At 44.3% G+C, this 115,343-nt stretch carries 87 protein-coding genes and 2 tRNA genes (2 of these 89 cut by a window edge); 38 read left to right on the forward strand and 51 right to left on the reverse strand.

Going from position 1 to position 115,343, the window contains the following annotated elements; all coding sequences use genetic code 11:
* From ABZD21_RS00170 to ABZD21_RS00195, 6 genes are all read right to left on the reverse strand, one after another.
* A protein-coding gene (locus ABZD21_RS00170) for a fasciclin domain-containing protein (RefSeq protein ID WP_372771920.1) crosses the window boundary here: on the reverse strand, positions 1 to 348 show its 5' portion. 1,167 nt of this gene lie to the left of the window's left edge; the window shows 348 of its 1,515 coding nt (coding positions 1-348); it begins with the start codon at positions 346 to 348; its stop codon lies beyond the left edge, outside the window.
* A gap of 26 nt (positions 349 to 374) precedes the next feature.
* Positions 375 to 2,003 carry a fasciclin domain-containing protein gene (locus ABZD21_RS00175; RefSeq protein WP_372771921.1) on the reverse strand — a complete coding sequence of 543 codons (1,629 nt, stop codon included), beginning with the start codon at positions 2,001 to 2,003 and terminating at the stop codon, positions 375 to 377.
* 11 nt (positions 2,004 to 2,014) lie between these two features.
* Positions 2,015 to 3,475: a RagB/SusD family nutrient uptake outer membrane protein gene (locus tag ABZD21_RS00180; RefSeq protein ID WP_372771922.1), complete on the reverse strand. Its 1,461-nt coding sequence runs from the start codon at positions 3,473 to 3,475 to the stop codon at positions 2,015 to 2,017.
* A 109-nt stretch (positions 3,476 to 3,584) separates the two neighbouring features.
* On the reverse strand, positions 3,585 to 6,821 hold the full coding sequence (locus ABZD21_RS00185) for a SusC/RagA family TonB-linked outer membrane protein (protein ID WP_372771924.1): 3,237 nt from the start codon (positions 6,819 to 6,821) through the stop codon (positions 3,585 to 3,587).
* Positions 6,822 to 6,841: 20 nt separating this feature from the next.
* Positions 6,842 to 9,151, reverse strand: coding sequence for a fasciclin domain-containing protein (locus ABZD21_RS00190; protein WP_372771925.1), 2,310 nt, complete (start codon positions 9,149 to 9,151; stop codon positions 6,842 to 6,844).
* Between the two features lie 1,322 nt (positions 9,152 to 10,473).
* Positions 10,474 to 11,664, reverse strand: coding sequence for an ATP-binding protein (locus ABZD21_RS00195; RefSeq protein WP_372771927.1), 1,191 nt, complete (start codon positions 11,662 to 11,664; stop codon positions 10,474 to 10,476).
* A 249-nt stretch (positions 11,665 to 11,913) separates the two neighbouring features.
* Between ABZD21_RS00195 and ABZD21_RS00200 the strand changes: the two genes are divergently transcribed.
* Together ABZD21_RS00200 and ABZD21_RS00205 are read left to right on the forward strand one after the other, a co-directional pair.
* Entirely contained in the window at positions 11,914 to 12,141 is a 228-nt protein-coding gene (locus ABZD21_RS00200; protein WP_372771928.1) for a transposase, read from the forward strand.
* A gap of 4 nt (positions 12,142 to 12,145) precedes the next feature.
* The gene (locus tag ABZD21_RS00205; protein ID WP_372772218.1) at positions 12,146 to 12,247 is read left to right on the forward strand and encodes a hypothetical protein; all 102 of its coding nucleotides are present in this window, start codon (positions 12,146 to 12,148) and stop codon (positions 12,245 to 12,247) included.
* A 216-nt stretch (positions 12,248 to 12,463) separates the two neighbouring features.
* Here ABZD21_RS00205 and ABZD21_RS00210 read toward each other — a convergent pair.
* Positions 12,464 to 12,536: transfer RNA gene (locus ABZD21_RS00210), tRNA-Lys, on the reverse strand.
* Between the two features lie 242 nt (positions 12,537 to 12,778).
* On the opposite strand from ABZD21_RS00210, the gene ABZD21_RS00215 reads away from it, so the two are divergent.
* The 6 genes from ABZD21_RS00215 to ABZD21_RS00240 all read left to right on the forward strand — a co-directional run bounded on the left by ABZD21_RS00215 (position 12,779) and on the right by ABZD21_RS00240 (position 18,609).
* The gene (locus ABZD21_RS00215; protein WP_372771930.1) at positions 12,779 to 14,587 is read left to right on the forward strand and encodes an SLC13 family permease; all 1,809 of its coding nucleotides are present in this window, start codon (positions 12,779 to 12,781) and stop codon (positions 14,585 to 14,587) included.
* 164 nt (positions 14,588 to 14,751) lie between these two features.
* On the forward strand, positions 14,752 to 15,660 hold the full coding sequence (gene cysD / locus ABZD21_RS00220; RefSeq protein WP_372771931.1) for a sulfate adenylyltransferase subunit CysD: 909 nt from the start codon (positions 14,752 to 14,754) through the stop codon (positions 15,658 to 15,660).
* A 64-nt stretch (positions 15,661 to 15,724) separates the two neighbouring features.
* A complete protein-coding gene (gene cysN, locus ABZD21_RS00225) occupies positions 15,725 to 17,632 on the forward strand; it encodes a sulfate adenylyltransferase subunit CysN (protein ID WP_372771933.1) in 1,908 nt (635 codons plus the stop codon).
* 150 nt (positions 17,633 to 17,782) lie between these two features.
* A complete protein-coding gene (locus ABZD21_RS00230; protein WP_372771935.1) occupies positions 17,783 to 18,259 on the forward strand; it encodes a hypothetical protein in 477 nt (158 codons plus the stop codon).
* Positions 18,204 to 18,422, forward strand: coding sequence for a DUF3322 domain-containing protein (locus ABZD21_RS00235; protein ID WP_372771937.1), 219 nt, complete (start codon positions 18,204 to 18,206; stop codon positions 18,420 to 18,422). Before ABZD21_RS00230 ends, ABZD21_RS00235 begins: the two co-directional genes overlap by 56 nt.
* Entirely contained in the window at positions 18,385 to 18,609 is a 225-nt protein-coding gene (locus ABZD21_RS00240; protein ID WP_372771939.1) for a hypothetical protein, read from the forward strand. The genes ABZD21_RS00235 and ABZD21_RS00240 overlap by 38 nt, the downstream gene beginning before the upstream one ends.
* A gap of 133 nt (positions 18,610 to 18,742) precedes the next feature.
* Here ABZD21_RS00240 and ABZD21_RS00245 read toward each other — a convergent pair whose 3' ends face one another.
* Together ABZD21_RS00245 and ABZD21_RS00250 are read right to left on the reverse strand one after the other, a co-directional pair.
* Positions 18,743 to 19,186 (reverse strand): DUF4293 domain-containing protein, encoded by a 444-nt coding sequence (locus ABZD21_RS00245; RefSeq protein ID WP_372771941.1) that lies wholly within the window; start codon positions 19,184 to 19,186, stop codon positions 18,743 to 18,745.
* 114 nt (positions 19,187 to 19,300) lie between these two features.
* Positions 19,301 to 22,615: a UvrD-helicase domain-containing protein gene (locus ABZD21_RS00250; protein WP_372771943.1), complete on the reverse strand. Its 3,315-nt coding sequence runs from the start codon at positions 22,613 to 22,615 to the stop codon at positions 19,301 to 19,303.
* Positions 22,616 to 22,944: 329 nt separating this feature from the next.
* On the opposite strand from ABZD21_RS00250, the gene ABZD21_RS00255 reads away from it, so the two are divergent.
* Entirely contained in the window at positions 22,945 to 23,904 is a 960-nt protein-coding gene (locus tag ABZD21_RS00255) for a sensor histidine kinase (protein ID WP_372771945.1), read from the forward strand.
* Entirely contained in the window at positions 23,897 to 24,547 is a 651-nt protein-coding gene (locus tag ABZD21_RS00260; RefSeq protein ID WP_372771947.1) for a response regulator, read from the forward strand. Before ABZD21_RS00255 ends, ABZD21_RS00260 begins: the two co-directional genes overlap by 8 nt.
* A gap of 88 nt (positions 24,548 to 24,635) precedes the next feature.
* Here ABZD21_RS00260 and ABZD21_RS00265 read toward each other — a convergent pair whose 3' ends face one another.
* The 3 genes from ABZD21_RS00265 to ABZD21_RS00275 all read right to left on the reverse strand — a co-directional run bounded on the left by ABZD21_RS00265 (position 24,636) and on the right by ABZD21_RS00275 (position 27,134).
* Complete coding sequence (locus ABZD21_RS00265) at positions 24,636 to 25,517, reverse strand: fructosamine kinase family protein (protein WP_372771948.1); 882 nt, start codon at positions 25,515 to 25,517, stop codon at positions 24,636 to 24,638.
* A 136-nt stretch (positions 25,518 to 25,653) separates the two neighbouring features.
* Positions 25,654 to 25,737, reverse strand: a tRNA-Leu gene (locus ABZD21_RS00270).
* A gap of 335 nt (positions 25,738 to 26,072) precedes the next feature.
* Positions 26,073 to 27,134, reverse strand: a complete 1,062-nt coding sequence (locus ABZD21_RS00275) for a DUF2027 domain-containing protein (protein ID WP_372771950.1) — start codon at positions 27,132 to 27,134, stop codon at positions 26,073 to 26,075.
* Between the two features lie 111 nt (positions 27,135 to 27,245).
* Between ABZD21_RS00275 and ABZD21_RS00280 the strand changes: the two genes are divergently transcribed.
* A complete protein-coding gene (locus tag ABZD21_RS00280; RefSeq protein WP_372771952.1) occupies positions 27,246 to 28,484 on the forward strand; it encodes an S-adenosylmethionine:tRNA ribosyltransferase-isomerase in 1,239 nt (412 codons plus the stop codon).
* Between the two features lie 72 nt (positions 28,485 to 28,556).
* On the opposite strand, the gene ABZD21_RS00285 is transcribed toward ABZD21_RS00280, so the two are convergent.
* Complete coding sequence (locus ABZD21_RS00285) at positions 28,557 to 29,264, reverse strand: GW dipeptide domain-containing protein (RefSeq protein ID WP_372771954.1); 708 nt, start codon at positions 29,262 to 29,264, stop codon at positions 28,557 to 28,559.
* A gap of 167 nt (positions 29,265 to 29,431) precedes the next feature.
* Entirely contained in the window at positions 29,432 to 31,222 is a 1,791-nt protein-coding gene (locus tag ABZD21_RS00290; RefSeq protein ID WP_372771955.1) for a GNAT family N-acyltransferase, read from the reverse strand.
* Positions 31,223 to 31,403: 181 nt separating this feature from the next.
* On the opposite strand from ABZD21_RS00290, the gene ABZD21_RS00295 reads away from it, so the two are divergent.
* Positions 31,404 to 33,245, forward strand: a complete 1,842-nt coding sequence (locus ABZD21_RS00295) for a YgiQ family radical SAM protein (protein ID WP_372771956.1) — start codon at positions 31,404 to 31,406, stop codon at positions 33,243 to 33,245.
* 342 nt (positions 33,246 to 33,587) lie between these two features.
* Entirely contained in the window at positions 33,588 to 34,343 is a 756-nt protein-coding gene (locus tag ABZD21_RS00300; protein ID WP_372771957.1) for a DUF4197 domain-containing protein, read from the forward strand.
* A 135-nt stretch (positions 34,344 to 34,478) separates the two neighbouring features.
* Here the strand turns inward: ABZD21_RS00300 and rny are convergent, their stop codons facing one another.
* The 3 genes from rny to ABZD21_RS00315 all read right to left on the reverse strand — a co-directional run bounded on the left by rny (position 34,479) and on the right by ABZD21_RS00315 (position 36,688).
* Positions 34,479 to 36,029: a ribonuclease Y gene (gene rny, locus ABZD21_RS00305; protein WP_372771958.1), complete on the reverse strand. Its 1,551-nt coding sequence runs from the start codon at positions 36,027 to 36,029 to the stop codon at positions 34,479 to 34,481.
* A gap of 107 nt (positions 36,030 to 36,136) precedes the next feature.
* Positions 36,137 to 36,436 carry a cell division protein ZapA gene (locus ABZD21_RS00310; RefSeq protein ID WP_372771960.1) on the reverse strand — a complete coding sequence of 100 codons (300 nt, stop codon included), beginning with the start codon at positions 36,434 to 36,436 and terminating at the stop codon, positions 36,137 to 36,139.
* A 15-nt stretch (positions 36,437 to 36,451) separates the two neighbouring features.
* On the reverse strand, positions 36,452 to 36,688 hold the full coding sequence (locus ABZD21_RS00315) for a hypothetical protein (RefSeq protein ID WP_372771962.1): 237 nt from the start codon (positions 36,686 to 36,688) through the stop codon (positions 36,452 to 36,454).
* Positions 36,689 to 36,957: 269 nt separating this feature from the next.
* Here ABZD21_RS00315 and ABZD21_RS00320 point away from each other — a divergent pair, with 269 nt between their 5' ends.
* The 4 genes from ABZD21_RS00320 to ABZD21_RS00335 all read left to right on the forward strand — a co-directional run bounded on the left by ABZD21_RS00320 (position 36,958) and on the right by ABZD21_RS00335 (position 42,457).
* Positions 36,958 to 38,667, forward strand: coding sequence for a M23 family metallopeptidase (locus ABZD21_RS00320; RefSeq protein WP_372771964.1), 1,710 nt, complete (start codon positions 36,958 to 36,960; stop codon positions 38,665 to 38,667).
* Between the two features lie 92 nt (positions 38,668 to 38,759).
* Positions 38,760 to 39,245 (forward strand): bifunctional precorrin-2 dehydrogenase/sirohydrochlorin ferrochelatase, encoded by a 486-nt coding sequence (locus ABZD21_RS00325; RefSeq protein ID WP_372771965.1) that lies wholly within the window; start codon positions 38,760 to 38,762, stop codon positions 39,243 to 39,245.
* 306 nt (positions 39,246 to 39,551) lie between these two features.
* On the forward strand, positions 39,552 to 40,484 hold the full coding sequence (locus tag ABZD21_RS00330; RefSeq protein ID WP_372771967.1) for a magnesium transporter CorA family protein: 933 nt from the start codon (positions 39,552 to 39,554) through the stop codon (positions 40,482 to 40,484).
* Between the two features lie 296 nt (positions 40,485 to 40,780).
* The gene (locus ABZD21_RS00335; protein ID WP_372771969.1) at positions 40,781 to 42,457 is read left to right on the forward strand and encodes an ArnT family glycosyltransferase; all 1,677 of its coding nucleotides are present in this window, start codon (positions 40,781 to 40,783) and stop codon (positions 42,455 to 42,457) included.
* A gap of 37 nt (positions 42,458 to 42,494) precedes the next feature.
* Here ABZD21_RS00335 and ABZD21_RS00340 read toward each other — a convergent pair whose 3' ends face one another.
* On the reverse strand, positions 42,495 to 44,129 hold the full coding sequence (locus ABZD21_RS00340; RefSeq protein ID WP_372771971.1) for an ArnT family glycosyltransferase: 1,635 nt from the start codon (positions 44,127 to 44,129) through the stop codon (positions 42,495 to 42,497).
* A 236-nt stretch (positions 44,130 to 44,365) separates the two neighbouring features.
* On the opposite strand from ABZD21_RS00340, the gene ABZD21_RS00345 reads away from it, so the two are divergent.
* The 4 genes from ABZD21_RS00345 (at position 44,366) to ABZD21_RS00360 (ending at position 50,513) form a co-directional block, all read left to right on the forward strand.
* The gene (locus ABZD21_RS00345) at positions 44,366 to 45,037 is read left to right on the forward strand and encodes a hypothetical protein (protein ID WP_372771973.1); all 672 of its coding nucleotides are present in this window, start codon (positions 44,366 to 44,368) and stop codon (positions 45,035 to 45,037) included.
* A gap of 264 nt (positions 45,038 to 45,301) precedes the next feature.
* Positions 45,302 to 46,528 (forward strand): M48 family metallopeptidase, encoded by a 1,227-nt coding sequence (locus tag ABZD21_RS00350; RefSeq protein WP_372771974.1) that lies wholly within the window; start codon positions 45,302 to 45,304, stop codon positions 46,526 to 46,528.
* A 95-nt stretch (positions 46,529 to 46,623) separates the two neighbouring features.
* Positions 46,624 to 47,871: a competence/damage-inducible protein A gene (locus tag ABZD21_RS00355; protein ID WP_372771975.1), complete on the forward strand. Its 1,248-nt coding sequence runs from the start codon at positions 46,624 to 46,626 to the stop codon at positions 47,869 to 47,871.
* A 164-nt stretch (positions 47,872 to 48,035) separates the two neighbouring features.
* Complete coding sequence (locus ABZD21_RS00360; protein ID WP_372771977.1) at positions 48,036 to 50,513, forward strand: AsmA-like C-terminal region-containing protein; 2,478 nt, start codon at positions 48,036 to 48,038, stop codon at positions 50,511 to 50,513.
* Between the two features lie 130 nt (positions 50,514 to 50,643).
* Here ABZD21_RS00360 and ABZD21_RS00365 read toward each other — a convergent pair whose 3' ends face one another.
* Together ABZD21_RS00365 and ABZD21_RS00370 are read right to left on the reverse strand one after the other, a co-directional pair.
* A complete protein-coding gene (locus ABZD21_RS00365) occupies positions 50,644 to 52,248 on the reverse strand; it encodes a fumarate hydratase (protein WP_372771979.1) in 1,605 nt (534 codons plus the stop codon).
* Between the two features lie 148 nt (positions 52,249 to 52,396).
* Positions 52,397 to 53,212: an aminotransferase class IV gene (locus ABZD21_RS00370; protein ID WP_372771980.1), complete on the reverse strand. Its 816-nt coding sequence runs from the start codon at positions 53,210 to 53,212 to the stop codon at positions 52,397 to 52,399.
* A gap of 87 nt (positions 53,213 to 53,299) precedes the next feature.
* Between ABZD21_RS00370 and ABZD21_RS00375 the strand changes: the two genes are divergently transcribed.
* Positions 53,300 to 54,241 carry a sensor histidine kinase gene (locus ABZD21_RS00375; RefSeq protein WP_372771982.1) on the forward strand — a complete coding sequence of 314 codons (942 nt, stop codon included), beginning with the start codon at positions 53,300 to 53,302 and terminating at the stop codon, positions 54,239 to 54,241.
* Between the two features lie 46 nt (positions 54,242 to 54,287).
* Here the strand turns inward: ABZD21_RS00375 and ABZD21_RS00380 are convergent, their stop codons facing one another.
* Positions 54,288 to 54,665, reverse strand: coding sequence for a RidA family protein (locus ABZD21_RS00380; protein WP_372771984.1), 378 nt, complete (start codon positions 54,663 to 54,665; stop codon positions 54,288 to 54,290).
* 496 nt (positions 54,666 to 55,161) lie between these two features.
* Here ABZD21_RS00380 and ABZD21_RS00385 point away from each other — a divergent pair, with 496 nt between their 5' ends.
* Positions 55,162 to 55,812, forward strand: coding sequence for a response regulator transcription factor (locus ABZD21_RS00385; protein WP_372771985.1), 651 nt, complete (start codon positions 55,162 to 55,164; stop codon positions 55,810 to 55,812).
* Positions 55,813 to 55,835: 23 nt separating this feature from the next.
* Here the strand turns inward: ABZD21_RS00385 and ABZD21_RS00390 are convergent, their stop codons facing one another.
* From ABZD21_RS00390 to ABZD21_RS00480, 19 genes are all read right to left on the reverse strand, one after another.
* Complete coding sequence (locus ABZD21_RS00390) at positions 55,836 to 56,864, reverse strand: patatin-like phospholipase family protein (RefSeq protein WP_372771987.1); 1,029 nt, start codon at positions 56,862 to 56,864, stop codon at positions 55,836 to 55,838.
* Positions 56,865 to 56,963: 99 nt separating this feature from the next.
* Positions 56,964 to 57,281, reverse strand: a complete 318-nt coding sequence (locus ABZD21_RS00395; RefSeq protein WP_372771988.1) for a hypothetical protein — start codon at positions 57,279 to 57,281, stop codon at positions 56,964 to 56,966.
* Positions 57,274 to 58,824: a DUF4157 domain-containing protein gene (locus ABZD21_RS00400; protein ID WP_372771990.1), complete on the reverse strand. Its 1,551-nt coding sequence runs from the start codon at positions 58,822 to 58,824 to the stop codon at positions 57,274 to 57,276. The genes ABZD21_RS00395 and ABZD21_RS00400 overlap by 8 nt, the downstream gene beginning before the upstream one ends.
* Before the next feature lie 11 nt (positions 58,825 to 58,835).
* Positions 58,836 to 60,191: an ATP-binding protein gene (locus tag ABZD21_RS00405; protein ID WP_372771992.1), complete on the reverse strand. Its 1,356-nt coding sequence runs from the start codon at positions 60,189 to 60,191 to the stop codon at positions 58,836 to 58,838.
* A complete protein-coding gene (locus ABZD21_RS00410; protein WP_372771994.1) occupies positions 60,185 to 61,858 on the reverse strand; it encodes a contractile injection system tape measure protein in 1,674 nt (557 codons plus the stop codon). The genes ABZD21_RS00405 and ABZD21_RS00410 overlap by 7 nt, the downstream gene beginning before the upstream one ends.
* 20 nt (positions 61,859 to 61,878) lie before the next feature.
* On the reverse strand, positions 61,879 to 65,022 hold the full coding sequence (locus tag ABZD21_RS00415; protein WP_372771996.1) for an Ig-like domain-containing protein: 3,144 nt from the start codon (positions 65,020 to 65,022) through the stop codon (positions 61,879 to 61,881).
* A gap of 12 nt (positions 65,023 to 65,034) precedes the next feature.
* On the reverse strand, positions 65,035 to 70,014 hold the full coding sequence (locus ABZD21_RS00420) for a hypothetical protein (RefSeq protein ID WP_372771997.1): 4,980 nt from the start codon (positions 70,012 to 70,014) through the stop codon (positions 65,035 to 65,037).
* Between the two features lie 12 nt (positions 70,015 to 70,026).
* Positions 70,027 to 73,545: a hypothetical protein gene (locus ABZD21_RS00425; protein ID WP_372771999.1), complete on the reverse strand. Its 3,519-nt coding sequence runs from the start codon at positions 73,543 to 73,545 to the stop codon at positions 70,027 to 70,029.
* Positions 73,546 to 73,557: 12 nt separating this feature from the next.
* A complete protein-coding gene (locus ABZD21_RS00430; protein WP_372772000.1) occupies positions 73,558 to 73,980 on the reverse strand; it encodes a GPW/gp25 family protein in 423 nt (140 codons plus the stop codon).
* Positions 73,981 to 74,149: 169 nt separating this feature from the next.
* Complete coding sequence (locus ABZD21_RS00435; RefSeq protein WP_372772002.1) at positions 74,150 to 74,428, reverse strand: PAAR domain-containing protein; 279 nt, start codon at positions 74,426 to 74,428, stop codon at positions 74,150 to 74,152.
* Positions 74,429 to 74,434: 6 nt separating this feature from the next.
* On the reverse strand, positions 74,435 to 76,189 hold the full coding sequence (gene vgrG, locus ABZD21_RS00440; RefSeq protein ID WP_372772003.1) for a type VI secretion system tip protein VgrG: 1,755 nt from the start codon (positions 76,187 to 76,189) through the stop codon (positions 74,435 to 74,437).
* Positions 76,182 to 76,919 carry a hypothetical protein gene (locus ABZD21_RS00445; RefSeq protein ID WP_372772004.1) on the reverse strand — a complete coding sequence of 246 codons (738 nt, stop codon included), beginning with the start codon at positions 76,917 to 76,919 and terminating at the stop codon, positions 76,182 to 76,184. The genes vgrG and ABZD21_RS00445 overlap by 8 nt, the downstream gene beginning before the upstream one ends.
* On the reverse strand, positions 76,919 to 77,083 hold the full coding sequence (locus tag ABZD21_RS00450; protein ID WP_372772005.1) for a DUF5908 family protein: 165 nt from the start codon (positions 77,081 to 77,083) through the stop codon (positions 76,919 to 76,921). Before ABZD21_RS00450 ends, ABZD21_RS00445 begins: the two co-directional genes overlap by 1 nt.
* A gap of 10 nt (positions 77,084 to 77,093) precedes the next feature.
* Positions 77,094 to 77,561 (reverse strand): phage tail protein, encoded by a 468-nt coding sequence (locus ABZD21_RS00455; protein ID WP_372772007.1) that lies wholly within the window; start codon positions 77,559 to 77,561, stop codon positions 77,094 to 77,096.
* 18 nt (positions 77,562 to 77,579) lie between these two features.
* Positions 77,580 to 78,014 (reverse strand): phage tail protein, encoded by a 435-nt coding sequence (locus ABZD21_RS00460; RefSeq protein WP_372772009.1) that lies wholly within the window; start codon positions 78,012 to 78,014, stop codon positions 77,580 to 77,582.
* 39 nt (positions 78,015 to 78,053) lie between these two features.
* Positions 78,054 to 79,442, reverse strand: a complete 1,389-nt coding sequence (locus ABZD21_RS00465) for a phage tail sheath family protein (RefSeq protein WP_372772011.1) — start codon at positions 79,440 to 79,442, stop codon at positions 78,054 to 78,056.
* A gap of 30 nt (positions 79,443 to 79,472) precedes the next feature.
* On the reverse strand, positions 79,473 to 81,236 hold the full coding sequence (locus tag ABZD21_RS00470; protein WP_372772013.1) for a phage tail sheath family protein: 1,764 nt from the start codon (positions 81,234 to 81,236) through the stop codon (positions 79,473 to 79,475).
* Positions 81,237 to 81,271: 35 nt separating this feature from the next.
* A complete protein-coding gene (locus ABZD21_RS00475) occupies positions 81,272 to 82,711 on the reverse strand; it encodes a hypothetical protein (RefSeq protein ID WP_372772015.1) in 1,440 nt (479 codons plus the stop codon).
* Positions 82,708 to 83,322, reverse strand: a complete 615-nt coding sequence (locus tag ABZD21_RS00480; protein WP_372772016.1) for a DUF4255 domain-containing protein — start codon at positions 83,320 to 83,322, stop codon at positions 82,708 to 82,710. The genes ABZD21_RS00475 and ABZD21_RS00480 overlap by 4 nt, the downstream gene beginning before the upstream one ends.
* Positions 83,323 to 83,754: 432 nt before the next feature.
* Here ABZD21_RS00480 and ligA point away from each other — a divergent pair, with 432 nt between their 5' ends.
* The 5 genes from ligA to ABZD21_RS00505 all read left to right on the forward strand — a co-directional run bounded on the left by ligA (position 83,755) and on the right by ABZD21_RS00505 (position 90,665).
* Complete coding sequence (gene ligA, locus ABZD21_RS00485; RefSeq protein ID WP_372772017.1) at positions 83,755 to 85,761, forward strand: NAD-dependent DNA ligase LigA; 2,007 nt, start codon at positions 83,755 to 83,757, stop codon at positions 85,759 to 85,761.
* Between the two features lie 137 nt (positions 85,762 to 85,898).
* Positions 85,899 to 86,387, forward strand: coding sequence for a hypothetical protein (locus ABZD21_RS00490; RefSeq protein ID WP_372772019.1), 489 nt, complete (start codon positions 85,899 to 85,901; stop codon positions 86,385 to 86,387).
* A gap of 12 nt (positions 86,388 to 86,399) precedes the next feature.
* Complete coding sequence (gene dapA, locus ABZD21_RS00495; RefSeq protein ID WP_372772021.1) at positions 86,400 to 87,281, forward strand: 4-hydroxy-tetrahydrodipicolinate synthase; 882 nt, start codon at positions 86,400 to 86,402, stop codon at positions 87,279 to 87,281.
* Between the two features lie 269 nt (positions 87,282 to 87,550).
* A complete protein-coding gene (nspC, locus tag ABZD21_RS00500) occupies positions 87,551 to 88,696 on the forward strand; it encodes a carboxynorspermidine decarboxylase (RefSeq protein WP_372772023.1) in 1,146 nt (381 codons plus the stop codon).
* Positions 88,697 to 88,889: 193 nt separating this feature from the next.
* Positions 88,890 to 90,665: an ABC transporter ATP-binding protein gene (locus ABZD21_RS00505; protein ID WP_372772024.1), complete on the forward strand. Its 1,776-nt coding sequence runs from the start codon at positions 88,890 to 88,892 to the stop codon at positions 90,663 to 90,665.
* Between the two features lie 56 nt (positions 90,666 to 90,721).
* On the opposite strand, the gene ABZD21_RS00510 is transcribed toward ABZD21_RS00505, so the two are convergent.
* Positions 90,722 to 91,609, reverse strand: coding sequence for a cation diffusion facilitator family transporter (locus ABZD21_RS00510; protein WP_372772025.1), 888 nt, complete (start codon positions 91,607 to 91,609; stop codon positions 90,722 to 90,724).
* 451 nt (positions 91,610 to 92,060) lie between these two features.
* Here ABZD21_RS00510 and ABZD21_RS00515 point away from each other — a divergent pair, with 451 nt between their 5' ends.
* The 4 genes from ABZD21_RS00515 (at position 92,061) to ABZD21_RS00530 (ending at position 96,455) form a co-directional block, all read left to right on the forward strand.
* Positions 92,061 to 92,753 (forward strand): tRNA/rRNA methyltransferase, encoded by a 693-nt coding sequence (locus ABZD21_RS00515; RefSeq protein ID WP_372772027.1) that lies wholly within the window; start codon positions 92,061 to 92,063, stop codon positions 92,751 to 92,753.
* Between the two features lie 85 nt (positions 92,754 to 92,838).
* The gene (locus ABZD21_RS00520) at positions 92,839 to 93,876 is read left to right on the forward strand and encodes a hypothetical protein (RefSeq protein WP_372772029.1); all 1,038 of its coding nucleotides are present in this window, start codon (positions 92,839 to 92,841) and stop codon (positions 93,874 to 93,876) included.
* Between the two features lie 76 nt (positions 93,877 to 93,952).
* Entirely contained in the window at positions 93,953 to 95,065 is a 1,113-nt protein-coding gene (locus ABZD21_RS00525) for a hypothetical protein (RefSeq protein ID WP_372772030.1), read from the forward strand.
* Entirely contained in the window at positions 95,037 to 96,455 is a 1,419-nt protein-coding gene (locus ABZD21_RS00530) for a redoxin domain-containing protein (RefSeq protein ID WP_372772032.1), read from the forward strand. Before ABZD21_RS00525 ends, ABZD21_RS00530 begins: the two co-directional genes overlap by 29 nt.
* Before the next feature lie 81 nt (positions 96,456 to 96,536).
* Here ABZD21_RS00530 and ABZD21_RS00535 read toward each other — a convergent pair whose 3' ends face one another.
* Together ABZD21_RS00535 and ABZD21_RS00540 are read right to left on the reverse strand one after the other, a co-directional pair.
* Positions 96,537 to 97,457, reverse strand: a complete 921-nt coding sequence (locus ABZD21_RS00535) for a mechanosensitive ion channel family protein (protein ID WP_372772034.1) — start codon at positions 97,455 to 97,457, stop codon at positions 96,537 to 96,539.
* Positions 97,458 to 97,681: 224 nt separating this feature from the next.
* Positions 97,682 to 98,566 (reverse strand): AraC family transcriptional regulator, encoded by an 885-nt coding sequence (locus ABZD21_RS00540; protein ID WP_372772035.1) that lies wholly within the window; start codon positions 98,564 to 98,566, stop codon positions 97,682 to 97,684.
* 95 nt (positions 98,567 to 98,661) lie between these two features.
* On the opposite strand from ABZD21_RS00540, the gene ABZD21_RS00545 reads away from it, so the two are divergent.
* The 6 genes from ABZD21_RS00545 to ABZD21_RS00570 all read left to right on the forward strand — a co-directional run bounded on the left by ABZD21_RS00545 (position 98,662) and on the right by ABZD21_RS00570 (position 104,980).
* Positions 98,662 to 99,666 (forward strand): uroporphyrinogen decarboxylase family protein, encoded by a 1,005-nt coding sequence (locus tag ABZD21_RS00545; protein ID WP_372772036.1) that lies wholly within the window; start codon positions 98,662 to 98,664, stop codon positions 99,664 to 99,666.
* A gap of 45 nt (positions 99,667 to 99,711) precedes the next feature.
* Positions 99,712 to 100,380, forward strand: a complete 669-nt coding sequence (locus ABZD21_RS00550; protein ID WP_372772038.1) for a B12-binding domain-containing protein — start codon at positions 99,712 to 99,714, stop codon at positions 100,378 to 100,380.
* 20 nt (positions 100,381 to 100,400) lie between these two features.
* The gene (locus tag ABZD21_RS00555) at positions 100,401 to 101,762 is read left to right on the forward strand and encodes a uroporphyrinogen decarboxylase family protein (RefSeq protein WP_372772040.1); all 1,362 of its coding nucleotides are present in this window, start codon (positions 100,401 to 100,403) and stop codon (positions 101,760 to 101,762) included.
* 98 nt (positions 101,763 to 101,860) lie between these two features.
* On the forward strand, positions 101,861 to 102,778 hold the full coding sequence (locus ABZD21_RS00560) for a GTP-binding protein (protein ID WP_372772042.1): 918 nt from the start codon (positions 101,861 to 101,863) through the stop codon (positions 102,776 to 102,778).
* On the forward strand, positions 102,735 to 103,439 hold the full coding sequence (locus ABZD21_RS00565) for a hypothetical protein (RefSeq protein ID WP_372772043.1): 705 nt from the start codon (positions 102,735 to 102,737) through the stop codon (positions 103,437 to 103,439). The genes ABZD21_RS00560 and ABZD21_RS00565 overlap by 44 nt, the downstream gene beginning before the upstream one ends.
* Before the next feature lie 47 nt (positions 103,440 to 103,486).
* Positions 103,487 to 104,980, forward strand: coding sequence for an ASKHA domain-containing protein (locus ABZD21_RS00570; RefSeq protein ID WP_372772045.1), 1,494 nt, complete (start codon positions 103,487 to 103,489; stop codon positions 104,978 to 104,980).
* Between the two features lie 210 nt (positions 104,981 to 105,190).
* On the opposite strand, the gene ABZD21_RS00575 is transcribed toward ABZD21_RS00570, so the two are convergent.
* The 8 genes from ABZD21_RS00575 to ABZD21_RS00610 all read right to left on the reverse strand — a co-directional run.
* Positions 105,191 to 106,741, reverse strand: coding sequence for an arylsulfatase (locus ABZD21_RS00575; protein WP_372772047.1), 1,551 nt, complete (start codon positions 106,739 to 106,741; stop codon positions 105,191 to 105,193).
* 347 nt (positions 106,742 to 107,088) lie between these two features.
* Positions 107,089 to 109,623, reverse strand: a complete 2,535-nt coding sequence (locus tag ABZD21_RS00580) for a glycoside hydrolase family 2 TIM barrel-domain containing protein (RefSeq protein ID WP_372772049.1) — start codon at positions 109,621 to 109,623, stop codon at positions 107,089 to 107,091.
* A 272-nt stretch (positions 109,624 to 109,895) separates the two neighbouring features.
* On the reverse strand, positions 109,896 to 110,933 hold the full coding sequence (locus ABZD21_RS00585; RefSeq protein WP_372772051.1) for a hypothetical protein: 1,038 nt from the start codon (positions 110,931 to 110,933) through the stop codon (positions 109,896 to 109,898).
* Between the two features lie 11 nt (positions 110,934 to 110,944).
* Positions 110,945 to 112,039, reverse strand: coding sequence for a mandelate racemase/muconate lactonizing enzyme family protein (locus tag ABZD21_RS00590; protein WP_372772052.1), 1,095 nt, complete (start codon positions 112,037 to 112,039; stop codon positions 110,945 to 110,947).
* 3 nt (positions 112,040 to 112,042) lie between these two features.
* Positions 112,043 to 113,500 (reverse strand): aldehyde dehydrogenase, encoded by a 1,458-nt coding sequence (aldA, locus tag ABZD21_RS00595; protein ID WP_372772054.1) that lies wholly within the window; start codon positions 113,498 to 113,500, stop codon positions 112,043 to 112,045.
* Between the two features lie 75 nt (positions 113,501 to 113,575).
* The gene (locus tag ABZD21_RS00600) at positions 113,576 to 114,340 is read right to left on the reverse strand and encodes an SDR family NAD(P)-dependent oxidoreductase (RefSeq protein WP_372772219.1); all 765 of its coding nucleotides are present in this window, start codon (positions 114,338 to 114,340) and stop codon (positions 113,576 to 113,578) included.
* Positions 114,341 to 114,421: 81 nt separating this feature from the next.
* The gene (locus tag ABZD21_RS00605; protein WP_372772056.1) at positions 114,422 to 114,913 is read right to left on the reverse strand and encodes a zinc-binding dehydrogenase; all 492 of its coding nucleotides are present in this window, start codon (positions 114,911 to 114,913) and stop codon (positions 114,422 to 114,424) included.
* A 12-nt stretch (positions 114,914 to 114,925) separates the two neighbouring features.
* Positions 114,926 to 115,343 carry the 3' portion of a zinc-binding dehydrogenase gene (locus ABZD21_RS00610; protein WP_372772057.1) on the reverse strand. 92 nt of this gene lie beyond the right edge of the window, so the window shows 418 of its 510 coding nt (coding positions 93-510); the start codon falls outside the window, past its right edge; the stop codon is at positions 114,926 to 114,928.

The raw sequence follows: 115,343 nt of genomic DNA on the forward strand, positions 1-115,343 counted from the left end.
CAGCGATGTATATGAAAATCGGCAGATATGGTTCCCCAGCAGCGCGTTAAGCTGTACCGGGTCGTTAATCACCTCGTCCGAAAGGCCATCAAAAGCCTCGTTAACAGGGGCAAATACTGTATAGGCCTGCGGATAAAGTAGTACTGAATCGTAACCAACTTTCTCCAACAACCCCACGAAGGTTGACAATTCCGAAGAAGCCTCTGCTTTTGAAAGCAGAAGTTCCCGGTTGGTTGATTCCTCCGTTTGGTAATGGCTATCCCAGGTATCCTGGCAACTATCCAATAAAATAGACAGTAAAAGGGCTGCAACCAAAAGGCTGCATAAATTATTATAATATCGTCTCATTTTCAGATTTTTAGTTTAGTCTTTCGTTAATTGACCGGGATAAACTCAAAATAGTCAAGCGGCACACCACCACTCTTGATGGTTTCAAGTTTGATTGTGTGTCTTTGCTGAACAGGACACAACAATTCCTTGGTGATGACTCGACGCATCGCGCCGTTGGAGTCGTATTGACTAGTTCCAGACTTATTTGTGATCCATTTCAGTCCGTGTCTCCAGCCGGCGGCTTCCATTACAATTGAGTCGCCAGATGATGAAACACTGGACATTTTTGTCCGAACATCCCAAACCGATCCAATAGGTTCGCCATCCCAATACACCTGGAAAATCCCGCGGGCACTATTACCGCCGTTGGCACAGGCCAAAAGTTCGTATTTTCCTTTTGGCAAAACCGGCGTAACAAATTCCATATAAACGAAACTACCAACGTCCCAAATATTATAATTCAAATTGGTGTAATTACTACTTGCCAAATAGCGACAGGTTAAGTCTTCAGGATACCAGTTAATGTACTGATAACTACCATTGGCGACTTTCGATCCTGCTTTTATTGCCTTAGACTGTACTTCTGGTTGATCGCTTACTACATCGAAGAGCATATATTTCGCGAGCGGAATAAAGATATCCATCATTTTATTCAGGGAGTGATATACCCCGTTTCTTACCGGGTTATTACTTGCCGCGGTAATCAATGTTAGCCAGGTGTCATTCACCCCTGTTTCAGTTTCATTGATCTTCAAAACGTTCCCCGATTTTTCAACTTTAAGCGCGTTGTTCTCCAATACAGTGCTAACGAACGCTTCATCAGGCAGGTCTGAAGTATACAGGAACGAACCAACCGCATGATAAGCTATAAAGCGATAAAGCTCGTTTTGCTTATCGGAATAGTCTGTATCATCGGGCGAGTATTTGGCTGCCAGATCCTCAAAAGAGTTGATGTTGTATGCCGCAAATACCTCATCGGTTTCAGCAAAAATGGTATAAAACGCCCTCGATCCGTTGGCGTTATACTCGGTGAGAAGAAAGTCGTACAAGCCCGTTTGTCTCAGTGCCTCAACAAAAATGGTGTACTTACCCGATTTTTCCATCGCCTCGGGAAGCATGTCGGTAAAGGGATCAAGCAACTGATCAAGTACATGTAAAACCCCATTATCCGAAGAAACATCAGGTTTTGTAATCTTGGCTGTTTTATTGATCAATACATCCTGAAGGCCACCTCCCGCAGCAAAAGTAGCTGTAAGGTAATCACCAGTGTAAGTGGTATCGGCCAAACGACCTTCATCGAAAGAGGAAGTGAACTTTTTGGTAGCCAAGGTATGAAACTTGACAATTTGCTTTAATCCTTCAATTTGCTCATCAGATGTTAATTCACTTATCGAACTAGCTCCCCAACGCTCACTAATATAGGTCAGCACGGCTGCATTATTTGGCGCAAAACAGGTATAGCTACCGTATGATTTAAAGGCATTTAAATATCCGGTTTTCTGTAGGACTTCTACATACATTGAAACATCGTCAGGCATTGACTCCAGCGTTTCTGCCAGAGTTAGCGTGGTGGTTGTAAAGTAAGTTGTATCATCCAATTTATCATTACAACTTTCAACGGCAATCACAAGGATCGCTGCAACCAACAACAATATCAATCTAAATTTTTTCATAATAGTTCGATTTAATATTGATAATATGGGTTTTGTTCTAAGTTAGGATTGAGATTAATTTCTCCGCTGTATATCGGCAGAAAATAAGAGGCAGTATCAGAGAAGTTACTAATGATCTCGTCATAGTCATCTGTTGACGTTTTAATTTCGGCCATGGTAAGGATCAACTGGTGCTTTTCGAAATTGTTTCGACGAGCAAACCGTAGTAAGTCGTACCAACGTTTTCCCTCGAACGCAAGTTCTTTTTTGCGTTCCGTTAGAAGTGCAGTTTCAAGATCGCCCTCCGTAATGTTTACCTCAAGCGGCAATCCGGTTGCTCTTTCGTGTACCCTGCTCATTAAAGAGTAGGCCATGTCCAAATCCTTTTTAGTGTCGGAATACAAGTAAGCTTCGGCCTGCATTAGTAGAACCTCTGCATAGCGATAGAAAATCCACGTGTTATAAAACTGCGAACTGGAGCGATAAGATCCGGTAATCGGGCTTACACCGGCAAACTTGAAGATTGCACTGTAGCTTCTGTCGTAACTAGCTAAATGACCACGTTTATCTGTTTCGGTAATCGGGAAAAGCTCTGCCATCAGCGTATAAGCTTTGAAAGTAGGGCTGGCATAATAGTAGTAGTTTTTCAGCGTTGAGAAAAGCACGTCGAACTGAAGCTCAAAAATGCCTTCGCTCGAATTTCCTTCAAAGAATATCGCGTCAAACCATTCCGATCCACTCACTAGTGAGTACTTATTTAATGCCGTAATCGCATCACAAGCATCAATACATTTATCGTACTGGTAGCTCCACAAATAAGTGTCGGCCAAAATTGCCAATGCTGCTCCTTTGGTCATCCGCCCTTTGTCGTAGGCACTACTTTGCGCATAACCTTCCGGCAGGTATCCAATAGCTGTTGTCAGGTCTTCTTCAATCTGGTCAATAATCTCACTCTCTGTATTTTTAGAGACATAGAAGTCAGTCTGGTCATTCAGGGTTGCTGTAAGCACCAGTGGAACTTCTTTGAAATTCTTCACCAGAATCAAATAATTCAGCGCCCTGATTGCCAGTGCCTCACCCATATACTTGTTCATCTCATACTCACTAAACGTAGGGTCGAGCTCCTGAGCTTGCGGTGCATAGGCGAGTACCATATTACAATAGTTGATCGTTTCGTAGAAATTCGACCAGGTTGACAAAGTGCTACTTACTGTATTGTAGTTCTTCATCATATTTTGCTGAGCACTGCTGGCATTCACGGAGACCAACATCTCGGCTCTCAGTTCTCCCCACATAATAACCCGATCGGTAAAACCCGATTCGTTCATAGCGGCATAACAGGCAGCTACTGCCGAGTTAACCTGCTCTTTGTTTTGCCAGAATTCGTCCTGTACCAGGTTGTCCTGAGGTTCCAGTTCCAGATAATCTTTACAGGAAGTTGTTGCCATCAAAAGCCATGAAAGGAGGCAAATCGATCCATATTTTAATTTCATACCAGAGAAAATCGATTTTCTTAAGCAGAAGGGAGTCTCATTCGAGCGATTCCCGTCTTTACTGTTATATCGTAAGTTTACTTTTTTCATATTGCCCAAACTTTTCTAATTAAAATGTAGCATTTATACCTAAAGTAAACTGGATGGAACGAGGCGTTTTATTCGTATCGTATCCAAGTGTTTTCCAGTTTGAGCTTTGGCCTGTTTCCGGGTCTGTACCCATATAGTTAGTCAAAGTAAACAGGTTATTACCGGTCACATAACCAGCTAACTTTTTCATTCCAAGTTTCTGTGCAAATGTTTTAGGTACATCGTATCTCACTGTTAAATACTTTAGTCTCATAAATGAGGCATCTTCCAGGAAGCGGTCGGAACCCAAGGTATTCACCGTGCTGTTGTAATGCGCGCGCGGCACATCAGTTACCTGACCTTCATATCTCCAACGTCGCAAAACAGAAGTGTTCTGGTTATCGTAGTTTGTCATGGCTTCAGTAGTCATCCGCGCCAGGTTGATTACTTTTTGGTTATAACGGAAGTTGAAGAAGGCTGTCAACCGAAAGTTCTTATACTTAACTACAGGTCCAAAACCACCAACCAGCAATGGATTTGCGTTACCGAGATAAACCACATCGAGGCGGTTGATGTTTCCATCATGGTTCACATCCTCGTACTTGGCATCGCCACTTGCAAAGGCTTTTGAATTGTTAAATTTCATTCCTTTTGCTGTACCGTTTATATCGTAAATAATGTTGCCATCTTCGTCGGTAGCAGCCAGCTCATCGGCACTGGCGTAAACACCTTTGTAACGATAGCCATAGAACGAACCAATCGGATTATCTTCCTGTATTCTTTTCAGATAGCCATCAGATCCGGTTGCCAGAGGGTCTCCATCTTCAACATCCATCGCATCGGTAATCCGTTTGATCAGGTTTACGTTTCTGGAAAAGTTGAAGTTGAAATCCAAAGCGAAATTCTTTTTCTCAATCACTTTTGTCATCACACTTACCTCAAACCCTTCGTTATTAATATCACCCAGGTTCAGGTAGGCCAGTGTTGAGAAACCGGACGTCGAAGGGATCGACGTATTTTTACTCAGGATATCTTTTGTTTTCTTCCGATAGATCTCCACATCCGCGTTTACGCGGTAATTAAACATGGTGAGGTTAAACCCAAGGTTCTCCTGAATAACTGTTTCCCATTTCAGACCAGAAAGCTCGATGTTTGTTGGATAAGCCGGACGCACATCGATGTAATTGTAGCTATAGGAACCATACGTACTGTACGAACCATAGTTAAAGCTTGGCGCATTACCGTTGACACCATAACTACCTCTAAAGCTCAATTCATCAACAAACTTCAACCCGTCCATGAAACGCTCCTTCGACATGTCCCATTTAAGAGCAATACTTGGGAAAACACCATTCCGATAATCACTTCCGAACTTCGAGTTACCCTCAGAACGAACACCACCACTAATGGTATATTTTTCGTCGAACTGGTAGTTGAACATGAAGTTGGCTGCAAGTGTCCGGTTTGAAGAGTAAGAAGAACTCAGCGAGTTTCCGGAACCCTCGAGACGAGCTTCGCTAATGGGAGTTTGCAGCAAGCTACTTGGCGAGTTACTGGTTTCGACATAATAACCAATACTATTTTTCTCGTATGTTTCAAATTTACCCCCGACAAACAACGAGTGTTTTTCGCCCATTTTAGGATTCCAGGCCAATTTATTTTCGGTGCGGATCACATAAAACTCCGCATCTTTATAAATGGCATTGTTTGCTAATCCATCTGTCCAGCTAACACCAACCGCCTCTTCGGGAATAAATTGCAAGGTCCGGTCGTTGCTCACATCAAACGACACTAACATATCGTAGGTCAGGTTCTTGATCGGACGATAATTTACGCGGAAAATTGGCGTGATCCGGTTATTGGTAACTTTATACTTCGACAGGTTCGCCATAGCCACCGGGTTGTAGTACGATGAACCAGTCCCCTGGAAAGCATCAACCGGAGTATAATACACATCGGTAGGATTACCCTCACTATCAACTTCATAGATCGACATGTTTGGCATTTTACGAAGTGCCAAATCACGAAGCCCGCTATACGATTTGTCAACACTGCTGTGACTAAACGATAGCTCTGAAGAAACACGGATCTTATCCGAAACATAGTAGTCGAGAATGGCACGGGTAGTAACCAGATTACTTCCGGTACCAACGGTCGTACCTTGTTGGTCTTTCATTGTTGCCGAAATACGATAGGTTGCCTTGTCGCCCCCACCGGATACCGACAAGTTATGCTCGTGGATGTATTCCGTTTGTGTAATCTCACCGATCCAATCGGTATTTTTATTGTATAAATTGTATAGTTCGTAGGTTGGGTCGTACTCAATTTGAGGAATCGATCCAGGGTTTCCGTTTGAAGAAGCCATCAACTCTTCACGAATCAACGTGGTATATTGGTCACCGTTCAGCATAGGAAAACCATCAGGCTGGAACCCAATCGTACCCTTATAAGTATAGTCGAAGACCGCTTTCCCTGATTTACCACGCTTGGTCGTAATCAACAGTACCCCGTTGGCTGCGCGCGAGCCGTACTGAGCTGTAGCGGCAGCATCTTTCAGCACCGAAATTTCTTGTATATCTTCCGGCGATACCCCAATCAGAGAGGCATATCCTTGTTCGTCGGCACTACCGAAATCGAACGATTCATCGATCGTAGTTTCAAATGGCACACCATTAATTACCACGAGTGGTTCTGATGAAGCATTAAGCGATGACGTACCACGGATACGGATTGACATACCCGCTCCAGGTTCACCGGATTCGGCAGTAATGTCTACCCCACTCATTCGCCCCTGCAACTGGTCAACAACCGAACTTGCCTGAACATCGCTAATGTCTTTGGTCTCCAATGTTTGCATCGCGGTGGCAATCCTCGACTTATCCAGGTTGAAGTCACCGGTATTTACAATCTTGGTAGCGCGAACCTCAACTTGTCCGAGTTCCGAAACATCTTCCTCCAGCTTTATATTGAGTTTGGTTTTATCCTTTGGCGTTACGCTATGAGATTTGAAACCAATAAATGAGAAAGTCAGGGTGTTGGCTGTATTAGAAACCTTCAGCGCATAATTACCATCCAAGTCAGTGGTTACCCCCGAAATGATACGGTTGTTTTTGTCTTTTTCGGCAACTGTAACACCAATCAACGGCTCTCCGTCGGTAGAAGATACTACTTTCCCGCTAATTAATACTTTTTGTTGGGCTTTCACTCCCGAACCCACGAGGAGCAGGACAATCAGGATAGTCCACCCAAATATTTTGCTAGTTAACGATTTTTTCATATTCAAAAATTTAAATTTTCCTATTTTAAATAGCTGTCGATTTCGTGAATAACAACCATTTTAGACAGGATATTAACCTTGCCCCCGGTTTTTGCCAGAAGAGTCGTGCCCTCCGTGTCCATTATCTCAAGCGACATTGTTGCATGATCGTTATAAACCGTAAACTCCTTGTACACCGGAACATAATCAATGATTTTATCCACAAACAAACTACTAAATGATCCCGTTGTCGAGCCATCGGTTGGTATCGCTTGTTGAATAAAATGCTTCTTGGCAAATTTTTGAAGTGACAATACGGCTGTAGCCTTTTCAACTGGCTCCATGCTGCTCAAGCTAGCCGGGTCAGGAATAACACCATCGGTAATCGCTTGCTGAACGGCGGCATTGTTTGGAGCCAAAAGAGTGTACGACTTGCGAAGATCCAGAAATCCAATCAGGTAGTCACTACTGAATCCGGAGATCGCAACTTTCGCATCCGCGCCATCCAGAACTTCCAGGAACTTGCTGAATTCATCCGGATTGTCGGTTAAGGCCCCATAAGTATATCGGGTTGGCCGAATCACCGGACCGTCCATCACCAGGAAGTGACCGTTGGTTGTTTCGATATCTTCGACTAAATTAGACGCTGTACCGGCTGCAATATCACCTCCCCCGGCAAAACTGCTACCATTGTTGGTTACTTTTACAAATTCACCTGATCTGGTTTGGTAGAAATTATCCTCTGATCGGTCAACTGGTTCATCAATAATCTGATTCAACACGATACTCTTAAGGGTTGTATTTACGTAGGTCACATCGGTTGAACTGACTGTTGTTGCGGTCGGATCCGGGTAGATCCGGTTATTGGCAGCTGTAGGGTCACCGGTAACCGAAAGATAAATGACCGACAAGTCCTCATTATAACCAACAACGGTTACTCTTCTGTAAGGGCTATTTGGATCCGGCATATCAACAATCTGGTCATTTTTCAAACCAACAACCGTAATGTCGATCCCCGAGCCAGTCAGCGAGTTGTCGATTCCAAGATCTTCAATCATTTTATTCATGATTGAATAGTTCGCGTCAAGAACCAGTGGCCCCAAACAAGTCGCAAATGTGGTTGGCGTAAATACTTTGTCAATCCCTACAAACATCCCGTTGCTACACCATTTCTGGTCAACAACATTCGATTCAGACATCTCCAACAACTCGAAACCAATATTAAACAGGCTTCCGTAGTGGCCTGGACACATGTCCCAAAAGTCCATTATGAAGTTCATGTTTATTACGATACCAACGACATCCAATGGCATGTCGTCATACGAATCGTAATAACGCCCCAACAAACTGTTTCCACTCAAATACTCGGTAAGGGCCTGATCGGTAGGAGCAAACAACCCTACAGCGTTGGCATAAGTTCTGTCGACATTATTTTTCAGAGCGGGGTAAGTCTCACTATTTGGGTTGTAAGCCGGGTAATTACTGGTAATACCAGTAAGGAAAGAAAGCTGGAAGATTGAATCCTGCTGTCCGGTAACCGGGTTGTCAACTAGTTCCTTAAAAGAAAAACTACCAAAGCGGTCGATCATATTCTTGAAAATAGTGTAACTCCCTGTATTCTCTTCCGATACCAAGTTCTGGTACAAGTTTTCGCGGGGTTCAACTACCTTGTCTAAGATGAAAATCAAGCCGTTCTCAGTAATCACATTTTCCTCTGTTACGTTGGCATCAGCAACACGCATCGATCCGGAATATGATTCCCCCGGAAAAAGGAACTCATAGTCCTCTGGATTCAGCGTTTGCGAATCGAAATATTCCTGAATGAAATAGGACTGCGATAACACCTGCGAACCACGTGGCGCAAGCTTATACGTTCGATCGGTCCAATCCTGGAAATTCGGGTAATCTTTCGAATCTACATCGATAATAGAGTCCACTAATTGTGTGTATCTCCTAAAAGCAGAACCTGCATACCACTGACTCTTATAGTAAGTCAGCGTGGTTGTGTTATAGGCATCCAGAATGATCGAGAATTTGACTATATCTGTGGCTCTTTTCCAGGGTAGTTCATCTACCGAGCTATAGCCGTTTTCCTTCAAAAAAGCTTCAAAAGCCTCATCATCCGGGGCAAAAACGGTCCATGAACCACTCTTCTGCAATCCTGCGGCATAAGAAGTGCGGTCGAGGCATTTCAGGTAGTTGGTAAAGTTACCGCGAGCCTCAAGAGTTTCATAAATTGTTCCTTCAAGGTCATCCGGTGGTGCAAAGAACGGGTCAATTTTTTCTTCGCATCCCAGAAGGCCGATAAACATTACAATAATTAGTAAGAATCTTTTCTTCTTAGTTCTCATAAAATTATAATTAAGTTAGGCATTAGATAAGTTCATTATAAAGTGTAGTTGGAGTATTAAACTATTGGCAAATTCCAGTGTCTATCATCGAAGCCACTGTGGTTGATCGTACTTTGAATTGTAAATGGGGAATGGAAATATTGCGATAATAGCAAATGCGACGATTCAATTTCAGGCAAGCAGTTTCTTCAACAGGCCAGACCGAATTCCGGAGGTTGGTTTCGTTTTTTTTCATAAATGTTTAGTTCAAAAATAAAATCGGATTGAGCTATTAAAGTCCATTAATGGCCGATTCCGTTTTTATGTGGTTTGGTTTTAGCTGATCTAAACTTAGCGCATTTTGTACATATACTCAGTTAAAATTCCGGCTGTAAAAGTTCCATATTATAATTTGGAACCCGACGACAACCAACACTATCAACCTCTCCTGCTGACACTTACACACGCCAACCTTAAAAATAAATCTGGATTATTGTTCCAATTGTTTTATGGCACCGGAAAAGTGAATTTTCGAACGGAGAATCCACCATTGATAACTGAACTCAATATTTTATATCGACAAGCTGTGGGCTGAAAAAAACCAATTCAGAATTTTCTATTTGGTCAATTATCAGGATAGCATTCGTCCAAATTCATTCACTAATTCAAGTGGAATGGACTGATCGTCTCTTAAAATCAGGATCCCTCCCCCAGAAGGCAGTTCTTGATCAGAGCCGGTTAAAACAAGCTCCATGTTAATCGCACGAAAAAGGAGAACAAACGATGGACGGAACCAACGTCAACTTTACAAAAAATAAGAGAGAGTGAGAGTGAGACAATCGGAAACAGGAACGACACCTTATTATTATAGGTGTAAACAAAGTAGAACAAGAGGCAAGAGTAGGATTGATACAAGTGGGCTTTCAAAAAACACGAGCGTGTTCGAGCTTAATAGTTTTCGATACCGACGATGCAGAATATACGCGCGAGCCCAGATTCTGGTTCTGATCCAAGAAACATCAATTTCTTCCTTTTTAGACTAGCTAAAATTTATGCCTAAAACCAAAATCCCCCTGATTTTCCGATTGATCCCTAAAAAACAAAAGCCTCACAAGTTATGTACTTGCAAGGCTTTATCGATTTTCGGTGTGACTCAGCTGGGATTTGAACCTATCTCTATTTCCAGCTGATTATCAATATTTTCGCAAACGCTTAAATCGTAAGGTCTCGATATAGTCTCGACTGATAATCAATACATTACAGCACAAATATAGGCAAATATAATTGAAAGATCCAATTAAAAGCTTGCAACATCAGTACTGTCATCGCACCATTCTAACACGTCAATATAAAAAGCCAAAGAGCCAAATCGGAACTTTGTTCCCATTTCCAATCTCTATATCATCTGCAGCAATCAAATAATTATCCAAGTGCTTCACCTGGGAGGCATTCTTATTTTTACCGCCAACTTCAATCGTTAATCCATTTATTGCAAAATCTCCTTCCGACGGTGAACTGGCTTGCATCCCGGCATTCAATAACTGGTTTAAAACAAATGTCTCCCTGATATTTCCCATATCCGGCTTTTCCTTTAACGCAAAGGCGAGATTTGTATTCTCCAGAAATATCTTATCCGGCTTTTGTAGGGTAGATACTCCCTTGCCTTCTGAACTCAACGTATTCAGCAACCTTGCATCTTTTAATTGGTAAATGTATTGGTACACACTATCCCTGCTCAGATCCAGCTTACGGGATAACGCTGCAATATTCGGTTTGAAAGGCACCGACTCTGAAATAACACCCAACAGTTTCTTAATTTTTGTTGCCGTTCCAGTGTTGTACCCCGCAATATAAGCCAGATCCGTATCAACAATCGTATTGATAACCTGATTTAGTTTCAGCAAATAGGAATCCTCTCCTTCTACAATTATAGGCAAATACCCTACTTGTAGATATTTTTGAAAGGCAGGCAATGGCCGGAATCCATCCGTTATCATCCGGCTCAGTTTTCGGTGATCACTAATTATATCATCGATACTTACTGCATCAAAGCTTATCTCACTGGTAAATAACAAGTACTCCCGAAAAGAAAGGCCTGCAAGCAGATAACTAACTACCCTTCTACTTAAATCTGCTTCACCACGATAGATGTCCAGAGCAGAAGAAGCGGAAAAAATAACCTGCATTTCGGGTAGACCGTCATAGATGTTTTTCAATTCGACGGACCAGTTAGCGTATTTATGAACTTCATCAATAAACAGGATCTTTCCGCCTTGCTTATACCAATCATTGGCTGTTTCCAATAAGGTATGATTGTAAAACCAGGTATGATCCGCAGTAATATAAAGTGCATTAGATGGTAAGCCGAGGTCATATTTCAAATGCTGCAACATCAGTGTTGTTTTACCTGCTCCACGTGGTCCCTTGATACCAACCATACGTTGGCCCCAGTTAATTTGCTTATGCAGATATCTTCGAAAATCATTGGTTACCGGACGCAACAGGCTTTCTTGAAATTCAAATAGTACATCCATAATTCTGTCGATTTAATACGACAAAAATAATATAAAAATGTCGATTCGGATCGACATTTTTATATTGACACCATTATTCTTTCAACAGATCAATTAATTTGGGTAGGCATACAAGATCATGAATAATCAAACGACCAAAAAATAAGGAGGCATTGCCTCCCTATTTTCAAAACTTGATCTGGTGGAGTTGCTACATTTGAATGGACAGTAGGTTAAGGTATGATTGCCGCTAAATTATATCTTAGTATTATGAACAAAGCAAGAAGGACTTTTACAAGAGAATTTAAGCTTAACACAGTTGAGCTGAGTTACGAAAGAGGCAACATAGTTGAGTTAGCCAATGAGCTAAAGATCCGGCCAGAGTTAATTTATCGATGGCGTAGTGAGCTAGCCAGCCAGGAAGGAGTAAGTTTTCCGGGAAACGGCAATCCTAAATTAACTGAAGAACAAGAAACAAACGATTGTTTCCGTTTTTGAATATATCGAAACCTGGTACAATACACAGCGGAGTCATTCTGCATTGAACTATTTGTCACCAGAAGAATTTGTGCAAATGATGAACAAACAAAAAATGGCTGCATAACTTAACTCAATGTCCACTTTTTTGTAGAAACATCAGTTTCTTCCTTTTTAGACTCGCTAAAATTTATGCCTAAAACCAAAATCCCCCAGATTTTCCGATTGATCCCAGATTTTCCGCTTGATCCCTTGATCCTCCCTTTTAACACCGGATTTGACAACACTAAAAAACAAAAGCCTCACAAGTTATTTACTTGCAAGGCTTTATCGATTTTCGGTGTGACTCAGCTGGGGCTCGAACCCAGGACCCCATCCTTAAAAGGGATGTGCTCTACCAGCTGAGCTACTGAGTCATCCTCATTATGTGTAGCCTTTTTGTTTAAAGGCGCTGCAAAACTAGCGTTTTTATCCATTAGTGCAAAACAAAAACAAACGTTTTTTAGAAAATATTTTCACAATCACCCGATACATTCAGAGAATCAGATTTTTACGCCAAAATATTTTTTCAGACAGCAATGAACGAAACGGAAATAAGTATTTAGCCCTATAATACCATAGCCAATAAAACCTACCTTTGAGGCAAAAATCAACTTCCATGATGACATTTGAAGGCTATTTTGTTTTGGCCGTGATTGTCATGATGATCATTGCGCTTATTTATGATCTCATGAGGCCGGGCTTATTGCTATTCTCTGCATTAGTTGTATTAATGGCTACCGGAGTAATCAATGCCGAAGAAAGCTTAGCCGGATTTTCGAACAAAGGAATGTTAACCGTAGCAGTTTTGTTTCTGGTGAGCGAAGGAGTTCGCCAAACCGGTGCGCTAAATATTATGGCGCGGGCTTTCCTCCCCAAGCGAAGAGGAAAGCTTCCCTTCACGCTGGCTCGAATATTACTTCCTGTATCTGCTCTTTCGGCCTTTTTAAACAACACGCCGGTGGTGATAATTTTCGCTCCTATGATTAAAAACTGGGCTGAGCGAATGAATCTTTCGCCACAAAAATTCCTGATCCCTCTTTCTTATGCCACTATTCTGGGCGGTATCTGTACCTTAATTGGTACTTCAACAAACCTGGTGGTACACGGGTTAATGCTTGAAAACAGCCTCCCCGGCCTGAACATGTTTGAATTGGGGAAAGTGGGAATTTGGATTGCCATCGCAGGTTTCCTGTACATGTCACTACTTGGTCACAAAATTTTACCCGGCGAAAAAAATAACCTTCGCAGAAACCGCAACGATTACAAAGAATACTTTCTGGATGCAACGCTTCCTGAAAACAGTTCGCTGATTGGTGAAGAAATTAGCAATGGTCGGACACATGCCATGAAAAACATTATCATTCACTCCATTGAGCGAGATCACCAACTAATTGATAGCCGCAAAGGAAAATTTACGCTTGAAAGTAACGACAAGCTGGTGATCGCCGTAAAATCCGACTCTCTGATTCCGCTGATCACGCATAAAAAACTGGAATTGAAGGCTATGAAAGGCTTCGGAAAGTTCTATAAAAGCACCGACATTAAGCAAATTGAAGCCGTAATTGCGCCCAGATTTCCAGGCATTAACCAAACAATCGACGAATTTGACTTTCTAAACCACTACCAGGCAGAAGTACTTGCCGTATATCGGAACGGAGAGACTATCTCGACAAATGTTGGCTCTGTGCGAATGAAAGACGGCGACAGTCTGGTGTTGCTTACCAACGAGAATTTCATCAAAAACTGGGGCGAATCAAAAATATTTTACCTCACCTCATTCATAGGTGAAATTCCTCCCCCCCGCTATAAAGGTCAACGACTCATTGCACTGCTGTTAGTCTTACTTATGATTGTTGGCGCTACTGTGGGCAAATACCTGCCGGAAATAAACGGAGCTAAACCCGACATGTTTTACTTCGCAGCTATTGTAGCCGTTGTTATGACCTGGGTTAACATTATGCCCAACCGGAAGTACACTAAAGTGATCTCCTGGGATGTGCTCATCACCATTGCCTGTGCTTTCGGTCTCAGCAAAGCTCTGCAAAATTCGGGGGCTGCCGACAGCATTGCGATGACAGCCATCAACTTTTCAAAATCGTGGGGTCCCATCGGTGTATTAATCACAATCTATCTAATCACAACGCTATTTACCGAAGTTATTACCAATAATGCCGCTGCCGCATTGGTCTTCCCCATTGCTTTCTCGGCCGCCGCACAGTTGAATGTCGACCCAAAACCGTTTTTCATAACCATCTGCATTGCTGCATCTGCTAGTTTCGCCACTCCAATTGGCTATCAAACCAATCTACTGGTTCAGGGTCTGGGTAACTATAAATTCATCGATTACACCAAAGTCGGTCTGCCGATGAATCTCATCGCGTTCATTATCTCAATCACCTTGATTCCTTTGATTTGGCCATTTTAAATTGAACCTTTTTTCAGCCAACATACTTTAGTAAGAACGCATTGACAGGGAGATGCTGACAAATACGAACTAATACCCATCGAATCTTATTCAAATTCGACTACTTTTGCACGCAACTTTTATTCCCTTGATATCGAAACAACGAAAAAATAAATCAAGTAGTTATGAAGAAATATAATCTGACGCATTTAAAGGAGCTCGAAGCGGAAGCCATCCACATTATTCGGGAGGTAGCTGCCGAGTTCGAAAATCCGGTGATGTTATATTCCATTGGGAAAGACTCGTCGGTAATGGTCAGGCTGGCTGAAAAAGCGTTTTATCCGGGAAAGGTTCCTTTTCCGCTAATGCACATTGATTCGAAATGGAAGTTTAAGGAAATGATCGAATTCCGCGACAACTATGCCAAAGAAAATGGCTGGGATTTGATTGTTCACTACAACAAACAAGCATACGAAGCCGGTGTTGGACCATTTACTCACGGAAGTAAGGTACACACCGACATGATGAAAACCCAAGCTCTTTTGGAAGGTCTGAACAAGTATAAGTTCGACGCGGCCTTCGGAGGCGCTCGTCGCGATGAAGAAAAATCAAGAGCGAAAGAACGTATTTTCTCATTTCGTGACAAATTTCACCAGTGGGATCCGAAGAATCAACGTCCGGAGCTGTGGGATATCTACAATGCCCGAGTCCACAAAGGTGAATCTATTCGGGTATTCCCAATCTCGAACTGGACAGAGCTGGACGTTTGGCAATACATTCGCCTCGAGAATATTCCTATCGTTCCGCTGTATTACGCCAAGGAACGTCCGGTAGTAAATGTCGATGGCAACCTGATTATGGTTGACGACGAACGGATGCCGAAAGAAATGGCCGACAAAGCTGAAATGAAAAGTGTTCGTTTCCGCACGTTGGGCTGTTACCCACTAACCGGCGCTATTGAGTCGCAAGCTGAAACAATTGAAGACATTGTGGAAGAGATGATGACCGTAACCGTTTCGGAGCGAACTACACGCGTTATCGACTTCGACCAGGAAGGAAGTATGGAGCAAAAGAAACGGGAAGGATATTTTTAAAAGCGGGTTACTCGTTACCCTTAAAACAAAAGTAAACTTGTGACACGAATTCAACTCTAAAACAATGACAGCTAAAAATTTAAACATACAAGACTTCCTGAACCAGGACGAAAAGAAAGACTTGCTGCGCATACTGACAGCTGGATCGGTTGACGATGGTAAATCGACCCTGATTGGCCGCCTGATGTTCGACAGTAAAATGATATACGAAGATCAGTTGGCTGCTCTGGAACGCGACAGCAAACGGATTGGCCACGCAGGCGAAGATATCGACTATGCCCTGCTGCTCGACGGCCTGAAGGCTGAACGTGAGCAAGGGATTACCATCGATGTAGCCTACCGCTATTTCTCGACCAACAAACGAAAATTCATTATTGCTGATACTCCGGGACACGAACAATATACCCGAAACATGGTTACCGGAGCCTCAACGGCAAACCTGGCCATTATTCTGATCGACGCCACAAAAGGTGTGATTACACAAACCCGTCGCCACACCTTCTTGGTTTCCCTGTTAGGAATTAAGCACGTGGTGTTGGCCGTAAACAAAATGGACCTTGTAAAATTTGACCAGAAAATTTTTGACGACATCTGCGAAGACTACAAAAATTTTGTCGCCCAACTGGATATTCCGGATGTAAACTTCATCCCCTTGTCGGCTTTAAAAGGTGACAATGTGGTTGAACCTTCGGCACACATGCCTTGGTACAAAGGCAAGTGCATGCTCGATTTTCTGGAGAATGTTCACATTAGCTCCGACCGCAATTTCGACGACATGCGTTACCCGGTTCAGTATGTGTTGAAACCCGACAATAACTTCCGTGGATTTTCAGCACGTGTTGCATCAGGAATCATCCGCAAAGGAGAAACCGTCATGGTTCTTCCGTCGAAGAAAACGTCGAAAGTAAAAAGCATCACAACTTACGACGGCGAACTGGATGAAGCCTTTCCTCCACAGTCGGTGACTGTGACGCTGGAGGACGAAATTGACATTTCGCGCGGCGACATGTTGGTGTACCCGGACAATCTTCCTAGAGTTGAACGCCATTTTGAGTCGATGCTGGTTTGGATGGATGAAAAGCCGATGGATCCGACCACCCACTTCATCATTAAGCACGCGAACCACAACACCAAAGCACGGATCGACAAAATTCAGTATAAAGTGGATGTGAACACGATGGCGAAGTCAAACATCGAGTTCTTCAACCTGAACGAAATTGGGCGGGTGGTTTTAACAACCAACAAACCTCTCTACTTCGATCCATACAAAAAGAATAAAGCTACCGGCGCTTTTGTGCTGATCGACCCAATGACGCACAACACCGTTGCTGTTGGGATGATCATCGACAAACTAAGTTCCGACAACCTGCCATCGCGCATTACCGAAGATGAACGGGAACAAATTCGCCAGGGAATAGGACTAGTCCCAACCGAACAATACGAAAAGCGCTACAATCAAAAAGGCGCAACCATCTGGGTAACAGGGCTGCATGGTTCCGGAAAGAATGAAGTCGCATTCAGCCTTGAAAAGCAGCTGTTTGAAATGGGGGCAACGGTTGTGCTACTCGATGGCAGCTCGGTTCGCTCCGGTCTTTCGAAAGAGCTGGATTATTCGCCCACCGACCGTGCTGAACATTTGCGCCGAGTGGCTGAGGTTGCCCGGATTTTGAATGATCAGGGAATCATCACCATCTGTTCATTCATTTCCCCCGATAAGGAAATCCGCAAACAAGTGGCTAAAATTATCGGCGAAGATCGTTTCCATTTGTGCTACCTTCAGGCTGATCTGGATTTCTGCAAGAACAACAAAGCAGAGTTCTACAATCAGGAAAACCTGAGCTATGTGCCGGGAATTGATATCCAGTTCGACGAACCTGAAAATGCTGCGCTCCAATTATTAGCAACCGACAATAGCAGAAATGCCGAACTAATAATTGAATATTGCCGCGAAAAAGGCATTTTCCCCTTGTAGTCATTCAAATTACAACATACCCAAAAGGTGAAGTCGATCGGCTTCACCTTTTTTTTGTTTCAACCTCCTGATCACCTCAAAAGGCAACCCTTTGGCCAGACTTGCCGTACCTACTCACAATGCGAGTCATTGAAAACAAACTCTCATCGTATGAAATCACAGGCATGGGCTTTGCCCGCACGATCCGTTTTGCTCATCTTTCTTTTTCAGCTGTTGGCTTTCACTTCCTGCAGAGTCACACTGCTCCCTCCGTATAATCCGGCTATTGCAACCCAAATTGAAAATACCTCTCGCGAAGTTGACAAATTTTACCTGACAATGGCTGAGCTTAGCAAACCCGAAAATGAGGGACGAGCCTACGCGAATTTCGCTGAAAAATACATCGAAATTGAGGTTGAATTAAATTCGCTCCTAAACAAAAACAAAGTGAGACCTCTGAATGAACACTCGACCCGTATTTGCGAAATCACCCTGCAACTGTGGATAAAATACCGAAACGAGCACAAGGAAGACAATACAATTAGCAATGGACTGATTGACCTGAACCGCAAGACATTCGGCGACCTGTTTTATGCCATGCAGGTTGCAGAAAAAGGTAAAGAAATTGCCGCAGATCCCCCGAAATAATCGTAACGTAAATCAGCATCACGATGAACTTCAACATAAACCAGGTTTTAAAAGACATGCTGTCGGTTGTAAAAGATACCGTTGGCGACAATTGGGACGAAGTAAAATCAATCACCGAACAGTTTTTGCAACGCCGGAAAGAGCGATTGGAATTATTGGCTAAACTTCGGATAACGGGTGAAATTACCCACGATCGTTTTCTTTCGCGCTTAGAAGATGAAAAACTGGTTATGGAAGCCGAATTACATGCACTAACAGTCGTTAGCAAGGCTATCGCCCAAAGAGCTGCAAACGCAGCAATTGACACTCTGTGTGCTGCTGTAAATACGGCCATTTCAGGCATCGTTTAAACGCCGTACAACAGATGATCTGCTCAACCCTTAGGTTTTGCACCAAATAACAACGAACAAACTATTGGACTGGTATTAGGCATAAAAAAAGCAACCCGGCAGGCTGCTTTTATATCTGATGTGAAAATATGCACTAACGAATCCGATCCATTGAGCGAATCAATGCTTCATCTTTCCCAATTGCCCGAATGGCCAAATAATCCAAAATAATTGAAACCAACGGAAAAACCACTGACACTTTGAAACTAATCTCAGCATTGTCGAAGCTATAATAAGTGAAGAAATAAAACATACCGAATAAACCAGCATTCAAAAGAATCGCCAAAACAAGACTACGGATTTGCAGTATTCGCTTTTTGTATAAAAAAATCGCGGCAACATGCAGCAGCAGAATAATTCCAATCAATCCGGCAATCGCCATGCCGTTTTCGGTAACTGTCCCCTGATATACAATTCCCTTGATATTGAATGAATAAAGCATGCTTTCGTGGGCAATTTCAGCGAACGGAAGCGAAAAAAGCAAGCCAATTAAAATGGCTGAAATGAGCATATAAACGGTTTGAATACGTTGAATCATAATTGTAAATTTTTAGCACAAAAATACTGTTTTGATCAGAAGTGGCAAGTGCAAAAGGAATGGGTAACGGTAAAAAACGGCTTAGCTGCGTATCTACCTCTAATTCGAATGACGCTACGACCGCACCTGCACCCGCTTATTGCTTCGGGTATACCAAATGTATCCTTCCACATTCGGAAATCCGCACTCGCGCAACACGTTCATATACCCCTCAACCTGAGCCACATACTTTTCCGATTCATGCTCACCTGATTTGTAGTCTACTACAATCACTTCATGGTCGGTCAGCATGATGCGGTCGGGGCGTTTCACCCCCACATAGCCGGTAATAATGTTGTGTTCGTTGAGTACCCGGCGCGAACCATCGAACCAGGAAGCGACCTCCGGATCGGTGATCAACTCAGTTAGTTGCTGCCGAATTTCATCGACTTCCGATTCGGGCAACATTCCTTTAAAGATGAGCTGTCCGCAAGCATCGTCCAATTGATCGGCGGTCTCAATCCGGGCCAAAATTTCGTGAATTAAACGCCCTTTGTTGATTTTACTATCCTGACTTTCGTCCGACTCGAAGAAATTCTCATGGTTTTTTCGCAAACGCAAGAATTTACTGAAATCCTTAAACGAAAATTCGTCGACCCGAAGCGAGCTCCCGGCCTCCCGTTCTTTCCGGTGAACTGCATACAACTCACCAATCTCGAGTAACTGCTTTTCGTCATCATAAAATTTGCTCAGCGGACTACAAATATCTTCGCGGCCATGAAATGGATAGTTTTCCTCGGAGGTAACGCAAAGCTTTAGTAAATCGCCAACCGACGACAGCTTTTTGTTAAATTCCGACCAGGTATACAATGCCGCTTTTGCACGTGTAAAGGCAACGTACAACATGTTCAGGTTGTCGATGTAGTTGCTTCGGATTTCGTTGAAATATTCGCCGAAGAAATGCGATTGCCCCATCGATTTGCCATATTTCACCGGCACCAGTTCAAGCTCATTGAAAGGCTCAACCGTTGGGCGGCACCATAAAATTGGCGCGTGCTGCCCAGAAATTCCCAACGACCAATCGCAAAACGGAATAAAAACACAATCGTATTCCAGCCCTTTGGATTTATGAATTGTTTGAATACGGATCGCATCAAGCTCCTCCGAAACCGAAATCGTCTTTTTGTGCCCCTGGTCGTCCCACCATTCCAGAAAGCCCGACAGATCGGCACTTCTGTTTTTCATATAGTTTGAAACCTGGTCAATGAAGGCCTGCAGATAAGCCAGTTCTTCTTTAAAATCAAACAAATAGAACCGGTTACATAAGCTGAAAAGTACTTCCTGAATATTTTGAGTAGCAAGCTGGTGATTAAAGTAGCTGTTCTGTAAAAACTGAAACAACTTATTCTCGTTGGTCCTGTAATCCTCAAAACGCTCGGCCAATTGAGGCTGATAAGGTGCCGAGAAATCCATTTGCAACTGTCCCTCTCCTACTCCTGCAAGCCAATCAACCTGTTTCCCCATTGCCTCAATTACCGGCTCAATGGTTCCGTAATATTGGTAGTTCGCAAAGGTTAGCGACAAAGCGTCGTCAGGATCTTTCAGCAATCGAAGCAAAGAGATCAAAAAGGCGACAGAACTGGCACTCTTTACATACAAACTTTCACCCGACAGCACATTAAAATTATAGGTCTGATCCTGCTGTGCTTTCTCAACTAGCAGACAATCGGCTACAACTTTAGCTTCGACCTTCGTTCGAACCAGGATCGCCATATCTTTTGCCTTCACGCCTTCATCCTGTGCTTTTTTAATCGACTCCACCAGTTCGGCCAGCACCAGTTCCTCATTGCCCGGCTCCTCGCCACTTTTTTGCTTTTCGAGGAAACGCATCCGAATGTAGCCAGAGTCCTTGCCGGATGTCTGACCAATTTCCTGCAAGCTTTCCTGATAAAGCTTTAAAATCGCATCGCCGAACAATTCGTCGGGCAAGCCTGCTTCTTGTGTTTGCCCGGAAAAATGATTCTGCATTAATTGCGGAACGAGTTGAAAAACCCGGTTATTAAACCGAATGACAACACCCGAGCTTCGCCAATTCTGACTGAGTTGCTTTTCAACCGAACCATTTGCCGGAAACGCTTGCGGCACTTCGCTAGCCAGAAGATTCCAGTCTCCATTTCGCCAGCGATAAATAGCCTGCTTCACATCGCCAACCAACATCGCCAAATTATCCTCGGCCAGCGAGTTTCCAATCAGTGGCTTAAAATTCCCCCACTGCAAACCCGATGTATCCTGAAACTCGTCGATCATGAAATGCTTGTAATAAACACCTGTTTTTTCATAGATGAAAGGCGTATCTGAATCGTCGATAATTTGTTTCAACAGGTTGCCGGATTCGGAAATTAGTATGACACTTTTTTCACGGGTGAGCTTGCGAACCGTTTCCTGCAAATCGACCAAAATGCCGAGCGTATACAATTGATTGACGATTAATTTCGCCGTGTTGTAATCTTGAATATTGGCTTCAAAATAACGAACAGCCTCGACAAGGATTGGCTGCAGTTGATGAGCGATGTTCTTGACGTGCTCAGATGTTTTTTTATCGTAAAAATTCTCCACATCGTCAACCACTGTTTGCAAGCGGCTTCCGACACTAAAATTATTGTCCTGCAACTTCTGGAAGCTGGTTGCCGCACTGGTTTTCTTAAATTTAAAATCTTCGACAGTAACTCCGGCTTGTTCCATTAACTTCGTACCTCTTTGCCCAAGTTCGCGCAGGGTATCTTCGAACTGAGTGATGATCCGACGCAAGTTTTTCCGATAGTTCCGGATGAATTTTTTATCGCTCAGTTTTTGATGCAAAAGCGGACTCAATTCACGGAAGGTTTCATTGTAAATCTGCTTTCCCAAAACAAGAATGTCCGATTTTAGGCTCCAGCCACCACCTTCACGAATTTTATCTTCGGCAAACTGCTTCAACCACGACAGCAGATCCGGATCGTCATCGATCGACAGAAGCAGCTGATCAACCGCTTCATCTAAAATCCGGTCGGCTTCCAAATCAACCTGATAGGCCGTATTGATGCCCAACTCCCGATTGAAAGCCCGAATGACGCGCTGAAAAAAACTATCGATGGTACTTATGGAAAACCGCGAATAATCGTGTAAGATGTGCCTTAACGCGTCCTCCGCCCGAACGGCCAACTCGGCTTCTGACAGATTCATCTCCGCTTTCAGCACCTCGAGATAAGCAGTATGCTTGCCCTTCCCCAACTGGTATAGTTCCTGAATGACTCGCTCTTTCATTTCGGCAGTCGCCTTATTGGTGAACGTTACAGCCAAAATATTCTTGTAGTTCCACTCGCCGGAAAGGGCAATTTTTAAGTATTCGACTGCCAAACGGAACGTTTTTCCGGAGCCTGCCGAGGCTTTGTAGATTTGAAGTTGAGACATGGGTACTGTGTTTCTGTTATCGCGAATTTGTCGGTCGGCTATTTGAAATTTATCGCTCAAATAACGAAACATAAAAGTACAAAAAATTGTCACGCCTAAAAGCTATTTCACCTTCCCAATCATGATCGCAAACCTGCTGCCGCGACAAAGCATTTCAGATCGCGCCGGCTCTTCCTGGTCTGCTTATTTCGATTGGCCCGCCAAAAAACGGATTCAATTTTTTCGAAGCAAGAAGCCTAAAGAGTTTGTACATTTGTCGTTAATCGGAATCTGTTCGTATAGCAACAAATTCGACAAAAACGGCGACTCGCCACCTAATATCACGGCTTATGGTTCTTCAAATTCTTTTGGTCATCTCCATCATTCTGCAATTCTTTGCTGTGGCTGTGGCCATTAAACTAACAAAAGTAACCAAGTACAATTTTTCATGGATCCTGCTGACGATCGGTTTTTTGGTCATGGCAGTCCGCCTGTTGGTCGAATTTTTGCCCTATGTCAGCAATTTCCAGCCACAGGAGCTGGGTGAGTTCATGGTATGGTCGGGTGTGATTATGTCGCTCACCTTTGCCATTGGGGTTTTTATGATTCAGCGCATTTTCAAGTACATGAAAAGGGTAGAAGACTCGCGTCGGTTGACTGAAAAAATGTTTCTGAATGCCATTATCCAGACGGAAGAAAAAGAGCGCAAACGTTTTGCCAAGGATCTGCACGACGGGCTTGGGCCGCTGTTGTCGACTGTAAAGATGTCGGTTTCGACCCTCGCCCAACTCGAGCACGAAAAAAGCTCGAAAGAGATTGTAAAAAACACCGAAATGGTGATCAACGAGGCCATTAAATCGCTTAAGGAAATATCGGACAACCTCAGTCCGCATGTCCTCAACAATTTTGGGTTGCTGCGGGCGCTTCGAAACTTCATCAACAAAATAAATATCACAAAAGCCATTCAAATTGAATTGAACTCGAACCTTGGAGACGAACGTTTTGAAAACAACACCGAGGTAGTCCTGTACCGGGTTGTTTGTGAGCTCATCAATAACACCATAAAACATGCCCGTGCAAAAAAAATTGCGATCGATTTGACCAAAGAAGAAAAAAATCTTACCATTGTGTATCACGATAACGGGAAAGGTTTCGACAAGGAAAAGTTACTGGAAAGCCCCACAAATAGCGGCATGGGTTTTTCAAATATTTTCTCCCGAATCAATTCCCTCAAAGGCGAAATAAACGTCGATACGGAGCCTGGCCGGGGAACCTTGGTAACCATAAAAGTAGGGACTGAAAATGATTGATCCATCCTATAAAATTGTACTTGTTGACGACCACACGCTTTTCAGAAATGGATTGCGCATTTTGCTGAATACGATCAACACCTATCAGGTAACCGGAGAGGCGGCCAATGGACAGGAATTTCTGGAGCTTTTAGACCAGATAATGCCTGACATCGTACTGTTGGATATCGACATGCCTGTTATGGATGGAATTACAGCCGCAAAACGTGCAATGGAGAAATATCCGGATCTGAAAATCATTACACTCTCGATGTATGGCGAAGAAGACTATTACTACAAAATGGTGGATGCCGGAGTAAAAGGCTTTTTGTTGAAAAACTCGGACATGAATGAGGTTAAGTCTGCGATTGAAACAGTGCTTGCCGGTGGAAACTATTTTTCGTCGGAGCTATTGCAAACACTGGTGAACAGCTTGCGCAGCTCCTCCAGAAACCGCGAACCGCAATATGGCCTGTCGGAACGTGAAATCGAAATTTTGATTTTAATTTGCCAAGGACTCTCCAATCAGGAAATAGCCGATCAATTATACATTTCCAAGCGAACCGTTGATAAACACCGAGCCAATATTCTGGAAAAAAGCGAATGTAAAAACACAGCTCAACTGGTAATGTATGCCATAAAAAATCAATTGGTGGAAATCTAATACCAGCTACGTAATCCGACACCAACCGGTTGATCGACAAACCCCAAGCAATTGTTATGCGCTTCAAAAAAAAACACACGCTCGTCAATCAGATAAAACGCTTGGCAAGCGAAATGGCCTGTTGCCCGTATGCTCCGCCAAACAAACAATAATGATTTAGAATGTGATAAATCTGATAGATCAGCACCCGCTCTTCCCATCCTTTTTCCAACGGAAAAGCTTCCTGATAGGCCGACCATGTTTTCGGTGAGAAACCACCAAACATTTGCATAATGGATAGCTCCATTTCCCGATGGGCATAATACGATGCCGGATCAATCAACGCTGGACCTTGGCTCGTATACATGTAATTCCCCGACCATAAATCTCCATGAATAAGCGATGCTCCCGGGTTCTCAGGAATCAGCAAGGGCAAACGGTCAATCAGATTTTCCATGACCTCCAAATCGGCCGAACTGAACGGGCGACTATTTTGGATCAGGCCGATTAAAAACCTCAACCTATTCTCCGCAAAAAAATCGATCCACGACTCATTCCACTCATTTTGCTGCAATGTCTCACCACAAAAGTTATCATGTTCAAACCCGTAATTTCCTTTTTTAGTTCGATGTAAATGAGCCAATCCTTGCCCTAAACGAATTTCTTGCCGGGCTGCATGACCGCGCTCCAGGTATTCCATCAAAATAAAACCACTTAGCTCATCGCCTTCTTTGGCCAAAATAACTTCCGGCACATACAATTCCCGACCAACTGTTTGTTTTAATTCGCGCAAACTCTCCGCCTCACGAACAAACAAATCATCCGGACAGGAAAAATTCCACTTGAGGAAAAAATCGCCTTTTGTTGTTTCAATACGAAAAGCATGGTTGATACAGCCACCGCTCAAAGGTTCCTTTTTTCGGATTAGAAAAGCTGAGCCCATCATTTCGGTTAGCTCATCCTGAACATAATTGAAGATACTCTCGATCATAGGAAGAAAGATACGACAAGAAAATGAATTTTGAAATGAGGTGGGAACTCGATCCTTCGATTAAAAACCGAGTTAATGAAAAACAAAAAATCCTTTGCAACATTCTAACTGCAAAGGATTTAACTATTCTATTTTGTGCCCAGAACAAGACTCGAACTTGCACACCGTAACCGGCACCAGCCCCTCAAGCTGGCGTGTCTACCAATTTCACCATCTGGGCAATAAATTTTAAGAACGGATCCATTTTCGTTGGTTTACCCAAAGCAATCGCTTCTTGTGTTTGGTAATCCATTCCCGTAAATGTGAGTGCAAAACTAAAAAAATATTCAAAACAACCTGCTTCAACAGTAAAAAATATTCATCGTTGGCGTAGAAAGAATTTCTTTCTCCTGAAAGCAAATCAGTTAGGTGGACACAGATTGGAATACCGAATTACAAATTCGCTTATCAATTTTAGTTCGAAGCAAGATTGGGAGGAAAAACAGATGTAAAAATGACCGTATCGAAAAACGACGGAACACTTTTCCAGACGTTTTCCGATACGGAATTAATTAGTTACTTGCGGATAATGACCATTGTAGCACCGTAGCCATATTCCTGAAAGCTGGCATCCTGATGCGCATATTTTTTGAACTTGCCCGACAATTCGCGACGCAACTCCTGCTTTAAAACGCCATTTCCCAGCCCGTGAATAAAAACCACTTTTTTAACCGCGTTGTTCGAAATGGCTTCCTGCATCTTCGCACGAAAAGTATTCATTTGCAGGTCGAGCATATCTTTGTTCGACATTCCGGTGGTGGTGTCAATTAACTCATGAATGTGAAGATCGACCTCCACCAATTCGGGAGTTTCAACTTTAGCCTTTTGAGGCTCACGAGCGGGTTCCTTTTCGCGCGATGCTTTGGTTAGGTCTTTTTTGCTCAATTCCTTCAACGCCTTATCCATTTCCGACTCATTTAGCTTGTAAAGCATCACTTTTTCGCTAAAGAAGTCCGATTGTTTGAAACTTCCCGATTTGTAAAATTTCACCGGATTGATGGCGATTTTCTTGCGGAGAGGTTTCTCCAGACGTGGCGATTTATCGCTATAAAACAGCAACTGAAAACCAAATGCCGGCAAGCTGCCAATATCGGCTTGCGACAAGGTACCCAGCAACAACTTGGTATTGGGTTCCAATTTCCCGGCATCCTGAGTCACATACTGTTCATTTTGGAAATGACTGTAATGATAGAGGATAAAGAAATTGCTGTCGTTTACCAGATAGACTTTGGTTTGACCATCTAGCGGATTACGGCTGTTTTCGGGCAGAAATGCCAGGTAGAATTCAGGCTCATCATTTCCGGGAATAATCGTTGCCGGCTCTTCTCGCTGCACTTTTCGCTCCACTGGCTTTTGCGGTGCTGTTCCCCGGCGAATAAAGTCGCTCACATCAGGCTTCTTATCGCTGTTTGCAATTCCTTCCTGGTCAATTTCATCCAGGATGATTTCGTTGATCATGACCGGAATTTCAAAGCCATCTTCGTTTTCCACATGAACCATATTTTTACCAACTATTTTGGTAATTACTCCGCCACCAACGGAATTCATAAATTTAACCCGATCTCCGATTTGATACATAGCATTTCAATTTTGACACAAAAGTAACAAAAGCAAGCTCCAAAATCCAAACAATCCCTCATTCCTTCATTCCTTCGATCGCTAATCCATTTTTTTGTATTTTTGCCGCCCATGAACACACAAAATTCAGAAACAACAGTCTTCAACCTCAGTGCTCAGGCTCTAAACTACGAGCTTCCTGATGAAAGCGTGGCAAAATATCCGCTCCCGCAGCGCGACCAATCGAAATTATTGGTCTGGCAAGATGGACTGATTAACGATTCTAAGTTTCGTTCGCTAACCGACTTTCTGCCTGCCGGAAGTCTGTTGGTTTTCAATAATACAAAGGTGATTCGCGCCCGTTTGCTTTTTCAAAAAGAAACCGGTGCCAACATCGAAATTTTCTGTTTAGATCCGCTCGAGCCGGCCGATTACCAAATTGCCTTTCAGCAAACTAAAACTTGTAGTTGGAACTGCATGGTTGGTAATTTGAAAAAGTGGAAAAACGAGGTTCTGCAAAAAAACCTTCAGCTAAACGGAAAAGAAATTGCGTTTAAAGCCGAAAAATTAGAACAAGTTGATGGTGCCGTGCAGGTAAAATTTAGCTGGGATTGTGCTGAAACCGACTTTGCCAGTCTGATTGAAGCGGCCGGTATTCTGCCAATTCCACCCTATTTGCATCGCGAAACGGAGGAAAGCGACCTTGAACGCTACCAAACCGTTTATTCGAAAATAAAAGGCTCAGTGGCAGCTCCCACTGCCGGACTACATTTTACAGAAGCCATTTTTAGCCAGCTGAAATCGAAACAAATTAACTGCGACGAAGTAACCCTGCACGTTGGAGCAGGAACTTTTAAACCCGTAAAAGCCGAATCGATTGGCGACCACGAAATGCATGCTGAACAAATTATCGTCAGACGTGGCTTAATCGAGCAGCTTATGGCGCACCAGGGAAAACTCATTGCGGTTGGCACAACTTCAATCCGGACACTGGAGAGTTTGTACTGGCTGGGCGTGAAATTAATCCGGAAACCGGAAAGTCAGCTGAATGAACTCGACATTGAACAGTGGCTGCCATACAAATCCGAAATTTCCGTTTCGAAACAAGAATCGCTACAAGCTATTCTTTCCTATTTGGAAAAGCACCAACTACAGACCATAGGTGCCCATACAAAAATCATCATTGTTCCGGGCTATCAATTTCGAATTGTGGACGGTATGATCACCAATTTTCATCAACCGCAAAGCACCCTTTTACTGTTGATTTCAGCTTTCATTGGCGACGATTGGAAACGCGTGTACGAACATGCATTGAAACACAATTATCGCTTTCTGAGTTACGGTGACAGCAATCTTTATTTAAAAGCATAAAAAAGCCGGCGTAGAAAATTGTTGAGCAAACTCATTCCAACCTTCTACCCCGGCTTTTCTTTCAGGCTAAAACTATTTAACTACCGCTCCTTCTACGATTACATGGTAGAAATAACCGGCACCAAAATCTTTATCTACAGCAACTGTTCCCTGCATAGTTACGATATCACCAACGGCAATAGAGGCATCAGTCGTTAGCGTCAGATCGTAACTTCCATCAGCATCTGTTCCATCTTGAATATGCACCCAATTGCGCCCCATAATTTCGTTATTCACTTTCGTAACTTTACCGCGAACAAGCACTTCTTTTCCGGCATATTCAGCTTTCGACGCAAACAACTGGCCAATGGTAATGCCTCCTTTTACAGGTTCAAGCTGAATCGACTGATCCAATTCAACCGACTGACGACCTTGAGCCGATCCATGAGGGTTGGCCATCGCGGGCGAACTGGCCGCCTTCGAAGTTGATAGCTTTTGAACGAAAAAAACACTTGAAAAAACGGTATCAAGGTCGGTACTTTTAAAATCCTTCATCTCCATTGCATCCGCAAAAAAATAGGTTCCACCAAGCTGTGGTTCCATTTTTTCTACTGCAATCCAATACTCCTGATCATTTTCAGCTACCTGCAAGTAGGTATAAGCATTCGCCTGCAACACCTTTTTTACAGCCACTTCATGCACCATCGAGCTAGTATCAATTGGCTCAACTACTTCTTTCTTTTTCCTAACACAGGAAGTCATCAACACAACTCCCAACAGCATTACAGCGATAAGTCTCATGGTATTCACTTTAATATTTCTATTCAATTTTCTTTCATTTGTTGAAGAAACAACAAATATCACCCGAAAGTTAGCCAAAGCGTTTAAAAATTCAATTTGTAAATATCGTTTCCAATTGACCGACATTCATTTGAGTGAGAAAAGATAAAACTCCAACACGGCGTAACCTACTCACGGTGTGCATAAAATCGATTCAGGATCGAGCCGTCGTTCACTTCTTTCGACAAAGATTCGATTGTATTTTTGGGCACATCCAATGCATCCAGTAAAATAAGGCCATCCAGACAGTTATTGAATTTTGGATCGACATTGAAACCGACAATTTTCGCATTCAATTTGATGTATTTTTTCAGTAAAACGGGCAAGCCGGTATTCAGTTCATCCACATCACCAATACATTTATCGAGCATGTTAATGTCGCCCAGATTCTCCATAATCACATTGATGTTCGGATCTTCACTTTTAAATTTGAAGGCTTTCCGGGGCTTTATAAACCGGGCCATATTCCAGTCGAAATGATGCGTCATGATAAACTTAATAATCAGCTCTTTCGATATTTTGGAGTAGTTATTACTAATGCTCACCGGTCCAATCAGGTAGCGGTAATCCGGGTTTTTGAGCAGAAAATACAAAATACCTTTCCACAGCAAAAAAAGCGACATGGGTTGCCGTTGGTATTCTTTGACAACAAACGAACGCCCCAACTCGAGCGACTGTTCTAATACCGGCCTAAAACTTTCCTGCATGCGAAACAGGCTTTGCAGATAAAAACCGGATGTTCCGTAATCGTGCAAAATATCGGCTCCTTTCCCGATGCGGTAGGCACCAACCAATTTCTGAGCCTCATTATCCCAAATAAATAACTGATTGTAATATAAATCGAATTCATCGAGATCGATGCTCCGGTTGGTTCCTTCGCCCACCTGCCGAAAAGTAATCTCGCGCAAACGCCCGATTTCATTCAATAAATTGGGTATTTTACGGGTAGGACAGCAATACACCGAAAAGTTTTTCAAGGTGAACAGGTGAAACTCCGAATCCAGCTTTTTAATCTCGTCGACCAATAATTCCGGGTTTACCGGTGCGACCACTTCTTCTACTTTTTGCAACCGTTTTAGCGAATAGTTGAAAAATCGTTTCACTTCTAAACTACCGCACAAACTATATGTTTTTGCCCGCAAATAGCGGCCATACTGGTATACTTCCGGGAAATTATCCTGGTCTTTTAGCGAAATGGGCATACCGAACCGTATTTTCACCAACTTGTTCTTTTTATTCAGCAGCTCCGATGGTAGTTTGGCTGTCCTCAGGTTCGGGTGTATTTTGCCGATGAGATGAAAAAGACGGCTATTCTTGCCATTAAAATAAACTGGAACAACCGGTACATGCGCCTTTTTAATAAACTTCAATACCGGATATTGCCATTGGCGATCAGTGATCTTGTTATCTGAATCGTAGCTGGAAACTTCTCCTGCCGGGAAAATACACAAAGCTCCTCCGCCTCTCAAATGTTCGTAGGCATTTTTAATTCCACCGATACTCGATCCGGCTTCTTTATTATTTTCAAATGGATTGACAGCCAGAAAAAAATCGCTGATTGGTTCAACCCGTTTTAGCAAAAAATTCGCCAACACTTTCACATCCGGGCGAACCATGCTCATGAGTTTGATCAGCAGAATGCCGTCCAACCCACCAAAAGGATGGTTGGCAACAACAATGAACGGCCCCGTTTTGGGGATTTTCCTGAGATCATTTTCATCAAACTCATAGTTCACTTCAAGTAAATCGAGCAATGCATCAATAAATTCCACTCCTTCTTTATCGCCAATTTGCTGATAAATTTTGTTCAACTTACTGAAACGCAAAACGTACATAATGAACTTGGCCAGATTCTCTCCGCCAAGGTAGGCTAAGTAAGGACTGGCTTTTAGAATATCTTTCGGGTTTACTAGTTCCATTCGTCAGCTTTTATTATTGCGTTAAAAGTAGAAAATGATCCCTTTTTTCTACTACAAATCAAGGCTATTTTTTCGAGGCCCTAACTTCGGAAAATCGCTTTTCTGAAAATAAGACACAAAAGTCTTTAAAATTGCCCAAAAGCAAATTACCTTTGCAACTGAAAATCAATCTATACAAGGTGTGAATTTACTTTATCAGAAATACAAAACGACCGACTGGCTACCAACCACCAAGAAAGAAGTTGACGAGAGAGGCTGGGATCAGTTGGATGTAATATTTTTTACCGGCGACGCCTATGTCGACCATCCGTCGTTTGGGGCTGCTGTTATTGGCCGCGTGCTCGAGGCTGAAGGATTGCGGGTGGCAATTGTTCCGCAACCAAACTGGCAGGACGATCTGCGCGATTTTAAAAAGCTCGGAGTCCCCCGTTTGTTTTTTGCCGTTACATCCGGCAATATGGACTCGATGGTGAACCACTACACTGCCAACAAACGCAAACGCTCTGATGATGCCTACACGCCCGGCGGTCAATCCGACAAACGGCCCGATTACGCGACCATTGTCTACAGCAACATTCTTAAAAAATTATATCCCGAGGTTCCATTGGTTATCGGTGGAATTGAAGCATCGTTGCGCCGGGTAACACACTACGATTATTGGCAGGATAAATTGAAGCCGTCTATTTTAATGGACTCCAAAGCCGACTTGCTTTTTTACGGAATGGGTGAAAAATCGATTGTTGACTATGCCCGGCTCATGCAGAAAGGTGTGAACCCTCAAAGCCTGACCAATCTTCCGCAAACCGCGTTTATGGTCGATAAAGACGAGAATTACGCCACGCAAAAGAAATGGAATACCTTCGATTTATATTCGTATGAAGAATGCCTCCAGGATAAAAAGAAATTTGCGCACAACTTTATGCACATCGAAGAAGAGTCGAATAAAGTTGAAGCCAACAAATTAATTCAGCCAACCGGGAATAAGCTGGTTGTTGTAAATCCGCCCTGGCCGCCAATGGAGGAAAAGGAAATAGACCGGGTTTACGAATTACCATATACCCGCTTACCACATCCGAAGTACAAAAACAAAGGCACAATTCCGGCCTATGAGATGATACGGCATTCCATTAACATTCACCGTGGATGTTTTGGTGGCTGCACTTTCTGCACCATTTCAGCGCATCAAGGTAAATTTATTGCCAGTCGTTCGCAGGCTTCGGTGATGCGTGAGCTGGATCAGGTTACAGAAATGCCCGATTTTAAAGGCTACATTTCCGACCTTGGAGGCCCGTCGGCCAACATGTACCAAATGAAGGGCATTCACCAGGAAATCTGCAACAAATGCAAGCGTCCATCGTGTATTTTCCCCGATGTTTGTAAAAACCTGAACATCGATCACCAGCCCATGCTCGACCTTTATCGTGAAGTTCGCAAGCACCCCAAAGTGAAGAAAGCGTTCATCGGCAGCGGTATTCGTTACGATATGATTTTGCACGAGACTAAAGATCCGCAGGTCAACAAAAATAACATGACCTACCTTCGCGAAGTGATCAAACACCATGTTTCAGGGCGACTGAAAGTGGCTCCAGAACACACCTCCGACGATGTGCTGCGCATTATGCGGAAACCCTCATTCGGCCTGTTTTTCAAATTGAATAAGGTGTTCAACGAAATTAATAAGCAGGAAGGGATGAAACAACAATTGATCCCCTACTTCATTTCCAGTCACCCGGGATGCAAAAACACCGACATGGCAAACCTGGCTGCTGAAACGAAAAAGCTCGATTTTAAACTCGAACAGGTGCAGGACTTCACTCCCACTCCAATGACGCTGGCAACAGTAATCTTCTACACAGGCTTTCATCCGTATACCATGGAACCCGTTTTCACGGCCAAGTCGAAAAAGGAAAAACTGAGTCAGCGGAAATTTTTCTTTTGGTACAAACGCGAATACCAGAAAGAAATCAGAGAAGAATTAACCCGTTTGAACCGGAAAGATTTGTTAAAACGGATTCTCGATTAGACCTTAAAATTCGGAAGAAACAATTGCAAGAATATTGACAAGGGGATGGCATTCACACAAGAATGGCATCCCTTTTTTGTTCTCCAAACAAATCCACCTAACGAATTAACTTCCAGATCTCTTGCACATTTAAAAGCATAAAAAACGAATGACTGATTTACTGCTCAATCGTTCCAAATACCTGATTTGTTTTTCGAACAAAGATCAATGAATTTCAGCAAACAGAAACCCTCTTGGTCCTCTGCCGGATTGAAAGTGCCTTTTTGTACCGAAATAACTTTCGAAGCTTGGCAATTGGCAATTCCGCACAAGATCACGTATCTTCCGTCAAAATTGAAAAAAATGAAACGTACATTACTTCTGCTCGCCATTGTCGCAAGCTTGTTAACCAGTTGCGCCGAATTACACCACATGGCTAAAACTATTTACGAAGATCAACCCTTGACACAAACCGAAATTATTGGCGGATTAAAACAAGCGCTCACGCTGGGGGTAGACAGTTCGGTAAGCCATCTGGCAGGTATTGACGGCTATTTGCAGGATGCGGCAGTGAAAATATTGCTTCCATCTGAAGCTGAAATCATTACGAAAAATATCTCCAAACTTCCGGGTGGCAGCGAATTGGTTGATAAAGTAATTGCCAATATCAACAGCGCTGCATCCGATGCTGCGAAAGAGGCTACACCAATTTTGCTCAGCAGCATTCAATCGATGAGCATTCAGGATGCAGCTGGTGTTTTGGCAGGAGGTGACTTTGCCGCAACTGAATACCTAAAACGTACGAATTACGATGCGCTACTGGCTCTTTACAAACCAAAGATTGAAAACTCGCTGGGGAAAAAACTACTGGGCAATCTTTCGGCTCAGCAATCATGGGATGAAATGACCGGCAACTGGAACAAAATCGCCAATTCCTTCATTGGCCAGGCAGCAGATCTGGAAGCTGTTGAAACCGATCTAAGCACATATCTCACTCAAAAAGCGCTTGATGGTCTTTTCCTAAAAATAGGTGAAACAGAGAAAAACATCCGGCAAGACCCAGCAGCCCGTGTAAGCGAATTACTAAAACGTGTATTTGCCAATACACAAACAAATTAAACAAGCAACCCGGGAACAACCAGCAACGAAAACAGCCGCCTGTAGAAGCCATTCGTGGGCTCAAAGAGTATAAAATTCATCAACTAAAAAAGGCCCGCCGAAGCGAGCCTTTTTTTATTTCAATACGTTTCTGTACTATTTCGCATAGTTTACAGCGCGCAATTCGCGGATCACTGTAATCTTAATTTGCCCGGGATAAGTCATTTCGTCCTGGATATGTTTCGCGATATCGAATGACAACTGTTCTGTGTCGTTATCCGAAATTTTATCGCTTCCTACAATAACTCGCAACTCGCGACCAGCCTGAATGGCATATGTTTTCAGTACACCCGGATACGAAAGCGCCAAATCTTCAAGAGCTTTCAATCGTTTAATGTAAGACTCAACAACTTCGCGACGGGCACCTGGCCGAGCTCCTGAGATCGCATCGCAAACCTGAACAATCGGAGCCAACAGAGTGGTCATTTCCACCTCATCGTGGTGAGCACCAATTGCGTTGCATATTTCTGCTTTTTCTTTAAATTTCTCGGCCAACTTCATCCCCAACACTGCGTGTGGTAATTCCGGCTCATCATCGGGTACTTTACCAATATCATGCAACAATCCGGCACGTTTGGCCAACTTAGCATTCAATCCCAGTTCTGTCGCCATGATGGCACAAAGATTGGCAACCTCGCGCGAGTGCTGCAGCAAGTTTTGTCCGTACGACGAGCGATATTTCATTTTACCGATCATACGGATCAATTCCGGATGCAAGCCATGAATACCCAAGTCGATTGTTGTCCGTTTACCGGTTTCAATGATTTCCTCTTCGATTTGCTTCTTCACTTTGCCTACTACCTCTTCGATACGGGCAGGGTGAATACGGCCATCGGTCACCAACTGGTGCAGAGCTAAACGGGCTATTTCGCGACGAACAGGATCGAAGCCCGAAAGAACGATTGCTTCCGGCGTATCATCCACAATAATTTCAACACCTGTAGCGGCTTCCAATGCGCGAATGTTACGACCTTCACGACCAATAATTCGGCCTTTAATTTCGTCACTCTCGATGTGGAAAATGGTTACAGCATTTTCTATTGCAGTTTCGGTAGCTACCCGTTGGATTGTTTTCACAACAACTTTCTTTGCTTCCTTATTTGCTGTCAGCTTAGCCTCTTCCATGATCTCGTTGATGTAGGACATCGCCTCGGTTTTAGCTTCGTTTTTCAACGATTCAACCAATTGAGATTTAGCCTCTTCTGCCGACAAACCCGAGATCGTTTCCAATTGTTCAACAATCTGACGATGTTGTTTGGTCAATTCGTCTTCTTTTTGCTGAACCAGGTTAATTTGAGCAGTCAGGTTTTCGCGAATACTTTCGACCTGACGTTTTTCGGTATCAAATTCTTTAACGGTACGCTGAAAATCGTTTCTACTTTGCTGAAACGCAGTTTCCTTTTGTTTCATTCTATTTTCGAGAGTTGCTACCTTGTTGTTTCTCTCGTTAATATGCTTTTCGTGTTCTGCTTTAAGTTGCAAGAACTTTTCTTTTGCCTGTAGGATTTTATCCTTTTTAATCACCTCTCCTTCAGCTTCAGCCTCGCTGATTATCTTTCGCTTTTTACCACCGATCGCCTTGTCCCACAGGAAGTAGGACAATACCCCGCCGCCTAAAAAGCCAGAAATTACATATAATATTTCCATTTTTTAAATTATTACTGTTAACTAAAATAAGAGCCCACTATCTGATTTATCATCAACCGTAACCAATTGAAGATAAACCAAAAGCGGGCTCTCGATATATTGTATTTTTATTCGTTCAATGACAAAAATTCGTTCAACTGTTCATCCAGTGAACGGATTTCCTCAACAATCGGTGATTCATCGGACTGCTCTTCCAAGTCCAGATTTTTCAATACAAATTGTAAAGCTGTCATGGCCAGAAAATCCTGAGCATCCTGATTGACATACTTCTTTTTGTATTCCAGAACGATATCATTAATCATCTTCGCAGCTTTCCGAATCTTCGCCTCTTTTTCTTCTTTTCGCTCAATCGTCAACGGATAAACTCGTCCGTTAATATTAATATTTATTGAAAGCTTATCTGCCATTTTTCGATGCATTTGCTACACATTCAACTGAGCAATACATTTATCAATTTCCCGCACTATTTTATTGATGCGTAGTTTTACCTGTTTACGTTCATCATCGTTAACCGATAAAACTTTTGCAACCTTTAAGTCTTCATACTTTTTAACCAGTTGTTCATTTTCACTTTTCAACCCGGCAATTGTGTCTTGCATTTCTGCCAGCTTTCTCTCGAACTCCTGCTTTTCGTCCTTTAAAGCGGAGTATCTTTTCATGAGCAATCTGAGTTTTGCCTTGAAATCGTCCAGTAAAAGTTTATCTTCCCCGGTCATGTTTGTATGCTTTCCCCGACAAAAATAATATTTTTGCCCAATTCAGTATACGAAGATAGGTTTATTTGTTGAATAGCATCTATCGCTGACAGAATGTTATTAACAGCCTATGTGAGTAGCATTCCGGATTGTGAGTAGAAATAGGATGCGAATGCCTGAAATACAATTGCCCCGGAGGCAATGCAAACTTAAACGGTAGTAAAAATTAATTTATGAAATATCTTTTATTTACAATTATAGCGCTCCTGGCAAACGAACCTTATAATCCGTCAATTCAGGCCGACTATTTTGCAGCACCGGTAAAAATTCCAATGTCGCTGGCAGGAAACTTTGGTGAATTACGAACCAACCATTTCCACTCCGGAATTGACATTAAGACGCAAGGTAAAACCGGAATTCCAATTTATGCTGCTGCAGCCGGAACAGTCTCTCGGATTAACATCTCACCCACCGGATTTGGGTTGGCTCTTTACATGGATCACCCAACGGGCTACACAACGGTTTACGCCCATTTGGATCATTTGCGCGACGACCTGGCCGACTATGCCAAAAGCATTCAATACGCGCGGAAATCGTTCAGTATCGATGTGCCGGTACCCAAAGGGAAATTCAAATTGGAAAAAGGAGAGTTAATCGCTTACAGCGGAAATTCCGGAAGTTCGGGCGGGCCGCACCTGCACTTCGAAATTCGCGACACAGCAACCGAACATCCGCTAAATCCATTGCTTTTCAACTTCAACATTCCGGATAAAACCGCTCCAAAGCTGTTATCACTGATGCTTTATCCACTTTCGGATGGCGCACAAATTGACGGACTTCCTCATCAAAAACCGTTCGACCTGGTATTTTACGATGGTGAATACCACCTGAAAGGAAACCCAACCATTACGGCCGGTGGCGAAATTGGATTTGGATTACAGGCACTGGATTATCTGGACGGAAGCTGGAGCAAATGTGGCATCTATGAAATCGGCCTAAGCGTGAATGAAAAGCTTATTTATTCGTTTAAAATGAATGAACTCAGTTTTGACGAAACGCGATATTTAAACAGTCATATTGACTACAGCTATTTGGCCAATCATCGTCGCCGTTTTCAGAAAAACTGGCTGGAAGACGGTAACCGGCTGAGCAACTACCCGATTCATGAAAACAAGGGGAAAGTTGAATTAAAGGAGGGCCAGACATACAGGATCAGCTATTTGATTCGCGATGTTAGCGGAAACCAGAGCCGATTAAATTTTAAACTAACCGGAAAATCGCCAGTACCTGCCAAAAAGCAAACCTCGGGAACTACGGTTTTCTACAATAAGGAAAAACTGGTTAAAACAGATGTACTTAGCGCAGAATTTGAACCAGGCACCTTTTACTCAACCTTCCAACTCGACTATAAAGAACTTCCATCGGAAAAGGGCATTTATTCCAAACTAGTGCAGTTGCACAAACCGGATGTTCCGGTCCATAAATCATTCGATTTAAAAATTAAAGCTGAAGGGTTGCCTGCCGAACTACAGGAGAAGGCTCTCGTTGTATCGATTGACACGAAAACCAAAAAAAAGTATGCGATGGGAGGAACATACAACAATGGCTGGGTTGAAACCAAGGTTCGCCAACTCGGATTGTTTGGCATAGCCATCGACACAAAGGCACCGGAGATCACACCCGTCAACATACAAAACCATTCAACGCTTACCGACCGAAGAAAAATTAGCTTCAAGATTATTGATGACCTTTCCGGCATCAGTTCGTATCGGGGCGAAATAAACGGACAATGGGTATTGTTTGAATTCGATGCAAAAAACAATTTGCTCGAATACTACTTTGATGCGAACCATCTTCAATTAGGAAAAACCCAGGAATTGAACCTAACTGTTGTCGATGGCGTTGGTAACAAGAGTATCTATCAGGCGAATTTTTACCGATAAATGAACGCCAGCCAACAAGCCTACTGTTACAGACTTGTTGGCATCGGCTAATTCTTCAGCTATCTTGTTCAACTTTATTGAATCCAGGAATTATGGAACGAAAGTATTTACCTATATCGCTTGACATCACCAATCAGAAAATCCTCATTATCGGTGCGGGTGAAAGTGCTTACAAAAAAGGCCTCATCCTGAAGCGTTTTAACGCCGACATTGAATTTGTCGCTCTTGAAATCTGCGAGGAAATCAGGAACAGTGGCTGGCCCTACAAACAAAAAGCCTACGAAGCCGATGATCTGGATGGCTACATATTGGTATACAGCTGCTCGAACAACCAGAAACTGGACTGCCAAATCAGGCGGGATGCCAACCAAAAGCGCGTACTTTGCAATATTCACGACAAGCCGAAAATGTGCCAGTACGTATCGCCGGCCGTTTACCAATACAAGAATATGACTGTCGCTGTTGCGTCAAACGGAAAGGATGTCTACAAATCGATCAAACTGCGAAACCACCTGCGGGATTATCTGGATGAACACATGGAAAAAATCCTCGATTTCAGGAAAAAAGGCGAAGACTAGCCTCTGGTTTAAACCGGGTACTCAGAAAACGGGAACCAATAAATCACATCTCCAACAAATCTGTATTTTGCTCAAAAGATGAAACAACAGATTAGCACGACTTTTAAAACCACCGAAAAGGTATTAACAAAAATTAATCCGTACAGGCTGCAGCCATCTGGAATTAATCTGTAGCTTTGCCGCGCTAATTGAAACACCAGAAAATGGACGAAGGGCCCTATCATAGACAAAATTTAATTTTCACCTCACTGTAGGCGGACAACCCTTTTAGGTCCTCCTTCAGGCAAAAAAAAAGGAGGACTGCTCATGCTAAAAATCTTCAAAAGCTTTGGTGGATATGTTGAAATTCCACAGGCAGAGAAAGGTTGTTGGATCAATGTCATTCAGCCATCGGCTATCGAAATCCAAAAATTACAGGAAGAATTCAACGTTCCGGAGGATATTATCCGTGATATTCTCGATATGGACGAACGTCCCCGGTATGAAATTGACGATGAATGGTCCCTGATCATTTTACGGATCCCGGTCGAAAGCTCTCAGAATGGGGTTCCGTTTAACACCTTGCCTTTGGGGATTATCCGCATAAACGGGGTCACCATTACGCTATGCTCAACCCCCAATGAAGTTTTGCCGCTTGGCCAGACCGCTCTTTATCGCGGACAAAACCAACTGATTCACGATGAGCTGAATTTCATCATCAAGCTTTTTCTTCGTTCAGGAAGTACCTACCTGAGGTACCTAAAGCAAATTAACCAGCAAACAACACAAATTGAAGATGAATTGGAACGCTCCATTCAAAACAAAGAGCTGAACAAGCTGTTGAAAATGGAAAAGTGTTTGGTTTACTTTATTACCTCACTGAAAGCCAACGAAATAGTACTGGCCAAAATGCGCAACAACTTGAAGCGAAATCTGACAGAGATTAATGAAGATCTGCTAGAAGACGCCATCATTGAGAATAAACAGGCACTGGAGATGTCGCAAATTTATTCCGATATTCAATCCGGAATGATGGACGCTTTCGCGTCGGTCATCTCCAACAACCTGAACGTAGTGATGAAGCAGCTGGCCTCGATTTCCATCATTCTGATGATCCCGACTTTGATTGCCAGCTTGTACGGGATGAATGTTCCGAACCATCTGGAGAACTATAGCTGGGCGTTTCCGGTGGTCATCGTAATCTCAATTATCATGTCGGGGCTTGGTGTGTTTATCTTCCGCAAAAGGGACTTATTCTGATGGCGGCCAATAAGAATGAGTCGCTATAAACGGCAAGTATCATGAGCGTGAGTATACCTTTGGCAACTGAGGTTCATTCCGGCTGGTAATCCGCTGGAATCCTGCTTTTATTATCGCGCTCATTCCACTTTTTTGAACTGGAATCTTTCCAAACATTTCAAAACTATCACCCCGATTAAAGCCTGGTTACACCCCGGTTAAAATACTATTATTCAACACAGTAACATTTTCACTCGCGCTCAACATCCATTATCTTTCGGCAGGTTTTGTTTTAAATTTTGATAGAAATTTCGTCTATGCTTAAAGATAAGATTCAGATCGGAACGGCGCTTTATGCTTTGCTGTTGGTTCTTGCAGCCTACTATTTCGGATTGTTTATCGACCTGACTGCCGACACCGGAAAATACGGTGCTATAGCGCGCCACATTCTCGACAGCGGCGATTGGATCAACCTGAAAATTCATGGGGAACCTTACGACCAGAAACCGCCCTTGATCTTTTGGCTGGCGACTCTTGGATTTGAACTTGGTGGACTACACAACTGGTCATACAAGCTGTTTTCGGTATTATACAGTTTTGGCGGATTCTGGTTTACCTACCGATTGGGGAAAACACTATATACAAAGCGCACCGGTGTGCTGGCGGCCCTCATGCTGTTTAGCTCTGAAGTCTATTTTCTGTTTGCCATGGATGTGCACACCGACTTGCTGCTGCAAGCCAACATAACATTGGCCATCTGGCAGTTGGCAGCATATTTGAAAACCCGGAAAACCCTGAATTTTGTTTTGGCTTTCACAGGCGTTGGATTAGCTATGATGAGCAAAGGAGCCATCGGTGCGGCAATTCCGGCTTTTGCCCTCGGCACCCATCTGCTGATAAAACGAGATTTCCGCCAACTCGTTCATCCAAAGTGGCTTCTGGGAATTCTAATTGCCCTGATCGTTGCCCTGCCAGCTTTTGCCGGGCTTTACAACCAATTTGGATTGGAAGGTCTGAAGTTCTTCTTTATCACGAATAATGTCGGACGAATAACCGGATCTTATGCAGGTAACAATTCCGACTATCTGTTCTACTTCCATACCATTTTATACCTTTTCCTGCCTTGGACTTTCCTGTTGTTTTTCGGCCTGTATCACGAGATTAAAAGCTACTTTCTAAAATCCGGCACCAATCGTGAATACTTTACCGTGGGCGGAATATGGATTTACTTTCTGATTGCCAGTATCGCCAAAGGCAAAGCGCCTCACTACATTTTCACGTTAATTCCGCTCTTTGCGGTAATTGTTGGCAAATGGCTCGATTTCTGGTTACAGGAAACGGATTTGAAAAACATCCACTGGTTGTTCCGCGCTCAATACCTTGTTTTAGCGCTCATCATCGTGTTTTTAGTTACACTCATGGGCTACGGATTTCCTTCGAATAATTTGCTATACTGGGTTTTGTTAGTGACGAGCCTAGCTGCATGCTTCATTCTAGTCACTAGTGAAGGTGAGCTTCTCACAAAGCTATTCCTCCCCTCCATCATCCTGATGGCAACCCTGAATATTTATCTCAATGCCCAGGTTTTCCCCGAAACATTTTCGTACCAGGCTTCAACCCACGCCAGTAGAATTTACAATGAAAAAGCCGCTCCCGGAGAACCACTAAGCAATTACTTGTATGGCCAGTACGAACTCTTTTTTTACGCCGATACGGATGTAAAACAACTTTATAGTTTGAAGGACTTCAAGCTAAACCCAGTGCAAAACAGCTGGATTTTTACCACACAGCAAGGTTTGGACAGCATCCACGGAAAATACCAGAATAACATTGAATTGGTTTATCCACTTAAACATCAGGGAATGAATAAAGTGACCATTAAATTCCTGAATCCGGAAACACGTGAACAAGCCTTAAAACCCATGTACTTATTGAAACTGAACCCGAAAATTGAGCAATCGGAAACGCAAAATTCACCCAACAAAAAACCCTGATCCGGTCGAATCAGGGTGTCTATATTTCGTTCTACGCTTATTCGGTCAACCGGAGCAAATAGAGCTTTTCCAGTTTGCTTTCGCGCGTTTTCGGATTGATTACTTTCATTGAAATTCGGGACAAACTTCGATGCTTCATTTCAGCTACTTGTTCATACGAAACCTGCATTTCGTCTAACAGCCCTTTCCCTTCTACTCCGGTATAAATCCAGTCGCCTGCCGGAAGATTGGCATTTTTAAAATCATCCTCCGTAATCAAATAACTCCCATAATTCTTTGCATAGAAGAAAATACCCCAGTAGCGCGCCTGTTCACTAAAAATGTGCAATTTAGCTTGGTCACCAGCCTTCTCATTGAAGGTTTTGCAAGCCTCAACCGGTGAATGAAATTTTGCCAAATTTGGTAATATATGGGCATTTAGGGTGAACATGAAGATTGAAATTGCCAGAAACAAGCTGGTTAGTTGTTTGTGCAAACTATTTTTCCAGCTCAGTGAATAACCCAGAAACACTGTCAACGCTACAACCACAAACCACACCCAAATTTTCGCGTTCGGGAAATAGTACAGCAAAAACGGTAAAACCGCCAGCACAAGCGCCAAAGCGATGAATAGGTGGATCCACGAAATTACTTTCTTCAGCTGTCGGTAATTCGTGCTTTCATAAATTTTCACAGCCCATCGGGCTCCCATCAGCAAAATAAGTGGCAAAACCGCCATTGCGTAATGCGGATTCTTTTGTTTGGCAACCGATGCGATAATTAAGTATACCATTACACCGCCCAGCGTATAAAACTCGTTGCTATTTATGGGGTTCTTCCGATTGACAATCTTTTCACGAATCTGCAAAAACAAGCCTGCAAAACCAAAAATCATCCACGGAGCAATTAGATACAGGATGGTATGAATGTAGAAAAAAGGATCGGAGTTGGTGCCTCTGTAGCTTCCGGTTACCCGCCCCATATTGTTTGTCCAGAAATAGAATTTGAGTCCTTCGATTCCGAAATGTTGAAAAAGGCTCCAAAGCGCCGGTAAAATTATCAGCCCAACCAGCGGAATGGCCAACAACCAGCGGTAGTTCAGAATGGCCTTGTAGTTCTTGGTTAGCAATAAATGCATGCCTACCGCTGCACCCGGAATGAGCATGCCAACCGGCCCTTTGGTAAGCATAGCAAACCCAACAGCAACCGCACCAAGATAAAAGTTGATTTCACGCTTCGACTTGAAATAGAGGGCATATTGCCAGATTGCCAGCATCACCGGCACCACAAGCAACGTATCGGTATGTATATCGGCATGAAAATGAATATACCCCAGACTGGAGATCCAAAAGAAAGCGGCTATTTTTCCGGTTTTGCGATCATAAAGCAGTTCGCCCAACTTAAACGTAGCGAACACTCCTAACAACGAAACCAGCAAAACTCCAGCTTTGTACACTGCTCCGGATACACCGAAGATGGAAAAGAACGAGGCGCCAATCCAAAACAACAGGGGTGGTTTTTGCTCGTAGGGTTCATGCCCAATGGTCATATTTACCCAATCGTGATTGTGTAATATTTCGCGGGCTACCTGTGCATACTTCGCCGCATTCACAACCATCGGGTTGAATATTCCCGACAGGTTGACCAACAAAAGAATTACAATGAGAGGGATCAGCCAATCCAGCTTCTTCATAGTGCAGTTTTTGAATTTTATTTGCAAAGGTAAAATTTACCCGATCATTTCCATCCCGTGGTTTATGCTGTATGCAACCAACTCCATCGTAAGCGGGAACTGTTTCTGATTGAATGTTGGCAGGTAGCAGCTTTCGATTTTTATACTATTTTTACGGCCTTAATTCTTTTGTAACTGTATTGCAAACGTATTGAAATCAAATATCAACATTTAAGAAACCCACAATAATTATAGCTATGAATCGCTTAGCAAGAATTACGAAACTCGAATATTTTTTCTTTTTCATCCTATTTGCCTTTTCCGGTTATGGTTTGTTCCTGGCAAAAACTGATTTGGCGGCCTATCGCATTTTTGTTCAAGAAGATGGACTAGTCGAAAATCTGACCTCCCTTTTCTTGTTTGGTGTATCGATGGTGAGTATTTATCGGCTAACCGAATATAAAAAAGCGGGGAAACCCGCCACATGGATGATAACTGCAGCGACCATGGCCTTTCTGTTTTTCTTTGCTGCAGGTGAAGAAATTAGTTGGGGACAGCGAATTTTCGACATTCAGTCGAGCGAGTTTTTTCTGGAGCATAATAAGCAAGCCGAAACCAATCTGCACAACCTGGTCGTTGGCGAAACCAGCATCAACAAGCTAATATTTTCGCAAATTCTGGTATCGGTTTTAGTCATCTACTTCTTGCTTAGTCGGGTATTGGTGGCCAAGGTTGGTTTTATTCGCAAACTCGAAATAACCTTTCATGTGCCCCTTCCCAAAATCCAGCATAGTGTTGTAATGATTTTGGTGTCGGCACTAATCGCTTTAATTCAGCTTCCGAAACAGCCCGAATTGCTTGAAATGTCGTTTGCCTTTATTTTTTTCATGATCTTCATGAATCCGGCAACGATCGAAAAACAGGATTGATGCGATAAAAAGAATTCCCTCTCCAATTCGGATGAAATAATTTTAAACAAGCCGATCGTTTGCGCATTGCTGACGATCGGCTTGTTTCGGTTTATCGATTCTTTGTTTTTCCGTTGAAAAGAAACAGGCTTCGGATATTACATAGTAACCCCTCTCCGGATCAGCAAAAACCCACTACAGGATGCAAAAAAAGAAATTCCGCTGAACTTAATCGGTTCGAAATCCTTTTTCTACCTTTGAAAGCTTACAAAAATTCAAGGTAGAATGACAACTATTTTCTGGCTCATCATCGCCATCCTGGTATTTGATTTTATATTGGAACGCATACTCGATTACCTGAACACCACTCGCTGGAGTGATCAAATTCCGGCCGAAGTAGAAGGAATTTACGACGAAGAAAAATACAGGAAGCAACAAGCATACTCAAAAACAAACCACCGGTTTGGAATGCTCACCAGCTCGTTTAGCTTCTTGCTGATTATGCTGATGTTGTTTTTGCAGGGATTTGCGGCAGTCAACAATTGGGCAATCGGACTATCGTCCAGCCCAATCTGGTCGGCACTTCTTTTCTTCGGTATTCTGATGCTTGGCTCCGATATCCTCAATACGCCATTCGACTTGTACAGCACCTTTGTAATTGAAGAACGCTTTGGCTTTAACAAAACCACAGCAAAAACATACTTATTGGATAAACTGAAGAGCTGGCTGCTGGGAGCCCTGATTGGTGGCGGATTAATGGCACTAATTATCTGGATTTACACAGTTACAGGCGAAAGTTTTTGGTTATGGGTTTGGCTGGTCATCAGTACTTTTTCAATTTTCATGGCCATGTTTTATTCCAGCTTAATTGTTCCGCTTTTTAATAAACAAACTCCGCTGGAAGATGGCGAATTAAAAACAGCCATCAACGCCTTTGCCTCGAAGGTAGGATTCAAACTCGACAACATTTTCGTCATCAATGGCTCGAAACGCTCCACAAAAGCCAATGCCTATTTCGCAGGTTTGGGAAGCAAAAAGCGCATTGTTTTGTACGACACGCTAATTAAGGATATGGAAATCCCTGAATTGGTGGCCGTGCTGGCGCACGAAATCGGACACTATAAAAAGAAACACATCACCTGGAGCTTGCTACTTGGCATTCTGCAAACCGGACTAATGCTTTTCATCTTTTCTCTGGTCATCGACAGTCCTGAATTGTCGCAAGCCCTGGGAGTCGACAAAGCCTATTTCCACATCGGCTTGATTACGTTTGGGATCTTGTATTCGCCGCTTTCATCAATCATCGGAATCGGCATGAATATTTTTTCCCGCAAAAACGAATACCAGGCCGATGCTTTTGCCGCCGAAAACTATGATGGTGAAGCGCTGGCAACGGCATTGAAAAAACTATCGGCAAACAACCTGAGCAACCTGCGCCCACACCCGGCCTACGTTTTTGTGCATTACTCGCACCCAACCCTGTTGCAACGGCTGTCGGCCATGCGGAAATAGTAAGAGCAGGAAGAATGAGAGGGAGTACTTATATTCAGCAAAAAGAATGTGCTAAAACGCGCAAAAAACTGAAACGCAAAAACTGAAACGCACACATGAAGGCAGAAATTATAACTATCGGCGACGAAATCCTGATCGGACAAATCGTAGACACAAACTCAGCCTGGATGGCTGAACAACTCAACTTAAATGGCATTGAAGTATTTCAAATAACTTCGGTACACGACGATCACGGACATATTATGAAAGCTCTGTTTGATGCCGAAAGCCGTACCGACTTGGTTCTGATTACCGGCGGACTTGGGCCAACCAAGGATGACATCACCAAAAAATGCCTGTGCGACTATTTTCAATGTGGGATGCACCGCGATCAAAAAACACTGGAGTCGGTTGTCGAGCGCCTCTCCAAGCGCAACATCACCATCAACCGGCTCAACCAAGATCAGGCATTGGTGCCCGATGCTTGTACGGTACTTCAAAACTCGAACGGAACTGCTCCCGGAATGTGGTTTGAAAAGAATGAAACGATTTTTGTGTCAATGCCCGGAGTTCCGTACGAAATGATGGGAATTATGGAGGAAGAAGTGCTTCCGCGCTTACGCAAATCCGGAAAATTAAGATCAATTTACCACCAAACAGTGTTGGTATACGGGATTGGCGAATCCATGCTGGCCGAGCAACTCGAAACATGGGAAAACGCGCTGCCCCAGTTCATCAAACTGGCCTACCTTCCAAATCAACTAATGGTACGTTTGCGACTGAGTGCCTATGGCGAGAGCATGGATCTGCTCAAACAAGCGGTTGATGAACAAATCAAAGAATTGGAATCGATAATTCCCGACCATATTTTTGGCTACAATGACGACACGATTTCAGCCATCACCGGAAAATTATTGCAAAGAACCGGATCAACGATCTCGGTAGCCGAAAGTTGTACTGGTGGAAACATCGCACACCGTTACACCGAAGTCCCGGGCTCTTCAGCCTACTTCAAAGGAGGTGTGGTGGCCTATTCCAATGAGGTAAAAATGGCTCTTCTTGGCGTGAAAGCCGAAACATTGAAGGCTCATGGAGCCGTGAGCCGCGAAGTGGCATTGGAAATGGTTCAGGGTGTGAGAAAAGCGTTGGACACAGACTATGCCATTGCAACAACCGGTATCGCCGGCCCTGACGGTGGTACGGCTGAAAAACCCGTTGGAACAGTTTGGATTGCTATCGCGGGTAAAAATGAAACGCAGGTTGAATGTTTCCGGTTTCTGAACAACCGCGAACGAAATATTGAACGCAGCACACAAACAGCACTAAATATGCTTCGCCAACTTTTGCTGGCCGAATTAAAATAAGTTAAACAATAAACGAAAAGCGGGCGTTGAACGTTTTGTTAGTGATATTCATTAGATTCGAATAGCGTGATCGACCAGAAAAAAGTTTGAATCGTCTTGAAAATGTAAAAAGCCCTCAAATATTAAATAAAACTCGTAACACGAAATAATAAACACAAATCGTCATGAAGAAAGTTCTGCTGATTATTGCCATCATCTTAGTTGTTCTAGTTGGATCGGCTATTTTTATTCCGGTGCTTTTTAAGGCCCCGTTGATGGAAAAAGCCAAGAAAGCCATTAACAACAATGTGAACGCCAAAGTTGAATTCACCGATTTCAACCTAAGCGTTTTTAAAGCTTTCCCAAAGGTACAGGCCGAAATCGTTGGTCTCACCATAACCGGGAAAGACCAATTTCAAAACGACACCTTACTTTCGGTTCAGTCGGTTGCCACCAATCTTTCGCTAAGCGACCTGTTCAACAGCGATGATCTGAAAATATCGTTCATCAAACTGACCGACGCCAATATTTACCTGCTTTCAACCCTCGATGGGTTAACCAATTGGGATATTGCTTTGCCGGAGGAAGAAATAACAAAAGTAGACACCACCCAGTCGGATCTGGCAATGTCGTTGCAATCGATAGAGGTTCGAAACCTGAACCTGACCTATAAAGACGAAGCTTCAACAACGGTTGTCCAATTAAAAAATGGCAATATGGATGCGTCGGGTGATGTTGAAGGAACAGTAACCCGCTTTTTGCTGGATGCAGAAGTTGGCGAATTTGTGCTTGAATATGATTCGGTGAAATACGTTTCAAACACCATTCTAAAAGCCAAAAGCGAATTGACTGCCGACTACGACAAGATGGCTTTTGTGTTTGGCGAATCGCGTATATACCTGAACGATCTGCCATTGGAGGTGAGCGGTCGGTTTGAAATGCCCTCAGACAGTATGTATTTCGATCTGCAACTAACCCAACCGCAAAGCGATTTCAAAACCCTGCTGGCAATGGTTCCGCAAAGCTACCAGAGCTACCTGGAGGGACTGAAAACATCTGGCGAAGCGGGATTCGGCGGGCAAATAAAAGGCTGGTTCTACGAGGACAACTACCCCGAAATAAATACCCGGCTGTACATTAAAAACGCTGATTTGCAATACGAAGGAATGCCTGAGAAAGTCAGCAATATCTCGCTCGAGGCAGCGATAACAAAGCCACAAGGTGATTTGGATCAACTGAAGGTGGAAGTATCGCAAGCTCATGCACAGATTCGTCAGAATCCGCTCGATTTGAAATTGTTACTCTCGAACCTGATGACTGACCCCGTATTTGATGCTTCGGTGATCGGTAAAATTAATTTCGACAATCTTACCGATGCGATTCCGATGGAAAAAATGGAATTGACCGGGACAATTGACGGAAGCTTAAATTTGAAAGGAACGATGTCGGCAGTAGAAGCCCAGGATTTCAGCCGCATTAGTTCGAACGGAAACTTTGTTTTCAGCAAAATTCGGGTGCAAACACCGCAAATTACAAAACCATTCGAGTTGAATTCCGGCACCGTTAAAATTAACAATCAGGAAATCAATGTTAGTTCTTTCGCAGCAAAAACGGGCGAAAGCGACTTCACCCTAAATGGAACACTTTCCAATTACCTACCCTACTTTTTCAACAACAAAACATTGAAAGGGAACTTCAACTTAAAATCGCAATACCTGAATTTAGACGAGTTGGCAAGCCTGATGGCTGAAGATACAACAGCAACGACGACTGCCGCCAACGATAGTCTCATCGCGTTTCAGGTTCCGGCAAATCTGGATTTGACTTTCCGATCGCAAATTACCAGGGCCAGCTTCGATAACATGGACATTCAAAACATTGACGGGGTGATTTTGGTGAAGGACGAGATACTGAAATTACAAAAGCTAAACATGAACATGCTGAATGGCGAACTGACCCTTGACGGCAACTATATCGGCAATGCGAACAACCAACCGGATTTCGACTTTAACGTGGAAATAAAGTCGTTTCAAATTCCGGCGGCTTTCCAGTCGTTCAGTACCATGCAGCGCTACGTACCAATTGCTTCGCGTAGTAATGGGAATATCTCTTCTCAATTAAAATTTAAAGGGAAAATGGATCAAACCCTCTCCATCATTCCAACTTCGTTAACCGGAAATGGTCTGCTAAGCACAGAAAACCTACAAATTGTAAACTCACCAACGTTCGACCAGATTAAGAACTTTATAAAGAGTGAAAAACTCAAGAATGTAAATATTGAAGACTTTACTTCGCACTTTACGCTCGACAATGGGAACGTACTGGTAAAACCGTTTTACACAAAAATTGCCGATCAGGAAGTTACAGTTGGTGGTCAGGTGTTGGTTGACCGCACTCTAAATTTGAACATGGATTTCAAAGTGAATAAGGACGATTTAAATTCGGATATTGTGAAAGGGTTGAACTTTTTACCTGGCAGTGGTAACATCTCGAAACTAGACATTTCGGTTCTGGTATCGGGCGACATCACCTCGCCGAAAGTATCGGTCGACCTAAGCAAAGCAAAAGATCAGATTGCCGAGGAGGTTAAAAAGTCGACCAAAGAAGAACTCGACAAGTCGGTTAAAAAGATTGGCAACGAACTCAAAAAGCTGTTTAAATAATTCGGACAGTGTGCTCTTACAAGAAAGTACACGCCGGTAATACAACGCACAAAAAAAAATGAAGGCCGTCCCAAAATAAATTTGAGACGGCCTTTTTTGCAATTGTATTTTTTAGCTCGGCAGCGTTTTATTAAAGCTGAGCAAAGAAGTCATTTCCTTTGTCATCAACAATGATGAACGCCGGGAAGTTTTCCACCCGAATCTTACGAACGGCTTCCATTCCCAGTTCTTCAAAATCGAGTACTTCAACCGACTTGATGCTCTCTTTAGCCAGAATTGCAGCAGGTCCGCCAATTGATCCCAGGTAGAAACCACCATGTTTTTTACACGCATCGGTAACTGATTTGTAGCGGTTTCCTTTAGCCACCATAATCATCGATCCGCCAAGGCTTTGGAACGCGTCTACATACGAGTCCATCCGTCCGGCAGTTGTAGGGCCGAAACTTCCGGATGCCATTCCTTTTGGTGTTTTTGCCGGTCCGGCGTAGTACACCGGGTGTTTCTTGAAATATTCCGGCATTGGTTGACCGGCATCAATCATTTTTTTGATTTGAGCATGTGCGATGTCACGAGCAACAATCAACGTTCCGCTCAGGCTCAAACGGGTTTTAATCGGATACTTGCTCAGCTCGGCAAGCACTTCTTCCATCGGACGATCCAAGTCAATCTTCACGGCTGGTGTCATTTCGGGTGCACGCTCAGACAAGAACCGTCGTGGATTTTTTTCCAGTTGTTCCAGAAAAACACCATCTTCCGTGATTTTTGCTTTAATGTTACGGTCGGCGCTACAGCTCACACCTAAACCAACCGGACACGAAGCCGCATGGCGAGGTAAACGGATCACACGAACATCGTGCACGAAGTATTTACCCCCAAATTGAGCGCCAATACCACTTTCACGACAAATTTTCAGCACTTTTTCTTCCCACTCCAAATCGCGGAAAGCCTGGCCACCATCGTTTCCTTCAGTAGGAAGATGATCGAAATAACCAGTGGAAGCCTTTTTCACAGTAGCCAAAGTTGCTTCAGCTGAAGTACCACCAATAACCAATGCTAAATGGTAGGGAGGACAAGCTGATGTTCCCAGGTCTTTAATTTTTTCTTTAACAAAATTCGTCAACGCCTCTTCGGTTAATAAGGCTTTTGTTTGTTGGTAAAGGAAGGTCTTGTTACCCGAGCCACCACCTTTGGTTATGAACATGAACTCGTACTTATTTCCTTCTTCTGCGTAAAGATCAATTTGTGCCGGTAAGTTGCTGCCGGTATTTTTTTCTTCGAGCATGCTTAGCGGCACCACCTGTGAGTAACGCAAATTACGATCTTTGTAGGTATCGAAAACACCTTTCGACAGATGCAACGCATCGTTGGCTCCGGTGTAAACATCTTCACCTTTTTTACCGATTACAATTGCTGTACCTGTATCCTGACAAGTAGGCAATTCGCCTTCGGCAGCAATAACCTGGTTGGCCAGCATGGTGTGTGCAACGAACTTGTCATTATCGGTCGCTTCCGGATCGTCCAAAATTAACCGGAGTTTTTCCAAATGCGCAGAACGCAAATAGAATGAAACATCGGCAATTGCTTCTTTAGCGAGCAATTCGAGCGCCTCGGGAGCAACTTTCAGAATTTTACGTCCATCAAATTCTACCGTAGAAACATAGTCTTTAGTAAGCAACCGGTACTCGGTTGTATCTTTTTTAATTGGGAAAGGTTTTTGATAAATAAACTCAGCCATAACAGTTTGAATTCAGTTGATTTTTATTTGTGTATTTGCTTGGTTCGCTATTTTTGAACCAATGCCTACAAATATAGCCATTGCCAATCAAACGAACTTCGTGTATGAGGTATTTTTCCCAATTCACACAATTTTTTCACACAGCAAATCAGGGCTTTTTCCGCTTTTCAATGTAGTCTGAAATCAAAACATCGAATTCTTTCATCAACAGTCTCAAACGGCGATCTTCAACTTGAAGTGGTTGTCCGGCAATACTCGCTATTGGCAAAATTTTCGGCGAAGTTCCGCTAATAAAGGCGGCATCAATGGTCGGCAGGTCTTCTGTCGCGATCGCCTCCTCCAAACATTGAAATCCAAGCGCAGAAATACATTCCTTTATTTTTTTACGGGTAACGCCTGCCAGCACTTTGCAGGCCGGAGCAGTATAAAACAGGCCATTGCGGACGAAAAACACATTCGAACGACTGCCCTCTGTAATTTCGCCCGACTCGTCGATCAGCAATACTTCGTACCAATTATTATCGGCTATCGCCTGATTTGCGCGTGTACGAACCAACGACTGCACAACTTTTACCCGGGGATTTTGGCGAACAGCCTCCAACAAACCAACCCGCACTCCGTTCACATAATCCGACTCTGACGGGTACTGATGCGGAATAATGAACATCCGTAATCGCTGCTCACCAGAGCTACGGGTCAATAATTCAACTTTCACGTTACCGCCGGTCAACTCATTCCGCTCAATCAAACAACTCAATTGTCCCAGAAAGTCTGCTTCAGAGATCAATGAATTTACATTCATCAAAGCACAAGAGTTCAAATATCTTGAGAAATGATCGTCAGTAAAAAGTGGCACCCGATCAATAATCCGCAACACTTCGTAAATCACGATATCTCCTTGTTTTGCCTCTTCTTCCGGTACGAGCTGATCGATTTCCTTTCCGTTCTCAATATAAATTCTCATATTCGCAACCCTTTGATTAATTGTTGATCATACATTATATCTCACATAATATTCATAAATTGCGCCGTTTGATCGTACGAAATTACAATGAAAAGTGCTCTAAAAATAACACTGATCTACTTCCTAATCAGCTTTTTCTGGATTTTATTTTCAGATCAGTTTATCCGGAGCGTCACCGATCAGGCAGAAATCATCACCCAATTACAGACCTATAAAGGCTGGTTCTTCGTAATAAGCACTTCTTTATTCCTTTATTTTCTGGTCAGGAATGAGATTAAAAAGAAACTGCAACTACTAAACGAATTAAAAAAAGCAAAAGAAAAAGCGGAAGAATCGGATCGGTTTAAATCGACCTTCCTTTCGAATATGTCGCACGAAATCAGAACTCCGTTAAACGGCATTGTCGGCTTCAGCCAAATGCTTTTCGAAGGCGACGACGATGAAGCGAACCGGCAGATGTATATTGAACAGGTAAACAAGAACAGCGACATACTGCTGAAAATAATAGACAACGTACTCGAACTTTCCAGGATTCAGGAGAACATGATCTTGCCGGATTTCAATCAACTAAATATTGCAGACCTATTGATTGAAATTGAGCGAAACTTCCTGTCGAAAAAAGCCCTGTTGGAGGAAAAAGGACTGGAATTTTTCGTTGCCCATAATCCAGAATTCGAAGGCTTGTTCATCCGAACAGACCACCTCCGGCTGAACCAGATCTTGTACAACCTGCTGGACAATGCGGTAAAGTATACCACCGCCGGCCAAATTACCTTGGGAATTGAACTTGAACCGCAACATCTCCGAATTTTTGTGGCTGATACCGGTATTGGGATCCCGGAGGATCAGCTTCCCTTAATTTTCGAACGGTTTAAACGAGCCCATGAAAACGATGCTGGTATTAGCGGTTTTGGATTGGGATTATCGATTAGTAAGGGATTGGCTCAAGCACTTAACGCGACCATCGAAGTTGACTCTCAACCGGGAAAAGGAAGTAAATTCTCGGTGCGGCTTCCGCTTGAAGCATAAAAAAAGGAGCACATGGCTCCTTAAATCAGTCTAGTCGGTTTCTCTGTTATTTCACCGCAACTGTTTCAATTTCAACCAGAACGCCCAAAGGCAGTTCTTTCACAGCAAAAGCTGCACGTGCCGGAGGGTTTTCGGCATAACATTTTCCGTATACCTCGTTCATGGCTTTAAAGTTGGCCATGTCGCTTAGTAAGCAAGTTGACTTCACCACGTCGGCAAAAGAATAGCCAGCTTCGGTTAAAATTGCTTCAATGTTTTTCATCACCTGGCTGGTTTGTTCTGTTATACCACCTTCAACTACTTTTCCCGTTGCCGGATTGATTGGAATTTGCCCGGATACATATAGTGTTCCGTTAATTTCGATCGCCTGACTGTACGGGCCAATTGCAGCGGGTGCATTTTTTGTTGAAATAATACGTTTCATCTCTTCTAAATTTTCTATTTACTAATTTGAAATCCCTTTCTATACGATAAATATTGAAGCATTTCTGTGCTCATTCGTAGCTTTCTGAGCGAAACCGCAACTCAATTTTCGGCCAAACGTTTTCTGAAACAGGAAGGTTTCGACCGATCATTCGATGCTCAAAAATACCGGGCACGCGAAAAAGCCGAACAAATAAACAAAATAAAAATCAGTCGAAAGCAGGCAATTGGCAGTCAATTATCTAACGTTTGTTCATCGTCTGTTTCAAAACATAGCTTCAACCGGGGGTCCTTTTCGCTAATTTTAGAATCAATTACTAAATGTGCCTTAACTTTCGCATTCGAACAAGACTGAATAAAACATAAACAAAAGAAGAATTCAGCTGTTTTCGGTGAATGATTGCATCTAGGCGATTTTCCGTTTTCCCGGTATATGTTGTGAGTGTTGCGTGAGTAAGATTGGTGTTTTAGAGAAGAATCTGGTCAAAATTTCAAAAATGATGACACAGAAAGCTACAAGATATAAGTCGGAATGGCAAAGCCCAAAGAATGAACAGATGTTGCTGGATCTTTTCTTTAGCAGACACAATTCTGCCGCAAATTCGTCGGACATTGTATATGATGCCGAGCAGGATCGAATACTACACACAAGCCCGAATTTTAAGAAACTGATTGGCAGGAGGTGTAATCAAAATTTCAATCAATGCCTTTCGTTTATTAAATCGCTGATCCATCCGGGTGATTACAGTCGTTTTCTGGTTGAACTGGTTGAATTTGTAAAGTTCGACCGTTTGTCGTCAAGCATGAGTCCGGATGACTTTATTCAATCGTTTTCATTTCGAATTAAAAATGCGGAGGATGAGTGGCTCTCAGTTCACTTTCATGCGGTCATCCTAATCTCCAATAAAATTGTCGGGTTGGTGCGCACAAACACAATGAACAACGAACAGGAAACAAAGAACATTTCGGCTCGTGAACGACAAATTCTAAACCTGATTGCCAATGGCGATTCAGCAAAAATAATAGGAGACAAACTGAATATCAGTCCAAATACGGTAATTACACACCGAAAGAACCTGAAGAAAAAATTCCAAGCTAAAAACACAGCCGAGCTGATAAAAGAGGCTGCCAAATCGCATATGATTTAACGATACGGTGCCCTGGAAAAACCTCAAATGCGATTTACCGGGTTTTCGGTCGGATCTTCGAACCACTTAAAATAGTTTTCAGCCCCGGCGATTCCTTGCCCTACGAGAGCAATTTTCTTTTGATCGGACAAATCGAATTCGGTAGCTTTTATATCCAACGTATTGATATAAATTGTCCGTTGCCAGTCGTCGCTATGTAAATGTTGATTCTCCTGAACCTGCATGAGAGCTGCCAGCAACGCTTTAGCATATTCAGTAAATCGCTTGATCTTTTTACCGGCTATTGGTTCGTTGTATCGATATAAAGCGATTGCCTCTTCCTGATCGAGCCTCAACCCAAGAGTCTGGCAATTAAAAACATAAGGGCTACGATCTTGATTATCGAGCAGAAACCGGGCATTCTCAACGTTGTAGTATTCAGTCTTTCGGGCGGCATCAATTTCATCATCAACAATATATTTTTGTCGGTCGAACAACTTAACCGGGTAGTTCTGCATAACTCCACCATCAACGTATACGTCTTTACGTTCGCCATGCCGGACAGCAGCAAAAAACAAAGGGATCGACATACTGATTCGTACAGCCTGCGAAAGTTGCATTTTAGCATGCCGCTCGGCTGAAAAAACTTCTGAATATCCGGTTGACAGGTTTGTTCCGATCACATACAAATCGGTCATTCCGGCATCTTTCAAATCGCCAAAAGTAGCTTTTGCCGTCCCCATTTTACCTTTAATAATCTCTCCAATCCACTCGGTAAAAAAGTCACCTTTATTCCAACCAAACTGGGATGCCAAACGACGAATATCGCGAATAATTCCCCACGAGTCGTCCATGAACGATTTAAAATCGGTTGATCCCATAATCCCGCGTTGTTCCAAAACACTGTACCCCAACGAATAAATTAGCGCGTTGATTGCACCTGCACTGGTTCCGCCAGTCCTTTTTATCGCCTCAAGATGGCCGCGTTGCTCCAAAATACTCATTGCTCCGATATAGGCAATTCCCTTTACACCACCACCCTCAAACACTAAATTGCGAAACTGTTTTGCCATTGTTTGTCCTCCTTAATTAATGCGTTAGTTTATCCTTACGTTTTTAGTCGCCCGGCTGTTATCGATTCGATCAAATAATCGTTCCCGAATTTGCTGTTTCTATTTTATCTCATTCATAATGCGGACATTACTCACACCTTTCACCTTTTCTATTTTCGACTGATCGATTGCCTCTTTTTCCTGCAAATCTTTCGGAATACGCACCTCTCCCCGCCTAATTTGAATTTGATCCAAATCCTCCTCAGAAATCTGATTACTTTCATTTTTGAGACCTTCGTATACTTTAGTGGCCACAAACAAATCCCTATTTATAAGAATCTGGCTTTGATAACCAACTGCGTTGAGCGACCACGATTTCAACTGTTCACCCGGTTCATTTCGACTTTTCCCCTGATTAATTTGAATCCGGCTATCCACCACTAAGTTTTGTTGTTGGAGGGAGCCCATTGGTTTTTACGTATCGCTCAACTGCTCCGGCATTTCCTTCCGCATAGCTTCCCACATTCGTATTTTGGTTGTTCTCGTCAAGATTTAATATCGCACTTGGCCAACCATTATCAGCATAAACGATGATCCGTCGAGGTACCCGAAGAGAGAAAACATCGACTCCGCCAGGTGAATCTTTCAACAACTGCTCGGCTATTTTTTGCCCGCCTGTTCCCTGTATTTCAGCATTCATGACACTGTAATCCTTCTTTGTGCGAATTATAACCACAGCCCTGTACTTAATCCCCAAGCTACCTCTAATTTGCGATTGGCGAATCCATTCTTCACTAAGCGTGCGAAACAAAATTTCGGGTGTTGACACGCTCAACTGAACATTCAGCTGATCACGTAATTCAACCAAATACATACGCATCAAACCATATGCATCCGATTCTGGAGAGGAAGTCGAGCTTACACCTCCCTTTTGGGTGTTGCCTTCCGCGACTTCCATCTTTACACGCGTCGAGGTTACCTGATCGGCAAAATCACTTTTTATTGAAAAAATAGCTTGTTTCATTTTACCAATTGCTTTCTTGTACTCCACGTAAAAATCGCGAAGTCTGGCCGATTCCAAAGCAACGGTTGCACGACCCATTTCATCAGTCAGTTTTCCTAACAAGGCAAAAGCATCGCCGGCTCCCGGTATTTTCGAATGTGACAACAATGCGCCCATCAGTTTGTCTTCAAAAAATGCTTTTACAACTTTGTTGAAGTCAGGCTTTGTTTCCTGATCAGACGCGCTGGTCAACACCTTGTCGAAAACCTCCAAAGCCGTATTCCATCCTTCAAGAATAGCAATCTGGGTATTCATGATATCATTGGCGAGCGATTCGTCTGATTTCTCTGCCGAAGGTGTTTCCTGCGACTGTAACCCACCTTTTTCCTTAATTGGTTGCATCGAAATACGATTTTCGGAATGCCCACACTGCTGAACCACATGTGTCAGCTCATGAGCCAGTAAATGTTTTCCATCACTGGATTCTGGCATATAATTCCCTGCGTTGAAGTAGATATCACGCCCATGAGTAAACGCTTTTGCGCCCAACTCTTGGTTCATCTGCACGGCATTAGAATCGGTATGAATTCGAACACTGCTAAAATTGGCTCCCATTTTCGCTCCGAATTCGGAGACGGTATCTTCTGGCAATACATAACCCGAGCTTTTTGAACGATTTAGTTTTTCGACAACATTTGCAGAAGCATAGCCAGTCTTAACTGATGATTCAGAGGATGGTTTCATTTGAACCGGTTCTTCTTCCTCCTCGGGTTGCAAACGCAGTTTGGGTTGCATCATTTCTTCTTCTTCCTCTAGTGGCTGCATTTGAAGCGATTCGCTTTTCTCCATCCTCATCACTTGATCTGCAACAGCATCGGCTTCCTGCTCATACTTGTCGCCGGGGCGCCCGACTGTAAGTTTCGGTTGAACTGTCGGGCGAGTACTTCCTTTTCTATTTGCTTGTTTTAACTGATACATAGCCATTGTTTTTAAAGTGTTCTCCGATTCTTGTGGTATTCCCGCCTGATTCCTTCAATCATGTCCGACCGTTCAATCTTATTCGTGCCACGTCCCAGAGCCCGCAGACTGCAATGCTGGACAATATTGATAATCGCACCGCCTGATATCTCGTATTTTCGGGCTATTTCACTCAGATCGATGCCTGAATTCAGTTCGGCGGATACCGGCAGGCTGTTCGCCCAAATCTGCAAGCGTTCTTCCGCGTTCGGCATCGGGAACTGAATGATAGATTGAAAGCGACGGATAAAAGCCTCATCGATATTTCCTTTTAGGTTTGATGCCAAAATGACCAATCCGTTGAAGTCCTCGATCCGCTGTAAAAGGAAGGAGACCTGCTGATTGGCAAAACGATCGTGCGAATCGCGTGTATCCGTTCGTTTGCCAAACAGGGCATCGGCTTCGTCGAAAAAGAGAATCCATTCTTTATTCTCGGCGCGGTCAAAAACTTTGGAGAGATTTTTCTCTGTTTCGCCAATATATTTTGAAACCATCTGCGAAAGATCGATCCGATAAACATCGCGACCTGTTTTTTTTCCAAGCAACGCGGCAGTTGTTGTTTTCCCGGTACCCGAAGGCCCGTAAAACAAGGTTTTGTAGCCCGGCTTCAGAATGCGATGCATGCCCCACGCGTTCATTAAAGTTTCGTGATGCGAAATCCAGGTTTCAATTTCTTCAATTTGAACCATCACCTCTTGACTCAGCACCAAATCGGGCCAATCCATGTTCGTTGTCAGTAATTTTGCCGGAAACTCCGGGCTAAAATTGGGTTTGCGGGCTTCACCAAGCGTAAACAAATCCAATATTTCCTTCGAAATATTGATCGAACCACTGAGCGCCGGCTCATCTTTACCGATCTCTTCGAGCCACAGAATATTTTCCCGGCTAAATTGGTGCATCCCATCGAAGCATCGCTGAAGAGAAAAACGTTTGTTCAGGTCGTTTCCGGCCAAAATAAACATCGCTGTTTCACCTGTGGGAATAAACCCATTGTGATTTTTCCCCAGCTTGCCCCCAAATTCAGTATAAACCTGATTCGTATTTTCATTCTTAACCAGAAACATGTCCAGCAGTTCCGGTTTCACATGGGGAACCAAGGCCAGCGCCAGGAGAAATCGCTCTTCAAAATCGAACTTGTTGTTTTTTATGAAGCTGGCAAAAGCGGAAGTGCTGCCATTGAGCTGTGGCGGAGCTATGTCGTAAACACTTTCATAAGTGACTTCCTGCTGACCGTTTAAGCGCGAACGGGTTTTCAGTATTTCCCGAAACCAGGCAATTTCACGCTCAATATCAGCGGCATTGGAGGCTATTTTGTTGCTTTCTACCATTCAACATGTAGTATTTGTTCGGTCCACGGAAACTTGACAATTGAAATGGCCCAGGGTAACCGATCGAGCATCACATCAATTGTATTTCGCTCTACAATCAAGGTCCAGCCCGCCCCGGTTTTTCTTAGTATCCCCTTTCGGCACAAATAGTTTTCCTGAAGCGCTTTCGGATTTTCTGTCTTCAGTGCCGACCAACGTTCGAGCACAGTTTTAATTAAATGAAGGCATTCATCTTGTTCGGATGCAGACAGATCGCCGCTATTTGGTATCGGTTCGGCCACATCCAGTCCACATAAGATCTTATTCAGAGCCAGTTCATACTCAGCGGTAATTAATTGGTCTGCTACCAGATACTGCAATATATGAACAGCTTTACAGGCATGAGTCCGACTTTTAAACTGCTGTTCGTCATCCAGCAAATTCAGTCCGCGAAACAGGACTGAAAGAAACGGGTGAAGCAACACCAGTCCTGCATTTCCGACATGGATTTCTTCGTCAGCCAGAGATATGCTCTCAATTTTTTCGGTTTCTTTCGCCTCCTTTTTCAAACTGATGAAGAACTCGGGTTCTGCATCCTGAAGTTGATCATTTGACTTGCTATGGCGACTATAAGTCATGATCAATTTCAACCGGGCAATGTCTTTAACCGAGATTTTTTTTCGTTTTTCCAAGAACCAATCAACCAGGTATTGCTCTACAAATTGAGTTTCGTCATTCGCGATTTTGGGGCTGTCAAGATCTGATTTCCTAGTGAGCATTCGCTCTGCAACAACTTCAACAACAGCCCTTTTCAAACACCCCTCTGTTTTACCCGACTGCGACGAATACAAAATTCTCTCCAAAATACCCACCAACACAGCCTCGCCTTCATGGGAAGAAACCCGATTCAATCCTTCTTCGATAATATGTTTCAGAAGACCAGCCTTTTTGCTTTGCGAATTCAAACTAATACCGTACGCGAAATATAGAAGCAACAACTCGTCGTAGTAATTCGCGATAACCTTTTTAAACTTCTTTGAAGCGACGTTTAAAAACAGAATTAGACTAAGCTCCTCAATTTTCCGGTATTTTCGGCCATCGATACGCCGAAGAAGCGCTTCGATCTGATCTTCACGAAACTGAAAAATCAATCGTTTCCTGACATTTGGGTTCCTAAGCTCCGGAACCAAAATCCGGTTCAAGCTTTTCGCGCTAAGCTCCAGCACCTGCGCAAAAAGCTCGTTTAACTGATTCGATCCGGTTTGCCGGCTCCACCAGGGGAAGTGGCCAGTGGCCAGAAAATAAACAAACTGTTCCAGAATTTCGTCCTTCGCCGAAACCAGCTTTACCGAGGACACCCTTCGTTTATTTTTTTCTACTTTCTGCATCACCACATCACGATTGGCCTTTATTAGCTTACTAATTTTTTCCAACGCCTCGCGAATGGTCAGTTCAACAATTGCTTGCTGCAACTCGCTCTCCGACACCACCCCCAAATCAAGCACCAACTCGTCAATCCGGATGGTTTCGTTTTTAGTTGCGACTGACGTAAAAAGTTGATCAAGCGCAGGGTTCAATTTTTTTTCTATCATCTGCGAAATTTTTTGATGAATAAATTCAGCACGCTGACGATCCGAAACGGTTAGTTCCAGCACCTCTCTGTTGATAAGATGTTTTTGCTCGCTCATGCTTTACAGTCTCAATTTGTTCAGTTACAATGTTCTATTTGGTAATTGGTCAACATTTCCTTCATTTGAGTCGGGTTGATAAAATCAGTCGACAAATTCGGGAACAGAATCAGTAGCAGAGGCATCATCATTTCGGTATCAATTAGTAAGTCCATTTCCTCCTGGCTGAATCCCTTGTTTGCCTTCAGATAATCCAACAAACGGCCAACTGCATCTTGCCCGGGATCGAGATTGATGGACGATAAAAACTTCTGTGCCCGCTCATTTCCCCATTTCTCGAATATTTCGCGACCAAAGCAGTCTTGCACCGCCTTTCCGCAGTTATTATTCTGATAGGCAACAATCAGTTCACCGAGCTGATCATAGCTGGTATTGTCGCTATAGGCAATTCCCAAACAAGTCAGCAATTGCTGTCTCCGTTCTAAACCTTCCAAAACTCCTCCGTTTATTTCATCGTTGCTAAAGCCGACTGTCTGACGCAAACTATCCAGTAACAACTGGTAAAAATCTTCATTGCCACTTAGGTTAAATCCCCGATCTTTCAAACTTTGCAGTACGGCATCTTCGCCCCAACATTGTAAAATGGGAACCGAGTAACAAGGTTTCACCTCACTATCCGGATTTTTCACCCGAATGGTCACTTTAGCCTTATCGACTTGCCCGTTTTTATTACTTTTCAGCGTGTAGTTGAACGTATCTACCCCAACAAAATCAATCTTGGGTTGATAACCAAGCAGCCCGTCTTCAGTGATTTGGGTTACCGTGCCTCCAAAGGCTGAATTGTTATCGGCTTCAACAACAAACTCGCCGCCAAACAGCTGATAGTCATTCAAGCTGACATTGATATCAACCGGAACACCAGTGGTTGTTACAGCATAATCCGGTCGGGCAAATGGGGCCATATCGGGCACAAATTCGCTGTCGTCGCACATCGGTACGCAGCTATCTTTTCCGCAACAGATGTATGGCAGATTGAAATCGGCAACAACCGTGCTGTCATCCGAATCTCGGGACACCAGAATAAACGTTCCGCCCTTGCGAACTCCTGCCTGATGATCGATGCCCGGATGTTTTTGAATAAAATTTGAGAAACTCAAGGTTTCCTTTCGCAGGTAAAACTCCCGGCGTTTAAAGGCATAATAAATTCGGTAGAATTTCAGGAAGAACAGCAGATCGACAAATTTATGAGCCAAAGGAAACAAACGCTGAATCGCTCCGTTTATCAACGGAACCTGCTTTTTCTCCTCCCCTTTTTTAATCGTAATTTCATTTAATAAATCCTGATCGACCAAAATAAAATCGATCGTGTACTGCAAAACACTCTTGTAGACATCCTGAAATTTCTGAAAATCAAAATCCTGAATACATTCGCTCAAATGGTCGCACAGGGCCATTAACATCGCCAGCAATTCTTTTACATGCTCCAGAATTTCCTGAACATCTTCCTGACGATCCGGATCAAAAAGCCCCTCCTGATTGTCGGCCACGTACTTGTACAGCTGTCGCAAATCGTGAATTATTCCGCAAAGTCCGGTCCGGGCAAATCGATATTCATCCTGCAAATCATCGAAGCCACAGCGATAGTCAAGTTGCAAAGTCTCCGCTTTCAATTGCAGCGCGATCAGGTCGAAAGGCAGGTTAAACTGTTTCTTCAAATTGGTAATTGTACGAATGGCATCCGTCGCACTTTTGTTGGTGTAACCTTCAATCCTAAAATATGAATAGTCCTGCAAATCGTAATACAGAGGTGTGTACAGTTTACTTTCCACGACAGTCTGGTCGTCGGCCTGATCTTCGTAGTTCAACACCAATCCATCTTCTTCGAACGGGCATTTCCGGTTTATATCGTAGTTCCAGTAATCGCGCAGATTTCCAAGGCCAGCATAAAAACTCTCCACATTCAGGTCGTAATACCACGGAATAGAGCGACCGCTAAGGCAAGTCCGTTTCTCCAAACTCGGTGTAATCCGGATCGGGTGCGCTATTTCTCCCAATCCGTTGATCCGCTCAATGTCAAAACTTTCCAGCATCAGCACCATCCGATTGTGCAGGCTGATCACTTTCTTAATCAGCAACTTTTGACCGTTGTAAACCGGTGGCTGTACAAAATGATGCCTGTATTCCGATTGTTCGCAAAGGGTATTTTCGTCGCCCATCGCGTTGCCAAGCATCAAATGTTTGGGAAATCGTGTCATATCGGCCGAACATTCCGACAGGAGGTCGAAAGCCGAATTTTTAAATTCATGATACGCTAAAATTAAATCAACGACTAAATCGTAAACATACTGGATACCAACATATGAATTATAGGTCGGGTTGGCATCGTCGAGCAGATTATGTATTTCACTTATTTTTTCAAGTAGCGGATCGGTCTCGAAGGGATTTTGCTCTTGATACGAATCGAGCAACAACGGACGATAAATGTTAAATGTTTCGGAAAGGGCCTCAATTAAATTGTCGAATACCGACAGAACGACATTGGCGTAATGCTTTGAAAACTCCGTAAAATCGGATGAATGCAAAGCAGCCGGATCAAACAGAGCCCGGGGTAAATTGATGGTTGGCAAATTGTACTTTTCCGGGAAAACCGCGTCGAGTTTCCCGGTGTTGGTGCGATCCCAAACTTTTTGCAAGTCGGCTACACTAATCAGCAATTTACGAATCGTGAGACTACGCTCTTTGCCCAATTCATCGCAGCTTTTACCCAGGCACGATTTCAGATCTTTGTCAAATCGCTCGATGAAAAGCAAAACGACCTTGTCGGCCAAAAAAGTGTCATCATTCAGGGGAACCACTCCGGCTCCGTCATCAGCGTTCTCGGTCAACAGCTCGTAAAGGGTCACATCCTGCAAATTCGCTGAGTCGACAAAAGGCTCATAAATGGTTCCCGGTGGCAATTTATACGGCCTATGTTTCACCGTTACACAATCGCCCAATGCCATGAGAAATCCCTCGGATGTAATTCCGGTTCCCTTCGAAATGGTGAGCTCATTGGTTGTTGTGTTGTAGCTCACATTCAGCCCGCAAACCACCCCCATGCCGATCAGTTTCGCCCGGGTCAGTCGGGTCTGCTGCTCCAGATACGACACAAGGCTGTTCATCTGTTTACTGGTCAGTACCTGGTTACTTTCAAATACCGGATATGTGTTGATTATCGTACTCATTGTCGTATGTTTTTATGCATTACCTAAAACCGAATGATCTAAAATGATCGCGTTCTCAAGTGTTTCATCAACGGCGCAATCATAGAGTGTTCCTGACGGATAGACATTCCGGAGGGTGCCGAGCGTCTCAACAAGCTCGCGTTGACATTTTGAAAGCAAGCCGTAATCTTTCACTTCCCGGGCATTTTCGAGCAGCCATGCTTTGTATCGGGTTTCAAATTCATCCATTTGAGCGCAGCTAATCCAGCACACCGACAGAAAGACATGCGCCGGAGCTTCCAACCGGATTTGCTGTTCGAAGAATCGACGGAAGTCCTTGTTATCAAATCGCCCCTGCCAGTGAGGCAAAATCACGCTGGCCACACAGGTGTAGGGATCCTGAATCTGACAAGCCTCACACGAATCGTCTTCCAGTACAATGTCCAGCAATTTGTCTTCCACCATCGTTTCAACCCGGCGAATAACAATCTCCTGATGGGTTCCAAGGTCAGTCAGGTGGTCAACTTCATAGCGTCCATCATTGGTACCACCGGTTGAACCGCGAATCTCAACTACCTCGCCCGGTGCCACCCCAATGGCTTCCGGCTCGTTCATCGTAATGAGCATCAAAGCCGCTGAAATCGCTGTTATTGGTGTTCCTTGCAGATAGGTGAGACTGCCAACCGGAGCCGAAAACGGAATTTCATTCGCAATGGCTTCCGCTGTTCGAATTCGTGTTCTACCGCTGCTACTATTGAATTGCGCACTTTTTACCGTGTAATCGCCATCGTTCGCACCGGTTCCTGTAATCCGGATTTTGCTCGATAAAATTGAATTTGGTGAAGCATCAAGCCCGGCCGAAATATTCGCGTTAACCCGGAAATACCTTGTACTCGTACTTGCTGAATAGATGGGCCATGTTTTCGGGAAGAAAAGCGATCCATTGTCTGCCAGTCCCTCGGTCAATGTTTCGTCGTGGGCAGCCACAAAATGGAGCCCTTTCACCTTAGGCCGAAGCAAAACATGCTCCATCACATGCATCCCTTCATGACTAAAAAACAACCGATTCACAAACTCCACAAACAGGTCAACCGCTTTATTTTCATAACCTCCTTTTAGTGTGATTTTGCTGCCATCAACCTTTGTTATCGCGAACGATTTTGTATACGAAAGGCTGCCGGTAGTATCGTTTGCAGGAATAGCTTCCTCCACAACCAAGGTGGTTTCAGCCCCATTGATTTCAACTGAATAGATGGTGTAGTCGCCATCAACACTTTGCGAACCGACAATGCTCAGCCGATCGCCCGAGAACAAAATACCACCCAGATCGAAGGCAACAACGAAGGCATTTTCTACTTGATCGCTGTAAAACGAAAACGACTCCGAAATACGAAGAGTTCCATCAGCCTGGTTTGCCGGCAATGCCGATCCGATCGTCACCTCAACATCGGGCCCATTTGCTGTGGCACCAACCACCGCATAACCGCCATTGTTTGATGCTGAATTTTCAATCTGAATGGTTGCTGAAGGAAGGCTATTAATCTCATCGGCTAAGGCATCGTTAAAATCGGCGTCTTCACTTTCTGCCAGATCGCTGCCCAAACTACCAATGATCCGAAAACGGTACGCACCGCTGTCGGAACTGAAATAATAACTGCTTTCACGCGATGCCCGACTGATTAATTGCCAGAATATATCGTGACGCGAAGCTTCAGCTTTTGCATTCAGTTCGTCCTCCGTTTCGTTGTTGTACAACAACTCGCCCAACGGAACATCTGCAGATGAAATGACTTCGTGAACTGTGACTTCCGTTGTTCCACTAACATCGGTCGCCGACGCTACGGTGTAACTCCCGTCGTTGTCCTTCGAACCGTTCACAAGCAATACATCACCGGCATTTAGTTTGACTGCAATATTGCCATCTATACTAATTTTGTGGGTTGAAATATCGACCGACAGAATATCGACCAATGATTTCGGGCTTCCTTCCACCGGACTCTCTCCCGAAAGCACGAGATCGTCTGAATTATATGTCAGCGGCCGACTATACAAGTTATAGTGGACTACGGCAATCGGAGGATTCGGAACCATATCGACAGCAACCTGATAATCCAGGTAGTTCATGATCGGACAGCCCAGATTCGTGCGGTTCGATTGAGGATTGCTGAAGAACTCGGTTTTGAACAACTCTATCAGTTTCCCGATATCCTGACTGGCCGCACCGTCAACGTCGTCATCCGGATAATCCGCCCTAATGCTTGTGCCGGCAAGCTTTTCGCCACATTCCAGGGTGAAATAAAAATTCACCTCATCGTCGGTCTGTATGCGATAATTTTCAGTAAACAGTCCCTGAACAATTAACTCTTCGAGCCCCATTTTCGCGTCTTCCTCCTGCTCAAACAATTCGTTACTTTTCAGCAGAATCGTTGCCATATTGTCGGAAACCAAAATCTGCCAGGCATCGCCAACCGGAACAATCTCGAAGTTGGGAGAAAAAAACAATTCGTCCGAATCAGCCTGATCAATGCCAACCAAAAACGAAGCGCGGCGGCTTAATCCGGAAATATTATCGGGACTCCAAACGGCACACTTGTCTTTATAATTGATTCCGGTTCCGCGGCGCGAACTAATCCGGGGATAGTCGTTCAGAAACTGCAATTTATCTTCGATCAACTCAGCCGGCCCAACCGCCTCGCCCGATAGTTTTATCGTCAACAAAGCATAATCGGTAAAACTCTCAGCAAATCGGCCAATCAGGTGATCCAGGAACTTATTTTTTCGTTTCAGGAAAAGCGGCTCATCTTCGGCAATCTGATTGAGAATAACCGCATGCCCGTTCTTATCCACATAAAGAGCATTGGCATTGGGAACCAAATCAAACAAAGGCTGAGTGTAATACGTGCGCCCGATGATGTAATTCCCAAGCTCGTCGCGGGCAGCATTCATAGAGAATAAATCCTTCACATGAGCCAGCTGCGAAAAGTAATTGGCCAGCAGCTGGTCGAACACCATCAAATAGCCTTTCAACTGCCGGGCTTGAGCCTGTCGCGAATTATTCGCCTGAGCATTGTTGCCACGCGTAGCAAATCCCTCGTCGCCAATACCATAAGCAAGCGGAAATTCATTTTGAATGCTCTCATAGCTTTCCAGATTCCGGAATTTACCTTCCGGAACATCGAAATCGAGCACAGGATTGAACAGTTTGGCTACACGCTCCTCACCCGATAATTCAACCATCAACCGTTCAACTTTGCCGGCCGATGCCCGGAAAGGCAACTGATTTTTGTAGTATGTAATTTTGGAATCGGCAGTACTTAGACGCGGAACGTATTTTTGCTCAAAAGCCAGCTGCAAACACCATTTCACACTTTGCGACCGGATGGAGCCATCGGCATTGTCGAGCGGAATGTTGGCAATTTGGATTGACCGAACGGAAACCACGCCCGGAATATCCATGATAAGCTGAATAAGATCGGAAACGTGAATGTACTTTTTTCGGTCGGCCTGCTCCAGCTCAGCATCGTCAATAAATCCGTGCTGCAAGGCAGGGCCTTCAAAAATTTGATCTGCAGTCAGGCATTTACGTTCATCGGTTGTGACAAAGTACAGCTGCTCACCCTCTGTCAACAAGGCTGAAGGAATCTCTTCGGTCACCATCACCTTGGTTCTGTTCGACTTTCGATCAACCGAAACTGATTTCACGGTGTAATCGCCATCGTTGCTGCGTGAACCTGAAATTGAAATGATTTGGCCGGCCAGCAAGCGATCCGTTAAATCTCCTTCAACCCTAAAATACCGGAGTTCGCTACTGATTTCAAAAATGGTATAATCGTTCCTGATTTTGCACTTGTCCAGCATTTCGGTCAGCGTGTAGAAATGAACGGTTGGCGACAAAAACTTGTCAATTTCGTGAAACATGCGCGCCTGAAATTCCTCGACATTGGTTTCCGTAGCCAATTCAATATCAGCACAAACAGCAATTTTCTCAACTTTCAGCGCATTCAACCGATAGAAATCTTCACCCAAATTCCGATTGCCATGCAAACGAGCTTTCACCTCTTCAATAATCTCCCGAATTTTCTCCACTTTTTGAAGGTAGAAAGCCAGCATGCTGTCCGAATTGTAATAAATGAAATCGTTGATCTGATTTTCAATCGCCTGTATTCCCAGAATACTGACGACATCTGAAGCAGTTGTAACTGAGCCGGTCAATTTTACAATGTTGTTCACCAGCGCATAGGTAATTTCGTATCCTGCAGGCAGTTTCCCAATGTTCAGACTAATGTTTTGCACATTCGATTTAATGCTGAGCTGGTCATCCCAGTCGATATTTGTGTTGTCCCAACGCGGGAACTCAATCGCAATTTTTATTGTCAGCCCGTTTAGTTTCGGATCATCCGAATGCTCTTCAATCACGAAATCTTTCGTCAGAATATTTTCATTCAGATCGCCAAAAGCATCACAACTTTCAAACTCGAGCAAAATATCATACAAAATACCGACATCGATTGGTGTCTGGCCGGTTTCACCCGGCTTGGGGCGGTAAAGCGGATCCGGTTCGAAACTTAGTTTGCTGGCTTTTTGATGCGTAAATACCGGAACTTCGTTCTGCGTTGCTTCTTCAATCCATGCGTTTTTCACTCCAACATGCTGGCAATCGGCAGTCGATGGATCGTAAACATCAACGTCTATCAGCAGCTTTCGGTAATCTTTAACGGTAACCGGACTGTTGGGAAGAATCTCCCGAGCCGTGAAAAAATTCAGACTATCGTCGGGCGTTTCCGGATTGGCCGACAACAAATCCTGAACCGGATAGTTTGCCCGGTAGCCCAGCTCGGTAATGGCATAACAAAGCACCTCGAGAATGGTGACACCCGGATCGTGGATGTTATAGTCGGTCCAGATTTTCCCGGCCAGTTTTTGAATATACTGAATTCCTTCGTCCCTCAAAAAGTTGTATTGACGACTTTTCGATTCCGGTGCTTTCCGTGATATGGTAATTGGCTCTGACATTCGGGAATTATTTTAATCGCACGGACAATCGTCGGATGCGGCTATTTCACTGGTTATAACTTCATTATCAGGACATGCACATTCTCCTTCCTTTTCGAGCACGACTATTTGATGAACTGCTGCCGAAACAAGCACCGAAGCCGAGGTTGAAGCCACAGCCTGTTCGACATCTTTTTGCGGATCGTTTGTCGGATCATCGGCAACAATGTGAAACATTTCAAAGCAGGTGATGTAGTCGACATACGGCTGTTCTTCCACAAAATTCAAAATAACTGACTTATGAATTTTGCCGCCAAAAACAATGTCGGAACCACTCTCGAATGCCCATGGAGAAAGGTATCGGATGATAGACTCATTCAGCTTTTGTTGATAGATTCCTATATCGATTCCGGCGTGGAACTTCACATTGAATTTCACCTGAACTTCTTCAAAAATCGGATTGTGAACATGCACATTGATAAACGGCGAACGACCTAAACCGATCAGGGTATCAATGTCGTACAACGTCACCAAACTGGTTCGGGGTTTCAGCGGATCAACCGCATTCTTATTCCGGATATTGGATACGACAATTAAGCTGACGTGCCTTGGCGAAGCTTCATTAATACTTGTGTAAACCCCATCGAAACGAGTGTGATTTAAACATTTCACCTTGTACACCGAGGGAAAATTCTGCAAAATAATCCGTTCGTAATCCCAGATTGTAATCGACCGGTTTTTGTGGCGCAATCGCTCGCTGACACGCGTATAGAATTCATTACTTTCTTCCTTCACTTTTCCGCCAAAAGAAGTGAATGGCTGTTCTGTTTTTTTGATTGCCGAATCGGCAACCACCAATTTCGAAATCGTCTTTTCAGCCATTGGCTTGCTCAGGTAATTCGGATCATTTTCATCATCGGCAAAAACAACTTTCGCGGCCTGACATCGCACATCAATCAATTGCGGGATACCAAACGAATCGTTGGGAACAGATGCTCGAATCCAATGATATCCGCCCGGTAAGATGGTATTTTCCACACAGGCATCCGATGGTACCGCGAACTTCACCACACCGGTAGTTATCACCCCCTTAGTGGTGTCAGCCAGAATATTTTGCTGTGGAAATGGTCTCCATTCGTTGCAGGCCAGATAGCTCCAATCCACTTCGGGTGGAGTCAAATCCGGGTTGGAAGTGCCCTCGGAAACCTGAAACAAAACAGACAGGTTTTGCGGAGGCACCAGGTCTTTTATGCCAAGGTACAATTCGCCCTCGTTGGTATATTGAGGGAACAGATAATTGGCTGATGCCGTCGTCTTGATCTCGACAACCCCCATGGGATGAACATGAAAAAACTGCTCCACACGCTCGCGGTAGTTTTTGTCGCTTTCGTTTTCGGTTCTGATCGTTTCAGCAGAAACGTAGTTTACCGACAATTCTTCAATTTCGGGCGTGTATGGTTCTTTTGGCAGTTGATCGGTATAATCATCGGTTTCGGCATTTAGTGACACCAACACCCGTTTAGTGTAGGCTGTTGGGTATTCACGATGACCGAAATCGGTGCCTTTCAAAGTCAACCGCAGAAAGCCCTTCCGACTTGCCTGATTAAATTCGGTGAATTGGCCGATGTTCTCATCGCGCTCAATAGCTCCCACCAAGGTTGAGGGCGGCTCACCAACCGGATCGTTGTTGCTGAAGCAAATGCTGTGCTCAGCCTTCAATTTGGAACCGGCAGTTTCGGAAAATAATTTATTGGAATCTGCATCGACTGTTTTCCAACTCTTTTTATCAAGCAATTTGGATTCAAAAATGAAGGAATGATTGGTGCGGGCCGGCGAATTAGGATAATAATTGGCATAATGACCGTTAAATCCAGTCGCCAGATCCGGCAACCCAAGCCACTTAATACGAATGGTGAGCTCGTTTAAAGCTTTCTGAAAAACCTCGCGACTACCAATATAAAAGTTTGAGCCGATGATCGGACGATTACCAAAGGGCTGAAAAGGTTTTCCGATATCCAGCACAGACTGATCGTTTTGAATTAACAGGTTTTTCGCCTCCCGCACATCAACCACCAGATTCATGCTGCCAATTGTAAAATCCTTCAGGTACTTGTATATAAACGGATTAACGCGGCTACTGGGATTTAAAAGAATTTTAACAACCGGCCAGGCGGTTCTTATCGGGTCAAGCAACACCTCTTCATCATATGCTACAATCGCCTCCTGATCTTTGGTAATGGTTCGTTTTATAATAATCCGGTTGTGCTGTTTATCGATGGTCGTACTGTGCACCGGATCACCAAAGCTATAAATCAGGTCATCTATTTTGTCCTGCCCAATATATTTAATCGACCTCACGTCATCCAAATTTCGAAATCGGCTGCCCGGCCGTTTATTGCGTTCCGAAATTATACGCGAGGCAACAGTCAAACCAATATCGTAGTCGCGAAGATTGTCGCCAAACCCTGTTGCCGGATCGTCGAACACAGGCCCCTCAACCGGTTCAATACCTGCAATATCAGCAGCGGTTTTCGCGCTGTTCAAAAAGTCGAGGATACGCTTTTCCACCACCGGATCAAAACCTGATGAGCCTGCGATCTCCCAAATCGGTTCAATCCATTTTTCTTCCCCGCTAAATTTCAGCCGGAAAGCATCATAAAGCATGTCGTTTGTAAGGCTGTTCAACAGTGTTGGCGAACCTGACAGGTTTAAATAGATGGTGATGACACGTTCGCCTTCGGCTAAAAACAAATTAGGTGAAGCCAGAGCCAGCCCTATTTCAGCCAGATCGCGGTCAGCCACCAAAGCTGTTTCGGAAGCCGATTGGAAGTTTGGAAACTGAATTCCGCCGAATGTTCGCCAGCTTTGATCTTCGTTGCTGATCCCGCCACCTTTGCCATCGTCCGAATTTGCCTTTGGCGAAACATACAAGCGATAATCATTCTTTGGATCGGGCTCCAATGCGGAAAATAAGTCATTCTTATTTAGGAACAGCGCTTTTAATTCGGCCAACGTTGCTTTGTTGAGCGAAGTTTCTTCGTCCAGTTTGTAAACCACATTGTTGCCAAGCTCATCCTTCCCTGCTTTGAAGCTGGTTTCCTTTTCGAGCAAATGCGTTGAAACATGTTTGGCCAACTCAAAAATCAGGTAAACCTGATCAGGCACTGCCGGTTTTGCAGTCAAATGCAGAACATCGCGATAGTAAAAGTCAAGGTGTTTTTTAGTCCACTGGTTGATATCGTCCTGCGCGTATTTAAATAGCTTCAGAAAGGCGATAAACAAAGCAAAATGCGGCGAATTTAGCTGACTATCCGGATCGATATGCTGGTTGAAAAAATCGTACCAGTTACTTTTTAGTGGATCGGGGTCAATGGTATTATCGGGTTTGAAGTAGTAAATCTCCTTTGCAAATTCGCCGGCAAAAGCGATCAGATCGTCCATACTTCGCTCATCAACTGCGACATACCCGGGCAGCAACGTTTTTAGTTGTCGTTGAGCCTGACTGGTGCCGTCGCGCTGCAATGGATTTTTCGAATTACAATTGATCGCCATAAGTCTGTCAGTTTAAACAATGTCAGTTCCCTCGGTCAAATAGTAGGGATACACAATATTTCGTCGGTTGTTAGTAGCAATAACGGTGTAGTCGATCCGGATTTCAACAATTCCATTTGCGGCATCGATAACGAAATTAACGTCGTCGACTTTAACCCGGGGTTCGAAAAAAAGAATGGCTTTTTTAGTTCGGGCACTTACTCTCTGAGCCACCGAAACAGACAACCGTTCGAACAATAGTTCGTCCATATTGGCGCCAAAATCAGGCTGCATCACCCGTTCGCCTCTTGCGGTTGCCAGCAAAATGAGAAGACTCTGCCTGATGTCCTCCTCATCGTCTACCATATTCACGCCATGCCCGCCACGCGAAAACGCGGGAGGAAACGACCATCCTCTTCCTAAAAATGTATTTTCTTCTACTTTAATTTTTGCCATTATCAATCTGTTTACCAACCTCGAAGGAGCAAGAGATCACACAGAGATGAGTCTTGTTACAGACCAATCATCCCTGTGTGTCTTATTGCTAGTCTCCGGGGAAATTATTAGTTCTGGAATCTTTCATAAAAGGTCTTTTATTTTAGTTTTTCATCTTCATTTTTAACTGTCAACCGATTATCACCGTTGGTTCACCCACTGCCGCGGTAGCTCCGCACACGGCAACGTCGCCCACCCGAACGGCCGGTTTTCCACCAATCAAAACAGTTGAACTACCTGCCGGGATAGGGCTCACCGTTGGTTGATGCACATTGGGTGGAAGCGAGCAAACATGATTATCGCCCATCACCGCTGCAGGCATTCCTCCAATCAAAACGGTTGGTTCGCCCGGACCAATGATCGTCCCTCCGTGGGTTGTTGTGTCTGTTACTCGAGCTGCTGCCGGCATAATCGTTTAATTTATCATGACAATTGAACCTTTCACTACGGTTTGCCCGCTCGACGACAGCTCGGCTCCGGCGCTGCCTTCAGCCGTAAACTGCGCCTGCGATTTAATATTGATATTCACCCCTTCGAGGTTGATATCGCCATTGGATTTTAGGTTGATATCCGAGTTGCTCTCGAGCGAAATACCATCGGACGAGAGCAGAAATTTGTTGCTGTTTTCATCCTCAATATTGATAGAGCCTTCATCGTCGCTGATGACAATGGAGTTCCCGTTCGGCGTTTCAATCGTCACGCTGCTTTTGTCATCATCGAACGTAAGTTTCATGCCACTGCGGGTAGTCAGTCCCTTTTGGTTATTCTCTTCGTCGGGAGGGATGGGTGAAGCTTTGGTGCTGCTAAACAAAGAGCCCAGAATAATCGGATCGCGCGGATCGTCATTCAAGAAACCAACAATTACTTCGTCGCCAACTTCCGGCCGGAAAACCCAGCCCCGATCCTGCGCTGCATCCAAGGTAACCAGCCTCGCCCACACCCCTTCGTTCTCGTTGTCGATAATGGGCAATCGCACTTTAATACGCTCTTCACCATCCGGATCTTCGTGAATGTTGGTTACCAGCCCTATTTGCAGTCCGTTGACAGCCGGAATCAAACCACTGGCAGGCTTATCAACAATGTCACTAAATTGATTGACGAACCAATCTTTTTCCAAGCCAAATTCCAGTTCGGTAAACCAGTTGGAATCATTAGTTACCCGGTGCGAAACCGACGAGACAAAAGCGACACCATTCATACGGTCACCAAAGCCGGCCAGTTGAATAACATGTCCGGGTTTGATATCGCTAAACCCCTGAATCTTCACTTTTCCCCGAATTTTGGCCAGGCGACTACGCACCAGTTGCGCATCGGACCACGCTTTTAATTCCGCATTTTTTATTCGCCCCGTATGCTTCAATAACAGTTCCTGAGGGCCGGCAACTGCCGCTAAATCTGCCGCCGAAAAATTCCCTTGCTCTGTCAAACCGGGATCGTCACCTTCACCCTCCACAATTTCCTGATTGGTGAGATCCCACGAGCTGCTTTTAACACCGGCAAACTGATCGCGGGCATCCATTCCGGCTTCAAACTCATAAATATTGTGCCCGTAAGCCAGCTCAACCATGGGATCAGCGGCAAGGTCGGGCGCTTTCACGGTAATTGAACCATCATCAACCAATACCAATTTACCATTCACTTCGGCCCTGGTCACCAGAAAATCCCAGTCGGTTGTATGATGCTGAACCAAACTCGCATGTGTTATTGACGTACTTTCCACATCGGCAGTTAATCCATAGCTTCCGATCACGTCTTCAATCATCTCACTATCTGTCAGTTCAACAAAATACTTGCTTTTGCGTCCAATTGTCATCTTCACTGCCGGATCCTTCATTTCAACAATCAAATAGGCTGGTTTGCCTTTTCGGGCCTGAATGGCATGTTTAGTAATGATGCCCCGAAAAATGATATCCTCGGAAGAATGATAGCCCGCCAAAATTTCGATTTCGTTGCCGGGAACAAACAAATCGCCACTACTGATTTCGAAGTTTTCGCGCGGAACACTACCGTCGAAAATAACCAGGCGGGCAGTCGGAATCCGGTTAACCGACTTCGTAACCAAAATACTCACCACGCCAACATCTCCACCAATCACCTGCCCGTTCGACAGAATAGTGAAAGTTGCCAGGTCGGTTTCGGCCTGTGTTGGTATCGTTCGTAAATCAGCCATTTTCGTTTTTATTAATAGGTGGCAACACCAGTCGTTGACCGGGAGTCAATTTCCGGATGTTGTTAATCTCATTAACCCGGGCTATTTCGAGATATAGCGATGAATCGCCGTACACTTCGTTAGCAATCATGGGAAGCCTTTCGCCTTGTTTCACCAACCTGAAATGAGTAAGATCGGGCGATGAGCGCCGCGCCATAGCCGCTTGTTCTTCGCGCGAGACTGTTTGCTTAAAGGTTGCGTTTATGGTTGCACGCAGCGGAGCACCCGACGAATGAAAAAGTTTATAGGTGACGGTGGCCCGCTCCATAACCCCGTAAAAATGAAACGTTCCCCAGCTCAGTTCCAAATGGTTTGTGCGGTGCTCCTCTCCCACATATAGCTGGGTGATGTTCATAAACGCGTCAATCTGTTCCTGTACATAGCCAACGGCACCTGTTGCGGGGTTCAAGTCAACAGCCGTACTACCAACACCCGACACACCGGTTCCGTCAAACAGGAAATCGAACGAAACCGTGTTAGACGGCTGCCCCTGAAACGCCTGCGTGTCAGCCGTTCCGCCAATCGGTCGCTGCGGAATATAGGTAGTCCCGTAAGTTTCGCTGAATGTATTTGGGTTGTACATTACGGCAAAGGAATCGCCTGTCTGATTCTGAAAATTCTCATCAGAATAGGCGATTATGGTCAGTTTGGCGACCTCCGCAAGTCCATCAAAAAGATTCAGCAGTCCCATCAGCGTTCGTTTTTGTCTTTAATCAGTTGAATCAGCAGGTCAATTTTTTCGGCCCGGCAATCCTGTTTGTCGTCCGTTGGAAGACTGCCTTGTGCCGGCTGGGTTTTGGCACGGGAGTCGTCGACAATTGCCCGGATTACAAGTTCTTTTATTTCAATTGGCATGGTTTCAATTTTAAAGAAGTGAAGTCACATCCAAACGCCTGAAATACTGGTAGGCAAATTCGATGTTCTCGATCACAATAGTTGCTTCCTCGGCATTAAAATCGGAGATTTCCCATTTCACAGGCCAGGCTTTTATGAAGTTCCAGCCCTGAATCGGGAGATGATCTCCGTTGAGCAAGATCACCGATATATCATGGGCTTCAAAAGCATAATTTTCCACCGAATCTTTAAACCACTGCATCAGCTGCGAACCGATTAGCATGCCTCGTTTCAGCACCAAATTGGGGTAGGTAACCGCATTTGGAAGCTTATGTTTGAAGCGATTTTCACCACCTTCGTGATACTCTTCAACACTTACTTCGGCATTGATTCCTGACACCGATTGGAAACCAATATCAGGGATCCCCGGGTATTTGAGCAGCAGCCCTTCAAACCGAACAATGAAATGAAATCCGACAGGTGGATAAATTAATGCCATGGTAAATTCCGATTCGTTTTAAGAGAATTCTATGCTCAGTCCTTCGTGGCAGAGTTCAATGCTTTCGACCGCCACCTCGTTGCCAGTTGAATTTAGCGAGGGCCCTTCAACTTTGCAGGGATAAGCCTCTTTCACCTTCCACGAAACAACCGGAGCATGTTCTTCATTCAGCAATGAAATCGTCAGATCGCGCCGTTCAATTTTATTGAGCTTCACCGTGTTCAGCCACTGAAAAAATTCATTGTCACCCTGAAAAATTCCACGCTTCAGCGTGATGTTTGAATATTGCGGAATACCCGGCATTTTGGTAACCTGATATTCGAGCGAACTACCTTCGCGGTAGTCGATATTCTGAAGTTCAACGGTCAGTCCCGAAACTTCGGTGAAACCGATTCTATTTCCTCCCCATTCTACCTGGAAATGGAAAACGCTAACTGGATAGTTAATAGCCATATCGATTGTATTTTAAAGTTGATCACTGTTTTTCTAAGATTAGGATTCCTGCATTTTGTGCGAAAACTTCAGAATTATGAACTCGGCAGGACGCACCGCAGCCATCCCGATTTCAATAATCATCCGCCCTTCGAGAATATCCTGTGCTGTCATGGTTTCGCCCAACCCAACTTTCACAAAGAAAGCCTCGTTGGTTTTAGCTCCGGCCAGCGCTCCAACGCGCCAAAGGGTGGTCAGGAAATTTTCGATCATGGTTTTGGTTCGTAGCCAGGTATTGGCGTCATTGGGCTCGAACACAACAAATTCGGTCGCTTTTTTCACCGATTCTTCAATAAAGATGTAAAGCCTTCGCACCGGCACATAGCGCCATTCGTTGTCGTTGCCAGCCAAGGTACGCGCCCCCCAAACCAATGTTCCTTTGCCGGTAAAAACGCGAATGGCATTGATTGATTTTCCGGTCGATGCATCCACATTGAGCGACTCCTGTTGCTCGTGGGTAATTTTGGTTACCGGTCCGACTACCGAGCGAACACCAACATTCGCAGGCGCTTTCCAAACTCCCCGGTCGCGGTCGACCCGGGCATAAATTCCGGCAACCGAGCCACAGGGCGAAAGGACAACCCGCTTTTTGGCAATCTCAGCCAAAATGGTGCGGTATAAACTCGGTTCGGTTGAAGCCAGTGTGGCCAGTGTTGTTCCGGCCAGTGATGTAACAGCACCACCTCCACTTTGATTATGAGCCGTGATATCGACCACGCTTTCATCGAAGCCGTAATTCAGGGTGGTTTCCAGGAAAGGATAATATGCGGCTCCGTATTTCAGGTAGTCCGTTCCGAGTTGTCCCCGAAAAACGGTAGCGTCGCTGCCGTACATGTCGGCAATGGTAAACCGATCCTGCAATTTGTTGCAATGGTCTAGCGATGCCTGAATCACCTGTCCATACTCACCGACCGTGTCTAACGAAACAGCATCGGGGAAAAGCAACAAAGTTGGCTCGTCAACGGTTTCCAGCAATTTAACTCCGTCCGTCAGCTCCGATTGCGACACCCCTGTGGAATAATCGCCAACCGACAAAATGTAGCAATCGCCGCCACCATTATTAAAGAACATTTGGAGCTGATAATACAATTTGAATTTTGAAACAGAAGGGATTGTCACAACCACCGAACGGTTCGTGACTTCGTTGGCGGAATTCACCGTATCGTTCAGAACCACATCAATACCTTCGTTATTCGGCCCGCCAAATATTTCGCGATATTCCAGCAACGAGGAAATGCGGATCGCTTTCCCGGTCACATTAACACCATCTTTCTCAGCCTCAGCCGTATAGCCAACAAAAGCAGGAATGGCTGTTTCCACTGCCGCCACCGAGGCAGGCAGCGTGGAAATCTCTTCAATGTATACTCCCGGTGTTTTATAAATTGCCATAGGTTTCTATTTTATGTTTCGGTTTAATTGTTAGGATTCCTGAAGTTTGTGGGAAAATTTTAGAATGATAAACTCGGCCGGCCGCACGGCAGCCATTCCAATTTCAATATTCATTCGCCCCTCCAGAATATCGAGAGCTGTCATGGTTTCACCCAAGCCAACTTTCACAAAGAAGGCTTCTGCGGGTTTGGCTCCGGCCAGTGCTCCGTCGCGCCATAAAGCCGACAGGAAATTCTCGATCATCGTTTTGGTTCGAAGCCAGGTTTTCGCGTCGTTCGGCTCAAACACCACAAACTCGGTGGCTTTTTTCACCGACTCCTCCACAAAAATGAACAGTCGGCGAACCGGAACATAGCGCCATTCATTATCGTTCCCTGCCAGGGTTCGGGCGCCCCAAACCACAATTCCTTTTCCGGCAAAATTGCGGATCACGTTGATGGATTTTCCGGAAGTCGCATCGACATTCAGATTCATCTGTTGCTCGCTTGTCACCAATACCGATGGGGCTTTAACCAACCGAAGGCTCACGTTTGCCGGTGCTTTCCACACACCACGATCATGATCGACCCGAGCATATACGCCTGCCATTGTCGATGATGGATAGAGCACAATTTCGAATTTCTTTTTAATGGCTTTTACGATGTTGTTGTAGAGCGCTTTATCGGCTGCCAGTGCATTGGCACCACCGGTGAGGGTTGCTCCCGAAAGCGTTACTCCGCTACCACTGCCACTATCGGCATACGCCAATGCAATGCTGTTTCCGGCGCTACCCGGAACTGCCGTGATGGTAATTACATTGGCTGCTACCTCTGCCGCGTAGGCCGTATCGGCCAGTGCCAGAATTGCAGCATGAATTGAAGCCGCTGCATCGTTGTTTGAAGCACCGGCCTGCCAGTCCAGAGCCGCACCTTCAGTCAGAGCCTGTCCGTTGATGGTGAGCACATCGTCATCTAAAACCGTAAAATCGTCGATCGTAATTGTTCCTGTAGCTGCCACTGCCGGATTGCCACCAGCCCAAACATCGGCCAGAGTTTTTCCTCCGGTAAATGTTCCTCCTGTTCGGCTGTCGGTAATTGCAACGCCTGAAGCTTTAAAATTCAGGTTGATGGTAGTTTTTAGCGACGGATAATACGACGCACCGTATTTCAGGTTATCGCTGCCAACATCGGCTCTGAAACCTGTTCCGTCAGCATCAACGGTTCCTCCCAGCACACTGGCATCTATAATTGCAAACCGATCTTGTAATTTGTTGCATTGGGTGAGCATAGCATCATTAATCGTTTTGCGGTTTGCAGGTCCCAACGTGATTGCCTCCGGAACCACGAGCAAAGTCACCTCGTCTTCATTTTCAACGGCAGTAAGTCCGGCCTGTAGTTCGCCAACGGTTACAAGCGTACTTGAATCGCCGGGCAACGGAAGAGCCGCATAGCCTCCTACGGAAACAATGTAGCAGGGACCACCGCCGTTAGCAAAATACATGCGCAGATGATAGTGCATGGCATACGGAGATAAAGAGGTGGCTGCCGCGACCAAAATGCTGGTATTTGCTTCTGTCACGTCAGCTCCGGAAAGAGTAACGGTGAGGCTCTCATTAAAAGCTCCGCCAAAGATCTCTTCAAACTCGAGCATAGAGCTGATTCGAACCGGTGTGTTGACCGGTAAAGCAGCTCCATCTTTCTCGCGTTTTTCAGTGTAACCGATGAATGCAGGTATCGCCGTAGCGACCGGAGCCACCGAAGCGGGTAGCTTCGATATTTCTTCGACATAGACACCGGGTGTTTTGTAACTGGCCATAATCGTTCGCTTTAATTATTTCGTATTAACTGTTTTCATAGATAGAGGTAGACTTCTGATTCCGGGCTGCCACTATACTGTTTCGTAGTTCCTCCGGGAGAAGGATTAGGTAAATTGGCAACCAAAACCTGATTGCCGGGTGTCTTTCGGAGTTGAAGGTTGGTTTTTGGAATCTCGTAAAAAGGAATTCCATGTGTTGATTGAAAAACCACTGCCTGGTGGTTGTCGATTTGGACATCATATTTCAATAAGCTTGCAGAAACTGTTGTCGCCCCGCTCGCGTTGATTGCCGAACGCAATGAACCGGCGGTAGCCGCAGCAGTTGCTCCCTGATTAAAATCACTTCCCTCGGTAAAACTGACCCCGTTAATCGTGATCGTGTATCCTGCTGCCGCATTGTTTACAATTGTAATAGTGCCGGTTGCGGCTACTCCGGTTTCGCCGCCAGACAATGTTTTGCCCGATAAAACGGCAGCAGGAAACTCGCCCGTTCCGCTATAACTCAGCTGAATTGAGTTTCCTGCTTGCCCTGTTGCATCAGCCGTGATTTGAAGGCTTGCATAAGCACGGCTAAACTGATCTGACTGATATGGTGTTCCTGTGGTGGTTCCGCTATCATTTATGGATAAAGTATCCGAATTGAAATCAATATTCGTTCGCTTGTTCACCACGTAATACTTCCAGATGGTAGCAGCCCTGCGGAACTGCAACCAATACTCTTCGGTATTACCGTACAAGTTTCCACTTAGCGTATCGTAATTAAGTTCAACAATACCCAATGTGTTTTTCCGGGCTAATTCATCATTCGCATAAATCGCCTTTTCCGACAGCACGACGATCCCGGCTTCATCTAAAACAGTTAAGGTATATCTGCCATTGGGTTTGTTTCGCAAATCAACCTGAATACTGAATTGATTTGTTGAGTTGATCACTAAATTCAGGGTTGGCGGAAAAGGAAGCCCGTTCGCATCTTTTCCTACTGAAACCGGATTCCCCGCCGCATCCGTTACCCGGAATTGTACTGTCGAAGGGTTCCCATTGATCCGAAATTCATAGGTGAAAAGTTTTAGCTCCAGGCTATCCAAAAGGCTGTGACTGATTCGTTCAGGATTGGACGGATTGCTTGACGAGGCGGCTGGATTGTTGGTGAAAAATAGGATTTCACCGGCAGCGTATTTCCGGCTGGCAGATTCATCCAACTGTGTCAAACTAAGCAAATCCGCTTTGCGGTCGCAGTTTAAAGTGAAGGTGAACCGTTGCTCGCCCGATAGTTCAACAAAAGGAGAAACACCATCATCGCCAGCCCGATATAAAACAGTAACTCCATGTGGCAGACGTTTAAACAGCATCTTCCCGTTCTGAAGCAACCGGATCGTCTCGCTGGTCGGATCAATCTGCATAAAGCGATCCAGACCGTCTTTAAAATAGTCGTGCCCGACAAGCAGATTAAAAAGTCTATGGTAGTTTATATTCATCCGCTTTTCGTTTTGCTGTCAATTCGAATTTGCTCAATTGGCACTTCGGTACCCAAAATCTGTCTTTCCTGGAAGGTGACAATCTTCAACTTGTATAGAACCGAAGGCAGATATTTGGCTCCCACAACGGTCCAAAAATTATAAAGCTGCTCAAACGAATAGGAATATAACTCCACCACCAGTCGGCGAATTGTAGGATCGTAGCCAGCCAATGCAGGCGAATTTTCTTGCGTGAACACATTTTTGGCCTGAAAAAATGAAATGACAAACGAGAGCTGTTTCAGGCCTTCCACATAATCGTCGGTCGAGTCGTTGGCTTTTTTATCCTGAAAATTTGCCGAAATCAGAATGTACAGATTCAGTTTGATCTCCGGATTCAGATACTCAACACTCCCCGAGTTGTTGACCAACGAGTTCCGCTGGTCTTTATATACGCGCTCTTCTTCAATGTTGATCAGTGATACGCCCAGAGATTTGTCGGGAATAATTACCCCGTTGCTCTCTGTTGCCACACTGGTTAAAAACACCCGATCGACCCCCGGAGTACCGGTACGTAGTTTCAAATGTTCATTCAACTCATTGGTTATAAAAGATAGTGTGGTATGTAGCATTTCATTAACAGTCAGGAGATTCGTATTCACTGAGATAGTCGCATCAACTGCGTGTGATGATTGATTTTAGAGGGATCTGGCAGAACCGGATTAACTTCGGACAAACCAGACATTCAGTACAAGCTGAGGTGATGGTTCATGAAGTAACTTGCGGTGACAGGCATGAAGACCCTGACACAATTACTTCTGTCCAATTTCAGACCGCAACATCCGATATTAAAATTACCATCATAACAACCTGAATTCAATCCTCATTTTTGAGGATTTTAGTTGATTGATTTTTAGTCATTAAACCCTCAAATAGTGGGATATCCGGGATTCTGACAATCGGCCGGTCATCTCCATCAATTTAAATTATTGGAGTGCGAATACGAAAATGAAGTGTTCGGCATCTAATCGGTTTTCGTATTTTAGGGCAAATTTTTTACCACAATGAATCCGGAAGAGGCTAAGAAACGAATTGAGGCATTACGCCACGAGTTGGAAGAACATAATTATCAATACTATGTACTTTCAAACCCCACCATCAGTGACTATGAGTTTGATATGAAGTTGAAAGAACTGGAAAAGCTGGAAGCCGGATTCCCCGAGTTTTTCGATCCAAACTCACCTTCGCAACGTGTTGGTAGCGATCTCAATCAGGAGTTTGTGCAGGTAAAGCACCAGTACCCGATGTTGTCGCTTTCGAACAGCTACTCCGAGGCCGAATTATTCGACTTCGACCAACGAATTAAAAAGCTGACCGAAGAAACCTATGACTATGTATGCGAACTTAAATTTGATGGAACATCGGTAAGCGTGATCTACGAAAATGGCAGTTTAGCCCGCGCTGTTACTCGGGGCGATGGCGAAAAAGGCGACGACGTAACCGCCAATGTACGCACCATCCGCAGCATTCCGTTAAAATTGAAAGGAAACGATTATCCCGAAAGTTTTGAGATGCGGGGCGAGATTTTGCTGCCGTTTGCCGTATTTGCCGAACTTAACCAACTACGGGAGGAAAACGGAGAACTGCCATTTGCCAACCCTCGAAATGCCGCTTCGGGGACTTTAAAGCTGCAAAACGCCTCCGAAGTTGCCAAACGTAAGCTAGACGCCTATTTTTATTACCTGCTGGGTGAAAACCTTCCCGATGACGGGCACTTCGAAAATTTGGAACGATCAAGGAGCTGGGGCTTTAAAATTTCGGAACATACGCGTAAATGCGCTGATATAAACGAGGTAATTGAATTTATAAACCACTGGGATACTGAACGTTTCAACCTCCCGGTGGCCACCGACGGAATCGTGATTAAAGTCAATTCGCGTCGCGTACAAAACAATCTGGGCTTCACAGCCAAGTCGCCACGTTGGGCAGTAGCCTACAAATTTAAAGCCGAACAGGTGAGCACAACTCTTGAGTCGGTTAGTTTCCAGGTAGGGCGAACGGGTGCGGTAACTCCGGTTGCAAACCTCACTCCTGTGCTGCTGGCCGGAACCATTGTGAAACGCGCGTCGCTGCATAATGCCGACATCATCAACAAACTGGATTTGCATTTGAACGACGTTGTGTTTGTTGAAAAAGGCGGAGAGATTATTCCAAAAATTGTGGATGTGAATGACAGTCTCCGTCAAACGGGTGCCGCAAAAGTCGCGTTCATTAAAAATTGTCCGGAGTGCGAAACACCTCTGGTTCGAAGGGAGGGAGAAGCAGCGCATTATTGTCCGAACGAAACCGGTTGCCCACCTCAGATTAAAGGAAAAATTGAGCATTTTATTAGTCGCCGGGCCATGAATATTGACGGCCTTGGACAAGAAACCATTGAACTTTTGTACCAGGAAGGGCTGGTTGGCAATAGCGCCGATTTGTATGATTTGAGTGCCGACCAACTGGTAACGCTCGAGCGGATGGGCGAAAAATCGGCTGAACGGATTTTGAAAAGCCTGGAAGAATCGAAGGCAGTTCCGTTTGAGCGGGTTTTGTTTGCCTTGGGTATCCGGTTTGTGGGCGAAACTGTTGCCAAAAAACTGGCTCAAAAGTTAATCAGTATCGAAGCGATTCGTTCGGCTAGCCTGGAACAGCTAACCGATATCGATGAAATTGGCGGGCGAATTGCCGAAAGTGTAATTGCGTATTTTAAGGATGAACGCAATACAGCGATGGTTGACCGCTTAATGGAGCAAGGACTTCAATTTGAACTGGATCAGTCTGTACTAAGCGATCGCAGTCAGAAACTGGAAGGGCTCAATATTGTCATCTCCGGAACCTTTGAAAACCATTCACGCGACGAGTTGAAAAACCTGATCGAAAAGAACGGAGGTAAAAGCGTTGGATCAATCTCCAAAAACACTTCTTACCTCTTGGGCGGCAGCAACATCGGCCCATCCAAACTCGAAAAGGTAGCCAAACTGGGTATTCCCATTATCAGCGAAGAAGAGTTTCTGCAGATGATAAACTAGACCGACACGATTGATTATAAATTGCAAGTACAAAGGCCTATTTGATTTCAAACTGAAAAAACAGATAGAATTTCGACACTACTTTTTCAAAGATCGGGGATTAATCACAAACAAATTCTTATTTTTGCGCAAGTTTTATGGGACTAAAAAACAGATTAATTTGCTGGCAGCTTGGGCGTGTCGAAAAGTCGAGGACACGCAGTAAAAAATTCATCAATCTGGAGAACGCACAATCTGTGGGAATCCTATGGAACGAGAATGACCGGGCTGGTTTTGAACTATTGAAAAAATACCTGGACAAGCGAAAAATAAACAGTAAGGATCTGTGCTATTCAACCGAAGCCAGACAGATTACCTTCAGCAAAAAGGATTTCTCGTTTTTGGGAACACCCAAAAGTCCGGCTGTGATTGAGTTTATTGACGAACGCTTCGATATGCTTTTCGATATAAGCCTATCCGACAGCATGCCGGTTCTGGTTGTTCGGGCTATGTCGTTGGCCTCATTCAAAACCGGCTGGAGTTCTGCAAATCCAAATTATCTGGATCTCAACATTGATGTCAGCCAACGAAAGGAAGCCTCGTTCCTGGTCGAACAGCTGATTCATTATTTAACTGAAATAAAATAAACGAAATAGAGCATGACACACCTGTTTAAAGGCGCTGGGGTTGCCTTGGTAACGCCGTTCAAAAATGATTATTCGATTGATTTTAATGCACTTGAAAACTTAATTGAAGCACAAATTGCCGGAGGAGTAGACTACCTCGTTGCCTTGGGGACTACAGCCGAAACTCCGACCCTGACTGCCGAAGAACAACTGGAGGTGGTAAACTGCATCAAATCGAAGGTAAATAAGCGGGTGCCGGTCATGCTTGGACTGGGAGGCAATGATCCTCAAAAAGTGATCAAAACCATCCGTCAAACCGATTTTAACGACATTGCCGGAATTCTCTCGGTTACACCCTATTACAATCGTCCGCCACAAGCCGGCTTAATTGAGCACTATAAATTAATCGCCCAGGCCAGCCCCGTTCCGGTTGTTTTGTACAACGTTCCTTCGCGAACCGGTGTCAATATGGAATCGGCCACATCGGTTGCTATTGCCAAAGCTTGTCCTAACGTAATTGCCATTAAGGAAGCATCAGGCGAATCGTCGCAGGTGGCAAAAATGGTGAAACACGGCCCGGATCATTTTGCCGTAATTTCGGGCGACGATGTGCTCGCGCTGCCGGTGATTGCCGTTGGTGGTATCGGTGTCATTTCAGTGATTTCGAATGCCCTTCCAAAGCAACTTTCCGATCTGGTTCATTTTGCCAACGCCGGAAAATACAATGAAGCCCGCGAGTTACATCTTAAATTAGTCGATCTGCTGAAGCTTATTTTCCGTGAAGGAAACCCGGCTGGCATTAAAGCTGTGATGGAAATCATGGGCTTATCGACATCCGTTGTTCGCCTGCCGCTTTTTCCGGCCAGCGCCGAACTTCGGAAAGATCTGGAAGATGAACTGAAAGCGATTCTCTGATTACCGATCATACCCAAAATAGTTAAACGCAAAGACGCGAAGACACAAAGTAAATTTAATAACTTCAAATATAGGCTGCATCGCAATCCCGCGACTGCGGCTTTTTTCCCCTTTTTACTTGTCACTAAGCAACAGCTCTCCACTAATGGGCTAGTGAAAACTGACTGCAACTTCCCCTGTCTTGCAGCTTTAAGCTTTCTACTTGCAGCTCTCGCTAACTCGAAACAATTCCCTATTTTTGTGGGCGAAAACAATAAACGATATTTAAAATGAACGTTGAATTTCCTCAAATCCCCTCTCCTTGTTTTGTATTGGAAGAAAACTTGTTGCGCAAAAATCTACAGCTGATTCAGTCGGTCTCTCAACGGGCCGGGGTCGAAATCATTCTGGCATTCAAAGGTTTTGCCATGTGGAGCGCCTTTCCAATTGTGCGGGAGTATATTTCGGGTGCAACAGCCAGTTCGCTGCACGAAGCAAAACTTTGTTTCGAGGAGATGAAAACCGAGGCGCACACCTACGCGCCGGTTTACGACATGGAAACATTCCCGGAAATCATCCGAATGTCCAGCCATATCACCTTTAACTCGCTCAGCCAATACGAACGGTTTTACCCGTTAATTCAACAATCGGGAAAGAAAATATCGGTTGCCCTTCGGGTAAATCCCGAGTTTTCGGAAGTGGAAACTGAATTGTACAACCCCTGCGCTCCAGGATCTCGCCTGGGTGTAATTGCCGAACAAATTGGCGATAAACTTCCCGAGGGAATTGATGGGCTTCACTTCCATACGTTGTGCGAATCGTACTCCACCGATTTGCAAAAAACACTGGCCGCAGTGGAGGCAAAATTTGGCAAATTCCTAAAAAAGGTGAAATGGCTGAACATGGGTGGTGGTCACCTGATGACCCGCAAAGGCTATGATACTGACCACCTGATTGAATTGCTGAAAGGGCTGCAATCGCGTTACCCAAACCTGCACATTATTATGGAGCCGGGAAGCGCCTTTGCCTGGGAAACCGGATTTCTGAAAGCAAGTGTTCTGGATTTGGTTGAAAACAAAGGCATCAAAACGGCGATGTTGAATGTGTCGTTTGCTGCCCATATGCCCGACTGTTTGGAAATGCCGTACCAGCCCCGAATCCGACATGCCGAATTTGGACCGGTGAGCGAAAAACCAACCTATCGCATGGGTGGAAACACCTGTTTGAGTGGCGATTATTACGGCTATTGGTCGTTTGATCAGGAACTAAAAATTGGTGACGACTTGATTCTGGAAGACATGATCCATTACACGATGGTTAAAACAACCTTCTTCAATGGCGTTGAACATCCTTCCATTGGAATGATTAAAGCAAATGGCGAATTCCAACTAATCAGAAAATTCGGCTACGAAGACTACAAGGGAAAACTGAGCTGATTAAGCGGATTGGCGGTTCATTGTTTTTTTCCTACTCGTTCCCTGTTCGTAAAATTCGAAGCAGCGAGAGGCTTTATTGTCAGCACAATGCAGCTCCGAAGAAATTCGATCGCTGAAATTGTTAAACTTATCACGTTCAAATCTGTTTTTTGGGGTGAACTAATCAAATCAGATTGTACAGCATTGAACCAACATGGAAAATAAAAAGCAACGCCCAAAATTATCGCGCGAATCGTTAAAGAAAACACTTCGGTTGTATAAATTCATGAAACCCTACCGGTTCGAGTTTTACATCGGAATGTTCTTCCTTTTAATGACCAGTTTAGCTACACTGGCTTTTCCCCGTTTGCTGGGCATTTTGGTCGATTTGGGAACAACCGGAAAATCGCAACACGAAATCAACCAGATCGTTTTATTGCTGGCTGGGGTTCTGATTATACAGGCTATTTCAAGTTTTATTCGCACCAACATGTTTGTTCGTGTTACTTCGAAAACACTGGCTGCCATCCGCCAACATACCTACAGCCATCTAATTCGATTGCCCATGAGTTTTTTCCTGAAGCGTCGGGTGGGAGAACTGAACAGCCGCATTTCGTCGGACATTTCACTGCTCGAAGATACGTTAACCTCAACGGTTGCCGACTTTTTACGCACAATGCTCATTATCACCGGAGGAATCACGTTGCTGTTTTTCATCTCGGCCAAACTAACTCTTTTCATGCTTTTGGTTTTGCCTGTTGTGGTAATCGTCGCGGTGGTATTCGGGCGTTTTATCAAACGGTTTTCCAAAAAAGTTCAGCAAGAAGTGGCCGACTCAAACACGATTGTTGAAGAAACCCTTCAGGGCGTTCAAAACGTGAAAGCCTACGCCAACGAATTTTTCGAAATTGGGCGCTACACCGATAAAACCAACCAGGTCGCGCTAACCGGTATCAAAGGAGGCTGGTACCGGTCGTGGTTTTCAGCCTTTATGATTCTGGGAATGTTCGGAGCTATGCTCGCTGTAATTTGGCGGGGCACAAGTATGATAGCGACCGGACAAATTGATGCCGGGCAGCTGTTTTCCTTTGTTTTGTACAGTGCTTTTATTGCCGGAATGATGGGTGGCTTAGCCGATGTTTACGCGCGCTTGCAAAAAGCGATCGGCGCTACCGAAAACCTGTTGGAAATACTGGATGAACCCACCGAAATTATTGAACAACAAACAGCGCTGGTTGAGCACAATCTTCTGAAAGGAGCAATTGAATTTAAGCACATTTCGTTTCGATACCCCAACCGCCCCGAGGTCGAAGTGCTGAACGATATTTCGGTGAAAATTGATGCAAACCAGCAAATAGCTCTTGTTGGACCAAGTGGCGCGGGAAAATCGACCATCGTGAATCTGCTGTTGCATTTTTACGAGGCCTCGAAAGGTGAAATTTTATTCGACGGACGTGATATCAAAAGCATTCCGCTGACCGAACTACGCCAGCAAATTGCCGTTGTTCCGCAGGATGTCTTTCTTTTTGGAGGTACCATTCGCGAAAACATTGCCTATGGACGCCATCAAGCTACCGAGGAAGAAATTATAGCCGCGGCACGCAATGCCAACGCGTGGTCGTTCATTGAGGAAGCCCCGAACGGGCTGGACAGCATTGTTGGCGAGCGTGGAATGCAGCTTTCCGGAGGGCAGCGCCAGCGAATTGCCATTGCACGGGCAATGCTGAAAAATCCCCGAATCCTGATTCTGGATGAAGCCACATCAGCTTTGGATTCGGAGTCGGAACGCCAGGTGCAGGATGCTTTGGAAAAACTCATGAAAGGGCGTACCTCCATTGTTATTGCCCACCGGCTGTCGACCATCCGGCTGTCCGATCAGATTCTGGTGCTCGATTTTGGACGAATCATCCAAAAAGGGACCCATCAGGAGTTGGTGGAAGATGTTAACGGCATGTACTACACCCTCAGCGAATTGCAATTTACCAGCTGATTTTAGCGAATGTTTGAAGTTTTTGAAACTCGAACAGCAGGATCTGGACAGACAATTTAACAGCCTTTTCCTCCGTTTCCACATTTATATTCAAACTGAAAAGTGACATGCGTAATCTTAAATTCGCGATGTAAACTTGCTGTCATCTCTTCATTAATCGATTCCGTTTGCGACAGCTTCAGGTCGGCATCCAATTCAACATGAGCTTCAAAATGAATGGAATGATCGGTCAACCGCCAAATGTGGATGTGATACACCTGCTTTACTCCTGAAATTTTTTCCAGTTCACTTTTTACCATCACCGGGTCGATTGATGCGGGAGCAAACTGCATCAGTATTTCGGTCGACTCTTTCAACAACTGAAAGGTATGCACCAACAAATAAATACTAATGAGCAAAGTCACCAGCGGATCAATCCATGTCCAGCCCCAAGCCCAAATAAAAAGCGCACCTGCAATTACCGCCAACGAAGTCAACGCATCGCCCAACAAATGTAGGTAGGCCGCTTTTACGTTCAAGTTGTTGTGATGGTCGTCGTGCAACAGAAACACAGAAAAGCCGTTTGCCAGAAATCCGAGAATCCCCAGCCCCAACATCCATTTAAAATCAACCGGTTGCGGGTTGGCAAACCGATCTACCGCTTCAATCATCAGGTAAAAGGATATGGCGATCAACACCAGCGCGTTAATAAATGCGGCAAGAATTTCGGCCCGTTTATACCCAAATGAATGTTGCGCGGTTTTCTCCCGATGGCCCAACCGATCGGCTATATAAGCCAGCAGCACCGCGATCCCGTCACTCAGGTTATGAATCGCATCCGATATCAAAGCTAAACTACCGCTAATCAGTCCACCGATAAACTGAGCCACCGTAATAACAATATTCAACAAAAAAGTGATTCCCAAACGGGTATGCGTATGATGATGCGCGTGATCGTGTGCCATAGTAAAAAGATCAGGTTGAAAACAATAAAAATTGAAAGTAGCTAGAAATATACAGACTTCCTCTTCGTTCATTCTGCCAGTGAAAAAACTTCAGAATTTATTCAACTGCTATCAGATAACAGTTCAAAACCGGTTCCTGTTTTCGCACAACATTGCACTTTCGGTAATCAGATTTTCCAGACTTGACTGAAGCATTATCTTTGTAGCTCTCTAAAAAATCGATTAACCAAAGGTGAGCAATCAAAACATGGAGCAAAGCTTGGCTGTTTAGGCCAGGTTCAAGCGTTGAATGCAAAAAGTAAAACCCGCGTCGCCATTGATTTTGATAGCGCAAAATTGAAAAGTTAGACGAATGAAACGAACCTGTTGCTTCGCACACGTACACGAAATGAAAATAGTTTTCAGCAATAAGTGAGTTCCGTCAGACAATTAAAAAACAAATTATTTACTGATGAAGATTAGTTTTATCCTTGTTGAACCAGCTGTTCCCGAAAATGTTGGAGCAGCAGCCAGAGCCATGAAAACCATGGGATTTGCAGATATGCGACTGGTTAATCCATGCGATCATCTGAGCGACCCGGCACGCTGGCTGGCACACGCCTCGAACGATATTTTGGAAAACGCGACGGTGTACCCTGATTTTGAACAGGCGGTAAACGACATCGATTTCATCATTGGCACCTCTGCCAAACAACGACTGGTGAAAGAAGATTATCAATCAACTCGGGATTTAGTCGACATCATTCGATCGAAAGGTTCGGCCGTTCAGCACGTAGCCATAGTCTTCGGACGGGAGGACAGCGGACTGCGCAACGAAGAACTACGTCGGTGCGACATGGTGAGCACCGTGCCTTTGCAAACTGCTTATCCCAGCCTAAACCTGGCGCAGGCGATTATGCTGTATGCCTACGAGCTTAGCCAACTGCACCAGTCGGAGCACGAATTGGCCAAGCAGGAAGTCAATGAAAATGGCTTTCGGGCACTCAAAGAAAAAAGCAGCCAATTGCTATTGGAGCTTGATTTCAAAACCGAGTCGGCCATTTACCCGCGCATTCTGGAACGTCTCAACCTTCTGGGAGAAGGTGATATTCACTTACTTCATTCTATCTGCAATAAGTATTTCGAAAAGATGAACAGAAGCTGACAAAACGATCGCAAACACCAAACAGTTCTAATTTTCACCCCTTATAAATTCCATCACACAACTAAAAAAAACAATTTATATACCGATGAAAGCGAAATTTAAAACGATACTATTCCTCTTGACACTCGTGTCCTATACGGTACACGCCGGACAATTCGACCGGAAAATACACAAAAGCTATCTCAGCTCCCAAATTACAGCTCTTGAGGTGAGCAACAAATTCGGGTTAGTCGAAATCAACAACCTTGGGGGTGATTCGGTCACAGTTGATGTCGTTATAACGATGGAAAGCCCCAGCGAAGAACACGCCCAACAAATGATGAACCTGATCTCGATTAACATCAAGCGAAGCGGTAGTATATTGAAAGCGCAAACCATTATTGACAATGATTTTAAATCGAAAGAGAATTTTTCGATCATTTACAAAATCAACATACCAGGAGACCGAAACCTGACCGTGGACAACAAGTTTGGCGATGTGGCCGTACAAAGCCTCGCTGCCGCCGGAAACTTTGATATTTCCTATGGAAACCTGACCGCTGGCGAACTAAACGCGCCCGGAACCGACGGTATTTCGCTTGCGCTCGATTACGGAAAGGCAGACATTAAGGCGGTCAATAAACTAAAAGGAGTTGTTAAATACAGCAAAGTTTTCATTGGCCAAGCCGAAAATTTATCGCTCGAAACCATGTATTCGGGACTAAATATTGATGAGGTGAAAACAATGAATTTGGAGTCGAAATATGATGAAATAAAGCTGGGACGAGCTGCGGCTATTGTTGCAGAATCGAAATACACCAACTACAAACTTGATGAGGTGACCAAAAGTTTGACCATCAAACCTGCCTACGGTTCAGTAAAGGTTAGCAGAGTTTCACCTGAGTTCGAAAAAATTGAAATCACCAATAACTATGGCAGCGTCGCGTTGGGCATGGATACCCTCTCCTATCAACTGCAAGCAGACTGCGAGTATTGCGATTTAAAATATCCCGCTGAAAACTTTCAGGGCGACCACCTAAACGACAAAGCCCAATTAAAAGTTCTGGGTACCGTTGGGCAACCGGGAACCACCCGGAAAGTGGTTATTACAAGCCGCTATGGTGGAATAGATTTGACAAATTAATCGCTGCCCGAAAAAAACGATGAAACCGCAGGCAATTCGCTTGCGGTTTTTTTCGTTAATTTAGCCATCACGTGGTATGACTAAAAAACTTCATATTATCTGCTTTAATATTCCCAGTCCGCCTGACTACGGTGGAGTGATTGATATTTACTACAAGCTCGAAGCGCTTGCCAACGAGGGTACCGAAATTCATTTGCATTGTTTCGAGTACGATCGTCCGAGGGCTGCCGATCTTAGTCGATTTTGTAAGGAGATTTATTATTATCCCCGGAAAACCGGATTTAAGGCGCAATTAAGTACACTACCATACATTGTGCGAAGCCGGAAGCACCCCAAATTACTGCGAAATCTGAGTGCACTGCCTGCCCCTATCCTATTCGAGGGATTGCACACCTGCTTTTTACTGGGGCATCCGCTGCTTGCAGCCTGCAATAAACTAGTTCGTGCACACAATATTGAACACCAGTACTATTATCATTTGTCGTCTGCGGAATCGAATCTCGTCAAACGGGTCTACTATCTGATTGAATCCATTCGCCTTAGCTTTTTTGAACGTAAATTAGCTCTGGCCAACCACATTTTGGCCATATCAACTTCCGAAGAGCATTATTTTCAGCAAACCTTCAAAAAGGCAAAATTTATCCCGGCTTTTCATCCGTATCAAAAAGTAAGCTCGAAAACCGGCAAAGGCGATTATCTGCTTTTTCATGGCAATTTGAGTGTTAGTGAAAACCAGAACGCAGTGAAATTTCTCATGCGGGAAGTTTTCACCCAGATTACAATTAGCTTTGTAATTGCAGGAAAAAATCCGCCGGAATGGCTGATTTCTATGGCAAACGACATTCCTCATGTAATGCTGGTGGCAAACCCTTCAACCGAACAGATGAACACGCTGATCCGAGAAGCACACGTTTGCCTGATTCCAACTTTTCAAACAACCGGAGTGAAACTAAAATTACTGGCATCGTTGTTTTGCGGTAGACACTGCCTCACCAATTCGATGATGGTTAAAGGTACCGGATTGAAAAATCTTTGCCATATTGCGGACACTGCGGAAGACATGGTCCGAACGATTCGGAATCTGATGGAGATTGAATTTGACAGCAATGAAATTGAAAAACGAAAAGTTCAACTTGCAACATCGTACTCAAATGAAGCGAATGCACGGAAAATTATGGAGCTTATTTAGCTTCCTATTCGCCTGTCTGTGCCCCGCGCTTTCGTATGCACAGAATTACCGGATTGAAATCGACCTGCCGGCTTATCGCGACAGCCAGATCATTGTTGCCGGGTATTATTTCGGTGGACTATTCGTGAAGGACAGCTTACAACTGGATCATCGCGGAAGAGCGATCTTTCAGGGAAATGAACCTTTGCAGCAGGGAATTTATCAATTGTACATTCACAAAAACAAACAGTACGACTTTTTGGTGGGCACCGACCAGCACTTCAGCATACAGCTGCCAGCCGGGGCAACAACAATTGAACTGGAAGCTGCTACGGAAAGTGAAAAATTTCAGCTCTACATTGACTATCTGGGAGGCCAAAAAGCGCGTTTTGCCAATTTATCGGCACAACTGGAAAAGCTGAAACTGAATCCGGACTCGCTATCAATCCTAAAAAAGCAGCTTCAACAGCTGGATGAAGAGGTTAGAAATTACCGTTTTGAAGTGGGGCAAAAGGAGCGGCATAATTTGTTTGGGACTGTTTTGCTGGCCGGCCACCAGCAAAAATTAGAGCAAACGCAAATCCCTTCCGACTGTCAGCGCAACGATTCGTTGAAATGGGTTTACGAGTACAATTACCGAAAGAATCATTACTGGGATTATTTTGATCTGGGCGATCGTCGCTTGTGGCACACACCCTTTGTAAAAGAGCGTTTGAGTGAGTATTTCAACAAAGTATTGCTGCAAACTCCTGATAGCGTTTTGCCCGAAGCCATTCGGATGATCGAGAAATACCGAACAAGTCCGGAAACGTTCCAAAACCTCACCTCCTTCATTTTAAATAACAGTATTCAATCCAAGGTGATGGGCCTCGAAAATGTGTTTGTCGCGTTGGCCGAACGCTACTACCTGAGTGGGCAAGCCAGTTGGGCCGATCGTAAAACACTGGAAAATATTCGTCGCGAAGTAGCGTTGCGAAAACACAATCTGATTGGGAACGAAGCGCCCGAACTTTTACTGGAAGATGAAGACGGTGAGTTCCACAGTTTGAAACAATCGCCAACTCCTTACACGATATTGGCTTTTTGGGAACCATCGTGCAGCCATTGCAAACACGAAATTCCCAAATTATACGACGAGCTTTTTCTGGCTGCCAAACCCTCGCTACTCTCCGTATATGCGGTGTACACCATGACTGACAAAAAGGAATGGACTGACTTTATTTCAGAATATGAGCTCGGTGGTTGGATGAACTTGTGGGATCCAAAACAAATCTCGGACATGAAATTATTATACGGTGTTCGAACCACACCATCCTTGTTTCTGCTCGATGAAAACAAAAAAATCGTCGCGAAACAGCTGGATGTTGAGGGAATGACCCGCTTACTGGAAACACTGAATGTAATTCAATAGGCAACTTCAATTGGTTGCCCCTCTTTCAAGTCCTTCAATTACAATTGGTCGTATCGGGCTTTCAAAATCACGCGATTCTCCCTAGTTCAGTTTCCGCCCTTTATCGGCTTCTATTTTAACTCTAAATTCCGGTGGCTCAACCAATTGAAATGTCGCCGACGCGAACTTAACCTGCCCGTTTGTTTCATCAACTTTTTTAAGAATCTGAGTAAATAATTGCGTTTTTGTGACCCGACGCTTCTTGTAATTGACAATATACCGCAGCGTGAACTCTACCCAGTTGTCATTGGCAACAAGTGACACCATTGGCTCTGTTTGTGCATCTTCCAGTCGATATTTATCTTGCAACGACTTCCATTTTTCTACTGACTTTTGACTCAATTCTCCGGCAATATTTTTACCGGCTTGTTCAAAAATCTGTCTGGCCAGATCATAGTTGCTACCGTATTGTACCGGAATTTTTATTTCATCCCACAGAAATGGAAAGTCCCCTGAATAATTAAAGACTGGTTCTTTAAAAACAAAACTATTGGCAACAAATACAATCCGTCCGTTATACAAGTCACCATCAACCCATTGCCCGGTTTCCATTATAGTGGTTCTTATTACCCCAATATCCATCACATCGCCTTTAATCCCTCCAAGTTGAACCCGGTCTCCCGTTTTATAAAACCCGCCAAACATAATGGCAATCCAACCGGCAAACGAAACGATAACTTCCTGCATGGCGAATGCAATACCAGCTCCGGCTACCCCCAACGCTACGGTCAATCCGCCAAGCTTATCGCTAAAAACAATGGTTAGCAGAAGAATTGTTAAAACATAGCCAATAAAATTGCTGAACTTTTTTGCGCGATAGCGATTGTCGTTGTCCTTTATTTTAGTAAACAAATTGCGCTGTATCGCCTTAATAATGACCCAAATGATTGCCGCACCAATGAAAATAGCGGCTATTTTCCCCACCGTCGGGTCGAATAAGAATTTTCTGATTTGCTCTTCCATTTCGTCGTTGATTTGTATTTAAATTTTATCACAACATACAAAGGAGTCACCACCTGCAAAGGTTCCTTTTCGCGTCTGAACCGGGTCTCATTTTAGACCTCAATATCAGGACGTTGCCATACACAACCTCTGGGTGGCTTACATCAAATTTAGGGAATAGTTTCTATCCGGTCTTCACGAAGTCATACTTTCTTTTTTTGAAACAGAAGCCGGAACGGATTTACTCAGGAATAAAGCTTCCGGAAAGCTTGCGGCGACATACTTGTTTGTTTGCGAAACAGTTGGTTGAAGTAGGCGATGGAAGTGTATCCACTCTCGAAACAAATTTCCTTGATGGAAAGGTTTGTGTTTAGAAGTAATTTATGAGCAAAGTTTAAACGGATGGAATTCAGATACTCCGAAAATGTGACCTCAGCATGTTTTTTAAACAAGCGACAAAAGGAAGTTGGTGTTACTCCTATTAATGCGGCACAATCGTCAATTTTTAATTCTTCTTTAAAATGACGGGTAACGTATTGATGGACTTTGTTTATTTTTTCATTTTCAAACAAGACCTGTTCATTTTCGAAATCAGAGGAAGCCAGCAACTCATAGTCGCCGTCGTGTATCGTTTGCAGCGCATTCAATAAATCAATCAGCTGTTCAAACGATGGTTTTTGCCCCATTTCCTTTAGCACTGTTCCAACAATCGCTGCTGTTTGGCCTTTCAATTTCAGGCCGCGGTCTGCCTTCCGCAAAACATCACGCACCCCCTCCAATTCGGGTATCTCGATAAAATGGGAGCCAAAAACCCGTTTCTTAAACTGGATGTAATACGACTCGCTGGCTTCGTTGTCATCGGTTCTGAATTTCATATCTGAAATCCAAACATGGGGCAAATTAGCTCCGATCAACACCACATCTCCTTCGTTAAAACGATCAAAATGATCGCCAATCATTCTTGTACCATAGCCCTTCACAATTACAAGCAACTCATACTCTTTATGGTAGTGCAACGGCCGCGAGAAAAAAGGTGCCAAATAATGACCAACGTAGAACGACCTGGCTTGCTCCACTCCAACACTTTCAGGTTCAGCCGAAATCACCTTTGTTTCGTTCAATTTTATCATTTGTGGCAATATTTATAAATAAGTGACAATATAGCTAAATTTTTTGAATCAAACATTCTATAATATTGCATAGTAAATAACTGATTTATTGAACAATGAATAAACGTGATGTAATAAAAATGGTTCTCGATGGCAAAAAGCCACCTTATGTGCCATGGTCTTTCAAATTTACTGAAGAACCAAAAAAAATGCTTCAGGAGTACTATGGAGTTGAAGATTTGGATGTCGTGCTGGGCAACCATATTTTGAACCTGGGAAGTGATATCGGTTTCTTCGAAGAAGTAGCCCCAAACATGCTTAAAGATGTTTTCGGAGTGGTTTGGGATCGTTCGGTTGACAAAGACATCGGCATGCCAGTTGAGGTACTAATTAAGGAACCAACAATGGATGGCGTTGTTTTCCCCGATCCGCTTGATCCGAGATTCTTTGCCAACATTGAACCGGAAATTGAAAAAAAACCGGATATGTTCCGCCTGTTCCAAATTGGATTTAGCCTTTACGAACGCGCCTGGACACTACGTGGTGTTGAAAACCTGCTGATGGACTTTTTAATGTATCCGGATTTTGTGCACGAATTGTTCACCAAAATTGCCGATTACAACATTGCTCAGATTGAAAAAGCCATGGAATACGACATTGACGCGATTTACTTTGGCGACGACTGGGGACAGCAACACGGTTTAATTTTTGGCTACGATACATGGAAAGAGTTTGTGTACCCACAGCTAAAACGCATGTATGGCTTTGCCCGCGATCATGGTAAATATGTGATGATCCACTCCTGCGGGGATGTTGATGAACTATTCCCCGACCTGATTGAATGCGGATTGAACTGTTTCAACCCATTTCAACCCGAAGTAATGGACATCCACACCATTTTACCCGAGTATCGCGGTCGGTTGGCTTTCCATGGTGGTTTGTCAATGCAAAAGATTTTGCCATTCGGAACGGTTGAAGATGTTGAAAACGAATCGAAACGCCTGATTGAATTGGGTCGCGACGGCGGATACATTTTCTCGCCTTCTCACTCGGTTGAAGGAGACACATCGATGGAAAACATACTCAAATTCATTGAAATAGCTCAAAACCAACTGAAGTAACAAATCCTTAAAACCAATATTCTTAACTTATATTGATACAAAATCATGAACGAAATTTTAGCAGAAATAGCAAATTGCGTGGAATTTGGCAAGATTAACAAAGTCTCGCCTTTCCCTCCAAATATGAAAGGAATGGACGGAGCCGATGAGCTCACCCAACAAGCCTTAGCCGCTGGCGTTACCCCCGAAGACTTGCTCATGAAAGGGCTAATGATTGGCATGGAAAAGGTAGGCATCAAATTCCGCGAAAATAAAATATTTGTCCCTCAGGTTTTAATGAGTGCCAAAGCCATGAGTGCTGCCATGAACCATCTGAAACCTTTCTTTAGCGATGGCTCTGCCAAACGTAAAGGTGTGTTTATTATCGGAACCGTTGAAGGCGACTTGCATGACATTGGCAAAAACCTGGTTTCGATGATGGTAGAAGGAAACGGCTACGAAGTAATTGACCTTGGAACCGATGTCAAAGCTGAACATTTTATCGCAGAAGCCAGCAAACATCCGGGAAGTGTGATCGGCCTGTCGGCGTTGTTGACAACCACCATGCCCAACATGGAAAAAATTGTAAAAGCCATTAAAGCGCAGGATCCATCCAAGAAAGTATGTATCGGCGGAGCTCCTGTCAATCAGGAATTTTGCGACAAAATTGGCGCCGACTCATACAATCCCGATCCCCAGGGCGTAGTCGAATTCCTAAACAAACTGGCCTCATAGCATAAACATCAACCTGAAAAATGAAAGGATTAGAATTAATAAAGAAAGCGATGGCCATGCAACCGGTAGACCGCATCCCCTGGGTGCCGTTTGTCGGTTGTCATGCCGGACAACTTTTAGGATTGACAGCTGAGCAATTTCTACAATCAAAGGAACACCTAGTAAACGGAGTTAACAAAACCATTGAACTATACAATCCCGATGGAATTCCGGTTGCCTTCGACCTGCAAATTGAAGCCGAAGCGCTGGGATGTAAAATAGCCTGGGCCGACGATAACCCACCGGCCGTTGTTTCGCACCCGCTTAATGAAGGTGTAGACCTGGAAGACATCGTCATTCCATCGAAAGATGAAGCCCGCATTCCCATTGTGCTGGAGGCAACCAGGCAACTACGGGCTCAACATCCCGACCTGGCCTTGTACGGACTAATTACCGGACCGTTTACTCTTGCGCTTCACCTGTTGGGAACCGATATCTTTCTGCAAATGATGATGGATCCGGAGGCCACCCATAAACTAATGCGGGTTACAACAGATATTGCCATCGCAATGGCGGATTACTATATGGAAGCAGGTGTTGACGTTGTTGCGCTAGTTGACCCAATGACCAGTCAGATCGACCCAATGAGTTTTGAAACCTTCGTGTCTCCGTATGTCACCGAGATCAACAACTCGATCCGCGCTGCCGGCAAACTATGCTCATTTTTTGTTTGCGGAAACGCCAAGCAAAACATCGAGGCCATGTGTCAAACTAAACCCGACAACATTTCGATTGACGAGAACATTCCGTTGGACTTTGTTCGCGATATGGCGATGAAGTACAACGTAAGTTTTGGCGGGAACATGAAACTTACCGTGGTTTTACTGATGGGTGACGAAGATGCTTCGCGACGCGATGCCTTGGAATGTATGGACATTGGCGGCAAAAAAGGCTTCATCCTGGCTCCGGGTTGCGACCTTGCCATGGCCACTCCCAAGGAAAACCTGATTGCGGTAGCCGAACTTGTGCACGACGAAGTGCTTCAGGGAGAGTTGCGCGCATCGGATGTAGTAACCAAAGAAGTTGAACTGCTTGACCTAACAGACCACTGGCAGGAAAAGCAGGTTGTGGTTGACGTGGTCACCCTCAACTCAAAGGCTTGTGCCGCCTGCCAGTATATGCTGCAAGCAGCCGAAGTTGCCAGCGCACCTTATGGCTCCAAGGTCATTTGTCGCGAGTACAACATTTTAACTCCTGAGGGCGTACAAATGATGGCCTCGTTGGGCGTTAAAAACCTGCCCACGATTGTTATTGACGGTACTATTGAGTTCATTTCTCAAATTCCACCGATCAATAAAATTCAGGAAAAGATTGAAGCGCAACTGACTGCAAAAGGAGTCTGATTGATTCGGAAATAAGAATTCCAACGGCCGGCAACCCTGAACGCCATGCGCTCGGGGTTGTGGCTATGGAAATTCAGCTCACTATAAACTGGCAAGCTATGATACCCTTTTATATTGTTACCGGATGGCTCGGAAGTGGCAAAACAACTTTGCTGAAAAATATTCTAACACATTACGGCAACAGCTACCGCATTGCTGTGATACAAAACGAATTTGCGCCAACCGGAGTTGACGGTAAGGAACTTCAGAACACCGGAACAGCTTTCAAATTAGTTGAAATCAACAATGGCTCCGTTTTTTGTGTTTGCCAGCTCGGTAATTTTGTTGAGGCGCTCGAACAGCTGGCTGACAGCTACACGCCCGACGCCATTTTTCTAGAATCTTCAGGTCTTGCCGATCCGATTAGTGTTGTTCAAATTCTGAATGCTCCGGCGATAAAGGATAAAATCAACCTAAAAAAAATAATTACAGTGATTGATGCGGTTCACTTCGAACGCACCTTCCAAATGATGCCGCGCTTTAAACACCAGGTTATGGTAGCCGACCAACTAATCATCAATAAAAGCGAAGAACCGGGAACCTCGTCTCAGTCCGTGGTCGGGCTTCTGAAAAAATGGAATCCGTTTGCCGACTACAAATTCAGCAACTATTGCAACATCAACCTGAAAGACCTTTTCGACGATGATGCAGCGATGGGCAAAAGCAGAAGATTTCTTCCCATCATAAACGCGGGAAACAAGCCCGAGATGAATGTCTCCGTCCTCCGGGTTCACGATTTAATTTCCGAAACCCAACTAACCGAATTCATCCAGGAACTATTGCCGTCAAGCTATCGAATCAAAGGATTTGTAAACACATCAGAGGGAAATACCATTGCCATTCAGGCCGTGCTTGAAACGATTGAATTCGCGCGGGTTGAGAAATATGAAGGACGTTCGGAGTTAATTATTTTCAACAACCAGTATTCAAACCATGAACTTGAGCAGCGATTTAAAGCCAAAGTGCTTCACGTCTAAAATCAACGAAATTACGTTCCGGGCCGACGAATTGAAAATTACATCGAGTGATTTATCGATCCAAATTTCCGGAAGAAAAGGAAGCCTTCCTCCTGAGCTGGAAGAAATAGCCGCCACGATGCTTAAAACCATCGGCAAATACGAAATTTTCGTAGGTTTTATTATTTACAATGCGACATTAACCGATGCGAAACTTCAGGTTGAACAAGAAATTATGTCTGTTGGCAATACAGTGAACGACTTATTGTCGGGAGTTGAACAAGTCGCGATATTTGCCTGTACGGTTGAAAAGAAACTGGATGAATTCATTCGTTCAATAACCGACCCGGTTGATTTGTATTTGGCAGATGTAATTGGCACGCTATTGATTGAAAAAAGCCTTAAAAAGTTAAAGGAACATCTGAAATCGCTTCGATTTAAACTACATACCAATCTGACCAACACAATATGTCCGGGCAATTGCGGATGGGATATTATGGAGCAGAATAAACTTTTCAGACTTCTGCCGGAGTCGTTTCTGGGAATTTCGATCAATGAGTATGGGATGATGAATCCGGTAAAATCCATCAACGGGATTGTTGGAATGGGTGAACAGGTTCACTACCGCAAAACAAACTGCAAATCGTGCGACAGCCGGAATTGCTGGTACCGAAAGGCCTAACGATCCGGAACTGAATTGACTGAAAACCGAACGCAAACAGCAACACCATGAAACACCGGGTTATTCTGAAAAATTCCACCGCTACAAAATCGGTCGAAGTTGACGATGGAGCTAATTTACTGCAATGCATCCGCGAGCAGGTTGACAATTTTTACGCGCCCTGCGGGGGAAACGGTACATGTGGAAAATGCCGGGTTCACATCCCCGGCGAAGGTCATGTAACTTCGTGCCTGTACTATGTTAGTAAAGATCTTGAGGTTATCCTTCCCAACCGGGTCGAAATGCAAGTGTTATCGACTCAATACAAACTGACTAAAATTCTGCCTTCCAACCCGGGAAAAGCGTTGATGGATCTGGCAACAATACCCTACGGGCTGGCCATTGACATTGGCACAACAACCATTGTCTACTATGTCGTCAATCTTTTGTTTGGATCGGTTGTCGACATTATTTCGATGACCAACCCGCAATCGAAATTCGGAGCCGATGTGATTTCACGCATCAACTATGGCGCCACTACTCCGAAGGGCTTAGCTGAATTGCAGCAAGTTCTTGTTTTCAGTCTCAACGATGCAATCGATCAGTTCTGTTCCAACAACCAAATTTCACCTACTGAATTTGTTAAAATCGCCGTGGTTGGAAACACAATTATGCTTCATAACCTGCTTGGAGTTGATGCGCTGCCAATTGCTCACGCGCCCTTCACACCGCAATTTACCGATGCCAAAACAATGCCGGCAAGCGAATTGGGCATACACATTCACCCAAAAGGTGAGTTGATTTTAGCCCCTTCGTTAAGCGCGTATGTTGGAGCCGACATCCTGGCTGGGCTCGCTTCAATCGATTGCTCAAAACTTGGCAAAAACTTTTTGTTTATCGATATTGGCACCAATGGTGAGATTGTTTTGGCTACGCCTGAAAAAAAGCTGGCCTGCGCCACTGCTGCCGGTCCGGCCTTCGAAGGAGCTAATATTTCGTGCGGGATGGCTGCATTACCCGGGGCTATTTCCGAATATTCCGAACACGGGTTTAAGGTAATTAGCGGTACTTCTCCGACCGGAATTTGTGGATCGGGGCTCGTAGATATTATCGCGACAATGCTCGAAACCGGCGCGTTGGAGCCCGATGGAAATATTGCTGAAGATTTTATTATCTGCACCAACGATTTCTCAACCACAATTGTACTGAGCCAGCAGGATGTTCGGGAGATACAACTTGCCAAGTCGGCTGTTTTGAGTGGCATAAACCGGTTGATGGCTATCGCCGGACTTTCAATGGATGAGCTTGATCATGTGCTGCTTGCCGGAGGTTTCGGTAATTACCTGAACATTGCCAATGCCATCCGTATGGGCTTGTTGCCTCAGGTTCCACTCGAAAAATACATTCAGGTTGGAAACTCAGCCGGATCAGGAGCTGTGTTAGCCTTAAAATCTGAAGTTTTTATGACCGAACTTGAAACTCTGAAAGAGGAGATCAACTACATCGAGCTTTCAACCGATGATGAATTCACGATGGAATTCGCCATGAACATGTACTTCTAAGATTAAGACTTCGGTTCGGAAAGTTCGACTTAGGGTGGTCGGTTTGGTGACTGTAAGTGGGCGTCCACCAATGCAATCGGGAAGAATGCCTCCTGACAAAAAGTACATTCGACTCAAACTTGCCGCAAACTTTAGCACACTAACAGGACAAAAAATGGGGCTATCCCAAATACATCGGACAGCCCCATTGAAAATCAAAAAAAAGTATCTTTACTTCAACTCAACATCCTGAATTTGTTTCAAATTATCGCCACGCAATACTTCGAAGCTGGCAATCATTTCCTCCAATTTTTCCGGATTCTCTTTTGCCAAATTATTTTGCTGACTAAGATCGTCGGTCAAATTAAACAGCTGGTATTCTTCCGAATTAGCGATTTCGATATTGACTTCTTTCAACACTGCTACTCCCTGGTATGGTGGAATCATCAGCCAATCGCCTTTACGTAGCGCTGTTTTAGTGTTTGCTTCCAGAATCAGGCTTTCGCGGCCTTCATTTGATTTACCTAAGAACACATCCAGATAATCCTGGCTATCGGTCGATTTCTCTTCCGTACCTGCCAGACGGGCCAACGAGGCCAGTAAGTCCATTTGGGAAACCATCGCGTCAGATACCTGCGGCTCAATATGGCCTTTCCAGTAGGTGATGAAAGGCACGCGCGTTCCGGCTTCATACAAACTGTATTTTCCTCCGCGAAGTGGTCCGGCCGGTTTATGGTCGCCCAGCAACTCAACCGCTTCGTCGTAGTAGCCATCGTTCAATACCGGGCCATTGTCGCTCGAGAAAACAATCAACGTGTTTTCAAGCAATCCTTCTGTTTCCAAAGTCTTGATAAACTCTCCGATACACCAGTCGGCCTCCAAAATTGCATCGCCGCGTGGGCCCATTCCCGACTTACCTACAAAACGCTCGTTTGGCGTACGCGGAACATGCGGTTGCTGAAGGGCATAGTACAAGAAGAAAGGCTTGTCCTTGTGAGTTTTCACATAGTCTTGCGCAATCGCCAAAAAGTGGTCGGCCATGTCGGTATCAACCCATTTAGCCGATTCGCCGCCTTTCATATATCCAATTCGTGGTATGCCGTTCACAATGGTATTGTTGTGCCCGTGATGCCATTTCATGGTGCAAAGTTCCGGATTGTCTTTTCCGGTTGGCTGGTTATCAAAATTGTTTTTGTAATCCACTTCAATCGGATCGTTTACATCCAGCTTATCAACCTTCCCGTTGTTGATATAAACGGTTGGAACCCGGTCTTGGGTAGCGGCCATGATATACGCGTATTCAAAGCCCACTTCGTTTGGTCCGGGAGAGATGTGCTCGTTCCAGTTTACGACTCCTGTTCCAAGGCCCAGATGCCATTTACCAACAACTGCTGTTTGGTAGCCTTCGGCCCGTAACATTTTGGGAAGAGTTTGCTGCGCGGTATCGATCAGAAGCGGCGCTGTTCCGGGTAAAATACGGGCATCTTTGTTCCGCCACGGATAGGTGCCGGTTAGTAAACCATAGCGACTTGGTGTACAGGTTGCCGAGGTTGCATACCCGTTTGTAAACCGAATACCGCCATTGGCCAACGCGTCGATATTTGGGGTTTGAATGGCGGTTGCGCCATAGCTACTCAGGTCGCCGTAACCCAAATCATCGAGATAAATGACTACGACATTCGGCTTTTCAGTGTTAGCTTCCGCTGGCTTACCGGCTTGTTGGCAAGCCGAAAAAGAACCTAACGCTGCTAATGATGCAAAACTTAAAATGGTATTTTTCATTGTTTTATGATTAGACAGTTATATGATTTTTGTCTTTTTTCGTTCCTATTGTTCAAATATAGCTCGTTATCGCTTAATTCCTGAGAGCTGATCGCATTAAAAGAATTTTCGGATAAACAGAGCCGAAGCCACATGTGCGATTAGATTTAAATTTACGGTTTTCAGCCCCTCCAAAAATCCCATACTTGGCGGAGATGGACAAACGCTCCAATGAGGTATACAATTCGATAAAAAGGCGGAATTGCCGGATATTAGAAAAAGAGAACAAGGAAATTTGCATTTCCATTGTCCCCTTTTAACTGAACATCCAGATTCTGGATGAACGAACCTATCCAACAACTATATCATTAATCTATATTCAATTCCAGCGTATTGCTTTGTGCTCCTTCAAAGGATGCTGTCACTTGTGCACGACCAGCTTTTCCGGTAGAACGAACAATTAAAAGTGCGCGTCCTTCGGAAGTTTTCAATTTATTGGTTTGGAAAGTTTGCAAACTAGCATCGTTCCCATTATCAACGCCCAACAATTCAACATCGCCGGTAATTGAAAACTCAACTTCTTTTTCATCGAAACGTACCGGGTTCCCTGCCTCATCGGTTAACTGAACAACAATGTGAGCGACATCGTATCCATCGGCATCCAAGTCGGTTTTACTTGTTGAAATATCAATTTTTGTCGCGGCTTCAGCTGTTGCCAATGCAAACGTAACTTTCTGCCCGTTTTGTACTCCAACCGCTTCAAGCTTTCCGTTTTCATACGGAACCAACCATTTATAAATTCGATCCGGAAAGTCGGCAAGGTTTTTTGTTCCCAGACTATTTCCATTCAGAAACAATTCCACTTCGGGGCAAGATGAAATAACTTCGACCACAATAGGTTCCTTGTCGGCATAATTCCAATAATTGTTCACCTTGTGCCAAATCCACAGCGCTTTTTCCCATCTGCCCGGAACTTTTTCGACCACATTCCCATCCTTGTCGACTTTGTAAATTGATTGATCCAGTTTTTGTGTCGACAGATATAAAGTGGGATCAGTTTCATTCCAAAGAGACCTCATCATGAAAAAGGCAGGCTTTTTGAAACCGGCAAAGTCGAGCAATCCGCTGGCTGTTCCGCGTTTTCGCTCATCGCCGGGGTTCCGTTGGTGAGCCTCGCCCATGTAATCGATACCAGTCCAGGTGAATGTTCCCGAAACAAACGGACGTTCGAGAATGGCCTTCCACTCTTGCCATTGGTTCACATTTTCGGTTCCCATAATTGGTTTTTCCGGAAAATACTGGTGTCCGTAATCGTACATCACACGGCGATAACTGAATCCAATCACATCCAACGCGTCAGCATAACCGGTCACATAGCTCGCCGATGGCAAAATGCAATTTGCAACGACCGGACGAGTTGGGTCCAGTTCTTTAGTCCATTTTGAAAGCTTTTGCGCCGTTTCACCTATGGTATGCTCCATCGCCGGCATCGAATCGTAACGTTTCTTAATTTCATCGGGGCTAAGCGGAGTTGGATTCCAGAAGTAATTTCCCGACCAGTCAGCATCCCAAAAACCAGTTGCTTTTTTGTTTCTCGGGTACGTCCATTCAATTTCGTTGCCAATACTCCATTGGAAAATTGACGGATGGTTACGGTGAGCCAAAACCGTTGTTTTAAGATCCTGTTCTGCCAACTCCTGGAAGTGTTTGGTATATCCCTCTGTAATGTAGTCTGTTGAAATTCGCTGCTCCATGTTCAATCGTTTGTCTTTAGGATAATCCCATTCATCAAAAAATTCATCCTGAACAAGAAAGCCCATCTCGTCGCAGAGAGTCAACAGCGCTTCTGACGATGGATTATGAGACATCCGAATTGCGTTACATCCACCATCTTTCAAAATTTGGAGCCGGCGACGCCAAACTTCGTCCGGAACGGCTGCACCAACCAGTCCACCATCGTGATGCAAACAAACCCCTTTAATTTTCGTATTCTTCCCGTTTAGGAAAAAGCCATTGGCGGCTTCAAACTTGATAGAACGAATTCCAAAACTTGTTTGATAACGATCAAGCTCGTTGCCATTTTCCGAAAGAATGGTATTTGCTGTATATAAATTGGGGGTATCAACATCCCATAATTCGGGATTTTCAATTGTTTGTTTTTGTGTAATTTTTGTTGATTGACCGACCGAAACATTTTCGCTGGTCAGCGTTGCAACAAGTTCCTGCCTGCCATTAAAGATTTCGGTAATTACGTCGATCGTTTTTGGTTCCGGATAGTCGTTGGCAATATCAATTTCGATATTTACCAACGCTTTTTCAGGCGAAACTTCAGGAGTTGTTACAAAAGTTCCCCAGATAGGGATATGTAGTTTATTGGTAACAATCAATTTAACATTCCGATAGATACCAGAACCGGTGTACCATCTGGAATCGGCGTATCGGGTACGATCTACTTTTACGGCCAATAAATTGTTTTGGCCATCAGCTGACAGCAACGGAGTAAGGTCGAAATAAAAAGGCGTGTAGCCATACGGATGTTCCCCTAATTTTTGGTTATTCAGCCAAAGCTCGGAGTTGTTGTACACACCATCGAATAGCAGATAAGCTTTTTGATTCTCCTCAAGCTTCAGATCGAACTGCTTGCGATACCATCCTGTTCCACCAGGAAGATAACCGGTACATCCTTCACCGTTAATTGTGTCAAACGGAAATTCAACGCTCCAGTCGTGCGGTAAGTTAACAAGCTGCCAATTTTCGTCAGACAAGTTAGGCTGACTAGCTGACGAATCAGCTTCAAGACTAAACTTCCAGTGCTTGTTAAAATCTGATTCTCGCTGTAGTGTAGGTTTTGGTTGGCATGAAACCATCAAAAGAAAACATGCAACTTGAATTATCGATCTCATAAGTATTTTTTTCATTGTTTAAATTCACTGTTAATCAGCCTTATATCTGCAGTGGATTTTCATCGTTAGTCAATTTTTTTGTTCCGCTTCACCTCCCTAAATGGGGAGGAGAACCGAACCGGAAAAAAGCAGAACGGGTTTTCCTGGTCTATTTTGTTCAGATGATTGCACAAAAAATACTAGAAAAACAAGATATTCCATTCCATCCAATTCTGCTAAGAAATATCGGTTAATACCCGATTCGAAAAGCATTCGAACCGGATATTAGAATTTTAGTTTTCGGCTATTGGTTTGTAAATACGGATCCAATCAACTAAAAACGTATTGTTTGCCTCGTTCGTTAATTCCTCGTCAGTAGGCGTAAGCCCTTGGTAGGCCCGCCATGTCTGATCTTCGGTATTAATAATGATATCCATTTCTTTACTCAGGCCTTCACCGTTGGTGTAATTATTCGGGTCAATCTCTGCGGCTCCGGAGCGGGTTCTGACTTTCACGCCATCAACGTAATACTCCAGTGTCCACGGATCTTTCCAATACACCCCAATCCGGTGAAAATCGTTCCTCCAGATGGTCGTTCCATCGGTATAAAAACTACCGGCATCACTTGGTTGCCAATCCTGAAACGGATCGCGAATAAACACATGATGACTCAGGTGAACACGTTTTGGTCCAAACCATTCATTGGTATAGCGATCGCTACCGTAGGCTTCGCAAATATCAATTTCCTGTGTATCATCAGCACTCAATAACCAAACATCTGATGCCAACACCGAATTCATAATTTTGACCCGCGCTTCAATATAAACAGGATAAACCACCCGTGTTTTTGACGTTACACAACCTGTACGGGTCACTTTGGTCACTATCGATCCATTGGCACCGCTTATTGAGGTTGTTTCTCCATCAACCCGGCTGGTTTTAATTTTCAGGTAGCTGTCGGCCACCAAACTGTGGTCGTGCTGCCACAAGGTTGGAGACGGACCTGTCCATGCATTATGATAGAAGTCGGTCCATTTGGCATCGAATTCAGTGCCTTTATTGGAGGCCTCAGCTGTATATTGAAACTCGTCGGATTGATCCTGAAGTTGCCATACATTTCCGGTGCCTGCAGACGCCGGTACTGCATACGAGCTCCACTCATATTGTGGAGCAGCAGGTTCCTCCGGAGTTTCAGGTGTTTCAGGTGTTTCCGATTCTTCCGGCAGGTCGACGATATCGTCGTTTCCACCACCGTTACACGAACTGAATGTCACGATCAACAATACAGCGAACAATAAAGTAGGAATCGTTAGTTTGAAACGTTTTCGCATCACTCGTTCAATTAATTTACCAAATAAGGGTTCAGTTTTTCCCAGTTAAATTCAACTCCAACCCCGGGACTATCAGGCGCAACAGCCCGGTAGTTCTCAACGACCAGTGGCCGATGCGTGTATTCATCGATTGGGAATGAGTGCACCTCGAGCCACCCCGAGTTTGGTTGCGACGACACCAGGCTGACATGTAATTCCTGCATGCCGTGTGAACAAGCAGGCAATCCATATTCGTTAGCCATTCTGGCAGCTTTCAACCATCCCGAAACACCACCGCAATTGCTTGCATCAGGCTGAACGAATGAGAGTTTCGATTGCTCGAAAGCATACTCAAATTCGTGAATCGTGTGCAGGTTCTCGCCCATTGCCAAGGGGACTCCGGTTGCGTCAGCAATTTCGGCAAACCCCTTGTAGTTATCTGGAATTGTTGGCTCTTCGAACCAGAAAATATTGTATTGTTTGAACCGATTAGCGGCTTCAATCGCTTTTTCGACACTCATCGAATAATTCGCGTCCACCATAAAAGTAACGTCATCGCCAATTAATTCGCGAACCGCCTTGATGCGTTCGATATCCTCATCCAGATTATCGCGTCCGATTTTAATCTTTACAGCTTTAAATCCTTTGGCGAGATATCCGCGAATGTTGTCGAGCAATTTTTCCAGCGGAAATAACAGGTCGATTCCACCGCAATAAGCGTTACAGGTATTCCCGGCGCCACCAGCCATTTTCCACAAAGGCTGGCCCGCTTTTTTGCATCGGATATCCCACAGCGCGATGTCGATTGCCGAGATCGCGAATGACGCGATACCTCCCCGACCAACGTAATGGATGTGCCATTCCATAGCATCGTAAAGTTCCTCGATAGCCGATCCGTCGCGTCCCAGAAGCATTGGAGTCAAATCGTGTTCAATCATTGCTTTAATGGCATGACCACCCTTGCCTCCGGTGTAAGTGTACCCGGTGCCTTCGCTGCCATCTTCGAGCGTTACTGTAGCAGTAACCAATTCAAAATGGCTGTGTGCTCCATGCTTGGCATCGGTTAAAATTTCAGCCAACGGAACGTTAAATAACTTAACGTCTATTTTTTTAATCGCTGCATCCATGATTTATCCTTTGTATCTTACGTAGAATGTTTTCTTTTCAAGGTATTGTTCGAAACCGTATTTACCATCTTCGCCACCGGTACCGCTCATTTTATAACCATTGTGGAATCCCTGGTGCAACTCGCCATGGCCACGGTTGATGTAAATTTCGCCAAACTCGAGCTCTGTATTCAGGCTCATAATGCGGTTCATATTGTTGGTATATACCATTGCAGCAAGTCCGAATTCACAATCGTTGGCATAACCAACCACTTCGTCGAATGTTTTAAATTTCAGTACCGGCAAAATTGGCCCAAAAGCCTCTTCGTGCACGATGGTCATATTTTGGGTTACATTCGTAAGGATTGTCGGTTCGAACCAGTTTCCTTTTTGGAACTTTTCACCAGCCGGAACTTTTCCTCCATAAGCCAGCGTTGCACCTTCTTTCACCGAGATTTCAACCAGTTCCTGCATGTGCGCCAGCTCTTTTTTATTCACTTTAGGGCCCATGTCTGAAGCCGCATCAAACGGATCACCAACTTTAATTTCTTTTACTTTAGCCATGAATTTCTCCATGAACTCATCGTACACATCTTCATGCACATACATGCGTTCGTTGCAGGTACATACCTGTCCGCAGTTGTCGAAACGAGAGTGTAACGCACCGGCAACAGCATATGCAATATTCGCATCTTCGAAAACAATCAGAGGAGCTTTACCACCCAGTTCAAGCTGAACATGAGCCAAATTTTCTGACGCAGCTTTGAAGATTGCTTGTCCGGCAGGCGTGCTACCTGTCATGGTCACCATTTTGGTAATTGGGTTGCGCACCAAAGCTTCACCCAGCGTTCTTCCGCCACCGGTAACAATGTTCAGAACGCCATCAGGAACACCAGCCTTTTTAGCCAGTTCGCCCAACATCAGGGTCGACATTGGCGTTTCAGTAGTTGGTTTTACAACAATCGCGTTACCGGCAATAAGTGCTGGTCCGATTTTACGTCCGGCCAAAGCCAGCGGGAAGTTCCAGGCAGTAATAGCCACAACAACGCCACGTGGAATTTTTTGAATCCAGATTTGTTCATTTTCGTTGTCCGAAGGAATAATATCACCTTCAATCTGCCGAGCCCAGTCGCAGGCATACTCAATAAACGAGCAGCACACATCAACCTCGAACAGCGCGACTTTATAGAGTTTTCCCTGTTCTTTGGTGAGCACTGTTGCCAGTTCTTCACGGTTCGCCTGAATCTCTTTAGTAAACGCTCTCATAAGATCGGCTCTTTTACGGGCAGGCATTTTTCCCCAGTCTTTTTGAGCTGCCTCGGCTGCTTTCAAAGCAACTTCGGCATCGGTGGCATCGCCGTTGGCCACGTAACCTACTACTTCATCGTTTGAAGGATTTAAAACCTCGGCTGTTTGTCCGTTCAGTGGTTTCACCCACTGTCCGTTAATATATTGATCAAAATTCAAAGTACGTGCAGTCATGTTGTTGTGATTTAGTGATAGAAAAATTAGGGAACCATTCCGGTGAACGATTCCCCGAGTGTCAAATTTGGGAGCTTAGCGTCCCATCCAGCCACCGTCGACCAGCATAATGGAACCGTGCATATAAGCAGCAGCTTCAGAACACAAGAAGACTACAGGACCGGCAAAATCTTCAGGATTACCCCATCTGTTGGCTGGAATACGTCCAAGAATTGACGCTGAGCGTTCCGCGTCTTTTCTCAAAGCCTCTGTATTGTCTGTACTAATATAACCAGGTGCAATGGCGTTTACATTCACCCCTTTCGAGGCCCATTCGTTAGCAAATGCCATTGTCATTTGGCCAATAGCGCCTTTACTTGCGGCATATCCGGGAACAGTGATACCACCTTGGAACGTGAGCAGAGATGCTGTAAATACGATTTTTCCTTCGCCGCGAGCGACCATTTCTTTACCGATTTCGCGGGTAAGAATGAATTGAGAGTTTTGGTTCACTTCAATTACAGTATCCCACATTTCATCGGGATGCTCTGCTGCAGGAGTTCTTAAAATTGTACCGGCATTGTTGATCAGAAGATCGATTTTAGGAAAATCGGCTTTTACCTCTTTAATAAAAGCGTAAAGAGCCTTACGATCTGAAAAATCGCAGGCATAGGCTTTGAATTTTTTTCCAGTTGCCAGTACTGCTTTTTCAACATCGCTTCCCGATTTCTCGAGTGTTGCGCTAACTCCGATGATATCGGCTCCGGCTTCAGCCAGACCAATTGCCATCGCTTTACCAATTCCACGCTTACAGCCTGTAACTAAGGCTGTTTTTCCTTCTAAACTAAATTTATTTAAAATGCTCATCTTATTGATCTTTTTTTGCGCTCTCAATCAGAATCAAAGCGCAGTTATTAAATAGGTTACAGTTGCTAAATTCGATTACTGGCAGTCAATTAAATACTTCATACCATTTGGATTCTCATCGATGCTTTCAAAAAGTTTCTGAATATTTTCCAATGGTTCGACTGCTGTAATAATGCTCTCAAAAGGAAGTTTATTTTCAGAAATCAATTGGATTGACTCTTCATAATCTTCCGCTTCGTATACCCTTGCACCAATTAATTCCAGTTCTTTCCAGAAAAACTTGAATAAATTGACCGGTTTTGGTTGTCCATGAATGGCGACCATCACAATACGTCCGCGAATACCGGCCACTTCAGTCATCACATCTAATGATGGTTGTACTCCGGCAACTTCGAAAACTACGTCAGCCAACCCGCCGTTTGTTTTCTTATCGATATACTCTACTAAATCGGTTTGAGTTGGGTTTACAACTTCGAAGCCCATTTCCTGAGCCATTTTAATACGAATCGGGTTCACTTCGGAAATAACAACATTGGCACCTTTGTTTTTGGCAACCATTGCAACCAAAAGACCGATTGGTCAACCACCTAAAACAACTGCAGTTTCGCCTTTAACCAATCGTCCGCGACGAACATCGTGGCAGGCTACAGATAGCGGCTCAACCAAGGCAGCCAGTTTCAGGTCGGTTTCTTCATTTAATTTGTGGAGGGTAAATGCCTGCACATTCCAATATTGTTGCATAGCTCCCGGACTATCAATTCCGATAAACTTTAACTTCTTGGCTATGTGGCCAAAACCTTTGTCTGATTCGGCTTGCAATCGATTGTCCAATGGGCGCACAGTAACTTTTTCACCCACAGAAAAACCAGTTACTCCTTCACCGATCGCGTCAATGACACCTGACATTTCGTGGCCAATTATTTGAGGGATGCTAACACGCTGATCCATCATGCCATGGTAGATATGTACGTCGGTTCCGCACACCCCACAATAAGCT

Origin of the sequence: Mangrovibacterium sp. (assembly GCF_041596335.1) — a bacterium.
Lineage (GTDB): Bacteria > Bacteroidota > Bacteroidia > Bacteroidales > Prolixibacteraceae > Mangrovibacterium.

Excerpts from the sequence above, each read along its gene's own strand:
- ABZD21_RS00365 (WP_372771979.1), bottom strand. The coding sequence starts at position 52,248 with ATGGCTGAGTTTATTTATCAAAAACCTTTCCCAATTAAAAAAGATACA.
- ABZD21_RS00580 (WP_372772049.1), bottom strand. The coding sequence starts at position 109,623 with ATGAGATCGATAATTCAAGTTGCATGTTTTCTTTTGATGGTTTCATGC.
- ABZD21_RS00420 (WP_372771997.1), bottom strand. The coding sequence starts at position 70,014 with ATGTCAGAGCCAATTACCATATCACGGAAAGCACCGGAATCGAAAAGT.
- ABZD21_RS00215 (WP_372771930.1), top strand. The coding sequence starts at position 12,779 with ATGATGACATTTGAAGGCTATTTTGTTTTGGCCGTGATTGTCATGATG.
- ABZD21_RS00590 (WP_372772052.1), bottom strand. The coding sequence starts at position 112,039 with ATGGATGCAGCGATTAAAAAAATAGACGTTAAGTTATTTAACGTTCCG.
- ABZD21_RS00190 (WP_372771925.1), bottom strand. The coding sequence starts at position 9,151 with ATGAGAACTAAGAAGAAAAGATTCTTACTAATTATTGTAATGTTTATC.
- ABZD21_RS00455 (WP_372772007.1), bottom strand. The coding sequence starts at position 77,561 with ATGGCATTAATTTATCCACCTGTCGGATTTCATTTCATTGTTCGGTTT.
- ABZD21_RS00545 (WP_372772036.1), top strand. The coding sequence starts at position 98,662 with ATGAATAAACGTGATGTAATAAAAATGGTTCTCGATGGCAAAAAGCCA.
- ABZD21_RS00530 (WP_372772032.1), top strand. The coding sequence starts at position 95,037 with ATGCACGGAAAATTATGGAGCTTATTTAGCTTCCTATTCGCCTGTCTG.
- ABZD21_RS00480 (WP_372772016.1), bottom strand. The coding sequence starts at position 83,322 with ATGCTACATACCACACTATCTTTTATAACCAATGAGTTGAATGAACAT.
- ABZD21_RS00360 (WP_372771977.1), top strand. The coding sequence starts at position 48,036 with ATGAAGAAAGTTCTGCTGATTATTGCCATCATCTTAGTTGTTCTAGTT.
- ABZD21_RS00510 (WP_372772025.1), bottom strand. The coding sequence starts at position 91,609 with ATGGCACACGATCACGCGCATCATCATACGCATACCCGTTTGGGAATC.
- ABZD21_RS00445 (WP_372772004.1), bottom strand. The coding sequence starts at position 76,919 with ATGGGACTGCTGAATCTTTTTGATGGACTTGCGGAGGTCGCCAAACTG.
- ABZD21_RS00535 (WP_372772034.1), bottom strand. The coding sequence starts at position 97,457 with ATGGAAGAGCAAATCAGAAAATTCTTATTCGACCCGACGGTGGGGAAA.
- ABZD21_RS00275 (WP_372771950.1), bottom strand. The coding sequence starts at position 27,134 with ATGTATCAAATCGGAGATCGGGTTAAATTTATGAATTCCGTTGGTGGC.
- ABZD21_RS00475 (WP_372772015.1), bottom strand. The coding sequence starts at position 82,711 with ATGAATATAAACTACCATAGACTTTTTAATCTGCTTGTCGGGCACGAC.
- ABZD21_RS00380 (WP_372771984.1), bottom strand. The coding sequence starts at position 54,665 with ATGAAACGTATTATTTCAACAAAAAATGCACCCGCTGCAATTGGCCCG.
- ABZD21_RS00525 (WP_372772030.1), top strand. The coding sequence starts at position 93,953 with ATGACTAAAAAACTTCATATTATCTGCTTTAATATTCCCAGTCCGCCT.
- ABZD21_RS00320 (WP_372771964.1), top strand. The coding sequence starts at position 36,958 with ATGAAATATCTTTTATTTACAATTATAGCGCTCCTGGCAAACGAACCT.
- ABZD21_RS00325 (WP_372771965.1), top strand. The coding sequence starts at position 38,760 with ATGGAACGAAAGTATTTACCTATATCGCTTGACATCACCAATCAGAAA.
- ABZD21_RS00250 (WP_372771943.1), bottom strand. The coding sequence starts at position 22,615 with ATGTCTCAACTTCAAATCTACAAAGCCTCGGCAGGCTCCGGAAAAACG.
- ABZD21_RS00310 (WP_372771960.1), bottom strand. The coding sequence starts at position 36,436 with ATGGCAGATAAGCTTTCAATAAATATTAATATTAACGGACGAGTTTAT.
- ABZD21_RS00470 (WP_372772013.1), bottom strand. The coding sequence starts at position 81,236 with ATGGCCAGTTACAAAACACCCGGTGTCTATGTCGAAGAAATATCGAAG.
- ABZD21_RS00405 (WP_372771992.1), bottom strand. The coding sequence starts at position 60,191 with ATGGTAGAAAGCAACAAAATAGCCTCCAATGCCGCTGATATTGAGCGT.
- ABZD21_RS00185 (WP_372771924.1), bottom strand. The coding sequence starts at position 6,821 with ATGAAAAAATCGTTAACTAGCAAAATATTTGGGTGGACTATCCTGATT.
- ABZD21_RS00490 (WP_372772019.1), top strand. The coding sequence starts at position 85,899 with ATGGGACTAAAAAACAGATTAATTTGCTGGCAGCTTGGGCGTGTCGAA.
- ABZD21_RS00315 (WP_372771962.1), bottom strand. The coding sequence starts at position 36,688 with ATGAAAAGATACTCCGCTTTAAAGGACGAAAAGCAGGAGTTCGAGAGA.
- ABZD21_RS00355 (WP_372771975.1), top strand. The coding sequence starts at position 46,624 with ATGAAGGCAGAAATTATAACTATCGGCGACGAAATCCTGATCGGACAA.
- ABZD21_RS00245 (WP_372771941.1), bottom strand. The coding sequence starts at position 19,186 with ATGATTCAACGTATTCAAACCGTTTATATGCTCATTTCAGCCATTTTA.
- ABZD21_RS00300 (WP_372771957.1), top strand. The coding sequence starts at position 33,588 with ATGAAACGTACATTACTTCTGCTCGCCATTGTCGCAAGCTTGTTAACC.
- ABZD21_RS00195 (WP_372771927.1), bottom strand. The coding sequence starts at position 11,664 with ATGGATGTACTATTTGAATTTCAAGAAAGCCTGTTGCGTCCGGTAACC.
- ABZD21_RS00375 (WP_372771982.1), top strand. The coding sequence starts at position 53,300 with ATGAAAAGTGCTCTAAAAATAACACTGATCTACTTCCTAATCAGCTTT.
- ABZD21_RS00450 (WP_372772005.1), bottom strand. The coding sequence starts at position 77,083 with ATGCCAATTGAAATAAAAGAACTTGTAATCCGGGCAATTGTCGACGAC.
- ABZD21_RS00540 (WP_372772035.1), bottom strand. The coding sequence starts at position 98,566 with ATGATAAAATTGAACGAAACAAAGGTGATTTCGGCTGAACCTGAAAGT.
- ABZD21_RS00560 (WP_372772042.1), top strand. The coding sequence starts at position 101,861 with ATGATACCCTTTTATATTGTTACCGGATGGCTCGGAAGTGGCAAAACA.
- ABZD21_RS00385 (WP_372771985.1), top strand. The coding sequence starts at position 55,162 with ATGATGACACAGAAAGCTACAAGATATAAGTCGGAATGGCAAAGCCCA.
- ABZD21_RS00575 (WP_372772047.1), bottom strand. The coding sequence starts at position 106,741 with ATGAAAAATACCATTTTAAGTTTTGCATCATTAGCAGCGTTAGGTTCT.
- ABZD21_RS00430 (WP_372772000.1), bottom strand. The coding sequence starts at position 73,980 with ATGGCAAAAATTAAAGTAGAAGAAAATACATTTTTAGGAAGAGGATGG.
- ABZD21_RS00370 (WP_372771980.1), bottom strand. The coding sequence starts at position 53,212 with ATGAGAATTTATATTGAGAACGGAAAGGAAATCGATCAGCTCGTACCG.
- rny (WP_372771958.1), bottom strand. The coding sequence starts at position 36,029 with ATGGAAATATTATATGTAATTTCTGGCTTTTTAGGCGGCGGGGTATTG.
- ABZD21_RS00255 (WP_372771945.1), top strand. The coding sequence starts at position 22,945 with ATGGTTCTTCAAATTCTTTTGGTCATCTCCATCATTCTGCAATTCTTT.
- vgrG (WP_372772003.1), bottom strand. The coding sequence starts at position 76,189 with ATGGCTGATTTACGAACGATACCAACACAGGCCGAAACCGACCTGGCA.
- ABZD21_RS00520 (WP_372772029.1), top strand. The coding sequence starts at position 92,839 with ATGAAAGCGAAATTTAAAACGATACTATTCCTCTTGACACTCGTGTCC.
- cysN (WP_372771933.1), top strand. The coding sequence starts at position 15,725 with ATGACAGCTAAAAATTTAAACATACAAGACTTCCTGAACCAGGACGAA.
- ABZD21_RS00230 (WP_372771935.1), top strand. The coding sequence starts at position 17,783 with ATGAAATCACAGGCATGGGCTTTGCCCGCACGATCCGTTTTGCTCATC.
- aldA (WP_372772054.1), bottom strand. The coding sequence starts at position 113,500 with ATGACTGCACGTACTTTGAATTTTGATCAATATATTAACGGACAGTGG.
- ABZD21_RS00515 (WP_372772027.1), top strand. The coding sequence starts at position 92,061 with ATGAAGATTAGTTTTATCCTTGTTGAACCAGCTGTTCCCGAAAATGTT.
- ABZD21_RS00265 (WP_372771948.1), bottom strand. The coding sequence starts at position 25,517 with ATGATCGAGAGTATCTTCAATTATGTTCAGGATGAGCTAACCGAAATG.
- nspC (WP_372772023.1), top strand. The coding sequence starts at position 87,551 with ATGAACGTTGAATTTCCTCAAATCCCCTCTCCTTGTTTTGTATTGGAA.
- ABZD21_RS00570 (WP_372772045.1), top strand. The coding sequence starts at position 103,487 with ATGAAACACCGGGTTATTCTGAAAAATTCCACCGCTACAAAATCGGTC.
- ABZD21_RS00565 (WP_372772043.1), top strand. The coding sequence starts at position 102,735 with ATGAACTTGAGCAGCGATTTAAAGCCAAAGTGCTTCACGTCTAAAATC.
- ABZD21_RS00180 (WP_372771922.1), bottom strand. The coding sequence starts at position 3,475 with ATGAAATTAAAATATGGATCGATTTGCCTCCTTTCATGGCTTTTGATG.
- ABZD21_RS00345 (WP_372771973.1), top strand. The coding sequence starts at position 44,366 with ATGAATCGCTTAGCAAGAATTACGAAACTCGAATATTTTTTCTTTTTC.
- ABZD21_RS00410 (WP_372771994.1), bottom strand. The coding sequence starts at position 61,858 with ATGAGCGAGCAAAAACATCTTATCAACAGAGAGGTGCTGGAACTAACC.
- ABZD21_RS00465 (WP_372772011.1), bottom strand. The coding sequence starts at position 79,442 with ATGGCAATTTATAAAACACCGGGAGTATACATTGAAGAGATTTCCACG.
- ABZD21_RS00330 (WP_372771967.1), top strand. The coding sequence starts at position 39,552 with ATGCTAAAAATCTTCAAAAGCTTTGGTGGATATGTTGAAATTCCACAG.
- dapA (WP_372772021.1), top strand. The coding sequence starts at position 86,400 with ATGACACACCTGTTTAAAGGCGCTGGGGTTGCCTTGGTAACGCCGTTC.
- cysD (WP_372771931.1), top strand. The coding sequence starts at position 14,752 with ATGAAGAAATATAATCTGACGCATTTAAAGGAGCTCGAAGCGGAAGCC.
- ABZD21_RS00175 (WP_372771921.1), bottom strand. The coding sequence starts at position 2,003 with ATGAAAAAATTTAGATTGATATTGTTGTTGGTTGCAGCGATCCTTGTG.
- ABZD21_RS00285 (WP_372771954.1), bottom strand. The coding sequence starts at position 29,264 with ATGAGACTTATCGCTGTAATGCTGTTGGGAGTTGTGTTGATGACTTCC.
- ABZD21_RS00435 (WP_372772002.1), bottom strand. The coding sequence starts at position 74,428 with ATGCCGGCAGCAGCTCGAGTAACAGACACAACAACCCACGGAGGGACG.
- ABZD21_RS00415 (WP_372771996.1), bottom strand. The coding sequence starts at position 65,022 with ATGAGTACGATAATCAACACATATCCGGTATTTGAAAGTAACCAGGTA.
- ABZD21_RS00200 (WP_372771928.1), top strand. The coding sequence starts at position 11,914 with ATGAACAAAGCAAGAAGGACTTTTACAAGAGAATTTAAGCTTAACACA.
- ABZD21_RS00350 (WP_372771974.1), top strand. The coding sequence starts at position 45,302 with ATGACAACTATTTTCTGGCTCATCATCGCCATCCTGGTATTTGATTTT.
- ABZD21_RS00550 (WP_372772038.1), top strand. The coding sequence starts at position 99,712 with ATGAACGAAATTTTAGCAGAAATAGCAAATTGCGTGGAATTTGGCAAG.
- ABZD21_RS00260 (WP_372771947.1), top strand. The coding sequence starts at position 23,897 with ATGATTGATCCATCCTATAAAATTGTACTTGTTGACGACCACACGCTT.
- ABZD21_RS00400 (WP_372771990.1), bottom strand. The coding sequence starts at position 58,824 with ATGTATCAGTTAAAACAAGCAAATAGAAAAGGAAGTACTCGCCCGACA.
- ABZD21_RS00235 (WP_372771937.1), top strand. The coding sequence starts at position 18,204 with ATGCCATGCAGGTTGCAGAAAAAGGTAAAGAAATTGCCGCAGATCCCC.
- ABZD21_RS00280 (WP_372771952.1), top strand. The coding sequence starts at position 27,246 with ATGAACACACAAAATTCAGAAACAACAGTCTTCAACCTCAGTGCTCAG.
- ABZD21_RS00460 (WP_372772009.1), bottom strand. The coding sequence starts at position 78,014 with ATGGCTATTAACTATCCAGTTAGCGTTTTCCATTTCCAGGTAGAATGG.
- ABZD21_RS00390 (WP_372771987.1), bottom strand. The coding sequence starts at position 56,864 with ATGGCAAAACAGTTTCGCAATTTAGTGTTTGAGGGTGGTGGTGTAAAG.
- ligA (WP_372772017.1), top strand. The coding sequence starts at position 83,755 with ATGAATCCGGAAGAGGCTAAGAAACGAATTGAGGCATTACGCCACGAG.
- ABZD21_RS00425 (WP_372771999.1), bottom strand. The coding sequence starts at position 73,545 with ATGGCGATCAATTGTAATTCGAAAAATCCATTGCAGCGCGACGGCACC.
- ABZD21_RS00340 (WP_372771971.1), bottom strand. The coding sequence starts at position 44,129 with ATGAAGAAGCTGGATTGGCTGATCCCTCTCATTGTAATTCTTTTGTTG.
- ABZD21_RS00290 (WP_372771955.1), bottom strand. The coding sequence starts at position 31,222 with ATGGAACTAGTAAACCCGAAAGATATTCTAAAAGCCAGTCCTTACTTA.
- ABZD21_RS00505 (WP_372772024.1), top strand. The coding sequence starts at position 88,890 with ATGGAAAATAAAAAGCAACGCCCAAAATTATCGCGCGAATCGTTAAAG.
- ABZD21_RS00555 (WP_372772040.1), top strand. The coding sequence starts at position 100,401 with ATGAAAGGATTAGAATTAATAAAGAAAGCGATGGCCATGCAACCGGTA.
- ABZD21_RS00335 (WP_372771969.1), top strand. The coding sequence starts at position 40,781 with ATGCTTAAAGATAAGATTCAGATCGGAACGGCGCTTTATGCTTTGCTG.
- ABZD21_RS00585 (WP_372772051.1), bottom strand. The coding sequence starts at position 110,933 with ATGCGAAAACGTTTCAAACTAACGATTCCTACTTTATTGTTCGCTGTA.